The 115,343-nt window shown below is 40.0% G+C and carries 116 protein-coding genes (1 of these 116 only partly in view); 53 read left to right on the top strand and 63 right to left on the bottom strand.

Features of this window, described 5'->3' with window-relative positions; genetic code table 11:
- Positions 1–406: 406 nt before the first annotated feature.
- Together rpsI and rplM are read right to left on the bottom strand one after the other, a co-directional pair.
- A complete protein-coding gene (gene rpsI, locus KF820_07135; GenBank protein MBX3458112.1) occupies positions 407–901 on the bottom strand; it encodes a 30S ribosomal protein S9 in 495 nt (164 codons plus the stop codon).
- Positions 902–903: 2 nt separating this feature from the next.
- Positions 904–1,368: a 50S ribosomal protein L13 gene (gene rplM / locus KF820_07130; protein ID MBX3458111.1), complete on the bottom strand. Its 465-nt coding sequence runs from the start codon at positions 1,366–1,368 to the stop codon at positions 904–906.
- A 287-nt stretch (positions 1,369–1,655) separates the two neighbouring features.
- On the opposite strand from rplM, the gene KF820_07125 reads away from it, so the two are divergent.
- From KF820_07125 to KF820_07105, 5 genes are read left to right on the top strand one after another with little or no spacing between them, the layout of a single operon-like run.
- Positions 1,656–3,008: an MFS transporter gene (locus tag KF820_07125; GenBank protein MBX3458110.1), complete on the top strand. Its 1,353-nt coding sequence runs from the start codon at positions 1,656–1,658 to the stop codon at positions 3,006–3,008.
- 57 nt (positions 3,009–3,065) lie between these two features.
- Positions 3,066–3,677, top strand: coding sequence for a shikimate kinase (locus KF820_07120; GenBank protein ID MBX3458109.1), 612 nt, complete (start codon positions 3,066–3,068; stop codon positions 3,675–3,677).
- Positions 3,678–3,706: 29 nt separating this feature from the next.
- Entirely contained in the window at positions 3,707–4,807 is a 1,101-nt protein-coding gene (locus tag KF820_07115) for a DUF1849 family protein (protein MBX3458108.1), read from the top strand.
- The gene (locus KF820_07110) at positions 4,807–5,088 is read left to right on the top strand and encodes a ribbon-helix-helix domain-containing protein (GenBank protein ID MBX3458107.1); all 282 of its coding nucleotides are present in this window, start codon (positions 4,807–4,809) and stop codon (positions 5,086–5,088) included. The genes KF820_07115 and KF820_07110 overlap by 1 nt, the downstream gene beginning before the upstream one ends.
- A 12-nt stretch (positions 5,089–5,100) precedes the next feature.
- A complete protein-coding gene (locus KF820_07105; GenBank protein ID MBX3458106.1) occupies positions 5,101–5,487 on the top strand; it encodes a hypothetical protein in 387 nt (128 codons plus the stop codon).
- 425 nt (positions 5,488–5,912) lie between these two features.
- On the opposite strand, the gene KF820_07100 is transcribed toward KF820_07105, so the two are convergent.
- Together KF820_07100 and hemB are read right to left on the bottom strand one after the other, a co-directional pair.
- Positions 5,913–6,779, bottom strand: a complete 867-nt coding sequence (locus KF820_07100) for a transporter (protein ID MBX3458105.1) — start codon at positions 6,777–6,779, stop codon at positions 5,913–5,915.
- 104 nt (positions 6,780–6,883) lie between these two features.
- The gene (hemB, locus tag KF820_07095; protein MBX3458104.1) at positions 6,884–7,876 is read right to left on the bottom strand and encodes a porphobilinogen synthase; all 993 of its coding nucleotides are present in this window, start codon (positions 7,874–7,876) and stop codon (positions 6,884–6,886) included.
- A gap of 70 nt (positions 7,877–7,946) precedes the next feature.
- Between hemB and KF820_07090 the strand changes: the two genes are divergently transcribed.
- Together KF820_07090 and KF820_07085 are read left to right on the top strand one after the other, a co-directional pair.
- Complete coding sequence (locus KF820_07090) at positions 7,947–9,083, top strand: acyl-CoA dehydrogenase family protein (GenBank protein MBX3458103.1); 1,137 nt, start codon at positions 7,947–7,949, stop codon at positions 9,081–9,083.
- A gap of 9 nt (positions 9,084–9,092) precedes the next feature.
- Positions 9,093–10,163, top strand: coding sequence for an enoyl-CoA hydratase/isomerase family protein (locus KF820_07085; protein ID MBX3458102.1), 1,071 nt, complete (start codon positions 9,093–9,095; stop codon positions 10,161–10,163).
- On the opposite strand, the gene KF820_07080 is transcribed toward KF820_07085, so the two are convergent.
- Genes KF820_07080 through KF820_07070 form a run of 3 tightly spaced genes read right to left on the bottom strand, consistent with a single transcriptional unit; the run spans position 10,137 to position 12,168 of the window.
- Positions 10,137–10,742 carry an N-acetylmuramoyl-L-alanine amidase gene (locus KF820_07080; protein MBX3458101.1) on the bottom strand — a complete coding sequence of 202 codons (606 nt, stop codon included), beginning with the start codon at positions 10,740–10,742 and terminating at the stop codon, positions 10,137–10,139. The genes KF820_07085 and KF820_07080 overlap by 27 nt on opposite strands.
- A 9-nt stretch (positions 10,743–10,751) precedes the next feature.
- On the bottom strand, positions 10,752–11,636 hold the full coding sequence (locus KF820_07075; protein MBX3458100.1) for a hypothetical protein: 885 nt from the start codon (positions 11,634–11,636) through the stop codon (positions 10,752–10,754).
- Complete coding sequence (locus KF820_07070) at positions 11,617–12,168, bottom strand: GNAT family N-acetyltransferase (protein MBX3458099.1); 552 nt, start codon at positions 12,166–12,168, stop codon at positions 11,617–11,619. Before KF820_07070 ends, KF820_07075 begins: the two co-directional genes overlap by 20 nt.
- A 99-nt stretch (positions 12,169–12,267) precedes the next feature.
- Here KF820_07070 and glnA point away from each other — a divergent pair, with 99 nt between their 5' ends.
- Entirely contained in the window at positions 12,268–13,668 is a 1,401-nt protein-coding gene (gene glnA / locus KF820_07065) for a type I glutamate--ammonia ligase (protein MBX3458098.1), read from the top strand.
- Positions 13,669–13,795: 127 nt separating this feature from the next.
- Here the strand turns inward: glnA and KF820_07060 are convergent, their stop codons facing one another.
- On the bottom strand, positions 13,796–14,632 hold the full coding sequence (locus tag KF820_07060; GenBank protein ID MBX3458097.1) for a CPBP family intramembrane metalloprotease: 837 nt from the start codon (positions 14,630–14,632) through the stop codon (positions 13,796–13,798).
- A 118-nt stretch (positions 14,633–14,750) separates the two neighbouring features.
- Between KF820_07060 and radA the strand changes: the two genes are divergently transcribed.
- The 3 genes from radA (at position 14,751) to KF820_07045 (ending at position 18,327) form a co-directional block, all read left to right on the top strand.
- Positions 14,751–16,136 carry a DNA repair protein RadA gene (gene radA, locus KF820_07055; protein MBX3458096.1) on the top strand — a complete coding sequence of 462 codons (1,386 nt, stop codon included), beginning with the start codon at positions 14,751–14,753 and terminating at the stop codon, positions 16,134–16,136.
- A gap of 14 nt (positions 16,137–16,150) precedes the next feature.
- A complete protein-coding gene (locus KF820_07050) occupies positions 16,151–16,915 on the top strand; it encodes a CvpA family protein (GenBank protein ID MBX3458095.1) in 765 nt (254 codons plus the stop codon).
- A gap of 104 nt (positions 16,916–17,019) precedes the next feature.
- Positions 17,020–18,327, top strand: a complete 1,308-nt coding sequence (locus KF820_07045; protein ID MBX3458094.1) for a class I SAM-dependent methyltransferase — start codon at positions 17,020–17,022, stop codon at positions 18,325–18,327.
- Between the two features lie 2 nt (positions 18,328–18,329).
- Here the strand turns inward: KF820_07045 and dxr are convergent, their stop codons facing one another.
- From dxr to KF820_07015, 6 genes are all read right to left on the bottom strand, one after another.
- Positions 18,330–19,457: a 1-deoxy-D-xylulose-5-phosphate reductoisomerase gene (gene dxr / locus KF820_07040; GenBank protein ID MBX3458093.1), complete on the bottom strand. Its 1,128-nt coding sequence runs from the start codon at positions 19,455–19,457 to the stop codon at positions 18,330–18,332.
- Position 19,458: 1 nt separating this feature from the next.
- Positions 19,459–20,268 (bottom strand): phosphatidate cytidylyltransferase, encoded by an 810-nt coding sequence (locus KF820_07035; protein MBX3458092.1) that lies wholly within the window; start codon positions 20,266–20,268, stop codon positions 19,459–19,461.
- The gene (gene uppS, locus KF820_07030) at positions 20,246–20,959 is read right to left on the bottom strand and encodes a di-trans,poly-cis-decaprenylcistransferase (protein MBX3458091.1); all 714 of its coding nucleotides are present in this window, start codon (positions 20,957–20,959) and stop codon (positions 20,246–20,248) included. Before uppS ends, KF820_07035 begins: the two co-directional genes overlap by 23 nt.
- Positions 20,960–21,025: 66 nt before the next feature.
- Positions 21,026–21,964 carry an EamA family transporter gene (locus tag KF820_07025; GenBank protein MBX3458090.1) on the bottom strand — a complete coding sequence of 313 codons (939 nt, stop codon included), beginning with the start codon at positions 21,962–21,964 and terminating at the stop codon, positions 21,026–21,028.
- 77 nt (positions 21,965–22,041) lie between these two features.
- Positions 22,042–23,748 carry a hypothetical protein gene (locus KF820_07020; GenBank protein ID MBX3458089.1) on the bottom strand — a complete coding sequence of 569 codons (1,707 nt, stop codon included), beginning with the start codon at positions 23,746–23,748 and terminating at the stop codon, positions 22,042–22,044.
- A gap of 422 nt (positions 23,749–24,170) precedes the next feature.
- A complete protein-coding gene (locus tag KF820_07015; GenBank protein ID MBX3458088.1) occupies positions 24,171–24,593 on the bottom strand; it encodes a hypothetical protein in 423 nt (140 codons plus the stop codon).
- A 69-nt stretch (positions 24,594–24,662) separates the two neighbouring features.
- On the opposite strand from KF820_07015, the gene KF820_07010 reads away from it, so the two are divergent.
- Positions 24,663–25,658, top strand: coding sequence for an AAA family ATPase (locus KF820_07010; protein MBX3458087.1), 996 nt, complete (start codon positions 24,663–24,665; stop codon positions 25,656–25,658).
- 1,569 nt (positions 25,659–27,227) lie between these two features.
- On the opposite strand, the gene KF820_07005 is transcribed toward KF820_07010, so the two are convergent.
- Positions 27,228–27,656 (bottom strand): winged helix-turn-helix transcriptional regulator, encoded by a 429-nt coding sequence (locus KF820_07005; protein MBX3458086.1) that lies wholly within the window; start codon positions 27,654–27,656, stop codon positions 27,228–27,230.
- A 308-nt stretch (positions 27,657–27,964) separates the two neighbouring features.
- Between KF820_07005 and proC the strand changes: the two genes are divergently transcribed.
- From proC to KF820_06985, 4 genes are all read left to right on the top strand, one after another.
- A complete protein-coding gene (gene proC / locus KF820_07000) occupies positions 27,965–28,735 on the top strand; it encodes a pyrroline-5-carboxylate reductase (GenBank protein ID MBX3458085.1) in 771 nt (256 codons plus the stop codon).
- A complete protein-coding gene (locus KF820_06995) occupies positions 28,732–29,301 on the top strand; it encodes a hypothetical protein (GenBank protein ID MBX3458084.1) in 570 nt (189 codons plus the stop codon). Before proC ends, KF820_06995 begins: the two co-directional genes overlap by 4 nt.
- Before the next feature lie 58 nt (positions 29,302–29,359).
- Positions 29,360–29,956: a superoxide dismutase gene (locus KF820_06990; protein MBX3458083.1), complete on the top strand. Its 597-nt coding sequence runs from the start codon at positions 29,360–29,362 to the stop codon at positions 29,954–29,956.
- Between the two features lie 64 nt (positions 29,957–30,020).
- A complete protein-coding gene (locus KF820_06985) occupies positions 30,021–30,464 on the top strand; it encodes a YiiD C-terminal domain-containing protein (protein ID MBX3458082.1) in 444 nt (147 codons plus the stop codon).
- On the opposite strand, the gene gmk is transcribed toward KF820_06985, so the two are convergent.
- Positions 30,458–31,087: a guanylate kinase gene (gene gmk / locus KF820_06980; GenBank protein MBX3458081.1), complete on the bottom strand. Its 630-nt coding sequence runs from the start codon at positions 31,085–31,087 to the stop codon at positions 30,458–30,460. The genes KF820_06985 and gmk overlap by 7 nt on opposite strands.
- Before the next feature lie 65 nt (positions 31,088–31,152).
- Complete coding sequence (locus tag KF820_06975; GenBank protein ID MBX3458080.1) at positions 31,153–32,010, bottom strand: TIGR01459 family HAD-type hydrolase; 858 nt, start codon at positions 32,008–32,010, stop codon at positions 31,153–31,155.
- Between the two features lie 131 nt (positions 32,011–32,141).
- On the opposite strand from KF820_06975, the gene KF820_06970 reads away from it, so the two are divergent.
- From KF820_06970 to KF820_06950, 5 genes are all read left to right on the top strand, one after another.
- On the top strand, positions 32,142–33,980 hold the full coding sequence (locus KF820_06970; GenBank protein ID MBX3458079.1) for an anion permease: 1,839 nt from the start codon (positions 32,142–32,144) through the stop codon (positions 33,978–33,980).
- A 12-nt stretch (positions 33,981–33,992) separates the two neighbouring features.
- The gene (locus tag KF820_06965) at positions 33,993–35,018 is read left to right on the top strand and encodes a hypothetical protein (protein ID MBX3458078.1); all 1,026 of its coding nucleotides are present in this window, start codon (positions 33,993–33,995) and stop codon (positions 35,016–35,018) included.
- A 33-nt stretch (positions 35,019–35,051) separates the two neighbouring features.
- A complete protein-coding gene (locus KF820_06960) occupies positions 35,052–35,273 on the top strand; it encodes a hypothetical protein (GenBank protein ID MBX3458077.1) in 222 nt (73 codons plus the stop codon).
- 186 nt (positions 35,274–35,459) lie between these two features.
- A complete protein-coding gene (locus KF820_06955; GenBank protein MBX3458076.1) occupies positions 35,460–35,954 on the top strand; it encodes a hypothetical protein in 495 nt (164 codons plus the stop codon).
- Positions 35,917–36,378, top strand: a complete 462-nt coding sequence (locus KF820_06950) for a hypothetical protein (protein ID MBX3458075.1) — start codon at positions 35,917–35,919, stop codon at positions 36,376–36,378. The genes KF820_06955 and KF820_06950 overlap by 38 nt, the downstream gene beginning before the upstream one ends.
- On the opposite strand, the gene bamE is transcribed toward KF820_06950, so the two are convergent.
- Positions 36,375–36,827: an outer membrane protein assembly factor BamE gene (gene bamE, locus KF820_06945; protein MBX3458074.1), complete on the bottom strand. Its 453-nt coding sequence runs from the start codon at positions 36,825–36,827 to the stop codon at positions 36,375–36,377. The two genes, KF820_06950 and bamE, sit on opposite strands and share 4 nt — an antisense overlap.
- Positions 36,828–36,911: 84 nt before the next feature.
- Here bamE and KF820_06940 point away from each other — a divergent pair, with 84 nt between their 5' ends.
- The 6 genes from KF820_06940 (at position 36,912) to KF820_06915 (ending at position 41,936) form a co-directional block, all read left to right on the top strand.
- Positions 36,912–37,415, top strand: a complete 504-nt coding sequence (locus KF820_06940) for a hypothetical protein (GenBank protein MBX3458073.1) — start codon at positions 36,912–36,914, stop codon at positions 37,413–37,415.
- Between the two features lie 9 nt (positions 37,416–37,424).
- Positions 37,425–37,949: a hypothetical protein gene (locus KF820_06935; GenBank protein MBX3458072.1), complete on the top strand. Its 525-nt coding sequence runs from the start codon at positions 37,425–37,427 to the stop codon at positions 37,947–37,949.
- 2 nt (positions 37,950–37,951) lie between these two features.
- Complete coding sequence (gene recR, locus KF820_06930; GenBank protein MBX3458071.1) at positions 37,952–38,545, top strand: recombination mediator RecR; 594 nt, start codon at positions 37,952–37,954, stop codon at positions 38,543–38,545.
- Entirely contained in the window at positions 38,545–39,237 is a 693-nt protein-coding gene (locus KF820_06925) for a 16S rRNA (uracil(1498)-N(3))-methyltransferase (GenBank protein MBX3458070.1), read from the top strand. The genes recR and KF820_06925 overlap by 1 nt, the downstream gene beginning before the upstream one ends.
- Before the next feature lie 198 nt (positions 39,238–39,435).
- Positions 39,436–39,774 (top strand): NADH:ubiquinone oxidoreductase subunit NDUFA12, encoded by a 339-nt coding sequence (locus KF820_06920; GenBank protein MBX3458069.1) that lies wholly within the window; start codon positions 39,436–39,438, stop codon positions 39,772–39,774.
- Positions 39,775–39,905: 131 nt separating this feature from the next.
- Positions 39,906–41,936, top strand: coding sequence for a bifunctional (p)ppGpp synthetase/guanosine-3',5'-bis(diphosphate) 3'-pyrophosphohydrolase (locus KF820_06915; GenBank protein MBX3458068.1), 2,031 nt, complete (start codon positions 39,906–39,908; stop codon positions 41,934–41,936).
- A gap of 4 nt (positions 41,937–41,940) precedes the next feature.
- Here the strand turns inward: KF820_06915 and KF820_06910 are convergent, their stop codons facing one another.
- The 3 genes from KF820_06910 to KF820_06900 form a co-directional block, all read right to left on the bottom strand.
- Positions 41,941–43,137 carry a hypothetical protein gene (locus KF820_06910; GenBank protein MBX3458067.1) on the bottom strand — a complete coding sequence of 399 codons (1,197 nt, stop codon included), beginning with the start codon at positions 43,135–43,137 and terminating at the stop codon, positions 41,941–41,943.
- 236 nt (positions 43,138–43,373) lie between these two features.
- Positions 43,374–44,354: a hypothetical protein gene (locus KF820_06905; GenBank protein MBX3458066.1), complete on the bottom strand. Its 981-nt coding sequence runs from the start codon at positions 44,352–44,354 to the stop codon at positions 43,374–43,376.
- A 118-nt stretch (positions 44,355–44,472) separates the two neighbouring features.
- Positions 44,473–44,754 (bottom strand): hypothetical protein, encoded by a 282-nt coding sequence (locus KF820_06900; protein MBX3458065.1) that lies wholly within the window; start codon positions 44,752–44,754, stop codon positions 44,473–44,475.
- A 158-nt stretch (positions 44,755–44,912) separates the two neighbouring features.
- On the opposite strand from KF820_06900, the gene gltA reads away from it, so the two are divergent.
- The 3 genes from gltA to KF820_06885 are packed head-to-tail and all read left to right on the top strand — an operon-like array spanning position 44,913 to position 47,006.
- Positions 44,913–46,211 (top strand): citrate (Si)-synthase, encoded by a 1,299-nt coding sequence (gene gltA, locus KF820_06895; protein ID MBX3458064.1) that lies wholly within the window; start codon positions 44,913–44,915, stop codon positions 46,209–46,211.
- A gap of 1 nt (position 46,212) precedes the next feature.
- On the top strand, positions 46,213–46,404 hold the full coding sequence (locus KF820_06890; protein ID MBX3458063.1) for a hypothetical protein: 192 nt from the start codon (positions 46,213–46,215) through the stop codon (positions 46,402–46,404).
- A complete protein-coding gene (locus tag KF820_06885; GenBank protein ID MBX3458062.1) occupies positions 46,404–47,006 on the top strand; it encodes a sel1 repeat family protein in 603 nt (200 codons plus the stop codon). Before KF820_06890 ends, KF820_06885 begins: the two co-directional genes overlap by 1 nt.
- 13 nt (positions 47,007–47,019) lie before the next feature.
- Here KF820_06885 and KF820_06880 read toward each other — a convergent pair whose 3' ends face one another.
- The 7 genes from KF820_06880 to KF820_06850 all read right to left on the bottom strand — a co-directional run bounded on the left by KF820_06880 (position 47,020) and on the right by KF820_06850 (position 54,415).
- A complete protein-coding gene (locus KF820_06880; protein ID MBX3458061.1) occupies positions 47,020–47,634 on the bottom strand; it encodes a dTMP kinase in 615 nt (204 codons plus the stop codon).
- A complete protein-coding gene (locus KF820_06875) occupies positions 47,634–48,887 on the bottom strand; it encodes a D-alanyl-D-alanine carboxypeptidase (GenBank protein MBX3458060.1) in 1,254 nt (417 codons plus the stop codon). Before KF820_06875 ends, KF820_06880 begins: the two co-directional genes overlap by 1 nt.
- A 16-nt stretch (positions 48,888–48,903) precedes the next feature.
- Positions 48,904–49,959 (bottom strand): septal ring lytic transglycosylase RlpA family protein, encoded by a 1,056-nt coding sequence (locus KF820_06870; GenBank protein ID MBX3458059.1) that lies wholly within the window; start codon positions 49,957–49,959, stop codon positions 48,904–48,906.
- 132 nt (positions 49,960–50,091) lie between these two features.
- Positions 50,092–50,553 carry a tRNA (cytidine(34)-2'-O)-methyltransferase gene (locus KF820_06865; protein ID MBX3458058.1) on the bottom strand — a complete coding sequence of 154 codons (462 nt, stop codon included), beginning with the start codon at positions 50,551–50,553 and terminating at the stop codon, positions 50,092–50,094.
- On the bottom strand, positions 50,535–52,301 hold the full coding sequence (locus tag KF820_06860; protein MBX3458057.1) for an ABC transporter substrate-binding protein: 1,767 nt from the start codon (positions 52,299–52,301) through the stop codon (positions 50,535–50,537). The genes KF820_06865 and KF820_06860 overlap by 19 nt, the downstream gene beginning before the upstream one ends.
- A 78-nt stretch (positions 52,302–52,379) precedes the next feature.
- Positions 52,380–52,907 (bottom strand): L,D-transpeptidase family protein, encoded by a 528-nt coding sequence (locus KF820_06855; GenBank protein MBX3458056.1) that lies wholly within the window; start codon positions 52,905–52,907, stop codon positions 52,380–52,382.
- A gap of 59 nt (positions 52,908–52,966) precedes the next feature.
- The gene (locus tag KF820_06850) at positions 52,967–54,415 is read right to left on the bottom strand and encodes an NADP-dependent isocitrate dehydrogenase (GenBank protein MBX3458055.1); all 1,449 of its coding nucleotides are present in this window, start codon (positions 54,413–54,415) and stop codon (positions 52,967–52,969) included.
- 304 nt (positions 54,416–54,719) lie between these two features.
- Between KF820_06850 and ruvX the strand changes: the two genes are divergently transcribed.
- Entirely contained in the window at positions 54,720–55,190 is a 471-nt protein-coding gene (ruvX, locus tag KF820_06845) for a Holliday junction resolvase RuvX (protein ID MBX3458054.1), read from the top strand.
- Here ruvX and aroA read toward each other — a convergent pair.
- The gene (gene aroA, locus KF820_06840) at positions 55,167–56,525 is read right to left on the bottom strand and encodes a 3-phosphoshikimate 1-carboxyvinyltransferase (GenBank protein MBX3458053.1); all 1,359 of its coding nucleotides are present in this window, start codon (positions 56,523–56,525) and stop codon (positions 55,167–55,169) included. The genes ruvX and aroA overlap by 24 nt on opposite strands.
- Before the next feature lie 129 nt (positions 56,526–56,654).
- Here aroA and KF820_06835 point away from each other — a divergent pair, with 129 nt between their 5' ends.
- Positions 56,655–56,945 carry a TIGR02300 family protein gene (locus KF820_06835; protein ID MBX3458052.1) on the top strand — a complete coding sequence of 97 codons (291 nt, stop codon included), beginning with the start codon at positions 56,655–56,657 and terminating at the stop codon, positions 56,943–56,945.
- A 25-nt stretch (positions 56,946–56,970) separates the two neighbouring features.
- Here the strand turns inward: KF820_06835 and KF820_06830 are convergent, their stop codons facing one another.
- The 7 genes from KF820_06830 to KF820_06800 form a co-directional block, all read right to left on the bottom strand.
- Positions 56,971–58,065, bottom strand: coding sequence for a hypothetical protein (locus tag KF820_06830; protein ID MBX3458051.1), 1,095 nt, complete (start codon positions 58,063–58,065; stop codon positions 56,971–56,973).
- A gap of 344 nt (positions 58,066–58,409) precedes the next feature.
- The gene (locus KF820_06825; GenBank protein MBX3458050.1) at positions 58,410–58,697 is read right to left on the bottom strand and encodes a hypothetical protein; all 288 of its coding nucleotides are present in this window, start codon (positions 58,695–58,697) and stop codon (positions 58,410–58,412) included.
- 219 nt (positions 58,698–58,916) lie between these two features.
- Entirely contained in the window at positions 58,917–59,363 is a 447-nt protein-coding gene (locus KF820_06820; GenBank protein ID MBX3458049.1) for a hypothetical protein, read from the bottom strand.
- Positions 59,364–59,621: 258 nt separating this feature from the next.
- Positions 59,622–60,422, bottom strand: a complete 801-nt coding sequence (locus tag KF820_06815; protein MBX3458048.1) for a GGDEF domain-containing protein — start codon at positions 60,420–60,422, stop codon at positions 59,622–59,624.
- A 47-nt stretch (positions 60,423–60,469) separates the two neighbouring features.
- Positions 60,470–60,958, bottom strand: a complete 489-nt coding sequence (locus tag KF820_06810) for a phosphatidylglycerophosphatase A (GenBank protein ID MBX3458047.1) — start codon at positions 60,956–60,958, stop codon at positions 60,470–60,472.
- A gap of 1 nt (position 60,959) precedes the next feature.
- On the bottom strand, positions 60,960–62,321 hold the full coding sequence (locus KF820_06805) for an efflux transporter outer membrane subunit (protein ID MBX3458046.1): 1,362 nt from the start codon (positions 62,319–62,321) through the stop codon (positions 60,960–60,962).
- Between the two features lie 39 nt (positions 62,322–62,360).
- Entirely contained in the window at positions 62,361–62,948 is a 588-nt protein-coding gene (locus tag KF820_06800; protein MBX3458045.1) for a hypothetical protein, read from the bottom strand.
- A gap of 84 nt (positions 62,949–63,032) precedes the next feature.
- On the opposite strand from KF820_06800, the gene KF820_06795 reads away from it, so the two are divergent.
- The 3 genes from KF820_06795 to KF820_06785 all read left to right on the top strand — a co-directional run bounded on the left by KF820_06795 (position 63,033) and on the right by KF820_06785 (position 64,852).
- Positions 63,033–64,076, top strand: a complete 1,044-nt coding sequence (locus KF820_06795) for a COX15/CtaA family protein (GenBank protein MBX3458044.1) — start codon at positions 63,033–63,035, stop codon at positions 64,074–64,076.
- Positions 64,077–64,180: 104 nt separating this feature from the next.
- Positions 64,181–64,525 carry a hypothetical protein gene (locus KF820_06790; protein MBX3458043.1) on the top strand — a complete coding sequence of 115 codons (345 nt, stop codon included), beginning with the start codon at positions 64,181–64,183 and terminating at the stop codon, positions 64,523–64,525.
- A gap of 147 nt (positions 64,526–64,672) precedes the next feature.
- Entirely contained in the window at positions 64,673–64,852 is a 180-nt protein-coding gene (locus KF820_06785) for a YdcH family protein (protein MBX3458042.1), read from the top strand.
- Here the strand turns inward: KF820_06785 and KF820_06780 are convergent.
- Positions 64,849–65,463 carry a ribonuclease D gene (locus KF820_06780; GenBank protein MBX3458041.1) on the bottom strand — a complete coding sequence of 205 codons (615 nt, stop codon included), beginning with the start codon at positions 65,461–65,463 and terminating at the stop codon, positions 64,849–64,851. The two genes, KF820_06785 and KF820_06780, sit on opposite strands and share 4 nt — an antisense overlap.
- 282 nt (positions 65,464–65,745) lie before the next feature.
- Between KF820_06780 and lepA the strand changes: the two genes are divergently transcribed.
- From lepA to recG, 3 genes are all read left to right on the top strand, one after another.
- The gene (gene lepA, locus KF820_06775) at positions 65,746–67,539 is read left to right on the top strand and encodes a translation elongation factor 4 (GenBank protein MBX3458040.1); all 1,794 of its coding nucleotides are present in this window, start codon (positions 65,746–65,748) and stop codon (positions 67,537–67,539) included.
- 51 nt (positions 67,540–67,590) lie between these two features.
- The gene (locus tag KF820_06770; GenBank protein MBX3458039.1) at positions 67,591–68,619 is read left to right on the top strand and encodes an RluA family pseudouridine synthase; all 1,029 of its coding nucleotides are present in this window, start codon (positions 67,591–67,593) and stop codon (positions 68,617–68,619) included.
- 64 nt (positions 68,620–68,683) lie between these two features.
- On the top strand, positions 68,684–70,783 hold the full coding sequence (gene recG, locus KF820_06765; GenBank protein ID MBX3458038.1) for an ATP-dependent DNA helicase RecG: 2,100 nt from the start codon (positions 68,684–68,686) through the stop codon (positions 70,781–70,783).
- 185 nt (positions 70,784–70,968) lie between these two features.
- Here the strand turns inward: recG and KF820_06760 are convergent, their stop codons facing one another.
- The 4 genes from KF820_06760 to KF820_06745 are packed head-to-tail and all read right to left on the bottom strand — an operon-like array spanning position 70,969 to position 74,105.
- Positions 70,969–71,505: a hypothetical protein gene (locus tag KF820_06760; GenBank protein ID MBX3458037.1), complete on the bottom strand. Its 537-nt coding sequence runs from the start codon at positions 71,503–71,505 to the stop codon at positions 70,969–70,971.
- A complete protein-coding gene (locus KF820_06755) occupies positions 71,505–71,930 on the bottom strand; it encodes a cell wall hydrolase (protein MBX3458036.1) in 426 nt (141 codons plus the stop codon). Before KF820_06755 ends, KF820_06760 begins: the two co-directional genes overlap by 1 nt.
- 4 nt (positions 71,931–71,934) lie before the next feature.
- Positions 71,935–72,582: a hypothetical protein gene (locus KF820_06750; protein MBX3458035.1), complete on the bottom strand. Its 648-nt coding sequence runs from the start codon at positions 72,580–72,582 to the stop codon at positions 71,935–71,937.
- Positions 72,579–74,105 (bottom strand): hypothetical protein, encoded by a 1,527-nt coding sequence (locus tag KF820_06745; GenBank protein MBX3458034.1) that lies wholly within the window; start codon positions 74,103–74,105, stop codon positions 72,579–72,581. Before KF820_06745 ends, KF820_06750 begins: the two co-directional genes overlap by 4 nt.
- 125 nt (positions 74,106–74,230) lie before the next feature.
- On the opposite strand from KF820_06745, the gene KF820_06740 reads away from it, so the two are divergent.
- Positions 74,231–75,166 (top strand): DMT family transporter, encoded by a 936-nt coding sequence (locus KF820_06740; protein MBX3458033.1) that lies wholly within the window; start codon positions 74,231–74,233, stop codon positions 75,164–75,166.
- 27 nt (positions 75,167–75,193) lie between these two features.
- Here KF820_06740 and KF820_06735 read toward each other — a convergent pair whose 3' ends face one another.
- The 13 genes from KF820_06735 to KF820_06675 form a co-directional block, all read right to left on the bottom strand.
- Positions 75,194–75,478 (bottom strand): hypothetical protein, encoded by a 285-nt coding sequence (locus KF820_06735; protein ID MBX3458032.1) that lies wholly within the window; start codon positions 75,476–75,478, stop codon positions 75,194–75,196.
- A gap of 212 nt (positions 75,479–75,690) precedes the next feature.
- On the bottom strand, positions 75,691–75,942 hold the full coding sequence (locus tag KF820_06730) for a hypothetical protein (protein ID MBX3458031.1): 252 nt from the start codon (positions 75,940–75,942) through the stop codon (positions 75,691–75,693).
- A gap of 21 nt (positions 75,943–75,963) precedes the next feature.
- The gene (locus KF820_06725) at positions 75,964–76,458 is read right to left on the bottom strand and encodes a hypothetical protein (protein MBX3458030.1); all 495 of its coding nucleotides are present in this window, start codon (positions 76,456–76,458) and stop codon (positions 75,964–75,966) included.
- A 102-nt stretch (positions 76,459–76,560) separates the two neighbouring features.
- Positions 76,561–76,947 (bottom strand): hypothetical protein, encoded by a 387-nt coding sequence (locus tag KF820_06720; GenBank protein ID MBX3458029.1) that lies wholly within the window; start codon positions 76,945–76,947, stop codon positions 76,561–76,563.
- Positions 76,948–76,993: 46 nt separating this feature from the next.
- Positions 76,994–77,290 (bottom strand): hypothetical protein, encoded by a 297-nt coding sequence (locus KF820_06715; protein ID MBX3458028.1) that lies wholly within the window; start codon positions 77,288–77,290, stop codon positions 76,994–76,996.
- Positions 77,287–77,802 (bottom strand): head-tail connector protein, encoded by a 516-nt coding sequence (locus tag KF820_06710; GenBank protein ID MBX3458027.1) that lies wholly within the window; start codon positions 77,800–77,802, stop codon positions 77,287–77,289. Before KF820_06710 ends, KF820_06715 begins: the two co-directional genes overlap by 4 nt.
- Positions 77,802–78,905: a phage major capsid protein gene (locus KF820_06705; GenBank protein MBX3458026.1), complete on the bottom strand. Its 1,104-nt coding sequence runs from the start codon at positions 78,903–78,905 to the stop codon at positions 77,802–77,804. Before KF820_06705 ends, KF820_06710 begins: the two co-directional genes overlap by 1 nt.
- A gap of 4 nt (positions 78,906–78,909) precedes the next feature.
- Positions 78,910–79,461: an HK97 family phage prohead protease gene (locus KF820_06700; GenBank protein ID MBX3458025.1), complete on the bottom strand. Its 552-nt coding sequence runs from the start codon at positions 79,459–79,461 to the stop codon at positions 78,910–78,912.
- A gap of 68 nt (positions 79,462–79,529) precedes the next feature.
- Positions 79,530–80,735 carry a phage portal protein gene (locus tag KF820_06695; protein MBX3458024.1) on the bottom strand — a complete coding sequence of 402 codons (1,206 nt, stop codon included), beginning with the start codon at positions 80,733–80,735 and terminating at the stop codon, positions 79,530–79,532.
- 177 nt (positions 80,736–80,912) lie between these two features.
- Entirely contained in the window at positions 80,913–83,726 is a 2,814-nt protein-coding gene (locus KF820_06690) for a hypothetical protein (protein ID MBX3458023.1), read from the bottom strand.
- Positions 83,727–83,795: 69 nt separating this feature from the next.
- Positions 83,796–86,876, bottom strand: coding sequence for a translocation/assembly module TamB domain-containing protein (locus tag KF820_06685; GenBank protein ID MBX3458022.1), 3,081 nt, complete (start codon positions 86,874–86,876; stop codon positions 83,796–83,798).
- Entirely contained in the window at positions 86,876–88,678 is a 1,803-nt protein-coding gene (locus tag KF820_06680; protein ID MBX3458021.1) for a BamA/TamA family outer membrane protein, read from the bottom strand. Before KF820_06680 ends, KF820_06685 begins: the two co-directional genes overlap by 1 nt.
- A gap of 45 nt (positions 88,679–88,723) precedes the next feature.
- Entirely contained in the window at positions 88,724–90,061 is a 1,338-nt protein-coding gene (locus KF820_06675; protein MBX3458020.1) for a sodium:proton antiporter, read from the bottom strand.
- 95 nt (positions 90,062–90,156) lie between these two features.
- Here KF820_06675 and KF820_06670 point away from each other — a divergent pair, with 95 nt between their 5' ends.
- From KF820_06670 to polA, 5 genes are all read left to right on the top strand, one after another.
- Positions 90,157–91,722, top strand: a complete 1,566-nt coding sequence (locus KF820_06670) for a YdbH domain-containing protein (GenBank protein ID MBX3458019.1) — start codon at positions 90,157–90,159, stop codon at positions 91,720–91,722.
- A 77-nt stretch (positions 91,723–91,799) separates the two neighbouring features.
- Entirely contained in the window at positions 91,800–92,591 is a 792-nt protein-coding gene (locus KF820_06665; GenBank protein MBX3458018.1) for an enoyl-CoA hydratase/isomerase family protein, read from the top strand.
- On the top strand, positions 92,584–94,491 hold the full coding sequence (locus KF820_06660) for an ATP-grasp domain-containing protein (GenBank protein MBX3458017.1): 1,908 nt from the start codon (positions 92,584–92,586) through the stop codon (positions 94,489–94,491). The genes KF820_06665 and KF820_06660 overlap by 8 nt, the downstream gene beginning before the upstream one ends.
- A gap of 21 nt (positions 94,492–94,512) precedes the next feature.
- Complete coding sequence (locus KF820_06655; protein ID MBX3458016.1) at positions 94,513–95,391, top strand: hydroxymethylglutaryl-CoA lyase; 879 nt, start codon at positions 94,513–94,515, stop codon at positions 95,389–95,391.
- A 71-nt stretch (positions 95,392–95,462) separates the two neighbouring features.
- Entirely contained in the window at positions 95,463–98,141 is a 2,679-nt protein-coding gene (polA, locus tag KF820_06650; protein ID MBX3458015.1) for a DNA polymerase I, read from the top strand.
- Positions 98,142–98,234: 93 nt separating this feature from the next.
- Here the strand turns inward: polA and KF820_06645 are convergent, their stop codons facing one another.
- Positions 98,235–98,681: an NfeD family protein gene (locus KF820_06645; protein ID MBX3458014.1), complete on the bottom strand. Its 447-nt coding sequence runs from the start codon at positions 98,679–98,681 to the stop codon at positions 98,235–98,237.
- A gap of 2 nt (positions 98,682–98,683) precedes the next feature.
- On the bottom strand, positions 98,684–99,643 hold the full coding sequence (locus tag KF820_06640; GenBank protein MBX3458013.1) for an SPFH/Band 7/PHB domain protein: 960 nt from the start codon (positions 99,641–99,643) through the stop codon (positions 98,684–98,686).
- A gap of 147 nt (positions 99,644–99,790) precedes the next feature.
- Here KF820_06640 and KF820_06635 point away from each other — a divergent pair, with 147 nt between their 5' ends.
- Positions 99,791–100,153: a hypothetical protein gene (locus KF820_06635; GenBank protein ID MBX3458012.1), complete on the top strand. Its 363-nt coding sequence runs from the start codon at positions 99,791–99,793 to the stop codon at positions 100,151–100,153.
- On the opposite strand, the gene KF820_06630 is transcribed toward KF820_06635, so the two are convergent.
- Positions 100,150–101,361, bottom strand: coding sequence for a threonine ammonia-lyase (locus KF820_06630; protein MBX3458011.1), 1,212 nt, complete (start codon positions 101,359–101,361; stop codon positions 100,150–100,152). The two genes, KF820_06635 and KF820_06630, sit on opposite strands and share 4 nt — an antisense overlap.
- A gap of 81 nt (positions 101,362–101,442) precedes the next feature.
- Here KF820_06630 and KF820_06625 point away from each other — a divergent pair, with 81 nt between their 5' ends.
- Positions 101,443–102,294, top strand: coding sequence for an alpha/beta hydrolase (locus KF820_06625; GenBank protein MBX3458010.1), 852 nt, complete (start codon positions 101,443–101,445; stop codon positions 102,292–102,294).
- On the opposite strand, the gene KF820_06620 is transcribed toward KF820_06625, so the two are convergent.
- On the bottom strand, positions 102,263–102,643 hold the full coding sequence (locus KF820_06620; GenBank protein ID MBX3458009.1) for a hypothetical protein: 381 nt from the start codon (positions 102,641–102,643) through the stop codon (positions 102,263–102,265). The two genes, KF820_06625 and KF820_06620, sit on opposite strands and share 32 nt — an antisense overlap.
- A 50-nt stretch (positions 102,644–102,693) precedes the next feature.
- On the bottom strand, positions 102,694–103,407 hold the full coding sequence (locus tag KF820_06615) for an outer membrane beta-barrel protein (protein MBX3458008.1): 714 nt from the start codon (positions 103,405–103,407) through the stop codon (positions 102,694–102,696).
- An 81-nt stretch (positions 103,408–103,488) separates the two neighbouring features.
- Between KF820_06615 and KF820_06610 the strand changes: the two genes are divergently transcribed.
- From KF820_06610 to KF820_06600, 3 genes are read left to right on the top strand one after another with little or no spacing between them, the layout of a single operon-like run.
- Positions 103,489–104,541 carry a hypothetical protein gene (locus tag KF820_06610; protein MBX3458007.1) on the top strand — a complete coding sequence of 351 codons (1,053 nt, stop codon included), beginning with the start codon at positions 103,489–103,491 and terminating at the stop codon, positions 104,539–104,541.
- Between the two features lie 20 nt (positions 104,542–104,561).
- Positions 104,562–105,206 (top strand): hypothetical protein, encoded by a 645-nt coding sequence (locus KF820_06605; protein MBX3458006.1) that lies wholly within the window; start codon positions 104,562–104,564, stop codon positions 105,204–105,206.
- 13 nt (positions 105,207–105,219) lie between these two features.
- Positions 105,220–106,551 carry a hypothetical protein gene (locus KF820_06600; GenBank protein MBX3458005.1) on the top strand — a complete coding sequence of 444 codons (1,332 nt, stop codon included), beginning with the start codon at positions 105,220–105,222 and terminating at the stop codon, positions 106,549–106,551.
- Here KF820_06600 and KF820_06595 read toward each other — a convergent pair whose 3' ends face one another.
- Positions 106,552–107,037: a peroxiredoxin gene (locus KF820_06595; GenBank protein MBX3458004.1), complete on the bottom strand. Its 486-nt coding sequence runs from the start codon at positions 107,035–107,037 to the stop codon at positions 106,552–106,554.
- An 85-nt stretch (positions 107,038–107,122) separates the two neighbouring features.
- Positions 107,123–107,599 carry a transcription elongation factor GreA gene (gene greA, locus KF820_06590; GenBank protein MBX3458003.1) on the bottom strand — a complete coding sequence of 159 codons (477 nt, stop codon included), beginning with the start codon at positions 107,597–107,599 and terminating at the stop codon, positions 107,123–107,125.
- A gap of 328 nt (positions 107,600–107,927) precedes the next feature.
- Here greA and KF820_06585 point away from each other — a divergent pair, with 328 nt between their 5' ends.
- On the top strand, positions 107,928–111,470 hold the full coding sequence (locus KF820_06585; protein ID MBX3458002.1) for a vitamin B12-dependent ribonucleotide reductase: 3,543 nt from the start codon (positions 107,928–107,930) through the stop codon (positions 111,468–111,470).
- A 60-nt stretch (positions 111,471–111,530) separates the two neighbouring features.
- On the opposite strand, the gene KF820_06580 is transcribed toward KF820_06585, so the two are convergent.
- Together KF820_06580 and KF820_06575 are read right to left on the bottom strand one after the other, a co-directional pair.
- The gene (locus KF820_06580; GenBank protein MBX3458001.1) at positions 111,531–112,556 is read right to left on the bottom strand and encodes a hypothetical protein; all 1,026 of its coding nucleotides are present in this window, start codon (positions 112,554–112,556) and stop codon (positions 111,531–111,533) included.
- A gap of 150 nt (positions 112,557–112,706) precedes the next feature.
- Positions 112,707–113,270: a hypothetical protein gene (locus KF820_06575; GenBank protein ID MBX3458000.1), complete on the bottom strand. Its 564-nt coding sequence runs from the start codon at positions 113,268–113,270 to the stop codon at positions 112,707–112,709.
- 230 nt (positions 113,271–113,500) lie between these two features.
- Here KF820_06575 and rpsB point away from each other — a divergent pair, with 230 nt between their 5' ends.
- The 3 genes in view from rpsB to pyrH are tightly spaced (at most 60 nt apart) and all read left to right on the top strand, a layout consistent with a single transcriptional unit that may run on beyond the window.
- Complete coding sequence (gene rpsB, locus KF820_06570) at positions 113,501–114,265, top strand: 30S ribosomal protein S2 (protein MBX3457999.1); 765 nt, start codon at positions 113,501–113,503, stop codon at positions 114,263–114,265.
- 60 nt (positions 114,266–114,325) lie between these two features.
- Positions 114,326–115,255 carry an elongation factor Ts gene (locus tag KF820_06565; protein MBX3457998.1) on the top strand — a complete coding sequence of 310 codons (930 nt, stop codon included), beginning with the start codon at positions 114,326–114,328 and terminating at the stop codon, positions 115,253–115,255.
- A 17-nt stretch (positions 115,256–115,272) separates the two neighbouring features.
- Positions 115,273–115,343 carry the beginning of a UMP kinase gene (pyrH, locus tag KF820_06560; protein MBX3457997.1) on the top strand. It continues 658 nt past the right edge of the window, so 71 of the gene's 729 nt are visible here — the first part of the coding sequence; the start codon lies at positions 115,273–115,275; its stop codon lies beyond the right edge, outside the window.

Below are 115,343 nucleotides of genomic sequence, written 5' to 3'. Positions count from 1 at the left end.
AGACGGTCTATCAAGCAATAGAACCCGTCATTCCCGGCTAGAAATTCTGGGTTTTCAAAGAAAACCCTTAAGATTTTCTTGATCGCGGATCTAGGCAACCATAAAAAAACATAGATCTCCAATCAATCAAAGTTCGATTTTCTAACGAAACCCAAGCTTTGCTCGTCTGAGATGAAGAGTGTGTCTGATGTTTCTTATATCGAACTCACCTTAAATTAAAGAGTTTCTTTATTCATGCGTTTTTTTATGAGGTATGATCGTTTTTGGAATTGCTGGATTGGCAACACCTTTTTAAAGTTTGGAATATTGCTTCCTGTATTTTATTTGTAGCATTTCTTATCAATGCCTTAAGTGAATTATATAAAAAAGCCTCCCATAAGGGAGGCTGAGTTGTGTTCCAGCAAGCTTAACGCTTGGAGAATTGGAAACGACGACGAGCTTTTGCCAAACCGTATTTTTTACGTTCAACAACACGGCTGTCACGTGTTAAGAATCCGCCGGCTTTTAAGACGCCACGGAGTTCCGGTTCAAAGAATGTCAAGGCACGGCTGATACCGTGGCGCAATGCACCAGCTTGACCTGATAATCCACCACCTTTAATCGTGCACCATACATCGTATTGAGCTGTACGATTTGCAACACCAAATGGTTGTTGGATCAACATGCGCAATACCGGACGAGCAAAATATGTATCGAGTTCACGACCGTTGACGAGAATTTTACCTGTCCCTGGCTTTAGCCAAACGCGAGCAATCGCATTTTTACGCTTACCTGTTGCATAGGAACGACCTTTTGCATCAAGTTGTTGCTTGTATGTTACTTTTTCTTCTGTTGTTCCAGCAGGAGCTTGAACCGCAGATTTTAGATCTTCTAGACCGACTTTATCTGTAGTGCGTGCCATTATTAGATGCTCCTTACATTCTTACGGTTCATAGCTGCAATATCTAAAACCTCTGGGTTTTGTGCTGCGTGTGGGTGTTCAGAACCTGCGTATACACGCAAGTTGCTCATGATTTGGCGACCTAATGGACCGCGCGGAACCATACGTTCAACTGCTTTTTGAATAACGCGCTCTGGATGCTTACCGGTGATAATTTGACCGATTGTACGTTCTTTGATCCCGCCAGCATACCCTGTGTGCCAGAAGAATTTCTTTTGAGCAAGTTTGTCGCCTGTCAAGTGAACTTTTTCAGCGTTGATAATGATAACGTTATCACCACAGTCAACATGGGGTGTGTAAGATGCTTTGTGCTTACCGCGCAAACGGTTTGCAACCAAAGAAGCCAAACGACCAAGAACGAGATCTTGTGCGTCGATAAGAATCCATTTCTTTTTGACTTCACTTGGCTTAATAGACAATGTACGCATGACATTAAACCTTATTTATATAATTAAAACTGTACTCAATATCCCATACAGCCCGGTTTATGTCAAACAAAATAATGCGGTATTTTGGTACCTTGTAATTGTTAGCATATACATTTTATGTTTTGACAAAGTGTTATAAAACAAGGTTTTCTATTGGTGAAATAGTTTGAAATATTAAAAACGCTTGCCCATATTACAGTAAATTTGGTATTTGTTAAAAATACCGTTTAGGGAGTCTATGGATGGGACTTGACCTTTAATACAATAACGAACCTTTTAGGTGGTTTATGAAATATAACCAAGATGTCGCAGGAAATATTGATCCTGTTACTGTGTCAAATGGTGCAAAAACCTCTGGTAATTCAGAATTATATCGCTATTGGCAAGTCCGTATTCTTTATTCATTGACGTTTGGATATGCTGCATTTTATTTGGTGCGGCAAAACTTCAATTTTGCCTTACCTGTTCTTGTCGAAGAGTTCGGTTATACTCGTATGGAATTAGGGTATATCATGTCTCTGTGGCAAATTGTTTATGGGATCGGCAAGTTTGTCAATGGTTATTACAGTGATCGATCGAATGCCCGTCGATTTATGAGTATTGGTTTATTGTTATCATCCCTGACCTGTCTTTTGATGGGGTTTGGTACTGCATACTGGTATTTTGCCGTGGTTTGGGGAATTAGTGCCTGGGTACAATCCATGGGATGGCCACCTGTTGCCAAACTGTTACCGCGTTGGTTTGCGCCGACAGAGTTAGGTACTGTTTGGGGAATTGCAAATATTTCTCATCAAGTCGGTGGTGCTGTTATTGCTGCTTTGTCTGGGTTTATTATTCCCATGTATGGTTGGCAAAGCTTTTTCTTTTTGCCGGCTGCAGCATCGTTAATTATAGCTGTTTTTTTGTTTGAGCGCTTGCGCGATACGCCAAAATCATTGGGACTAAATTCAATCGAAGTTCATCGTGGTTTAGTAAAAACTGAAGCAGAGGTTGAGGACAATGATGATGGCAATGATATTACGCCGATGGAAGTTGTCAAAACCCTTGCTCGCAGTCGCAATCTCTGGTTTGTTTGCTTGGGTAATATGTTCCTCTATATTGTTCGCATGGGGGTATTGACATGGGCTCCAACATTCTTAAAAGAAAGTAAGGGAGCTGCCTTTGTGGCATCTGGGTTGCAAGTTATGGGATTTGACCTTGCCGGTATGATTGGTGGGATTACAGCCGGTTATCTTTCAGACAAGGTTTTTAAAGGACGTCGTGGACCTGTTAGCTTTTTCTTTATGATTGCTTTGGTTGGCGCCTTGATTTATTTTTGGACAGTTCCTGCCGGGCATGATTATTTGAACGCAATTGCGATGGTACTTGTCGGATTCTTTGTTTATGGGCCACAAGTTCTCGTTGGTGTTGCCGCAGCAGATTTTTCCACCAAAAAAACAGTCGGTATGGCTGTTGGTGTAACGGGTACTTTTGCTTATATTGGAAGCGCCCTTAGCGGCATTATTGTCGGCTGGTTGGCTGACAAATATGGCTGGAATGCAGGATTTATTTTCTTTATTGGTTCTGCTGTGTTATCCTGTGTTTGCTTTGCACTAACATGGACAGCACGTGCTGCTATATTAGACAAAAATAAAGTTTAATAAATTTTATGAAATTTGTTGGTTATTGTTAATTTATTTTGTTAAGATTGAACTACTATGAAACAAGAAGCACACGCATTTAATCTCGTGAATCCATCACAATTAAGCTTTAAAGCTCCGAAAACTATTGTCCTTGTTGGACTTATGGGAGCGGGAAAAACAAGTATTGGTCGTCGTTTGGCAAAGCGTCTTGATGTTGATTTTTTTGATTCTGATCACGAAGTTGAGGTTGCAGCAGGCTGTCCGATCAAAGAAATTTTTAATGTTTATGGAGAAGATGCGTTTCGTATTGGTGAATTTCGCGTAATCAATCGGTTACTTGATCAAGATACACATGTTTTAGCCACAGGTGGTGGTTCTTTTATGGAAGAAAACACCCGTAAAGTCATTAAGGAAAAAGCTATTTCTGTTTGGCTTAAGGCTGATCTTGATACTTTGGTTGCGCGTGTATCCCGAAGGACAGATCGTCCATTGCTTGAGGATGCCGAAGCTCATCATGATGTTCTTGCAGATCTCATTAATGAACGATATCCGGTCTATCAAGAGGCTGATGTGGTTGTTGATACATTTGATGAGCCGACAAATACAACAGTTGATCGTGTTATTGTCGCACTAGCAGAATACATTCGCGATCGTTTTCCAAAAGATTACGTTTTGAAATCGCTGTAAATTAATTTTGAGACACAATAGGGGTTTAAATGAAGTTCGTAAGTCGTGTTTTTTTATACGTGACTGTGTCTCATTCTGCGGTAATGGCTGATAATTCATCAACAGGTACTTTTTTTGATGGAATTAAAGGTTTTTTTTCCAAAAAAAATGTTGATGACAAACCAGATTCTAGTGTTGTTGCACCGGTTGCTGTAGCTGATGATTCATCATCGGTGGCTCCAAGCTTAGGTGTTTGGGGAACAATTAACAGGTTTTTCCAATCTAAGACTTCGGGTACTGCTGAAACAGTAAAAACGCAATCATCTACTTCTGTAAAAGCAATTGCAGGAGAGGTAGAGCCTATTCCAGCAGACAAAGTTTTCAAGGAAAATAATAAATCAGACGCGATCAAGATTGAGCATTCAACAGAAATTGCATCGCACAAAGCTAAATATACCATTTCGTTAGAAAAGAATTTCGGGGACGATGTCTCTGATGCTTCGGGTGAAATGGTTATTAACGTTTACGATGCGGGTGATGGTTTTGTTTTTGAACAAAACTCATCCCTAACCATTTATAATGGCGATGGGGAAGGAGAGCAAATTGTAACAAACTTAGTTACATGGCAAAACTATGACGGCTCTCGTTACCGCTTCACATCTCGTACAGTTAGAAACGGCGAAGAGGAAGAGCTTATCAAAGGTGAGGCCGTGAAAGATTTGTCAACCCATCAGACGCGTATTAAGTACACAAAACCAAATGAATCTGAGATTGCAACATCTTACGACACTGTTTTTCCATTGCATCACTTAATCAATGCTCTGAAAGAAGCAAAACAAGGCAAAGCTGCTGTATCCAATGTTGTGTTTGATGGGAGCAGTGAAACCCATGAGGCAGTATCTGTTGATACGATTTTAGGGGCTCCTAAGAAATCAGATTTGAAAATTAAATCCGATAAAGATATATCAACATCCTCTGTTTGGCCCATGCGTCTGGCCGTGTATGCCCCTGGTAGTAATGGTCCGGAACCCGATTACGAAATGGTGCAGAATGTCTTTGATAGTGGCGTAATTAAAGATATGACACTGGACTATGGTTCGTTCCAAGTCAAAGCAACACTAAGTGAAATTGACTTTTACGAAACTAAATAATGAGTGGTATTGTTAAAAAATCAGTTGATCTCTTTGGTCATCAAACTTCTGTGTCCATGGAGAAGGAATTCTGGGCAGCTTTGGATATAATTGCAAAGAAGGATAAGAAATCTATTCGCCAAATTATCCTTGACGTTGATACAAAACGATTGCAAGAAGGCTCGGTCTATAATCTTTCCGGTAGTTTGCGGGTACACATCTTGGAGTATATACTCTCTGAGTGCGGACCAGATGAGAAGAACTGGAATAGTTTTGAAAAAAAGTATGACACAATATTTTAGAAAGACTCTCTAATGAAAAAATTAAAATTACTTTTACCACTTATTCTTGTAGGATGCTCTTCATCAGTCAAAGACTCTGGATCCTTAAAGGAAAGGCCCAGTCGAATTGAAATGCTCAATGGAATGGCTAGGTTAAGTTTCCTTTTAAATGAAAAAAATACAATTAATGATTTTAAGGTAATGTTTAAAGACGATTTTGACAAGAAATCAAAGAAATTCAACCCGGAAACTAATTGTATAGAGTATAAAATCCATATTTATCCATCTTTGAAAAGGCAGACTGTCGTTGGATTTGATAAAAATGGTAACTATATTTACTTTATTGAAGTAGATCATCCCAAAATAGAAAAAAGAAATACTATTAACTGGGCCAAAGATTTCGAGAAAAAGTATAAATAATTGTTGTTTCAGGTGAGGCTAGAAGCTTGTTAGATTGCTGGACGTGTTACGATGCAACAAGCTTACTTATATAGAGTTGCTATAGAGGTCCTTAATAATCATTAAAGATTTTTTTGCTTAATATACTTCTATGGGTTGTCAATAGTAATATGGCAGCTCATTATATGAAGAAATATATACTGGCGGTCTTGGGTCAGGGTTCAAGTTACGAATCATTTAAAACACTCACAAGAAAATTGATTTCAGATTGTTGTTTATCAGATTCTGATCAGTGTAGGGTTTATCCTGTTAAGGGAAATGCTATTGATATTATCCACCCTGTTAGTCAAACAAATGATATTATTCTTTGGATTAGTCACTCGTACCTTGTCATCAAGTTCAAAAATCCCCTTGTTTGTTGTTGTTGGCATGGATCCATTTGAAAATTAGAATCGGCAACTCATCCCTAAGAAAGGGGTAATATTATCGGAATAGCGAGCGAGGCCAACGTAGGCTCCTGCGTCAACCTGAACGTTATCGGTGATGGAATAGGACATACCAAAATCAAAAGTAACGTCCCACTTAGAGTTGTGTTCAGCTGATCGTTGAGTGAAAATTTCTGAGAAGCCTGAAATTTTGTCAGTAAAATCATAGCTAAGAGAGGCTGAATTAATAAAATTAAACACATGTCTTCGAGAACTTTCCCCTCGTTGATAATCAATCTCAGTCATTAGTCCTAAGCCTAGCTTGTCAGTTATATGTATATCCAAAGGAAAAATAAGCCCACCATCATAAGATTTATTGCCTAAATGATTAGAGTTTGTCGGAACTTTAACAAAAGGAATGATTCCGAATGACGTTTTTTCACTCCCCTCATTGCCCCAAAAATTATATTTAAACCGTATAATTGTATCATCAAAGCCTTGTTTTCGGTCTGTTGATTGATCCGTGATGCTTTTTGTTTTGATAGAGTTAAAACTTGTCATTATAAAATCAAGTTCAAGCTGATCAAGTAATCCTATTCTGAAATTTGGAGCAAATATAGTATGGCCGTACGTTCGTGTTTGATCTTGCTTGTTTCGATCATAAGTCAGTGTTACAAGATCAAATTCAACTTGATAATGTCCTGCATCAACGGTATACGGACCTTCTGTTTTATCAGGACGATCAGTCGATAATTCTCTTAGATGAGTAGAGGGTGTTGGCGAGAATATAGTATATTTTGTTTTATCAATATGCTTTGTATTTATCGTTGCGAATACCGAAGATGTAAATAATATACTTAAAATAAGTGTGGTGCCAAATAAATTCATATTTACACTAATCAAAAAATGAAATTATAATTTATTTTAATATAATTTGTTCGGGCTGTGTAGAGCTTTTGCTTATAATTTATTGAGCCTTAACTGACAACTCACTACTCACAAAGTTTTTTGGCAATATCCAAGGCAAAGTAAGTTAGAATCCCCTGTGCCCCCGCCCGTTTAAACGCAATCAAGGATTCCAACACGACACGATCTTCATCCAGCCAGCCATTTTGTGCGGCCGCCTTAATCATAGCGTATTCACCGCTAACCTGATAGGCAAGTGTCGGGATATTGAATTGTGTTGTGGCTCGTTGAATAATATCAAGATAAGGCATTCCGGGCTTGATAATGATCATATCTGCACCTTCTTGGATGTCTTGGGCAATTTCACGCATAGACTCATCGCTGTTAGCGGGATTCATCTGGTAGGTTTTTTTGTCCTTAAGGCCACTAAGGGTTCCAACACCGACAGCTGTGCGGAACGGTCCATAGAACCCTGATGCGTATTTAACGGCATAGCTAATGATCATTTTATTTTGATGGCCGTGATCATCAAGATATTCGCGAATAGCACCGATGCGTCCGTCCATCATATCTGAGGGGGCCAAAGCATCTGCTCCTGCTTGAGCCTGAACATAAGCTTGCTGCTCAAGGATCTCGATCGTTGCATCGTTATCAATGCGTCCGTCAATGATAATTCCATCATGGCCATGATCGGTATAGGGATCAAGGGCAACGTCAGTGATGACGCCCAAATTAAGATCCATGGATTTAATTGCTCGCACAGCCCGACAGATTAGATTATCTGGATTGAGTGCTTCAGCTCCGTCATGGCTGCGCAGATGTGTTGGTGTTGTAGGGAAGAGGGCTATGGCAGGGATTCCAAGGTCTGCCGCTTGCTGTACTGCTTCAACCAACTCATCAAGGGTAAGACGTTGTACACCCGGCATGCTCGCAATTGTTGGCGACGTCTCTGCCTCACGGACAAAAATAGGCCAGATCAAGTCGCTTGGGGTTAGGTCGTTTTCTGAACACAAGTCACGCACCCAAGAAGCTTGGCGGTTGCGCCTTAAACGTGTGGTTGGATAGCGACCAATAATCATAAATTCCCTCTTTTATTGTTATTAAATAACAGTTACCCTAATCCTATAGAATTTTATTGAAATTTGCACCATGGATTTTTATTTAGATTCCGAACAAACCCAAATTAAGCAGATGGCAGAAGAGTTTGCCAAGGAAAAGCTTGAACCATATGCAGGTGAATGGGATTCAAAAGAATATTTTCCAGTTGATGTTATGCGTGAAGCTGCGCAGTTGGGATTTGCAGGACTTTTTATAAAGGAAGAATTTGGGGGGTGTAACCTAACACGATTACATGGTGCTTTGATTTTTGAAGCACTATCCTATGGTTGTGTCGCAACGTCAGCCTATTTGTCGATCCACAATATGGTTGGCGGCATGATTCAAAAATTTGGATCAGCTAAGCAACAGGCTCAGTGGCTGCCCAAATTATCTTCGTTAGAGTGGCTTTCTAGTTATTGCTTGACTGAACCCTCCAGTGGCTCTGATGCTGCATCCTTGAAAACTCGAGCCATTAGAGATGGGGATCATTATGTTATTAATGGCTCAAAAGCATTTATTTCTGGGGCAGGAGTTAGTGACCTTTATGTTGTCATGGTTCGTACCGGTGATGATGGTCCAAAGGGGATTTCGACTGTTGTTATTGAAAAGGGAACGCGGGGTCTATCTTTTGGTAAACCAGAAGAAAAGATGGGATGGAAATCCCAACCAACGTGTGTGGTCAATTTTGATAATTGCCGTGTTCCGATTGAGAATCGATTGGGCGAAGAGGGGGATGGGTTCAAAATTGCTATGACAGGCCTTGACGGAGGGCGCATTAATATTGCAGCTTGTTCCTTGGGTGGTGCTCAACGGGGCTTAGATTTAACAAAATCTTATATTAAAGAGCGTCAACAGTTTGGTCAAAACCTTGCCTCATTTCAATCAGTCCAATTTAAAATTGCAGACATGGAAACTCAGTTGTCAGCCGCACGGCTTATGGTACACCGCGCTGGTTTTATGGTATCCAAGGGCGATCCTAATGCAACACAATATTGCGCCATGGCTAAACAGTTTGCAACAGATGTGGGGTCGGCTGTGGTCAATGAAGCCTTACAAATACATGGTGGTTACGGTTATATCAAAGAATATCAAATTGAACGATTAGTTCGAGATCTGCGTGTTCATCAAATTTTAGAAGGAACCAATGAAATTATGCGAGTAATTATCGCGCGAAAAGTCTTAGGTTAGGAGATATAAATGTCAGCAACAGCACAAACAGCAACACACGATCCGGAAGTATTATTTCATATAGATGGGCATGCCGGCATCATTACGTTGAACCGTCCTCGAGCACTTAATTCGCTCAATTTGGAAATGATCCGTGAGATGATGCGGGTTCTCAAGGAATGGGCGGAAAATGATAAGGTTGCATTTGTCTTGATTGAAGGAGCTGGTGATAAGGCATTTTGTGCTGGCGGCGATATTCGTTCCGTTTATCAAGCGCGACTCGAGGGTAAACGTGACTATAAAGATGCAATTTTCCGCGAGGAATACCAGCTGAATTATTATATTAGCCAATACCCCAAACCCTATATTTCATTGATTAATGGGATCTGTATGGGCGGCGGCATGGGGATTTCTATCCACGGTAGCCATAGAATTGTAACGAACAAAACAGTGATGGCGATGCCAGAGACAGGGATTGGTTTTTTCCCTGATGTCGGTGGAAGTTACTTCTTAAATAAATGTCCGGGCCAAATTGGCATGTTTATGGCCATTACAGGTGAAAAGATTACAGCTGGGGATGCCATTTATACGGGACTGGCGACACATTATATATCGTCAGAAAAAATAGGCGATCTAAGGACGGCTCTTATTTCTGCACAAAATGCCGATGATGTTGAGCAAATCCTGAACCAATATAAAGAGTCTGCTCCTTCTTCGGACCTAGCAAGTAATCAGGCCTTAATTGATGAAATCTTTGAGGGTAAAAGAATTGAAGATATTTTGGAAAAGCTCTATGCTGCAAAGCACCACAAAGCTTATGACTGGGTTCGTGCCTTAGCAAAAAAATCGCCTATGAGTATAGCTGTTGCCTTTACTATGTTGAAAAAGACAAAAGAGTTGTCTTTGAAAAAATGCTTACCAATTGAGTACCGACTGAGCCAACGTTTTGTCGAACATTATGACTTTTTTGAAGGAATTCGAGCGCTTTTAGTTGATAAAGATAATGAACCAAAATGGCAACCAAACCATATATCAAAAGTGAAGACAGCAGAAGTCCGCGAGTATTTTAAAGATCTAGGCGCTAAAGAGTTGAAGCTGTAACCTATCCCAAGGGAATAGGGGGCCTGGGTCAGTTTTATATGTACCATCAGGTCTCATCGGAGAAATGTCGCTGTGTCTCACTAGATTCGAAGAAGTGAGACTATGTCGGTTTATAATGTCTTTGATGAGAGCTGCACCTATTAATATTTGCTCGTCAGTATAAGGGGCAAATGTGTGGGGTTCCGTCGTATCGTCATAGCCGGGTGCATGAAATTCGATACCAATAGAACATGGATTTAAACCATTTTGACAACCGGGAAGTTCATTAAGGTCTTGCCACCAACTGTAGCCTGCATGCCAAGCTTTGTCAGTCTCTTCAACAAATTGTATAATGGGAATTTGGTCTGGATATTTTAGATCCGCAGAAATTCCTGTTTCTGATATGAAATCAGAGCCAGATATTTGGGGAATAAAATAGTGGGCAGATACGCCTAGACCACCATCATCTGTCGATTTTGTTAATCCATTGATCACATCCATAATAGAAAGTCCGATGCAATGAATGACCAGTGCTTTAACAGGGCATTCTTCACGACTTGAAAAATTGACGGATGGGATTTTGATTACATCATAAGCCATAAAATTCCCTTATACTACTGGTACTGGATAATGTAGCAAGTGTAAAGTATAACCTTGCTCTTCAAAAGACTGAATTACAGTTTCATCCAGATAAGACCCCAGAGCACGGGCACTATCATCAACAATAACAAGATGTCCTTTTGGTAAGTGCAGCGTTGGTAAGAGTTTTAACATCCCAGGCCCTTTATTGTGTCCGATAAAGGCAAAACCATCATGGTATGAATAAACATGATGATCGTCAATAACAACAATATGACCAGATAAAGCCAGATCTTGACCGCTTAGATCAATTCCTGAAGTCTGAGACATTGTTGAAATTTTTACTTTTGTAAGCCCAAGTAATTCAGTTTGTTCCATCTCAGACAATAATTTGTAGGCACCTTTATGGATTGCATCATAGTCGATTAAATCAGGATTGTCTTGTTGTCTGGCATCCATTAAATTTGGATGTATATTCATATCTTGTGCCATTATATTCAGCACGGTATCAATGACAGGAGGCCGTGCTGTTGTCACCATAAAGGGAACGCCGCGAGAACGAATGCGCTTGATAATACTGGAGGCTTCCGGATGGCGAAGTGTGTGATCAACTTCATGCTCAAGACGGAATCGCTTAGTGTGTGGGCAAAACCATGAGCCATCATGATTCTTTTGCCACCATGCTCCGGGTGTTTGATTAAGGGTATCATCCCAATCGCTCAAGACAGCAACATTTTCCCCGCTTCCACGCAAAAATTCTGTTTTTTCGGCAACTTCTACATAGCTTGTAATCGTTGCAAATGTGTGGGGACGACCAGTGAAGAGTTTTATGGCTTTACTTGCCAAGTCTTGTGAAAATAAATTCTGTGTATAAAATATACAGATAAAAATTATTTTAAGTAATCGAAAGTTCATATTCTATATCCTCATTATCTAAAAGTTTGGGATCATCTTTAACGTTAAAACCACAAAAAGACAAGATCTTTTGTGATGCGATGTTTTCAGCGTTAACAAGTGCCCAAAGGTGTATAGACTGTCTTGAATCGGGTAATATTTTTTTGCAAAGTACTGTTATTGCATGTTTTCCATATCCCATACATTGAAAATTAGGCGTGATCATATAACTTATCTCTGCCTGATCTTGCGCAGCCATAGGACATAACATTACAAAGCCTATAAAGGTATTGTTTTCTAATGTGATTTGGTAAGTGGTAATTGGGGATTGTTCTTTTTGTTCTTGGTCGATACGTTGTCTGTGGTTTTCAAAAAATTTATTGTCTGGCGGTGCTGAGAGCCCTAGACTCCTCAAAATCATTGGGTCTTTGTGTAAATCAATAAGATTTTGCCAGTTAGCATTTAAATCTAGAGGGGTAACAATAATGCTCGTTTCTTGAGAAAAAAGTAAGCTCGGAACTAAAATAATTATAGCTAATATTAGCTGTAACATCCCGTAACACTTAACCCCTAAGACTATACTTGCTATTAGTATGGAGGGTTTAGTATAAAAGAATAAAGTAATATTTTTAAAATTTTCGGAGAATTTATTGTGACCAAAGCCTTTTTCAAAAAACTAGAAACCGAGCAAGTTCGCTTTGTTGACTTTCGGTTTACGGATATCCAAGGGGCTTGGCATCACATGAGTTTTCCTGTTGAGGCTCTGGATGACAAACTTCTGATGGAAGGTATTTATTTTGATGGATCCTCTATCCATGGATGGCGCCACATTCATGAATCGGATATGGTTATGAAACCTGATTTAAGCTCAGTTCACTTGGATCCTTTTGCAGTACAAACAACAATGATTGTTGTTTGTGATATTTATGATCCCAAAACCCAAGAACCCTATAATAGAGATCCTCGTTCTATTGGTAAAAAAGCCGAGACATACATTAAGTCGTCAGGCATTGCAACTAACGCGTATTTTGGCCCAGAGGCAGAATTCTTTGTGTTTGATGGGGTGCGTTTTGGTGCCGAGCCAACTTCTATGTTTTTTGAGCTTGAATCAGAGGAATTTCAAACAGAAAACCGCCGTGAAATTACCACCAGCAGCCACGGTCATCGCCCATTAGCTAAAGGCGGGTATTTTCCTGTTGGTCCGGTAGACTCCTTGAATGATATTCGTGCTGAAATGGTGACAGTAATGCAACAAATGGGACTTGCGATGGAAAAGCACCACCATGAAGTTGCACCGGCACAACATGAGCTTGGTTTTAAGTTTGCTGAGTTAACGCAAACGGGTGATAACCTTCAGGTTTATAAGTATGCGGTTCGCAATGTTGCGCATAGCTATGGTAAAACGGCGACATTTATGCCAAAACCGATTTTTGGTGACAATGGCTCAGGAATGCACGTTCATCAATCCTTGTGGAAAGATGGTAAGCCCTTATTTGCGGGAAATGATTATAGTGGTTTGTCTGAAACAGCCTTGTATTACATCGGCGGGATCTTAAAGCACGCAAAAGCCATTAATGCTTTTACAAATCCGACAACAAATAGTTACAAACGCTTAGTGCCAGGCTATGAAGCGCCGGTCATTCTTGCTTATTCAGCTCAGAATCGTTCGGCTGCTTGTCGTATCCCGACAGCGCAAGGTGAAAAGGCAAAACGTATTGAAATTCGCTTCCCTGATCCTTTGGCGAATCCTTATTTAGGAACGGCTGTTATGTTGATGGCTGGTCTTGATGGGATCCGTAATAAGATTCACCCGGGCAAAGCTTCTGACCATAACCTATTCGAAGAACATGAAATCGCTGCAAAACTACCTAATATGTGCGGATCATTGCGTGAGGCGCTTGAGGCGCTAACAGCGGATCATGCGTTCTTACTTGAAGGCGATGTTTTTACTAAAGACTTTATTGAGGGATATCTTGAAATGAAGTGGCAAGAAGTTAAAGATTATGAACGCACACCTCACCCGATTGAGTTTTTAAAGTATTATTCGTTATAAGTAAAAACAAGCGATACAGTTGATTCGTCTAGATTAGCTATACGTGCGGAAAACAAAAATTCCGAAGAACGCTGTAGCGCTTATTTTTGAGATTTTAATAATAGTTATTCGTTATAATTCAAATATTTTATAGTTTAACTACAGATGGATATGTGAAAAAAAGCAGATGAATCAGGTTTAAACCAAAGTGAACGATAATTGGGTTTATTATTGATCGTGTGCGATCGTATGCGTATCCGTAAAATAATCCGGCGATTGTTGATAAAGCAATATAGACTATTCCGCCACGATAGTGTGCACAGCCAAAAATCACTGAAGCAAAGAGGATAGATAAACTTGCCTGATTTGGGATAACTGTCTTAATTTTATCCTGAATGATGCCTCTACAAATTATTTCTTCGATTAAACTAACAAAGAGAAGATTAGATATTACCCATTCCAACAAGATGGAGGGGATATTCATGTCAATTTTGATGAAATTTGTTATAATACCGAGTGCCATCAGAAGGGAGGAACAAAGCGTCAGAGCCACTAAAGAGACACGCAGATTCAGTTTATATGCGTTATCAATGATATACTGACAATTCATCAGAACTATAATACCGGCCATTATTTTATCAAACTGAATATACAAAGAAAATTTTCTTGATAACGTTGAAATCGCTATATCCTGAACCCAGATCGGATTTTTGAAACCGGGGACGACATGGATCATAAACCCTAACAGCAGAGGAACAAAAATGCACCAGGCTACTATAGAATAAATGGGGTTATCGTGTTTAGCGTTTAATGCAAACGCGCTAAGGCAATACAGCGCTACTAGACTTAGAATGCCATATATATCCACGATCTGATCAAAATAAGCCACACTAAGCGTTATTAATACAAGGGGAATAATGATTTTTTTTTGCTTAAAAATAAAGCAAGCCAGAATACTCACGATAAGCAAAGTAATAATAACCATATTAAATAACTATCTTTCTTAAAATTGTCTTTGTCTATTCTGTAGCATAGATGCAATAAGATAAAAATATAAAGTTCCGCCTCTTGACTGTCACCTCTAAATCCATGACTATATTGCTATGGCTAAAGTTACATTAAAATACGTCTGTCAAGACTGTGGCACTGTACATTCCAAATGGGGAGGCAAGTGCGAGGGCTGTGGCGCATGGAATACCTTGCAAGAGGAGGCCATGGCTGTCACCAAAAAAGTCGTAAAATCAGCAAAATCAACGATTGAATTTGTTTCAATTGAGGCTGAGGAAAACAATGATTGCAACCGATTGTTGACTAATATCAATGAGTTTGATCGTGTTTGCGGGGGCGGTCTGGTTCCGGGGGCTGTCCTTCTTGTTGGTGGTGACCCAGGTATTGGTAAGTCAACGCTTTTGCTTCAGGTCGTATCCCATTTTTCTAAAAATTATTGGTGTGCTTATGTTTCGGGTGAAGAAGCCGTCGGTCAAGTTCGTATGCGGGCAAAACGATTGGGGGTGGCAAATTCTGATAACCTTCATTTGGCCTCAGCAACAAATGTGAGCGACATTTTACTGGCGCTTGATAGCCTTGAAAACCCTGTGGAACTACTGATTATTGACTCCATTCAGACAATGACAAATATGGAGGTCGATTCTGCTCCCGGAACAGTGTCGCAGGTGCGAATTTGTACGCAAGAACTGATAACCTACGCGAAAACCAAGGGAGTTGTTGTTGTTCTTGTTGGGCATGTGACAAAAGAAGGTGTTATTGCGGGGCCGCGTGTCTTAGAGCATATGGTTGATACAGTTTTGTACTTTGAAGGTGAACGTAACTATCATTATCGTATCTTAAGGTCTGTCAAAAATCGTTTTGGACCCACGGATGAAATTGGTGTTTTTGAAATGACAGAGCAGGGATTGCAACAGGTTCCTAATCCATCAGCCTTATTCCTAAATCAGCATGATTTTCCTGTGAGTGGTTCTGCTATTTTTGCAGGCATTGAGGGGACTCGACCTATTCTTGTTGAAATTCAGGCGTTAGTTGCTCCATCTCATTTAGCAACACCACGCAGAACGTGTGTCGGGTGGGATAATAATCGTTTAGCCATGATTTTAGCTGTTCTGGAATCAAGGTGTGGTTTGTCTTTTGCAAATAAAGATGTGTTTTTGAATGTCGCCGGCGGTCTGAAGATTACTGAACCTGCTTCGGATTTAGCTGTAGCAGCCGCTTTAGCTTCTGCTTTAAGTAACAATCCGGTTCCTGTAAAATCAGTATTCTTTGGTGAAATTGGTTTGTCCGGAGAGGTCCGTGCTGTCAGTCAGACTGAGTTGAGATTAAAAGAAGCCACAAAACTTGGCTTTGAGAATGCGTATTGTGGGAAAAAGGCCAAAGTAGGCAATGATGGCGATATTTCGTTATCATCTCTTAACTATCTAATCGAGATGATGGACATTTTTCGCAATCCGCATCATAGTAAAGTAAGAAATCTGTAGATAAGAGAGATAAAATGAATTCAATAGATTTAGCCGTTTTAGTGATTATGGCGTTGTCCTGTCTTATTGGTATTATTCGTGGTGTGACGAAGGAAATTTTAAGTGTATTTACATGGGTTGGTTCTGCTTATGCAGCCTATACTTTCTATCCCATGGCATCACATTTTGCCAGAGGACACATTGCTAATCCCATGATAGCCGACGGTATCACAGGGGCCATATTGTTCATTGTATTCCTTATTCTCTTTGGCATTATTACTGTTGCTATTTCAAATGCCGTTAAAGATAGCATGGTAGGGGGGCTTGATCGCTCTCTAGGATTGGCTTTTGGTATTTTTCGCGGCGTCTTTATCGTTTGCGTTATTGAAATTGGTTTTAGCCTTTTTGTTCCGCGTGAAAAACAATCGGAGCTAATTCAAAGCGCACGTTTTACACCGATGGTGCGTAATGGTTCAGACGAAATTGTGGGCATACTTCCTCTGAGTGTTCGAGATATGATCTTATCACAAACTCAAAAGATTCAAGGGATTGCGCCAATGACGGGAACTGTACAAGATCTTGTTGTGCCACAACAAAAACCACAACAGCAACTTGATGTCATGAATGGGATTGCACCAACTCGACCCCAGACCGTGCTGCAGCCAACAGCCCCCATGGACGCTGAAAAGACAGCAGAGGGATTGTCGATGTTGCGCCCACAGGCTCAGCAATCCAAAGCTGACGGTTATGACAGACGCCAGCAAAGCGAACTCGATCGCTTGATTGAGACATCAGAATGACTAAAGTATTGATTAAGAATATTTGGGATAAAAATATTGATCATTTATTAATTTTATAATATAGGTTAATATTTATATTGCCTTGTATAGATTGTTAATAAAAGATGCTTTTAAAAATATTTTTCTTATCCGCTAGCTTATTCGGTTATATTCAAGCTGCCGATGATTCAGTAGTGCCCTCTAAGATAATTGCAACGACAAATTTTTTTGGGCTCGACTGTCAATTGATAGAGAGCCCTGTTGATTCGCTAGACATTCAAGATACATCGAACGGTTATGGTGTTATTGTATCTGCTGGGTTTACGACTTCAGCTTTTATTGACAGAGTTTATTCACAAGAAAATCCATCGACAGTTTTGGAGATCGGACCAGGTGATGAGCGCGTTCTTGTTCAGTTATGCAAAGACCCAAGGAATAGGCAACAAAGTTTTTCTTATCATTTTATAGACTTAAACACAGACATAAACAACCAATTTCAAATAGCTTTTTCAACACACAGTAAAAATAAAAAAAATACAATAGGTTGCGCAAGCAGTCGACACAAAGGACAAGCATTGTCATTCTTAACAGGAAAAACAAGTGTTTATGATGCTATTCTGATAAACAATGTAACTCATTATTTATCGCCACTTGAGCAACTGGATCTTTTTGCAAAAATACATGCTTCATTAAAGACCAATGGTACGTTGTATATAAGCCAATGTAGCATTGTCTCAGCGAATATTTGGACGATGATGCCTTCAAACTCAACTGTTCAGGAAGGATTAATTACTCAGTTTCAGCGATCCATCGAACAGGGTGATTTGTGGCCAGGATACTTTATACAAGAAAAATATACTAAGTTCATTCTTGATGCAACCCTATTATGTAAAAGCAGTAGTAGTGCAGGGGGATGGGAACATCCAACTTTCCATTCAGCTGCAACATTATCACTATTGCTTGAAACTCTAGGTTTCACAGTTATGTCATGTATGGACTTTGCTGAACTCTCTAAAAGTATGGTTAACCAACTCCGTGAGACCCAAGAGGTCGCTATTTCTTCAATTCGGGTTGGAGCAATTGTTCAAAAAAAGGAACAATCACGGCTCAGTGAAGATGGCCTCGCTCGGTATAGAAAAGCAGCACAGTGTAAAATGGATGGATTGAGAGTTTTAACTCAAAGTTATAAACATGACCTCAACGAGTCTGTACAAATCGCAAGTAATGCTGAACAGATGATGATCAATATTCTAAGAGAGCAAGTTAGGAGTATCTTGTCTGGTTATCCGGATGATGCTCCTACTCAAGTACAAATCCAGTCTATTCTTGATGATCTAGATGATGCAGAAAAGACAAAAGATAAGGCTGTACTTTTCAAGCAGATTACTCAAAAATTGGAGAATTTAAAGTTAATTTTTATGTCTAACTCTTAAAGTTAGCAAGAACTATTTCTAATCATATTATCCAGTGATATCACATCAGAAATGGTATTGATGTTATGTGGTTTAATTGATTCTAAACGCTGATGAATAAAGTCATGAATCTGTGTGAAATGAATCTCATTATTCATAAATTTATTAAAAGCAATTTCATTGGCTGCATTCATCACGATCCTATAAAATTGGCCGAGCCTCAAACAATCCTCTGCCATTTTTAGGCATGGAAACCGTTCGTAGTCAGGTTGTTCAAATGTCAGACTAGATATTTGCACAAGATCAAGGGGTTGTACACCAGAAGAAATGCGATCGGGATAACTTAAGGCATAACTGATTGGGGTGCGCATATCAGGTAGGCTGAGGTGTGCTAATGTCGTTCCATCGACATAACTCGACATACCGTGAATGATAGACTGAGGATGAATGATTGCCTTTACTTTATTCGGCACAAGATTAAATAAAAGCGCAGCTTCGATAATCTCCAACCCCTTATTCATTAGCGTTGCGCTATCGATGGTATTTTTAGGTCCCATAGTCCAATTGGGGTGTTTCAATGCCATTTCTTTAGTTATGCTGCTAAACTGTTCTATTGGCAAGGATCGGAAAGGGCCGCCAGATGCTGTGATAGTGATCGACTCCAGAGCCTCAGTTTTATCTGAGTGTAAAACCTGAAATACCGCGCTATGCTCTGAATCAACAGGGACAATCTCTGTCCCACATTGTTTTGCTCTTTCCAGAATTTGTTCGCCTGCTGCAACAATTGATTCTTTATTGGCAATCCCAAGGACTTTACAATGATTTAGTGCGGTATAGGTTGGACGAATGCCAGCAGACCCTGTAATCGCAGCTATACAGACATCAACCTTAACAGAACTTGCCTCGAGAATCCCATCATCGCCTGCAAAAACAGTCGTGTTTGGTAATGCATCTTTGAGTGCGTTATATTGTGATGGATCCGCAATAGCGACATAAGGTGCGTTGGTTTCCTTGGCCAGCTGAACCAGAGGTTCAATTTTCGATCCACCAATTAGGACATGAGCCTTAAATTTTTCCGGATGACGCTTGATAATATCAATCCCATTGAGGCCAATGCTTCCTGTTGCACCGTGGATAGAAACTGTTTTCATTTTACAGCCCTAATATTAAGAGTAAACCAGCAGCAAATGACACAAGTAATAGACTATCAAGGCGATCAAGAAAACCACCATGGCCGGGCAGGAATGTTCCAGAATCTTTAACACCATAGTGACGTTTAAGATAAGATTCAAGTAAATCGCCACTATGACTTACAAGTGATAGGATAAAGGATGTGATTGCCAATGAGGGGATTGTGCCATAGAATTTTTGAAGGTATGGACCACTTAGAACACCAACAAATGTTGCGGTTAAACACCCCCCGATAAAACCTGCCCATGTTTTATTCGGACTAATCGATGGAGCAAGTTTGGGACCACCAATCGCCCGCCCCGTGAAATATGCGCCTGTGTCGGAAGACCAGATAATAAGTAATATCCATAGAAAGAAAGTTGTCAATCCCTCGTGAATCAGATGGATTAGAATATAGATTGACCAAGACAAATATAACGAACCAGCAATAAAAACCAAGTAATCTGAAATATTTCTTTTTTTTATAACCTGATAGAGCAGCCCTAAAGCAGTAACAATCAAGGCAAAAGTAATATATTTTTTGTGGTTAAGGTCAGTATAAATAAGCGATAGCATAACAGCGGATAGAAGGTAGCCAACGGGAAAGTTGGCTGATTTTATTGTCATGCGGGACCATTCTCTGATCATCGCCATCAGGACAAATCCGGTCAACATGTCAAAGTATGGGCTACCATAATATACGGCAGCAATGGCTATCGGTAATGCTATCAATGCTGTAATAACACGTTGTTGCAAACTTGATAGTTTATTAATTCCCAATTCTAACACCATATCGTCTATCTCTCTGTGCATAATCATTTAAAGCCAAATTCAGATCATTTTCTGAGAAATCAGGCCAAAGTGTGTCGGTGAAATATAGTTCAGCATAGGCAAGTTGCCATAACAAAAAATTACTTATTCGTTTTTCGCCACTTGTTCTGATGAATAAATCAAGCGGGGGTAGGGATGGTAACAACAAATTTTTTGTGATTGTGTCTTCTGTTATGTCTTTTTCTAGCAATTCTTGCTGGTTCAAGATTTTTTGTATTGCATATACAATTTCATCTCTACCACCGTAATTGAGAGCTACTGTCAGAGTAATGCCTGTATTTTTTCTTGTGGATTTCTCTAAATCATCAATAAGCTGAATAATTTCAGGTGAGAATTTTTCTCTTCTGCCCAAAATACGAAATTGGATATTATTTTCTATGATCTCTTTTGCTTCATTTTTTAAATAAAACTTGAGCAATACCATGAGTTCGTCAACCCATTCAGGAGGACGATTCCAGTTTTCAGTCGAGAAGGCAAAAACGGTAAGATACTTGACTCCCATAGAGTCAGCATGACGTGTTATTTTCTTGAGAATTTTTGCCCCTTGACGGTGCCCCGCAATAGCGGGTAATCCTTGGCGTTTTGCCCATCGTCCATTTCCGTCAAGAACAATTGCGACATGGTCTGGGATAAAGTTTTTAACTATTTCCATAAATATAAAGGAATAAAATTACAATATTTCCAATGCTACCAGTTTTGTCCGATCCAATAAAGAATTTTAAGCAGCTTTTTTGAATTCTTGAGAGTCTATCGTCATTTTTAATTGGCGTTTTGCTTGAATTGCTTTTGATACCATCACAACAATATTACCGGTTACCACAAGAGCTATCCCAATCAATGTTTCAATCGACCAACTAAAGTCTTCAAATACAGAGGATACAGTCAAAGCAACAACCGGGATAAGGACAAAGGCATAGCCTGCTTTGCTTGGGCCGATATTGCGTACTAACCGCATATAGAGATCAAACGCAATAACTGTGCCGACTATCGATAGATAGAGTAAGGATCCGATGTACTTCGTGTTAAAATCGAATGAGGGAAGTTCACCAACAGCAATCGCACCAAAAGCCGTGTAAAGAGCACCATAGGTCATCCCCCATGCATTCGTTTGTAAAACAGGGAGTTTCCGTGAAAGGTTGGCTGTTGCAACAATCTGTCCTGTTGATGCAATTGCTGTTCCTGCCAAACAAATGAGAAAACCGGTGATAATAAAAGCAAAATCTTTATCAAGCAAGCGCATAAATTCACATCTAAAAATCACACCTAAACCAATTAAACCAATGGCACAGCCGGCAATTGCGCTCTTTGATAAAGGAATCTTTAAGAAAATTCGACCATTGAAAATATTAAACATTGCGACAGATGCGAAAATAACAGCAACAATACCGCTCACGAAATATCCGGTTCCCATGTAATAAAATAGATAGTTTAAGGAAAAAAGAAGCAATCCTTGCAAAGCAAAGCGTTTATGATCGTCCCTTGGAAAGCCTAAACTTATACCACGCATTCGGCAAATAAGCACCAAAACCCCAGCTGAAATCGCAAAGCGATAACAGACTGACCACAACGGATGAACCGCCCCAAGTTGGAACTTAATGGCAAGCCAAGTCGTTCCCCAAATAAAGGCTGTTGCAAGAAAGAGTAATGCGTTTGTCATGATGGGCACCTAATACGTACACAAGAATATTACATCATCTTTATGGGGAACCCTAAAGGTAAATTCAATGGTAAATTTTAATTATTTTTCTTTACCACATTATCAGGCTCAATTTCCAAAATATCAAGAATAAAACTTGCTAATTGTAAACGATAATAATCAGGAATTCTGTTACCCCAATCCTGCGGTGCTGTCCAAATATTCCCGTTTGGTGCTGTTATCTTTTGATGAACACCTTTGCCTTGGGTTTTACTGATTGTGCAACCAAAAGCTAAGAGCAACTGCTTAACCTCATTTAGGGAAATGTTGCATGTATGCTCAATAACGATTTGGGCAAACGTATTATAATGAGTTTTACTTAAAATAATGGGAGTTGGCTCTTCTTGCACTGAGTGATCAATATTTTCAGTATGTTGGATTGCTACTGGTGGCTTAGCAATGCCTCGTGTTTTCACCTTTTCTTTCTTTGGCGTGGGCCGAGAATAAGTCTCTTTTGGTAAGGATAAGCTATATGAAGTCTCACTATCCGCATAACTTGGGGTAGGTTTTGGTTGCTTAGTAATTGGAGTCCCATGATGTTGAGGTGCTGTTTCTGTTTGAGGACGTGAACTTTGGCGTGCTCTTATGCGTGCAATATGCCTCTTAATCCTTTGTTCACGATAAAATTTCCTAAGTGCCGCAGAGTTTCCTTTTAAAAACTCGAGGTTAGCAGTGATGAATTTGGATTCCATTTCCGGTGCATCTGCATACTTACCGTCATATAAGAATTTTTTATACAACTCTTCCGCTTTTTCAGTGTTTTCAGCATTCAATAAAATACGGCAATTTAAAGACACAATCATACATTTCAATCCCTCTAAATCAATAAGTTTTGACGTGCTTTTTCGTTTTGAAGGTGATGGAGATATAATTTCAATGATCGGTTGAGTGAATGGAATGCTTTGGCAAAGGGTAATTAGGGTAACAACATTATCAAGATTTTCGGATTTGAGATCTGCCGATGATGTACTATCCGTTAGATATTTTTTATATACTGTTAACGCTGTAGAGGCAGCCATAGCAATCGTTCCTATGAGTTCCGTCTTCGTTATGGTTGTCTCTTCTAACTGAAAACTTTGGTATAAGCTGTCAATGCAATCTCTATAATACTGCAAGGATTTCTTGGTATCTTTTTCGCCTTCTTCTTGATTTAGTAATGCAACGCCTTTTAGGTGATAAGCATGGGATAGGCTTTCTGTTGCTCGTTGAGCATTTTTTTGATCACTATCTTCATTAAACAATGTCAAACTACGTTGTAAATGTTCTATTGCGCTTGCTGCATTTGTTACAGTTAAGTCGTATTTCTTGATCTGAAAAACTATCTCACTTAAATTAAGAAAAATGCAGCCATATCTATAAAGACTCACAGAAAACAACATTTTTGCTAGTTCGTTAGACGAGTCATTTTTACTTTTCTCTAGAAATAAAGTTGATAACTGGATTGCATCACCAAATAAATCTTGCTGCCTTTTAAGAAAAGGTAATAGTACAGAATGATTTAAGGTATTTCTTTCGATAAAAGGGTTAATTTTCATTGCTTCATCAAAAGCTTTTTGTGCCAAAGGAAGCATTTTGTCAGCCGTAGCATATAAAACGATTCCTTCACGCTGCATAATATTGGAAAAGGCAGGCGATAACCTTAATACGTTATAAGGTTCGCCTTGGTATTGCTTGCTGTCATCAGCTGCAAAGCTTAGGCTTCCAAAAAGCGTAATGATTGGAAGGATAAATGAAGAGAATTTCATTATTAGACCCCTAGAGTAGTTGTTTTTTGTTATATACATTAGTTCTTAGAAAAGATATGCGCTCTCCTCTTCAAGTTTTCAATGAAATATAGCAGAATAAAATTATGTAACTATAGTTTAAACACAGTCTAACGTCTAGCTTGATCCGCATTCAAGATAGGATGAGGTATATCCTTGAAATTAGAAATTAGTTGTTTAAAGCTTACTTGCCTTAAATAGAGCATGAAAATTCTTTAGCATTAAATAGTTCATTTTGCTGTGTTTCTGCTAAACGTAGCGTCGATATGTTATCTTGCTTGTTGACTCCATCATTGACGTCAACCGCATTAAGAACCTAACTTAGGTAGAGTAGGGGGGATTAATTTCTCTTTTTATGCTTTTATAACAATAATCTATAAAAAATCATGGCAAAAAGGAAAAATTTATTCTAAATCAGGATATAATTTTTTACATTCTTCCCTTAATTTCTCTTCATTAACATTATCTACTGATTCACCATTAATACGAATCTTACCATCTTTCATATCAACGATTCCTGTGTAAATTTTTGAATCATTAACGGTTGCATTAACGGCAACATTAGGGGTTGCTGTATAACTCTGAGCATAGTCCTGTAAGGGAATATCAAGAGGAATCACAGCGTTTTTACCTAATCCAAAGTCGCGATTGTTGGATAGGTCTGCCGGTTCAACCTTTTTTCCTGATGCTGTAGATCCGGCTTGATATGTGACTGATTTATCCGGTTGATGTGTCACAATTCCTTGACGGCAGTCTTCTCGGGTTAGTTGAGGATCACGGATGCCGGCAGCAAATACTAAACTTAGAAAAATAAATGCAAATTGCATACTTGCCTCAATGTTCTATCTACGTTTATTCTATACCAAAATATATAGATCAAAAAGACCGTATGAAAAATGATTGATATAACATTAAAGCCTCAACATCAAAAGCAACTTATTGGGTTTTGTGCTCAGTTGGATCGATTAAAGAGTCTAGAGGCCACGAATAGTCTTCATCCTGCATGGTTATTATCAGGGCAACGCGGTATAGGAAAAGCAACCTTCGCCCACCATCTCGTACGGTATCTTTTAGCTGATTCAAGCGATAATCCAGCCTTTTATTCCATGCTTATCGAGCAGGGCGCACATCCTAACCTTTTGGTTCTGGAAAAAATGATGGACGAGGATGGCAAATTAGAATCGGAGATTAAAATTGACCAAGTTCGGAAATTGATGAATTTTGCCCGACAATCCCCTGCAATTCCAGGTTGGCGCATTGTTATTATCGATGCAATTGATGAAATGAACAGAAATGCAGCTAACTCTCTGCTGAAAATTCTGGAAGAACCCCCTCAGAATTTTTTATTCTTAATGGTATGCCATTCAATGGGGAGCCTTCTCCCGACGATTCGCTCTCGGTGTAGCGTACTGAATATGCCGCCATTAACATTGGACGATCTCAAAAAATCGGAAATCAATATAGATCCATTGATATTTCAAGCTGCAGGCAATAGTTTGGGGCAAGCATTGAGCCTGAAAGCGTTAGATCTAGAAGAATTTACCCAGACTTTACATGATATTATTTCCGACTTACATCAAGGGCGCACATCAAAACTGACAGCGTACGTGTCAAACCTTGATAAAAAAGATCCCCAAATACACCTCATTCCCAATATTTTGCAATGGTTTGCGCGCGAAATGGTTTTGTGTATAAATGGCCTTAGCTCTAATCCATTTGTGAGCAAGAACAAGACATTAAAGAGTCATCAGCACTGGAGTCAAGTGGAACAAACATTGAACTATTACTTTCATCTAGCGAAACATACTCATCCGGATCCGATCCATCTGATACAAGGGGCTCTATTAGTGATGAATAAGCCTGAAATCGTTCATCTCGAACAATTAACGTAAAATCTGAATTGTCAGAGTTTAATTGCCATATATCAGGAAGCGGCTGGATAGGAACCCCCTTAATAGGATCAAGCTCAACAAACATCGTTATTGTTAATGACTCAACAGTCAAAATATTCGCATAACTTAGGCAATGGGCCTGTCTGTACATATTGGCATCAGAATTCCCTGCTTGGTAAATAAATGTCTTTCCTATAGATTTTAGCGGTTCTGAGAATGACAATTTTCGTAGGTTTATACTGCTACCATACTCGTCATCATCAAACGCAACGATATAAGGCGGACAAAAAGGGCGTGCCGTTAAGTGAAACCGTATACGATAGAGCGTTCCATTATGAAATAACATAGCGTTATGAAGATTGAGGAATTGACTTGCTCGGATGTTATTGAATATCGGAGCTTGATCAGATGGGATGCTTTCTGAAATAGTAGCAATTCGCTTTCTTAGTTGTTTAGGCCACTCTATCTCGGGATCATCATCCCGTCTGTTTGAATAGGCTACACAAATTGCTTCGTCCTTAATAGCATGATTAGCAAGAATTTTCTTTAATACAAAAGTGTCATTAAAATAACAAGCTAAAATAAATATTTCGTTACATAAAGCTGTTGTATGGCCCCTCAGTTTGGCTAAGAGCTCTTCAGTATATAGCGTTTTTTTATTTTTTAAAGTGATGATGAAAAACTGCAAAGCAGTATCCTCATCAATGAGGTTTACGTAATTACTCAGAACGAACATAAAAGAACAGTAATACTCTTTGAGGATAGTTGTCAGCAATATTTGCGGCAACAAATATGGCCGATTACTTAATATAATTTTCGCATAGTTCATATACTTTAGAGATTGCCCTAATTTATTAAGAGTGTAAATCAATCTATCGTCGCTGTATCGAATATAATGATTTAGTGCTGCAAAAAATTTAGTGTCCTCGGATAAAACGACCTTATTGTATAGATCTACTCGTTGTCTGCGATCAAACCCAGTGTGATGCTTTTCTAAATATTGGATAAACCCATTAATATCCCTTTCGGTCATATACTTTGACAATTCAAGCACTTTTGGTGAGGCAGAATCTACCGCAGTGGTCGTGTGATTTCTTTCATAGGCCGCCAAACACACGATTGTACTGACGAACATAGATAATATTTTGATCATGAATAGCCTACTACGAGTCGTTATTTATGATTTTAATGAGTTTAATCCATAAACAACAATAATATTTTAGTAATAGGGAAGAATCTAAAGATATTCAGTTCTTTAGGTAAAGGTTAATGAACTGTTAATTTTTATCCACGAAACCTGTGGATAACTCTGTGGATATGCTGTTGGGATGATGAGAGTATGCACGGATTCCTTGAGAGGGAAACAGGTTGCTGATTTTTTGAGCATAGCACCTGAAAGGCGCAGAAAAGCTTAATTTTACCAAAAAAATGTTTATATTGACCATTTTTCTCATAAGATTTAGTGTCAAGAAAAAAAACGTGTGAATAAGATAAAAAATATATTGACTCTATTAATAAAAAAAAGGGGTGGAAGAACCGCCCCTTTTCTTAAATTCTAGGATGAATAACTTATCGACGAGTATCACCTTTAATAAGGTCAGACCAAAATGTCTCGAGTCGCACAAGTGTTTCATCTAACAATTTAACATGATCATCTTCAATGCCAACTGATTTAAGATTATCAGCGTGCATCTTAAAGATAGAATCTAGTTTGGTATGTAAATCCAAACCCTTGGAAGAAAGCTTTACATGACTTGAACGGCGGTCATGAGCTGATGGCTCTTGGATAAGGTAACCATTTTGGACCATTTTTCTCAGGTTATAAGAAACGTTTGACCCAAGATAATAACCACGGTTGGTTAATTCACCAACTGTTACTTGACCTTTACCAATGTTGTAAAGAACCAAACATTGGACGTTGTTAATATCGCGAATTTCTAAACGATCAAGTTCTGTGCGAACGACGTCAAGAAATAATCTGTGTAGACGTTCAATCATCACAACTGATTTGAAGTAAGAGTCCTTCATGGTACACCTATTGCCTATTGCGTTATAATTCCATATTAAGCGGAATTTGTTAAAATTAATTTAATCAAAAGCGAAAAAATATGTTTTTTTTGTTTTTAAATTATTAAAAAAAACGCTATCGTTGTCTCAACAGCTAGACTTTTTCAAGTCTAATTTTCACATATTATTATTCACTTTTTTTGAGTCTTAACTCAAATATTATTGTTAATATACTGATTTTTATAGATAAAGTAAACATTTATTTTACTTTCATCCTTAAATATTTAAAGGAAATTACAATGGTTAAGATTTTGCTTGTCGGATATGGTCATATGGGAACAGCCCTTGCAGCGGATTGGATAACCGATTCGGGTCTTGAGGTTTCGATTATTTCCCCTAAGTTAGATCGCATTGGATTATGTTATACATCCGTCGATCAACTCTCATCAACATATCTGCCAGATGTTATTATTTTTGCGGTAAAACCTCAAATTCTCTTGGATATTCTGCCTCTTTATAAGCATCTGTGTACGTCAGAAACTTTGATTATATCAATCGCTGCCGGGTTCAAAATAGAAAAAATCTCGAATATTCTTAACGGTCGAGTCGTACGCATTATGCCTAATCTTCCTATTACAACAGGATTAGGTGTTTATGGGATCTATTCTCATGATGAAAGCCACCAAGACCGAATCCTTATTGAGCAAATATTATCAAAAAGCGGAACGATTTTATGGCTGAATGATGAAGATCAAATCGATAGAATAACAGCTATTAGCGGGAGTGGGCCTGCTTATTTCTATCTTTTTACAGAAGCTCTGCAACAAGCTGCAGAAAAATTAGGTTTTGATGCTGAACAATCTCTTCTGCTTGCTCAGGCAACCTTTGTTGGTGCAGCTGAGCTCCTTAAGAAAAACCATACAACAGCTGAAAAATTGAGAAAACAAGTTACCAGCCCGGGAGGAACAACCGCGGCTGCTTTAAATTCACTCATAACAGGCGACATTGACCAATTGGTTTTAAATGCGGCAGAATCAGCCTATAATCGTGCTAAGGAACTCTCTCAATGAACAAAGAACTATTTGACCGTATTATCGCGTGTGTGTGGAAAACTATTGAAGAAGGTGGGGACGTTGATAACATCGACCATCTAGCCGAGAGGTGTAATCTTGATAAATCAATATTGCAAAAACTTTTTCCGACAAGTGAAAAAATTGTGCTCGTTCTCATCGAGGATATCTGGCAAAAGCTTTCTTTACCCCCTAAAAGCGATAAACTCACCCCACGTGATCAAATATTTGACGCCGTGATGATGGTCTTTGATTTAATAACGCCATATCGACTGGGATTAAAGAAACTGACACATAATCTTTTATTGTCCCCAACCACATACTTTGAAATTGCGCCAAGATTAAACCGATTTGGTTCAGATCTTGTCAAGCACTATTATAATAATGAAGGGATTTTTGCACTTGCTATTCCCTTGGCCTTTAATACGGCATTTGGGGCTGCTTTTTGGACATTTTTAGATGATGATACTTTTGACTTATCAAAAACAATGGCAAGCTTAGATGCTTCTTTAAAAACAGTAACGTCATTACTTTCTTACTGTCCGGGTACAGGAAAATTTGAGTGACAATATCTGACTAATTTGCTAGGAATTAGTTATTATAAAATACACAGGAGGAATTATAATGTCTCATTCACTACCACAATTACCGTATGAAATGAATGCGTTGGAACCACATATTTCAGCAAATACGCTTTCATTCCACTATGGAAAACATCACCAAGCTTATGTGACAAACCTTAATAATTTATTGGCTGGCCATGCGTTAGAAACATCCTCTTTGGAAGACGTTATCATGGCTTCTGCAGGTAAAGCCGATATGGTTGGCATTTTCAACAATGCAGCTCAAGTTTGGAATCACACATTTTACTGGAACTGCATGAAGCCAAATGGTGGCGGAGAACCATCAGCAGCATTTAAAGCAAAAATTGAAGCTGCTTTTGGTGCGTGGGATAACTTCCTAGCTGAATTCAAACAGGCAGCCGTCACTCAATTTGGTAGTGGCTGGGCTTGGTTGGTTCAGGATAAAGACGGATCCCTCAAACTGCTTAAGACAGGTAATGCTGATTTGCCTATGGCGCACGGCATGACAGCCTTGTTAACGTGTGATGTTTGGGAGCACGCCTATTATCTTGATTTCCAAAACCGTCGACCAGATTATGTTGATACGTTTTTAAATCATCTCGTCAACTGGGACTTTGTTGAAAGCCAGCTTCAATAAAAAGAATGTTTTCAGGGCTATTCTTGAAAACGAAATAGCCCTGAAAAGTTAAGGAAAATACTAAATGCACCCCGATTATCTTACGACATTTATGAATGATAAAGTTCCCGTCACCAAAGCCATGGGAATTACCGTTGTGCAGTCTGATAGGGACGGTGTTATCTTTAAAGCATCTATTGATGCCAATATTAATGACAAGGGTGTAGCTTTTGGCGGAAGCTTATTCAGCGTTGCATCTCTTGCCAGTTGGGCTGTCGTGGATTTTCTCTTAAAACAACGGAACATGGATGCTAAGATTTTTGTTCATACGGCTGATTCTAAATTCTGCGCGCCTGTTACTCAAGATTTTACCGTTATATGCCCACGCCCCGCTGATGACGAGATCAATCTTTTCTTTGAAATGATTCATAAAAAAGGTAGGGGACATCTGAAAATTAAATCAGAAATTCATGAAAATGGTATTTTAGCTTTTGAATCAACAGCAACATACGTTGCCGTTTGTCATTGAACGCCCCGTAATCCGTTAACAAAATGAGTTAAACCAATTTGACGAGTACGTCGCAGACGTTCGGCTGTGATAATCGATTGAACATGTTGCACGCTTTTATCAAGGGTTTCGTTGACAATCACATAATCATACTCTGCCCAGTGGCTCATTTCTTGAGCAGCCTCAGACATACGATGAAGAATAACCTCTTCACTGTCCTGAGACCTGTTTCTAAGTCGATCTTCAAGAGCCTGTGTTGTCGGTGGAAGGATGAAAATACTAACGAGGTCAGTCCGTGCGATTTGTGCCAATTGCTGAGTTCCTTGCCAATCAATATCGAACAAAACATCTTTTCCGTCTGCAAGCGAATTAAAGACAAACTCTTTTGGCGTCCCGTACCCGTGTCCAAATACCGTTGCGTGCTCCAAAAGCTCAGCCTCTTCAACCATTCCCTTATATTTTTCCGGGGTGATAAAGAAATAGTCTTCTCCATCAATCTCACCCGGGCGTTTAGAGCGTGTCGTAACAGAAACAGAGAGCGTAGTCTGAGGATCAATTTCAAGCAAACGGCTACAAATAGACGTTTTTCCTGCCCCAGAAGGTGAGGATAGACACAACATAAAACCACGGCGGGGGATATTCATTAGTTTAGAACCTTAGGTGAATTTTTAAATATACTCATTAATTGAATATACTATAGCATTTTTTATCACCATGACAAATACTCACAAACATAAGTTGGACATACACCATAATTTTTGAACAAGCGTTGACTATTAAGGCGACTGGCAGAACGAAACTCTTCTTGATGATAGCCTGATGTAACAAGCAAACTATCAACACCAATATAATGGGCTGCTGTTATATCAGTGACAAGCGAATCGCCAATTAATAATATTGATTCCTGCTTGTGAAGATTCATAATATCCTCAAACATAACAGGATGAGGTTTGCCAATCTCAAAAACAGTTCCCCCTAAAGCACGATATAAATCAGCTAAAACACCAACCCGGGCCATTTTTACATTATTTTTCATGACATATTTATCCGGATTACAACAAATATGAGGGATTCCTAGTTGAATTGCACTTTCAAATAAGGGAATAAATGGGGTAGGAGTATACAATGTTTCATCCATATGAATCGACAAAATCATTTCGGCCGTATGAACATCCGGTACAATTTTTAAATTAGCATCATCAATCCAATCACATAATCCGATATCATCGATAAGATATGTACTTAATGGACGCTGTCTTTCTGGCATTAATATGCCGGATCTCAATAAATCTAATGTTTTCTGACCCGCACTGATAATATCGCTATAATAATCGGGTGTTAGACCTAGGCCACTAAGTATCCTTGCATTTTCGCGACTTGTTCTTGGATTGTTGGTAATAAGATGAATTGTCTTCCCGCGTGATACAAGATTCCTTAGTACATCTTTTGCAGAATCATAAACCTGATGACCATTATAAATCACACCCCACAAATCAATAATATAGGCTTCGTAGTGATCAGCTATCATTTCTAAATTAGTAACGTCGTAACCAATAAAAGTATTCATAGGGTTGATTTAAAAAAATTAGTCATACTAATACCATAGGACTCACATGTTAACAAAAAATGAACTTTCTTAAGTATTTTTTAAACAGTATCGATCTATACTAAATTAAGTAAATCTAATTTGTTATTAAAATGAATTTAGCCCAGATTATAGATAAATCATCTTATTTAAACACAATTCACCCAACCCATAGAGCAGAAATTGTCAGTGGGAGTGATCGTATTCATATTGCCAAAGATACAGTAATTTACACAGAAGATGCTGTTGGTAATTTTGTATATTTTATTGCCAAAGGGGAGGTTGTTCTTAGTAATGATAAGGGACAGACCATTAAAAAGGCCGGTGATAGCTTTGGAGAGGAAGTGTACCTTGGCGCTGATCACTATATATCAACAGCAAAAGCGTTAAACGATACCACTATTTACATGGTTCCCACAGTATCGTTGAAACAATTAGAAATACAATCGCATAAAGATAAGGTTCCGGACGGTTTATTTTCTTCATTTTTGCAGCAATATACAAAAATGCCAATTGCAACCAAACCTCAAAAACCAACAGATACAATAAATAGCGTAAGCTGGGGAAATCTGTTGGGATGGATTGTTACACTTATTTTACCCCTGGCAATTTACTTTGGCTTAAAAACATCCGATATAGAATCTGAAAGCCGAATTTTCTTGAGTTTTTTAGGATGTTCTGTGTCTATGTGGATGTTTCGATTATTCCCAGAATTTGTACCGGGAGTTTTTTTGTTGATGTCAACTTTGATGTTTGGGATTGCGCCAACAAATGTTGTCTTAAGCGGACTTTCATCTGAGACATTTCTATTAATTATGTCTGTATTTGTTATAAGTTTGCTTATTACAAACTCTGGTTTAACGCATCGTTTTGCATTTTTCTTTACGAATATGGTCTCTAATTCTGTACTCGGGCTTAATGTAGTTATATTTTTTATTGGCACAATTTTAACCCCAATGGTGCCGTCTATTGTTAGCCGTACCGTTCTTGTGACTCCCATTGTTTCTAAGATGGTTCAGAATCTAGGTATTAGTAATAAAAGCTTTTTAAGCGTTCAGTTTGCAGCCTCGGCCTTTTTTGGGTGCTCAATTTTTGCAAACGTTATTCTCTCAAGCTCATTAATGAATTTTGTCATCCTAGGGTTACTCCCTGTTCAGGAGCAAGATCAATTCCAGTGGTTTGGTTGGTTAAAAGCAGCAGGTGTTTATGGAATCGCAGTTGCTATAGGGTATTTTGCATTTATGCTCACAACTATGTTGTTAAGTAAGAAACAAGAGATTAAACAGAGTGCTTTTAGCGAACCATTACAAGCATTAGGTAGTTTGCGACGCGAAGAGATCACGAGTATAATCGGTATCATTATTTTAACAATCGGTCTGTTGACAAATAGCATCCATAAAATTCATCCGTCTATCGTAAGTCTGTTTGTTATGTTCTGTATTTTTGGTTTTGGGTTTATTTCAAAGAACCAATTTCAAAGAGACGTTGACTGGCCATTCTTAATTTTCATGGCGGCAGCAGTCAGTATAACTGCAACAATTAAGTATCTTGGGCTAGATTTATGGTTATCTCAATATTTAAAGATATTAACCTCAGCTAGCAGCAATGCTACCGTATTTTTAAGTTACATTTGCGTGATAACCCTTATCGCTCGTATATTTGTACCAATTGCACCAACAATTGTATTATTGAGCACAATATTTATTCCTTTAGCATCGAATGAGGGTGTTAACCCATGGCTCGTGACTTTTATTATATTGGTTGCTGCCGATATGTGGTTTGTTCCCTATCAAAATTCATTTTATATCATATTCGAAGAGGCTGGCCTGATTAACAACCAGTTATTCTATGATCGAAAGAAATTTATTCTATTTAATCTTTTTGTAGGCATCCTAAAATTAGGGGCTTTTTATATCTCAATTCCTTATTGGAAAAGTTTAGGCTTAATGTAAGGGGAAACAATCATGTACAAACTATATATCAGAAATTTCCTCTTCTATCTATTCATCATTGTTTTTTCAGTGATTTCTGTTATCTATAATTTAGATAAACCAATTATACTTGTCATCAATAGCTATAATGTTGATTACTCATGGACGCGTGATGTTAATGAAGGTCTAAAAAAAGTACTCACTGCAAAAGGGGCATACAATATCCGTTGGCACTATATGGACACTAAGAATAACCCATCAGAGAGCCATAGACAACGTGCAGGATTATTAGCTAGACGTGTTGTTGATGAAATAAAGCCGAATATAATTATCGCTGTTGACGAGGACGCCCAAGAGTATGTTGCAAAATATTACATCGACCAACCTGGTATCGATATTGTTTATTCTGGTGTTAATGGAACGCCTGAGGCGTATGGTTACGATAAAGCATCCAATGTAACAGGTATCTTGGAACGACTACCTCTCGTTGGTGTTCGAGATACACTTCTAGAAATTTTGAAAAGCAATCCCGGCGTGTCGGAAATAAAGCTAATGCACTTATCTGATGACTCTGGGACCGTCCAAGCTGATGATGAGTTTATTCATAATTATGGAAAAAATTGGGAACCGATAAAATTGCAACCATCCGTGTTGGTCCATAAGTATTCTGAATGGAAAAAAGCGGTTTTGAATGCAGAGCAAGAAGCCAATTGTTTACTAATTTCAAACTATAGGAAGATTTACGACGATAATGATAAGTTAGTCCCCGCTGCTAATGTTATGAAGTGGACAATTGAAAACGCAAAAGTACCGATTGTTGGTGTTAATGGGTTTACTGTTGAAGATGGGGCTAAATTTGCGGTTGCAACTTCTCCGTTCGAACAGGGAGAAGTTGCCGCAAAAATGGCCATGGAAATTCTAAAGGGAAAAAAAACATCAGAAATTCCCGTGACCCAAACTAAACAATTTATTATCTATATGCGTGGCAAGTTTGAGTGGGTTCTTCCGGCTATCTACGAAGCCTTTGCGCGAGCTGCGAATAAGTATTGGGAATCATAAGTAATGATTAAATTATGCAAGGATCAACATATTATGACAAAAACTGCTTTCCTTGCAGTATTGACATTTCTGTCTACAACATCTCAATCTCAACAGGGGGATGGAAGTAATGCGAATAATCAAGAGAGGCATTTTCAACCAAAAAAACTCTTTACGGTTGATGCTTCGCATATCTCACCATGGTTCAGCAGACTCGCAGAGAAAAGACGTTTATACAAAGACTTAACTTCGGGTGATTCTGATCAAGAAAATTAAGCCAAGGCTAATCTAAAGCAAGCTTATGAAGGTGATCATCACCAATTTTTTAATGATCTGACCTATTTGTTTAATTGGCTTTCTAAAACCCTCGTCGATTCGGATGATGAGTCGGCTCAAAACAATCAGAAGGTTTGCATAACCTTTATTGGAATATTATTGAGTCTGGCATCTAACATTCCCTCTATGGATAAATCTCTGATGCAGGATTTACTGCAAAACACTGATGATAAGGTGTTAGCTAAACTCTGGAATTCCTTTGATGATAATGAATCGAGGAGGGATAGTCTGCGTAAAGTGATTCAAGAGGGGAAGAACGGTTCTCTTGAGATCACGATCTCTATGACAAGAATAGAGCCAATAGAGCTAAGTGATATGATTAAAAAAGCCATACAAGATCGTCCTTGGATTAAGGAACTGATGACGTATAATCAGTATGATGCGTATATGCCTGAATTAGGGGATATTCTACAGCAGCACCCAAACATCACTTCACTCAGGTTTGTCAAAGGGAATATTTATGGGCCGGATATTATCAATATCCTGAAACGAAACGCTATTACAAATCTGAGTTTTGAAGGGAGTACATTCAATTTAAGTGATTTAATGTTTTTTTTCAGAGGTGCTAATGAGCAGGGAAACATTGACGCATTTAACTATTTCAAATGCAACTATCCATGATCCTAGGGGGATAATCTATCTTATTTTTACCGTGATGAGGGGCAATAAGTCCATTACATATCTGAATATTTCTAATAATAAGATTTCTAAGGGTAGGGACTGGGAACTAATTACGTACGTAATAAAAGAAAATTCTACCCTTACAGATCTAGATATTTCCGGAAATAAATTCAATTTCTACGAAATGAAAAAAATGCCTAATGCTTTAAAGCAAAATAAAACCCTCTTAAGTCTAAAACTTAAAAATTGTTCGATCGATATTCAAACATTCAATAACTTTTCTGAGGCATTAAAAGTCAATAACACCCTCAAATATATAGATTTTTCCGAGAACAATTTAGGAGATGCTGGCAAAGAAATCGCCCAAGAAATCCAGCACGTACGGGCTGAGAAAGGCTACCATCATCTTGAGGTCGTTCTTTAAGGGGTTCCAGTTCTGGACGTGCTCTTACCTGAAATCTTACCAAAGTTGCTGAATACTTCTCTCAGTAAGCCTGATTGATGACCAGCTGATGGTGTCTCTCGTTTTACAGGGGTTATTTCACGTACATGCTCTCCTTTACGTTCCATAACCTTAGAAACGATCCCTGAATCATTGAAAATAACTTCGTATGAAATTAAGTCTGTTGTAACTGGGGTAAAAAAGGCCTTTGTTTCTGTTTGCTTAGAGATATAATACCATGTCTCAGGTTTAAACGCGCTGATTGTGGATGGGCTGCCGTAATTTTCTTCAACGAAATCACGTGTTGTTTTGCCCGGAATAATCTTAGTAAAGTCCCGGTTGTCGTTTTCATAGCCGCGATTGTCAACTGTCGGACTGCATCCTGTAACAAAAGTCGATAAAATAACTGTAGGAATAAGTGTACGATTCATCGTATAGTTAACTCAAAGTTGATATGTTTGTTCTTCATCCTAGAATTTGCACGAGATGACACTAAAGTCAAGTATGGAGCTATAATGTTTTGGAAAAAAACAAATTCCCCAGCCAAAGAAATTGCCGTAAAATTGTATGCAACCTGCGTTGATCGAGTCAAAAACCCGGTTATCTATCAAGATTATTCTATTAACGACGAGGTTCTCGGGCGCTTTGAAGTTTTGTCCTTATTTTTGTTTATGATGCTGCGTCGCCTTAAAAAAGATACCAGTACTCAATCAGCTGAAATTAGCCAAGAACTCGTCGATCTATTTGTTGAAGACATGGATCATAGCCTGCGCAATGCACGGTTGAGTGAAAAAGGAATCGATAAAAACTTTAAACGCTTTGTTGAAGGTTTTTTTGGACGTTTGGTCGCCTATGATACAGCTCTGGATAACAATTCTCTGGAACAAGCTATTTACAGAAACGTTTATGACGGTAATAATGAATACAACGATGCATCGAAAAAACTAGGTGCGTATATAAAAGAGCAGCTGAACGTCCTGAACTCGCAAAATGATATTCAGCTGTTGTGCTTTAACTAGGAATAAAAAATGGTACCTGAATTTAGTAGAGTGTTTAATTTAGATAAAGTAGGGCAGCTACCCTATAAATATGAAGTCACCGCCACTACAGAAGAACTAACAGCTCTGGCTGCTCGTTTTGATCTCTTGCGCGTCGAAAAGTTAGGCGCTTTGCTTGAGATCCGCAAGTCTGACCATAATGGGGACTTTGAGGTTTATGCAAAAGTTATTGCTGATGTCGTTCAAGCCTGCATTGCAACCCTTGCAGAAGTGCCTGATCATTTAGAGTTTGAGTTTAAACTTAGTCTCGTCGAAGGGGATGAAGATCGATTCCATGATGATATGGATTGGCATACCGAAGCTGAAAAAGAGTATGATCTTGAATTCTATCAGAATAATGAGATCGATTTCGGTGAAGTAACAGCACAATACCTGTCATTAGAATTAAATCCTTATCCGCGCGCAGACATCGAAATTGAAACGATCGACGGAGAAGCGGCTTCTGAAAAGCCTAATCCGTTTGATGCCCTGAATGCATTAAAGGGACAGAAATAACCGTGAATAGTCCGGAAATCCAACTTCTAATTCAGCATCTTAGCAAACTACCGGGGCTTGGTCCACGCTCCGGTCGCCGAGTAGCCTTGCATCTTTTGAAAAAACGCGAAAAAGCTTTTCGCCCCTTAATTCAAGTTATGCTTGATGCCGAACAAAAAGTAAAAACCTGTCATATTTGCCTTGCCCTTGATGCAACCGACCCGTGTAGTATATGCACCGACCCGAAACGAGATCCGCAACAACTCTGCGTTGTTCAAGATGTGGCTGATTTATGGGCCATGGAACGGGTTAATACATTTAAGGGCATGTACCACGTTCTAGGAGGTGTTTTATCCGCGATTGATGGGGTCGGACCACAACAACTTGCCATTCAAAGCCTAGTAGAAAGAGTTGCAAAAAGTCAAATAACCGAAGTGATTCTAGCTTTGAATGCAACAGTTGACGGACAAACAACAATCCATTACTTGACTGAACTCTTAAAACCGATGGGAGCCACTGTCACAACGCTTGCCCATGGTGTTCCGATTGGTGGTGAGCTGGATTATCTGGATGAAGGAACACTGTTCACAGCCTTCCAGGGTCGCAGGAGTGCCTAATGACACGACTATATTATCCTGATTCTCTGGTACCGGGTCTAACTGTATCCCTAGCAGATGAACATATCCATTACTTAAGGAATGTACTCAGGTATTCTATTGGTGATACTCTAAATCTTTTTAACCAAGGGTTTGGCGAGTTTGAGGCAACACTTGCCGTTCTGACAAAATCAAAAGTAGATGTTTTAATTGGTAAAAACGTTCGACAGCCCGAAACAGAGAAACAGCTAACCCTGGTCTTTTGCCCCATCAAGAATGATGCGCTGCACTATCTGATTGAAAAATGTACAGAAATTGGTGTTACCGAGTTTCAGCCTGTCATCATGCAGCATGGCAATATTCACAAGGTCAACATAGAAAAGCTTCAACGAATTGCCACAGATGCCGCCCAACAATGCGAACGGCTTTCTGTCCCGTTCATTCATCCTTTAAAAAAATTAGAACAAGTTTTGTCTAGTTGGGATCCGCACAGAAAAATGTACGTTTGTTTTGAACGACTACCGTCAGAATCTCGTCCTGATTTTACCTCAGGCACAGCTATTCTTGTTGGCCCGGAAGGCGGATTACACCCTGATGAGGTCAACATCTTGAAAAGACAGCCCTTTGTTGAGCATCTTAGTCTAGGAAAAAATATCCTGCGCGCAGAAACAGCAGCCGTTGCTGCAAGCACTCTCATCCTCATAGAAATTTAATTTTGATGCGTTGCATCCAAAAGCACATCAAAAAAGAGCATAGTTAAAATGATATGCACTGAGGAAGCAAGCCATAAAAGATCAACACCGTTTGTCCCCCCTCAGCTGGATTTAAATGAGTCATTATTGCCAAGTGCATTGCTTTTGATCCGATAAATCGAGTACAATTTAAATAAATATATATGACGTGAGGGTGTCATGACAGATATCGGAACAATTCTTTTTACTTGGTGGCGTGGCCAATTAATTGGCGAAGACGAATTTGGTAATAAATATTATCAGGATAAAAAAAAGGGTGGTCGTGGTATTTTTCGCCGTTGGGTCATTTATAATGGTGAAATTGAAGCATCGAAAGTTCCGGCAGACTGGCACGGTTGGTTGCACCACACAAATCCCGAACCGCCCCAACCCCGCAAACGCTATTATTGGGAAAAACCCCATCAACGCAATTTGACTGGGACTGTCTATGCCTATCGGCCAAAAGGGTATTACAAGCCCATTGAAAAGCAAAATTATGAAGCTTGGACACCTCAATAACGGGATAAACTAGTTTTTTCTTTAGGATAATACTAATGATGAATAGGCAGCTTGAAGAATTACTAGAAAAAGTCATCCAATCGAACCCCACAGCCGATCAAGACAAACTGAGGCGCGCCTACGCGTTTTGTATGCAAGCTCACGGTTCACAGCTCAGAGCGTCGGGTGATCCTTATTACACACATCCACTTGCTGTTGCTGAAATTCTTGCAGAATTAAAATTAGATTTATCAACCGTTATTACTGGCCTTCTTCATGATACTGTCGAAGATACTTTAGTCACGTTGGCTGACATAGAAAAAGAATTTGGCCCGGACGTTGCCAATCTTGTGGATGGAGTAACCAAGCTATCGCAATTACAGCTTCAATCTGAGCATACAAAACAAGCAGAAAACTTACGTAAACTTGTTTTGGCAATGTCGACAGACATTCGTGTTCTCATTGTTAAGCTAGCAGACCGCCTTCATAACATGCGGACATTACACCATGTGAGTTCTGTGGAAAAACGTAAACGGGTTGCCCGCGAAACCATTGAGATTTATGCACCCCTTGCTGAACGCATGGGTATGCAATATTTGAAGGATGAATTCGAAGATATTGCCTTTGGTATTATTAACCCGGAAGCACGGGAATCCGTCCAAAGTCGATTAAGTTTTTTGTATGAGAATGCAGACTATACAGTCGAAGCAATTATTGACGATATGCAGAAGGTTCTAACTTCGTATGGTCTAAATAATTTCCAAGTGAACGGACGGCAAAAGACCCCATATTCTATTTGGAAAAAAATGCAGCACAAGCGGGTTGCTTTTGAACAATTGTCAGATATTATGGCTTTTCGCATTGTTGTCGGAACAATGCCCGAAGTTTATCAAGCTTTAGGGGCCGTTCATAATGCCTATTTGGTGCTGCCCGGACGATTCAAAGACTATATCTCCACACCAAAACCAAACGGTTACCAATCACTTCATACAGGATTAATTGGCCCGTATAACAGTCGTATTGAAGTGCAAATTCGCACAGAAGAAATGCACCGAATTGCTGAATATGGTATCGCATCCCACTGGCAATACAAACAGGGCGCCTCACACGAGGGACGCCAATATGCGTGGCTTCGTGGTTTGCTTGATATTTTAGATCAAGCATCTAATCCAGAAGAATTCCTTGAAAATACAAAACTTGAAATGTTTCAAGATCAGGTTTTTTGTTTTACCCCAAAAGGGGATTTGATTCAATTACCAAGTGGCGCAACACCTGTCGATTTTGCTTATGCTGTTCACTCTAAAATAGGTGATCACATTACAGCCGCTAAGATTAATGGCAGATTGATGCCTCTTAGGACGATTCTGAATAACGGGGACCAAGTTGATGTTATTACCTCTAAGACACAGAATCCTTCGCCAATGTGGGAAAGGTTTGTTGTTACAGGGAAAGCTCGGTCTCATATCCGCAAATTCGTTCGTCAGCAACGTCGTGAACAATTTAGTGAGCTCGGTAAAAGCATTCTTCAAAAATCATTCAAGCAAGCTCATCTTGATTTTGGTGAAAAAATCCTTAAGCCAGCGATAGAACAGTTAAAACAAATTGCCCTTGAGGATTTATATGCCAGCGTAGGAGAGGGGACTCTTTCCGTTCACGATGTTATTCATGTATGTTATCCCTTATTTAAACAAGAACAGGGCGAATCTAAACCAAAGAAAGAGAAAGAGGTATCGGTAGAATCTCATAGTTTCTCTATTGGGGGACTCATTGACGGGATGGCTGTTCGATATGCTGGATGCTGTCATCCGTTACCCGGAGACCATATCGCAGGTATTGTCAAAACAGGCAAGGGAATTACCATCCATACGACAGACTGTGATGTCTTAAAGGCATTCTCTGACCCTAATCGTATCCTTGATTTAGATTGGGGCAAACAAAAAACGGATGAGAAATTTGTCGGCCGCCTAAAAGCAACGTTTCTCAATAAAACAGGCAGTTTGTCAGCTTTCTCAACGGCAATATCCAAGCAAGCCGGTAATATTATTAATATCAAAGTAACAAACCGTACTCCTGATTTTTGGGATATAATTGTTGATATTGAAGTTAAAGATACAACACATCTTAATACAGTAATTGCCAGTGTTCGCACATTATCAATAACCAATAATGTTGAACGTATCTAAGCCACTAAACTAGATTTTTTGCGTCAAGTAATTTTTCTATCCCAAATCCTTGGAATTGTTCGATTCCACAGTCAAGACCCTCTAGAATTTCTCGCTCGGTTGAACACTGATGCAAAATAAATTTATAGGCACCGAAAACATCAATAAGATCCCTTATTAAGGTTTTGTTCTCTATAATTCCGTTACTCCACTTTAATTTAAACAAGCTTGCAGGAACTTTTTCAAAATTTAAAACACGTATATGATCCGCGGTTATCCCGCTTAAAATTAACCGACAATCTTTTTTTCTAAGAAGTTCTCTCGCGAAAAGCATTGCTTCCGGATGCGCCATATAATCGACAATATCGATACAAAAAGACAATGGTTTTTGTTTTTCGTAATAATCAAAAAATCGGTAAAAATTTGAGGATATAATTGTCCTCAGGTTTATATTGGCATGGAGACTCTCAATAGAATGAGCCATCAATAACTCTTTCATTATCGTGAGTGTCTGCTTATCAAGGATTGTTGTTAAATGTTTAAACAACCAAATGTTGGCTGTTATTGATTCATTAATCGCCAATTTCTCTTGGATCTTTTGTACAGATAGGAAAAGATGGCTTGCAATCTTATGGGGTTTTTCTTTACCATCATACCAAAAAATAGACTGTCTTTTTAAATAAGGTCGCAAATCTGATCCACTAATAATTCGGTCCAAACTGTTTAATGTCTCGCTATCAATCCCCCGATCAATCATTGTTACAGAGTTACCGTCCACATCTTGCTTCCGGATCCTAAACAAAGGATCATTTTCAATGTCCTGCACGATATCATCAAGATCTCGCCACCGTAAACCGAGATCAAATAATTGGCAGAAAACATCTTTTCTTAACGCATCTGATAAAATAGGATCAATGGGTAACGTACGTTTAAACTGTGATATGGCTCGTTCAATTGAGATGATTGGTTGTTTTTCAATAATGCAGACAATATTATGATTAAGCAATTTATAAACTTTTGCCTTTAGCGGAAGAAATATTCGGTTCACTTCCGCAAGAGCAACTTCAATTTTTGCCGGCTCACGATTAAAAGGCAAAAGTTTAGACATATTAAACATAACAGCATGGAAGGCAGCACCAGCCGGTTTAATTTTCAATAAATAATCAATTATGCTTTCTTGGGTTTCTGAAGAATCGGAAGCGACACAAACATTGTTAGTCATCTTGACTTGTCTCCCTGTTAGACCTTCACTGTATCAGAACAGGATTAAAAAACCCTTAAGGTACAACAAATAATTTTTATCCAACATAACCCCTAACGTGAGTTCGATATAAGAAAGATCAGACAGGTTCGTCATCTCCGACGAGCAAAGCTAGTGTTTCGCTAGAAAACCTTAGCTTTGCTCGTCGAGGATGACGGATTCTATTGCTGGATAGACCTTCTTATGTCGAACTGTCGTTAATCCCTAAGGAGTTCAAATTGATTGTAGTTCCTGAGGGTTGGCGCATCATCGTATAGATGACCATACTTTCCTTTTAAACGCCTCAACTCTTTAAGATATTCTGCGTGTCTATTTTTTCTATAATTTAGTAAATTTTGTTGCCAAACTGATAAAATCAAGACTCCTACGTGTGGGTTCTCTCCTGAATCTAGGGCTTCCATTTTTTCAAGAATAAGTTTAAAGCGTGCCTTATCCCAAAAATCAGCACCATAGCGACTATCCATATAGCACTCTATTAGAAAAGCCTGAGCACTAGAGTTATGCTGTTCGGCTAAGGATTCAATTGCTGTTAATTCTGTTTTATCTCCGGGGATAATATGCCAGCGACCGTTTCTACCTTTAATATGTTTTAAATACTCACGTTTTGATTTGAATCCAAGCATATTTTCTTTTAAAGCCAGAATGACAAGATCTCCAACACCAGGGGAATCTAAGTGATCTAAAGCAAAGCGTCGAGCTTTTTTCAGTCGAGATTTCTTCTTTACACTGATCCCAAAATAACCTTCCATATAACTTTCGATAAGATAGCGATGAACGAGCGTATTATTTTCTGCATAGGTCCAAAGGTGTTGCAAGCGCTCACTTTGGTTCTGCTGCGTGTTTCCAAGTCCCAAGCTTCCATAAATCCAACACTTAACCAATAATTCCTGAGCATAGATATTATTTTCCGATGCCAATTCTTCAAGTATCTCTATAGCTATAGATACTTCGCTTGTTGTCAAGTTCTGATCTAAAAGAAGACTGATTGCTGCTGCGTCCCCCATTTTAAGACCATGCCATGTAAAAACAGCCTCATCTTCTTGGGATGGGCTGCTCGGTCGACTACTTATTTCTGACTGAGTGTCAGGCGGTGATGATGGATACCCATCAGAACAATCAGAATAATCCGCTGAAAACGCTATGGATGTTGAAAAAAACACCCCTAAAAATTGCTTCATTTTACCCCCCCGTCAATAGAATACATTTTAATCGTAGCATCCCTCTATTTCTAATACTAGAAGTAACGAATTCTTAAATCTGCCAAGTTGCAATAACGAGAAATTATTTGAGACAATATTATGCAGCCTGTCTCTCTTGTTCATAAGTACGAACTGCACTACCGTGCCAAACAACTATCTTATTATGATCCGATAAATTAATCTTATCGTCGTTGGGACAGGGGTGATTTGATTTATAATTTGCATCGGTTTGTTTTTTTATTTCAAGGATGAGATCGCCATCTTTTTCGAAAATATGATATTTTTTAGCTTGATTGTTCCTAACCCCGATTGAAAATTCATCACCGACATCAAGTGACAGGGCATGACCAATAAACAAGACTTTAAGAAAATATAGCATCAGGTAACTTTCGTGCTTTTAACTGTAATTAACTGTAATTTAATTTAAGAAAATTTTAAAGCCATCCTTCAGTGTTTATTGTTAATTGATTCTTAATCGGATTCAATTTAGAATAATTCTAGATATATAAATCTGAGGGGAATAAAGTGACTTTGCCAATACAAAAATATGAATCAACCGCAAAAGTTATCTATAATGGAAAAACGATTGAATTACCGGTATTGCATGGGGCATGTGGTCCCAGTGTCATTGATATAAGAGCCCTGTATAATGAAACAGGGCTTTTTACTTTTGATCCGGGATTTACATCAACAGCAAGTTGCGAGTCAAAAATTACCTATATTGACGGTGATGAGGGAGTCCTGTTATACGGTGGTTATCCAATTCAAGATCTCGCTGAAAAAAGTGATTTCATGGAAGTATCTTACCTCTTGCTGTATGGTAATTTACCAACTGAACAGCAAAAAAATGACTTTGTTAAGAATGTAACCATGCACACAATGGTTCATGAACAAATCCCATCATTTTATCGTGGTTTCCGCCGTGATGCTCACCCTATGGCAATTATGGTCGGGGTTGTTGGGGCTTTATCGGCTTTCTATCATGATAGTCTAGACATTCACGACCCAAGGCAGCGTGAAATTGCAGCTTATCGTTTGGTTGCTAAGGTGCCGACACTTGCTGCTATGGCCTATAAATATTCCATCGGGCAGCCCTTTGTCTATCCAAGGAATGATCTTGATTATGCAAGTAACTTCTTGCACATGATGTTCTCAGTACCAACAGAAACATACGAGATTAACCCGGTCTTGTCCAATGCTATGGATAAGATTTTGATTTTACATGCGGATCATGAGCAAAATGCGTCAACATCAACGGTTCGCTTGGCCGGATCCAGTGCTGCAAACCCATTTGCCTGTATGGCTGCCGGGATTGCTGCCCTTTGGGGGCCAGCACATGGTGGCGCAAACGAAGCAGCGCTAGCAATGCTTCAAGAGATTGGCGATCCAAGTCGCATCAAGGAATATGTTAATAAAGCAAAAGACAAGAATGATCCGTTCCGCTTGATGGGATTCGGGCATCGCGTCTATAAAAATTATGATCCACGCGCAAAAGTCATGCGGGAAACATGTCATCAGGTCTTAAAAGAATTAAATATCAAAGATGATCCGCTACTGGATATTGCTATGGAATTAGAAAGCATTGCACTCAGCGATCCATATTTCATTGAGAAAAAACTTTATCCTAACGTTGATTTCTATTCAGGGATTATCTTCAAAGCCATGGGGATTCCAACATCTATGTTTACTGTTATTTTTGCTTTGGCTAGAACAGTAGGGTGGGTTGCACAATGGAAAGAAATGATTGGTGATCCGTTGCAAAAAATTGGCCGTCCGCGTCAGCTGTACACAGGTGTCAAGGAAAGACCATACGTGGACATTGGAAAACGAGGTTAATATGGCTAAATCTGATTCTCCTACACCATTGGAAGAAGAAGGACGGCAGCATAAAAAACTACCGTCTACTAAAGAAATAATGATGTCATATGTTAATGACAACGTGCCAGGATATGGTTATTGGTTTACAAGGATTTTAGTTTTTAGTATAGTTTTCTATATATTTTTTGAACTGTCTAAACTATGGTTTTGATGAAAACACTCACTATTTTAGCGCTAACAACAAGTTTTTGTTTAGCCACACCAAAGGTTGATCACGGTATCAGCCTTATTTATCAAGGTAAATCAGACGAGGCTTTGGCATATTTAAAGCCACTGAGCAACAAAGGTGACATCAAAGCCTCTTTTTACACATCACTGATTTTGATTTTTGGGGATAAACCCAATATATCAGAAGGAATGCCCTACCTACAAAATGCCGTTAATGCAGGATATGGACCTGCACTGGATACAATAGCAGGCTTGTACTTACATGGGGATATTATCCCAAAAGATATTCACACCGCAAAAATGTATTATGAAATTGCGGCACAACGTGGATATGGCCCGAGTCAATTTAACTTTGGCATCATGTCAAAAAATGGTGATGGTGTACCGCGCGATCTTGAAGATGCCTATGTATATTTATCATTAGCAGCAGACAATATTGACGACCTCGGTGACATTACAATCGATGCAACTAAATATCGTAATGATGTGCGGGCGGAACTCAATCAAGAAGAACTTGATCAAGCCCACCAAAAATACGAGCGACTTAGAGCAGAAATTAAAGCGAAGAACGTGGATAATGACTAAGGTTAGCGCAGAATCAAGTGATAAATCTTATAACCTGATTATGCACAGCTTGAATATCCTGATTAGCATTAACAATCCGACACCGTTCAGGAAAACCTTTAGCAATATCAAGGTAACCGGCACGCATCCGATTATGAAAATCGATCTCTAATTTTTCGAATCTAATTTCACTGGTATGCCGAGATAGAGCACGGGATATGCCGATCTCTGGATCAAGGTCAAAGATATAGGTAAGATCAGGCCAAACATTTGGTAAGACCGATTCATGAAGATTGCGCAAAAAATTAACATCTAATCCCCGTCCATAGCCTTGGTAGGCAATGGTTGAATCGGCAAAACGATCACAAATCACCCAAGTTCCCGAGTCAAGCGCAGGTTTAATCACTTTTTCCCAATGATCAACACGTGCCGCATTGAGCAGTAAAGCTTCGGTTATCCCAGACCAACGATTCACATCACCTGAAACAAGTAGGGCACGGATAAGCTCAGCACCATCAGTCCCACCAGGTTCACGCGTAATAATCACAGAATGACCTTTGAGTCGAAGGTATTCAGCCAAAAGTTGGCATTGCGTTGATTTTCCCGTACCTTCACCACCCTCAAAGGTTATGAATTTGCCTCTGGTCATTACTTACCGCCAAAAATATGAGTAATAGATCTCCAGATTTTCTTGAAAATACCAGCTTGCTCAACCGGCTTGTCTGCAATAAGATCAAACTCCAGGGGCTGTTCATACATAGGGGCTGTTATTAAAAATTTACCAAGAGTCTGACCTTGAGCAATCGGTGCCTGAACACTGTCGTCAAATTTTATTTCATACTTGATTTGATCCTTCATGATAGTGGGAACTGTGACATAAGCATCTTTTGAAACACTAACAGGGACCATATTCTCTGCCCCTCCGTAAACGGGTGCATTTTGTATAGAGACACCTTTTTTAGCCAGTGGTACCGATGTAAATGCTTTTTGTGCCCAATTTGCAAGCTTCATAGATTCTGTTGCACGGATATTACTTGTCCTACAGCCATTAACAATCATGATGTAGCGACTTGTATTTCCATTTGGATCAGTTGTGGCAATAGAAGAAACAACACCATACCCCCCAAGATCTGTCATACCGGTCTTAAGACCATCACAACCAATATTTTTGTCAAGCAGTGGATGACGATTCGGCTGGGTAATCCCACCATAGGTATAGGATGTTTTTGCAAAAAGCGGATAGTGCTCCGGATAATCATGAATCACACGATAGGCAATGGTCGCCAGATCTCGGGCTGTTGTTTTATGGTCCGGATCCGGTAGACCACTTGCATTTTTAAACGTGGTTTGCATGCAACCGAATTCATGTGCCTTTTGTGTCATTTCTGCAGCAAAAATTTCTTCGGATCCAGACAATCCTTCGGCCAAAGCTACCGAGGCATCATTACCGGACTGAATGATCACACCGTGTAGTAATTCATCAATCGTTGCCTGAGTGTTTACGTTTAAAAACATCCGCGATCCACCTGTACGCCAAGCTTTTTCGCTGATCAACACAGGTGTGGTTGGCTGCACTTGCCCGCGCTTCATCTTATCAAACGCCATATAGGCAGTCATAATTTTTGTCATAGATGACGGATACATCGGAACATCAGCGTTCTTTTCAAATAAAACTTTTCCTGTGTTATAGTCCATGATCAAAGCTTGTTCCGCTTGCGTGTCAATCCTTAAAGATGCCGCTATCGCAGCAGGTACACCAGGGATAACTGGGGGAGGGGGGGCTGGCTGTATTTCCACAACAGCCTGTTTCAAAACTGATTTCTTTTTATGTTTTTTCTGGTTTGCTTCAACACAAGTCAATAAACTTGCCATCATCAAAGTTAAAATAAACTTATTTGCCACATCTCTCTCCGTCTTCCTAATTCATAATAAGTCTTGCGCCGTGGTGCCCTTCGGCAGAAATCTGTTTAAGCATTTTTTGCGCTTGCTGCTGATTCGTATAGGGCCCTATCTTTACGGTATACATATTTCCTGATTTTTTATCTTTTGTTACAGAAGTTTTGCCATGTTTTTTAAGGATTTTTCCTGCTTTGTCAGCGTTCTTCTTTTGGATATAGTTACCAACTTGAATAAAATGACCTGTACGAGATAAAGCTTTCTGTTTGGGGGAGATTTTACTCAAATCTTCTAGAATAATATCCTCATCCCGAACAGGTTGAGACTTTACCTTCGGTTTAATTTTAGGTTTTGAAGCAAGCATATCCTCAAAGATATCTTCCTCATCCTTGGTAAAGGTTAGATTTTGTACCTTTGCAACTTGTACTGATGGACGATAAACAGCCGGTTTTAGCGTGGGCTTGTACTGGTCATCAGAACGAAGTACAGCTTTGCGAATTTCAGGTTCACGATTCATAACGTCTTGGGCAGGCGTTTTCCCGGCAATTTCTTGAAAATAAATGTCGTCCCATTTACGGCCTGATGGGTCAATTCCATAACGGCCATATTGTTTAAGGTGCGCAGCTAAAGCCTTGCTTTCTTCGGGAAGAGCCCTGACTCGTACTTTGCCTAAGCCTTTATTATGCGTTCCCAACTCTTGCGCAGCTCGTTTAGATAAATCAATAATTCGATTACCAACAAAAGGGCCGCGATCGTTAACAACAACAACTAAATTTTTTCCCGTCTCGACATTCGTAACTTCAACAACAGATGGAATTGGCAACGTTTTATGAGCTGCGGTTAAGGAGTGCATATCGTAAATAGAGCCACATGACGTCGGGCGCTTATGAAACCCAGGTCCATACCAAGAGGCAACGCCATGTTCTTCATAATCGTAATGATCCTGAGGGGTATACTTAATACCTTGAATCGTATAAGGTTTTTTGGTCCCGGAACATAAATCCTTTGATGCTTTAGTCTTTGGCCCCGAACAGCCCACAAGTAAAGCCAAAATCCCAAGTCCCCACAACCGTTTCACAGATACATCTCCACCTAAAACTTTACTTAATCTTAACTGAATGATACAGATTTAACAAGGTATTCTCCTATTTTAACGGGAATTCGATGCAAGAAAGTCTGGAGAGTATTAAACCCCATCATTCATCGAACTTTATTTACCAGAACATTGTCGCAATGCCTCAGAAAGAACCATTGCCCCCGCAATTGCGACATTAAGAGAGCGTGCTCCCGATTGCATGGGAATAACAACCCGATCGGGAATGTCGCTGAATACGAATTCAGGCACCCCAACACTTTCTTGACCTAACATCAAGATATCATTCGGTTGAAATTTGAAATTGTGATAAGCGGTTTCGCCTTTAGTGTCTATTAATACTAAGCGATGGGGCAGGGCATCACGGAAACTAGCATAGGAACAGTAGCGAGTCACATTAGCAAGCTCAATGTAATCCATACCGGCTCGCTCTAGCTTTTTATCATTCCAGATAAACCCACAAGGCTCAATAATATCCAAAGGCACACCAAGGCAGGCAGCCAACCGAATTAATGTTCCTGTATTTTGCGGGATTTCGGGTTGATAAAGAGCCAACCTCATTATTTTGCCCACCACCACTCGGGAACATTCACTCCGATATCAGGATCATATTTCGGGAAATCGAGCTTATCTTTCCAGTAGGCAATACAGGTTAAGTTATCGTAAACACCGGGGATCTGATAATACATCCCCATAACAGCACGGTCTAACGCTTTTACATCAGTCATTAATTCTTGTTCTGAAGATGCATTTGCAACTTTTTGAGCAAGAGCATAAACAGCCTCGTTTTTAATACCAATATAGTTGGAACTGCCTGCCTGATCGGCCATTTTGGGGTCGAAATAATAAGTTTGTTCAATTCCGGGAGACATCGAGTTTGCCCAAGTATGAAGAATGACATCGAATGTCTTTTCAACGGATTGTTTTTCATATTGGGTTGTATCAATCTTTGATACGGTCATCTGAATACCAAGTGGTTTGAGATTTCGTTGGAACTCAAGAGCTACCCCCTCGATCCGCGGATCCTTTAGCGTAAATGTGAATGCAAGGAGTTCCTTGGTATCTTTGTGAACACGCTTACCATTTTCAATGACCCACCCAGCGTCTTTCAGGAGTGCATCAGCTTGTTTTAAGGCTGCTCGACGATCAATTGATGACGGTTTAATTGAATCTAGGAAGATTTCATCATCCAACTGCGCTTTATACGGACTCAAAATCTTTACCTCATCCTCAGACGGTTTTCCTTTTGGCTGGAACTGAGTATTTGCAAAAAGACTAAGCGCTTCTTTAAAGGACCCATGATATTGGGTTTTGTTAATTTGATTAAAATCAAACGCCAAAGCAATCGCTTTACGCACACGGCGATCAGCAAATATTGCTTTTTTCATGTTAAAGATAATCATGCGCACTGCAACAGGCCGATGATGTTCATTTTGGAATTTAACCACACGCCCATCTTTGACGGCAGGAAAATTATAGGCTGTATTCCAACTTTTCTGATCTACTTCCATATAAAAATCAATTTCACCGGCCTTTAAAGATTCACGCAAAGCATGGTCACTTTTAAAATATTCGATAGAAATTTCATCAAAATTAAATGTTCCCTTCAAAATCGGAAGATCAGCTGCCCAATAGTCCTTAACGCGTTCATAAATGATCTTGCGACCAAATTCGTGTGATTTAACTTTGTACGGGCCAGATCCGGGTATAGCCTCAAGCGTAATAGCAGAAAAATCCTTTCCTTCAAGCGCTTTCTTAGGTAAGACGATAAGGTTCCCCATGATAATTGGCATTTCTTTGTCATAAGATCCTTTGTCGTCTGGCAGAAATACGATTTTGATAGTTTTGTCATCGATGATTTTTATTTCTTTTATCAGAGAATAGTATTTCTTATAGCGTGGCAATCCTTTATCACGCAATGTTTCGATCGAGAACTTTACATCCTGAGTAGTGATCGAGCTACCATCATGAAATCTTGCTTTTGGATTGATAAAAAAAGTAACCGCTGAGTTATCCTTCTCAAGCTCAACTTTTTCAGCAATTATCCCATATACCGAGTGCGGATCATCAGCAATTTTCCGCATAAGGGTATCCTGAGTCATTGTTAACCCTTCGGCCGGAAAACCTTTAATAACCAAACGGTTTAGGGAGTCAAAACTTCCAACCGTTGCCATACGAAGCCGTCCCCCCTTAGGGGCATCTGGATTGACGAAAGGCATGTTCTTCTCTGTGCCATCGTGCTTAGGGGCTCCAAATCGTGAAATAAAGGTTTCAGGTTTGGCAATTGCAGAAGAAAATAATAAAGACAGCACTATAATTTTTTTCATATTAAATAGTCCCAAGGATTTGTTTGGGAAATTATAACATAGATAGGCTATTTTTTCTAGGATCCAATCAAGCACATATTAAGCACGCTTTAATTTTTTATCAAAATTGGGGATTATAATTTGAGTGGAAGGCACGACGTTTCTAAGAATCTCGAGTAAATCATCTTTAGCAAGAGCAATACACCCTTCGGTTGGTGTATAACCGTCACGAGCAACATGAATAAATACAGCACTACCATTGTTTGGAATCACCGGCATGCTGTTATGAGAAGTTACAACGATAACATCATAAACATCATCCTCGCGCCATAATTCTTCGTGACGAGCAGCATAGGGCAGGCGGATATGGTTATTATACCGCGGATCTTTGGGATCATCACACCAACCATCGTTTTTATTTAATTTACGACAGGTCAATCGCTGCGATGGTTTATCCTCAATTTTATCAGGCCGGTAAAATACATATCTTAAACTAAATACACCAACAGGTGTCGCTTTGTCGCCTTCAACTTTGGTTTCTTTGAATCCGCCCGCACCAGTCGCACAGCGATATTCTTTTTTTCCAAAGATTAAAGTCGTCGGAGAAGTCAAAACGAGATTTGTCATAATAATTCTCCTAATTCCTAAGTCAATAAAAAAAAGGGGAGGCGAACCTCCCCAACGAATTAGTCTTCACCATGTGCTTTTGAATATGCAGCTATACCATCAAATACATTAAGTTTTTCTATGTGCATCCAGCGATAGTCTGAATTTACAAGAGAGACAAGCTTCATAATATCGTTATCATTAACATCCGATCCATCTTTTGAGACGAAACGGCAACGGAAACAATCTGTCAGATCCGGTTCAGTTCCATGATCGTTTGGATAAACTTTTACCCCTCTGTTTGAAATCATTTTCAATTTCATATTAGCAGATCCGGCAAGATCGGTCAATTTACGTCCCATGCCATCAAGATCGTTGTGCGCTTCAATAAATAAGTCTATCCCATTAACGCTGCGTGTTTTAACTTCGATAGATTTTTGCGCATCGGTCAATTTTGGCATGTTAATCGGTTTGTATGGGCGTTCTTGCCACTGCGGATGTTTACGTCCAAAGTTTGAAATAATCTTGTCTGTAAACGTTGTTGTTGATACAGAGCCTGCATCTCCGTGGACATCGCGGGTATAGACTTTATCAATACCAAGAGTAACAACCAGTGCTTGTTCAATTGTTTCGGCCGCTTCGAACTCACCAATATGGCGTAGCATCATGACACCTGACAACAACACAGCTGTTGGGTTGATATTGTTTTGCCCCGCATATTTCGGTGCGGATCCATGAACGGCTTCAAAAATAGAGAAATCATCACCGATGTTGGCCCCCGGAGCGAATCCAAGCCCACCAATTAAGGCAGACCCAAGGTCACTGAGGATATCGCCGTTCATGTTTGTTGTCACGATAACATCAAAAATTTCAGGCATTTTCACCAGCTGATGCGCACAATTATCAACGATGATATGTTGTGCTTGGATATCAGAATATTCCTTAGCAATTTCTTCAAAGGTCCGTTTCATCAATCCTTCAGTTGCTTTCATAATATTTGCCTTGGTCGCACAATGAACCATCTTACGCCCCTCAGCACGAGCAAACTCAAATGCCAAGCGAATAATTTTTTCACAACCAGGCTTAGAAATCAACTTTAGACACTGAGCAACGTTAGGGGTTTGCATATGCTCAATACCCGCATACAGATCCTCAACATTTTCACGCACAATAACTAAGTCAACATTACGACCTGAAAAAGGGGTTGCAACGCCAGGAAATTCGCGAACGGGGCGGATATTACCATAGGTTTCAAACATCTTACGCAGTGTAACGTTTGCGGACTTTTCACCATGCCCAACCGGAGTTTCAAGTGGGCCTTTTAAAGCAATCTTATTTCGCATAATGGAGTCAACCGTTTCTTGAGGAACACCTGTTGACAAACCCTTTTTAAAAACCTGAGCACCAGCCTCACAAATTTCCCAGTTGATCTTGACGCCGGTTGCATCAATAATTTTGCGTGTTGCGCCTGTAACTTCTGGACCAATTCCATCCCCTTGAATCAAGGTAATTGTATGGGTTTTTGTCATTCGAACGTTGCTCCTCTTTTAGCTAAAACTTTAGGAAAATAATAGCACCACTCACATACTTCTGCACGGACTTTTTTATACATCTTTGTTATCTTAAAGAAGAAAAGTAAAAACAGCGTTAATTTAATAGGTTAAATTTTTGAGGCCCCATTCTTAAGGTTTTTTGTAACCTAAGAAAATAGTTCTTTATGCATAGGCTCTCGATTTATCTATGAAGTGATGGATCAAAATAAATCAAGCTTATTTATCAAAATTACTTTTTATGCTATGATTATGTGAATTTTCTTAAATTAACAGGTTAACTGTGCCACTCATCACCCAGCAAGATCTAGTCCCCATATCCCAAACAAAAACCCGCGCTATGGGACTGGATATTGGCAATAAAACAATTGGTGTCGCGGTCAGTGATCAAACGTGGATGATTGCGTCAGCTCATAGCCTAATTAAACGACAAAATCTATCTGCGGATATTGCCGCCTTAATCAAAATTATTAAAGAGTATAAAGTATCCTGTATCGTCAGCGGTTGGCCGGTCAATATGAATGGCACAGAAGGGGCCCAAGCTCAGGTTGTCAAAAAACTTATTGATACACTCTTACAACAACATGACATACCTGTCTTTCTTTGGGACGAACGCCTGAGTACAGTTGCCGTTACACGAACGCTGCTTGAAGCTGACATGAGTCGCAAGCGACGATCAGAGGTCGTCGACAAAATGGCAGCAACCTTTATCTTACAAGGCGTACTTGATCTATGCCGCATGCATAAAGGATAAGTTCTCAAATACTTGGTGGAAGTTTGGAAAACTAGAAGCAATACAATCTGCGCCTTGAATGATAATAGGATTGCGAGCAATCATGCCTAATATATATAAAGCCATAGCAATGCGATGATCTTTAAAGACATTAACTGTAATCCCGCCAAATATCGGTGTTCCGCCAGTACCCTTAATAATCAAGGTATCATCATCTGCCCTGACGTCAATGCCACAGTTCATCAGGTTTTTAAAGATTGCTTCCAAACGGTTACTTTCTTTGTACCGAAGTTCTCTTAATCCTTTGAATGTTGAGGTTCCGCGTGCAGCCGCAGCGGCAACCGCAATTGCCGGATACTCATCAATCAGGGACGGAGCTTCAAATGCTTCGAGATTGACAGCATTAAGATCCGCCGCTTCGATTTGGATATCGGCAATAATTTCACCACAGGACATCGATTGATCGAGTACGGTCACTTTGGCTCCCATTTGCTGAAGAACTTCATAAGCTCTACGGCGATAGGGGTTCCAGTTAAGCCCGCGAATTGTGATATTTGATTGAGGCGTTATTGCTGCGGCAACAGCAAAGAATATAGCGGCAGATGGATCGCCAGGGATACGAATATTTTTCGCACTAAACGGCTGCTTGCCTTGAATAGAATAAATTGTCCCACCAGTCTCAGATTCAACCACAGTCAAGGGAATACCAAGATATTCCATCATAAGTTCAGTATGATTTCTTGTTTTTATAGGTTCATAGACAGATGTAACACCCTCAATATTCATGCCAGCGAGTAAGACACACGTTTTAATCTGCGCTGAGGGAATCGGAACTTTATAATGAATCCCAATCGGCTTTTTTGCACCATGAATCGTTAAGGGCAAAGTCTCATGATCATTGGTTTCAAACCTAGCGCCAAGCTCCTTTAATGGTGTAATCATCCGACGCATAGGCCTTTGAGATAAAGAAGCATCGCCATAAAGAGTAACCTGAATAGGGAAGGGGGCAACAAATCCACCCAATAACCGTGTTGATGTCCCGGAGTTCCCTAAATACAAAGGGTTTGCTGGTTGCATAAGTGCTCTGCCTGCAAGACCATGGACGATCTTTTTTTGTGGGCCGGCATTTTCAATCTGAACGCCTAGTGATTCCAGAGCAAGCTGAGTATGCTCAACATCTTCGCCCGCATTGATGCCAACAATTTCGGTTGTTCCCGTTGCCAAAGCAGACAAGAACAAAGCTCTATGCGAAATGGATTTATCGCCAGGGATATGTTTATGAGCGAGCAGGGTGCCTCGCAGATGACTTTGCCTATACGAGATTAACGTGTTTTGTGAAACCATATTTTTGTTCATGATTATAGAATTTCATACTTGATATTAAATGCTAAAATTTTACCTTAAGCAATAGTTTTTCTTTGACAAAAGAGCTGTTGCATGTCAAAAATATTCACAAGAATTTAAGTTATTAGTAAGGAGTATTCCGTGGTTAAACTCGAATGGGGAACGAAGCGTACATGCCAAAGCTGTGCATCCCGTTTTTATGATTTACAAAAGTCCCCAATCATCTGCCCAAAGTGCGGATCAACATACGAAATTGTGACAACAACACGCCGTGGGCGTAAGTCGGCTGCGAAGGCTGCGGTTGTAGAAGAAGAAATTCTTGACGATGATATTGAATTAGATGGTAACGACGATACCCTTCTTGATGATGAAGACGATATGGACGACGACCTAGACGATGTCGATGTCGAAAGCGATGAAGAAGAAAACTAAAAAAGCCCCGCGTAATGCGGGGTTTTTAGTGTGGGAACGTTTTAGCAAGAGTATGCAGCAAAAATTTAAGCTCTTTTTCCTCTGCTGATTTGTAATAATCAAAGGTTCTTTGACTTATAATAAATTTTTTATCAGAATCACTTTTTAAGAACCTTGAGTTATAAACGTATGCGAATCGTTTTGGACCAACACCTTCAAAAGCTTCAATTTCCCATTTATGGTGATCCAACAAATCTTCAAATATATATTCAACCTTACTCTTAGGATAATGTTCCAGATAGACAATACGTTTTATCCCGGATGTAATTATATCTCTTAAACATAAATGGCATGGATATGTTGTGGTATATAAAGTTGCCTCCTTAATAGCAATCCCCAATTTTGCGGCATCTGCGATAGCTGAGATTTCTGCATGTGTACATGGATGATAATCAAGGGAGTCCATAAGAAAATCAGAAATTTCTTTTTTAGAGGAATCTTCTATATTGCTTTTTTCAATATATTCTTTATATTTCCCTAACTTTTCTTTTGTTTCTTCAAACTTATATCTTACTTTTTCAGCCTCCATTTTTGATGTGGTTGCATCTTGATTCGGAACACGGATACTTCCGAGTGCAAGAGTTTCACCACCCTGTGTTAGTATTGAAGCACCAACTTGCCTATTTGTTGGATAATTTGATCTCATCGCTGAAGCATAAGCAATTGCCATACCAAATTCATCTGTATCAGGGTACTCATCATAATGGCCATATAACAGTTTTATAAATTTTAGAACAGAATTCTTAATGAAAGCTTTTGAGGAATCAGTATTTATAAAATAATGTGACTCATGATAAATCTTGTATATCTCTTGTCCGCTATCTACTTTTATTGAGTTCTCGTTCATATCCTTATTGATCAACAAATTAATGTTATCTGACTCGATAGATTTTACATATTTATCTCGTAGGTCAATAAGTTGCCTATCATAAATTTCTTCTTGAATCTTTATTATGTCTCCAAATATTGTAGTCACCTTGCATTCACTATCATACGCTTCTATGTTTTTTTCGAGTGTTTTTACAATGATATCTTTTTCAGTTCCAATTGGTGATACAAGTCCTATAATTATCTCATTCATAGTACTCTCCATTTTTTAGAAAAACAATTCACAGCAAAAATACAAATAGAGTAGTTTGAAATAAAGTAAACAAAAAAAATTAGAGAAAGCGATTACAATAAGTTTTTTTATTATGGTTCAAAAGAAACAAAATATCTGATATTTTAATTTGATTTATGTATAATAATATCATAATTTAACATAATACCAATTATACAACTTATGGTCGTGTTTAGAATTATCGTTAGATTGCTCATTCTCCCTTAGCATTCCTTGTTGATAAGGACTGCGTGGTTGTCGCGGTCGACATCAAGGCTCTAGTTAGTTAGAGCCTTTTTGTTTATCAAACTCGCAGTATTTTCTAATCAATCATCGTATTTATCGGATTGTTCAAAAAACCATTCTGTTTTCTTTTCTAATGAGAATATATCTTCAGGGTAAATATCTTCTATCGTAGATATAAATTCTTCAGTTTTCACTCTATATAATTTAAATTCATTCCAGAGCCTACTATTAATCGATTCAAGTTGTTCTGATCGGTTTTCGTAATAGCTTCGTAAAGAGATTATCTTTGTCGAATATTTATTTTCTATATATGCGCCAACTAATATTGCACCTGATAAAAATATTCCTAGCACTTCATGAAATTCCATTAAATTAACTCTACAAATATGTTTTCTCAAACATAGGTATAGGGATTAACCATTTGTTTTCAATATGTTATATTATGCTTTTTAATTCTTCTATATAAGCATCTAAGTCAAAGTCTGGCCGTATGTCCCTCGCCTTTTCACCTTCCCTACTGTCGCCTTCTCTATCTTTAGGCAGTTAATTGGAGCTGGAATGGTACCTCCCTTTAATCCCTTAGTCCACTACTCAATCCTCATCAAACTATTACCAATCTCAGGAGGCAAAGATTCATATAATTCGTAGCTGATATTTTGATTCTGCTTCTCTTCAAAATAATAAGAATTGCTTATAAACAAAGTTTCTATTGCATTAATGTGCATGACAATGCTTTTATGATCGTTATTAGCTAATGCATGCAGCCAAGTGGATACAATTGATGAGCTGTACATCATTGACTTGTCGCCCCTATTCCGTGCGTAATTTGTTATACTCATAACTATATGTGCGAGTGTTAAAGCTATAGTAGAGCTAATGCCCTTACTCGCTTTAGACGAAAGAAAAGAACCTATATTTTCATCTGCTGATGGCCACTCATTGAGTACGTTGAATACACTTATCCTAAGGATAAACGCCATTTTGTCCCTTATTTTTAAAGCCATTATCGGGTCAGATTCAACAATCTTTTCCATCGCGAAAATTACTATCTTTGCTTGATATCTCGTAAAAAAATTAAACACACTCACGATCCATATTTAAGTTAATGAAAACCTTATATGGTATCTATGTATTTGAATTTAAAAACGTTTTTATTCAGCTGGAAGAACTTTGTCCCACTCGTAGTCAGGGCGTATGTCTCTTGCCTTTACCTTCATTTTGTTTTTTATAGCTCTTAAAGATGGCCTGTCGGCTGCATTCTCAATAAACTGCCTACAAGTTAATCACAGTGGTTATAACTCTTGGTAGTAATACGTATTTTTGCCCATCTGTTTGGCGTAGTACATCGACTTATCCGCGTGTTTATAAATATCAGCTATGCTATTGTATTTCGTTGCGCAATTGGATGCGCCAATGCTTAGGTGAATATTTTTATCTTTATCTGCTAATCTGTATGACGACAGAGAAAGTTCGTGTAGTCGTAATAAAATTGCTTCTATGGTAAAGTCCGGTGATCCATGGATCAAAACCGCAAATTCATCCCCACCATATCGCGCGACAATATCGCCGCTGCGAACAGATTCCTTAATTCTTTCGCCAACTTTTTTTAAGACTTCGTCGCCAATTTCATGGCCATAGGTGTCATTAAAGGATTTAAAGTTGTCAACATCAATAATAGCGACATGAAATGATTGTCCCTCTGCATATAAAGATTCAACCATGCCGTCAAAAAAACGCCGGTTAGGGAGCCCCGTAACCGGATCATTAAATGCAAGATAACCCAAACCCAATGTCTCAGTTTTCGCCTCGTACTCACGTTTCTTGATTAAACTTTCAAGGCGAATAATTTCCTTTTGTAAAGTGGTTAAGTTAGACTGCAAAGTACAATCTAAATATGTATCATCAATGGAAAGTAAATTCTTTGTTGTTTTCTTAATGGTTTTTAGGGAAGTTAATAGTTGCGTTGCTGTTTTATTCGTGGCATGGGAGACGTCAATAATCTCTTGCTTGCGAAACAATTTACGCACGAGCCCCTTGCCTCGTGAAACAATCTTATTACGAGGGTGATCCCCCTCTCCTGCTACTAGATCCAATTTCACCTCCTATAAAACTAGATCATACTCGACATTACTCGGTTTATCTAAGACATGTAAAGCATAATTTTTGTAAATATTGCCATAGTTATGGCAGCCCAAATAGCCGCCAATATGTCATCAATCATGACACCAAACCCACGCAGCGCAACAATCTTAGAAAGTTTAATGTCAATTACACCAATGGGCCATGGTTTCCAAATATCAAACAATCGAAATAAAATAAACGATATAGCTAATCCTTTTTCAGATAACCGATCAATTATATTGAAATGCAATAAAAGATAGACCGTTAGGAACATCCCCGCAATTTCGTCAATGACGATATAGGATGGATCAGGATCACTCGCCGGATCTTGAGTTAATTGCTGACTGACATACCAACCAACAAGAAAAATCACCCCCGTCATGAACAGTAAATTAATATGTCCATAATAACACAACAAAATTAAAGGCAGAGCGACCAACGTGCCCCAAGTTCCCGGTGCTTTGGGTAGATAGCCTGAATAAAAGCCGCTGGCCAGAAATCTGATCATGTTATCCCCCTCTACCTAATGCTTTTTGCAAATCAGAATAGATAATCCCAAGGTTTGATCTTGACTCAACAAGTTGTGATTGTAGCCCATAGTAAGCCCGCTCGACCTCTAATGTTTCAAATAGTGAGATTAAACCTTCTTTGTATTGTTTTTTTGCTATTGAGCACGCACTTCCCGCATTATCAGCTGCTAACTTTAAATGACCATATCGTTTTTTCTCATTATTAAACGCGTTAACCAGAGATTCTATTTCAGCGATAGCCAACAATATCGTCTTCTTATAATTAAACAGGGCCTGCTGTTGACGAGCATCGGCGGCATCAACTTGTTTTTGCAAGCGACCAAAGGTAAATAGCGGAAGATGAATCCCCCCTAAAATCGTAAAGGATTTATTTCTTGATTCCATTAGATTACTTTGAAGTGTCGACATCTGCCCCAGAAAACCTTGGATGGATATCTTAGGATACATTTGCGAAATAGCAACACCCGTCATATAGGTAGCAGATGCAAGATCTTGCTCAGCAATCATAACATCCGGGCGCAGACGAATAACTTCTACAGGAGAATCAAGATCCGGTGTTAATACCCCAAACTGAGGTAACGCTACATCCAACTTACTCAAATCCGAAGCTTCACCGAGCAAAACAGAGAGTTTTTGGCGTGCCTGTTCTGCTGCTGTGGCATATTTCGGAGCGTCCGCAGCTGTTGCATAAGCTTGAGCTGTTGCACGATGCGCATCAAAAACAGATGCTCCACCTGCTTTTAATTTTAAAGAAACGAGGCGAGCTGTCTCATCATGATTCGATTTTGTCTCATTGGTTATCCGGAACAAGTCTTTAAATTCTAAGTATTGCAAGTACGTTCGAACAACTTCCGCAATAATAATCTGTTGAGCTGCCTTTAATCCCCACTCTGCCCCAATAGCCTGAGCTTCGGCAGCTTCAATCATTCGGCGGTTTCCGCCAAATAAATCTATTTCCCATGTGGTGTCATAGCCAGCCTTCCATGTGTCATACGGTTTTTTCAACCCAAATATAGGAAAAGTATTACGATCGCGCTGTACGCTGGAACCCAGACCAATCGTTGGCAACCAATTGACAAGCTGAGCGTCATAACCGGCCCTTGCCTCCTTGACTTTTTCCAAAGCAATCAGTAAATCCAAATTTGATGTCAAAGCTTGATCAATAAGATTATTTAAAACAGGATCTTGATAGCCTTGCCACCATCGATCACTGTTTTGTGATTTATGACAAGGAATAGACCAGTTTTTTGGTAACGCCATATCAGGACGTTCATAATTAGGTCCAATGGAACATCCTGTTAAAAGAAAAGAAAAAAGGAAAAATGCGTTTTTTTTATACATAATTTTACTTAAAGAAAAGAAAGTTCTTTCGGTTCTATCTTAATGATACACACGCAATGAGTCGACTTCGACTTCAAAATAAGGCTGATCATGGATAATTTCAGATTGGTTAATGCGACGATTAACACGACAAACAACTTGTTTTGGAGTAAAACCTTTTATATCTCCAACGTAGACAGAAGGAGAAAAGTTCCCTTTGCAGTTCGCTCTCAGGGAATATTTCTTCCCGCTCGGTGGCACGGAGGATTCAATAGCTTCTGATAGGCTATCCCGGAGGTTAAATATATCATTATAGATATAATCACCAACCAGCATTACTTTTTTACCACCAAGAACTTCACAGCGGGCAATATCAAACTTGACGCCACGGAGATTTTTGCCATTAGCCACAACCCATTTGTTCATGACATCTGTCATATAAGCAACGTCTTTATCATCAAGATTAGAGATTGAACCGAGCTCAACTGTATAGTTCTTGTAGGGATGTTGGTCGAGTTTTGCCCCGCTATTTTGCACAAATCGTTCATGTATATTATAGGCAGATGCTTCAGTCAATGGCCCTTTAATCGCCAAGGTGGCAGCCATAGAGCTTGAAAGCAAAGCAGCAGACAAAAAAACAAAACGCATAGATTTTCTCCGAATAGATCCTTTTATTTGACTATAACTCAGGCTATAACTAATTTGAATAGCATTTTAACATTTGAGGGATTTATGAATAAAATTACCCATCCGAACCGCGCCATAACCCTATGGTTATTCGGTACTTGTTTTTTAATATGGCTCATGATTATGCTGGGAGGCGCAACAAGGCTAACCCACTCAGGTTTATCCATCGTTGAATGGAAACCATTAGTTGGGGCCATCCCCCCTTTATCAGAAACTGCATGGCTCGAAGAGTTTGCGAAATATCAGCAATTCCCGGAATACCAACTCGTCAATCACGGGATGACATTATCTGAATTCAAATTTATTTTCTTTATGGAATATGCACATCGACTCTTAGGACGCCTGATTGGTTTATTCTTTTTCATTCCTCTTGTTTGGTTTTGGGCTAAAGGGCAACTCAGTCGTGGCATGAAAAAAATGTCCGTTGTCGTTGCGATTATCGGCATGGCACAAGGTTTTATGGGGTGGTATATGGTTAAAAGTGGCCTAGTCAAAGATCCATCCGTTAGTCACTATCGTTTAACAGTCCACTTGATGTTAGCGCTTGTCTTATTTGCTGTCTTATTTTTTACAGGGCTACGTCATATCCACCCCAACGAAAAACAAGTCAGAGGGGGCGGGAATAATAAAGTCATGCTTGTTCATTTTTCAGCACTGGCCATTATGCTCACCATTACGTACGGGGGTTTTGTCGCAGGATTAAAAGCAGGAAAAATGTACAATACCTATCCGTTAATGGGGGGAGATTTTATCCCTTATGAATGGAGCCATCTGACACCTGTATGGCTAAATTTCTTTGAAAATGCCGCAACTGTCCAATGGGTTCATCGAACAATCGCGGTCTTAACAATGGCATTAACCATCCTTGCCATGACGGGGTTACTTCGCTCTGACTTCGGCAAATCTGTCAAAGATGCAGCAAAGCTTATGATTGTCGGGATTGTCTTTCAAGTGATCCTAGGGATTGCAACGCTCCTCCATGAAGTTCCGGTTAGCCTTGGAACACTTCATCAAGGTGTTGCCGTTATCGTCTTAGCGTTAATCCTTAACGTTATATTTAACGTTCATCGACGCCCATACGAAGCGTAAATTAAGGAAGCCCTAACCAGGGCTTCTTTTTTTGCAGAACTTAACTTTAATTTAAGTTTTCATCTTGAATAATAAGGAGATTTAACATTTTAGGAGTATTCAGGATGAAAAAACTCGCTTTATTAGGACTCATGCTCTTAGCAACACAAGCTGATGCTAAAAATGCAGAAATGACAACTGTACTTAAAATTAAAGCATGGGGTGGCTCAGCTCCGGGTTGGAATGTTTCAGGAAATCGCGGTTGTATCCATAATATTGTATACAAACCATCATCAGAAGCTAAATGGTCAAATATCGGCACACCAACAGAACCACCACGTTATAATTTCGAAATAACACACAGACCAGCTTGTAATGCAACAATCACATTTCACTGGGATGGATCCCCGAATGATAATGACCAAAGAGCGGACTCGTTCGCTCGTGTAGAAATGAACCAGTATCGATAAGACTTTTATTCAAAAGAAAAGCCCTGTTGTTCCATACAGGGCTTTTTATAGTCACTCAAGTAATTGCTATTAAATTTCATATCATTTGACTCATCTTATTACTACGCTATATAATGGTGTGGGTAGATACTAAAGAAGGAGGAAATTATGAACATCCAATCTCATTTAGACAACTTGATCCGTAAGCACAAAAGCTTAGACAAAGAAATCAAACGCATCGAAACAGGTGCTTTTACCGCTGAAGCGCGTCTTCATGAACTAAAAAAACGCAAACTCCAAGTTAAGGATGAAATCACCGATTTCAGTAAACGCACTAACGTGCGTTAATGCGCAAAAATATCGAATTCATCACCAGCCAATAGATCGAGATAGGCGCGTGTCAGAATAAAGTTACAGCATTCTTGAGCTAGTTCTGTGCGCCCTTCTCTCTCTAGGCGATCATCTAAAATTGCTTTTAGCTTGTGCAAGTGCAAGACGTCGGTTGCAGCATATTTCTTTTGATCTTCACTTAAATCATCCGCTCCCCAATAAGATGTCTGCTCTTGTTTAGATATTTCAACACCCAAAAGCTCTTTACACAGTTCCTTAAGGCCATGACGATCTGTATAAGTTCGCACGAGTTTTGATGCAATTTTTGTACAGTAAATATTGCTCATTGTAATACCGAATGTGTGCATCAATATAGCTACATCAAAACGCGCATAATGGAATAATTTCTCTACTGAGTCATCACTTAGCAACATGATCAGGTTTTCTGGATAAGTTTCACCGGTCGGATCAATCTGCACAAGGTGGCAAACACCATCTCCGGATGACAACTGAACTAAACACAAACGGTCACGATTTGGCTTTAGCCCCATTGTTTCCGTATCAATCGCAACAGTCTTACCTAAATCAAGCCCAGCTGGCAAATCATTTTTATGAAACTCTATTTTCATGAAAACCTTATCCCCAAATCAAAAACAACATAAGCAAGGCTATAATGACGACATATGGTTTGTCAAGAAACGTAGAGCGTAAAATTTGCTCCTTAGGCACCTATTTCAAGCAGATTTTTTTCCTGTGCCCTTTAGTTTTTTCTAGGTTACCCCAATCTTAACGGCCTAATAGAAAGTTTGGCGTTCAAAGAACTCAATAAATTGGCAAGAAGTGTAATATCATTTGCCTTTAAGGTAAGATTCCTATAAAAATTAGATAAATAACTAAACTTAATTTGAATCATGAAAAACATACGTAACTTTGCTATTATCGCCCACATTGACCATGGAAAATCTACCATGGCCGATAGATTGATCGAGTTTTGCGGTGCAATTGAATCCCGCGAAATGAAAGATCAACTGCTCGATTCCATGGATATTGAGCGTGAGCGCGGAATTACGATCAAGGCACAAACTGTTCGCTTAAGCTATAAAGCAAACGATGGTGAAACCTATCAATTAAACCTGATGGATACTCCTGGTCACGTTGACTTTGCTTATGAGGTGAGCCGATCTTTGGCTGCATGCGAAGGCTCATTGCTTATCGTTGACGCCAGCCAAGGTGTAGAAGCTCAAACCCTTGCAAACGTTTATCAAGCCATTGACAATAACCACGAAATCATCCCAGTTCTGAACAAAATTGATCTCCCCGCAGCCGACCCTGATCGCGTTAAGCAACAAATCGAAGATGTTATCGGCCTAGATGCCTCGGATGCAATCCTTGCTTCAGCTAAATCCCGTATCGGTATTCAAGACGTACTTGAGGCAATTGTCACTCGTCTTCCAGCCCCAACTGGGGATGAATCAGCAGCTCTACAAGCCATGCTCGTTGACAGTTGGTACGACCCCTATCTTGGCGTTATGATTCTAGTCCGTGTCAAAAATGGCGTTCTGTCCAAAGGAATGAAGATTCGCATGATGTCAACAGGCGCAACTTATGAAGTTGACCGCGTCGGATATTTTACCCCAAAGCAAGTCTTAGTCGATAAGCTTCTTCCCGGTGAAGTTGGCTTCATCACTGCCAGCATCAAAGCTGTAGCTGATTGTAAAGTTGGTGATACAGTTACAGATGAACGTCGCCAAGCAGCAGCTCCTCTTCCTGGCTTTAAACCATCTGTTCCTGTTGTATTCTGCGGTCTATTTCCTGTCGATGCAGCTGATTTTGAACGGTTACGTGATAGCTTAGCAAAATTACAACTCAATGATGCAAGCTTTCATTACGAAGCCGAAAGCTCTGCAGCTTTGGGCTATGGATTCCGCTGTGGATTCTTGGGCCTTCTGCATTTAGAAATTATTCAAGAACGTCTAGAACGCGAATTTGATCTAGATCTAATCACAACTGCACCAAGCGTTGTCTACAAAATCCATATGACAAATGGGACAATGATTGAATTGCATAATCCAGCAGATTATCCAGATGTTGTAAAAATTGATCGAATCGAAGAACCTTGGATCAAGGCAACAATCTTGGTTCCAGATGAGTACTTAGGCTCAGTTCTGACATTATGCAGTGAACGTCGTGGTGTTCAATTAGATCTGACATATGCAGGCAACCGCGCCATGGCAGTTTACAAATTACCTTTAAACGAAGTTGTTTTTGATTTTTATGACCGCCTTAAGTCTATCAGCCGAGGGTATGCGTCATTTGACTATGCGTTAGACACATACGAAGAAAGTGATATTGCAAAGGTTTCCATTATGGTTAATGGAGAACCTGTTGATGCCCTGTCAATGCTCGTTCACAAAGGGCGCGCTGAATCTCGCGGTCGCATGATTTGTGAGCGTTTAAAAGATTTAATCCCACGTCAACTCTTTAAGATTGCAGTACAGGCCGCTATTGGTGGCAAAGTTATTGCTCGTGAGACCGTTTCTGCAATGCGTAAGGACGTAACAGCCAAATGTTACGGCGGCGATATTTCTCGTAAACGTAAACTTCTAGATAAGCAAAAAGAAGGTAAAAAGAAAATGCGCCAGTACGGGAACGTAGAAATTCCACAAAGCGCATTTATTGCAGCCCTAAAAATGAATGATAATTAGGAGTAGAGATAGATAGACATGTACCCGAAATCACGTTTTTGGGTACATGTTATGGAGCATATGTACCCGAAATCGCATTTTTGGGTACATATTGATAAAAAGGCAAAGAAAATGAACCAACCAACCGTATATATTGTCGAAGATTCTGAAGGGATGCGATTAGATCGCTGGCTAAAGAAACAAATACCAGAGCTCAAACAAAGCGTTCTTGAAAAATTACTGCGCACAGGTAAGATCAAGCTAAATGACACAAAAGTAGCATCGAGCCACCGCATCGTTATTGGCGATGTTGTTACCGTCAAGGAAGATCTTGCTAAATATCGAAACGTACTCCCTCAAATCAGCATGAAAGAAGCACCAACTCTTACACCAGATGAGTTGGAGTTTTTTACTTCTCTGATCATTTGGGAAGATGATGAAATCTTAATTATCAATAAACCGAGTGGTCTTGCTGTCCAAGGTGGCACCAAGACATTTCGTCACGTCGATCGTTTCTTAGCTGGTTATGGCGAACATAAAAACTGTCGTTATCGCTTGACCCACCGTATTGATCGGGACACAAGCGGTTTGCTTGTTATTGCAAAGACAGGTGAGATGGCTACGCATCTAACCCAACAGTTTAAAGATGGGAATGTTGATAAAATATATTGGGCCGTGACTGTCGACCAACCAACACCAGGTAGCGGCGTTATCAAAGCTCCATTAGTCAAGGCAGGTATTGGTGATCGCGAAAAAGTCGTGGTTGATCATGAAAAGGGAAAAAATGCTGTAACTGTATATCAAACGTTGAAACGCTTAGAAAAAAGGAATCTTCCGTTCATGGCTTGGGTTGAACTGCGTCCCGAAACAGGACGTACCCACCAAATCCGCGTCCATTGCCAGCACTTAGGATCTCCTATTCTTGGCGACGGGAAATATGGTGGTAAAGAAGTGACAGATATTAACAGAACGCTTCACTTGCATGCTCGGACGATTACTTTCAGGGATCGTGAAGGGAACAGACTGACTTTTAATGCAGCGCCACCAACCCATTTTGAAGAAACCCTACGACGTTATGGGATAGATTGGTCTAAGCTGTAAAACTTCTTGTTATACACAGGAAGGCTACTCGACATAAAAAACAATCTTAGGCTATACTTAAGGCATGTCACAAGAATTGATCCAACGACTGACGCCACTGTTTGCTCCCCTGTCCACATTACCAGGGGTAGCCGGGCGCCGTGAATCTCTATTCAAAAGGTTATTGGGCGAACGTGCCATAGATGCTCTTCTCCATCTTCCCAGCGGTATTCATTCTTATCGTTTGGTAAAAACCATTAATGACGCTAACATTGGTGAAACCGTTATTATTCAAGCACAAGTCATGGGGCATAAACCCGCATTTAAACGCGGATCACCCCATCGGGTGAGTTGTCACGATGGCTCAACCTTTTTTGATGTTGTCTTTTTTCATGGAAATACTCCGTATTTTAGTAAAATTTTACCGAGTGGGGCAAAAAAAATCATCATCGGTCGAGCCGATAAAAACTTAAGTAAATGGAGCATTATGCATCCGGACAGAGTGTTGCCCGTCACACCGGAAATGATGGTGCCTGAAAAGGAAATTATATACCCTCTTACAACAGGGGTAACAAATAAATGTGTTCACCGTGTAATGGATGCAGCTCTTGCAAGACTGATCACCCTTCCTGAATGGCATGATCCAAATGTGCTATCAGACAACAACCTGATTAGCTTTAACCAAGCAATTCGTCAAGTCCATTATCCCCAGAATCTAAAGGAACTAACCTTATCACCCGCCCATGAACGCATTATCTTTGACGAACTTTTTGCCCATCAACTCGCCTTACATTATGCAAGAAAAGCAAGTGAAGTTCAGATTCAAGGGTGTGCCATGGCCGGAACCGGTGATCTTACCCGTCGATTGATGCAAGAACTACCCTATGAGCCAACTGAATCCCAAAAGGATGTTATCAGAGATATCTTTGAAGATATGGAAAAATCGACACCGATGACACGCTTGATTCAGGGGGATGTAGGAAGCGGAAAAACATTGGTTGCTTTGATTGCCATGCTACGTTCTATTGAATCAGGTTATCAGGCAGCAATTTTAGCCCCAACAGATATTCTTGCTCGTCAACATGCAGAATCTATGATTGAACTTGCCGACAAAATTGGCATAAAAGCTAACATCCTAACCGGACGGGAAAAAGGGAAGAAGCGTGAAAAAATCCTTACAGAACTTGCTTTGGGCAATATTGATTTATTAATTGGCACCCACGCACTGATTACAGATTCGGTTAAATTCAACCGTCTAGGTCTGGCTGTTATTGACGAACAACATCGCTTTGGTGTTGAACAACGTTTAGCTCTGTCGGAGAAGGGAAACAATCCGGACATTCTTGCCATGACAGCAACCCCAATCCCCCGCACTTTACAATTAGCGAACTTTGGAGATATGGATGTGTCTGTGATTCGCGAGAAACCTGCAGGACGGCAACCTATTGATACAAAAGTCCTGCCGCTCAATCGACTGAACGATGTGATTGATGGTGTCCAACGGGAAATTCAGAACGGCGCAAAAGTTTTTTGGGTATGTCCCTTAGTCGAAGAATCAGAGAAAATAAATGTATCTGCCGCGGTCGATCGATACGATCAACTTCACGGGATTTTTGGTAAAAAAGTTGGGCTTGTCCATGGAAAAATGAAAGCCGCAGATAAAGATGCAATTATGGACCAATTCATCAACGGATCTGTCGATATCCTGATCGCAACAACGGTCATCGAGGTTGGGGTCAATGTCCCCGCAGCAACGATCATGATTATTGAGCATGCTGAGCGTTTTGGTTTGGCTCAGCTTCATCAGCTAAGAGGACGTATCGGCCGAGGAACAAAAGCAGCCACATGTATCTTGTTATACGGCCATGAAATGAGCCAAATTGGCAAAGAACGTCTATCAACCATGCGCCAAACAAATGACGGCTTTGAAATAGCAGAAGCTGATCTCAGATTACGTGGTGGTGGAGATATTTTGGGAACGCGTCAAAGTGGTCTTCCTGGATTTAGATTGGCTGACTTCGTTTCATACCCTGATAAAATGGGGCAATTACTAAAACTCGCTAACCAAGAAACTAAAAGAATTATAAAAGAAAACCCACGTCTCGAAGGAGAACGTGGGCTCGCAATACGTTTGTTGCTGAAGATTTTCTCAAAGGACGATGCTATTCGGTATACGAGGTCTTGAGGGATACCGCCTTTAATCTCGTCCTTTGAGGAAGAAGTGTCTCCTCTTCTTAGTCATAATTGCAGGTTGATGGGGCACCAACAAAGACATTAGGATTGCCCTTAACACAGCTTGGGTTCTTTGCGATAACTGTCGCCCCCTTCGCCTCTTTGCCAATGCCATAGAGTAAAGCTTCTCATAATTTTTCATGATAGTTCCTGTTCAAATAAAGCAGCCATCGTTGTGTCTTTTATTTTGCTTTCCCGAGATGAACCAAACTCAAAGGCATACGCATCCTTAAGACAAGATCCAAAGATACCAGCCACTGTTGAAATAATTCCAACAGCCTCCCCCGGTAAAAACTCTGAATAATAAGCCAGTGAAATCAGACAAGCAATAAGTCCACCTGCTGCGCTGAGGACCATGACATCAGCCCGTGTATTATTACGACCTGAATTGATGAAGGCCATGTCGCGCATCCGAGCACTTTGTCGGTCACGCATGACCGACAGCTCCATTTCAGCCTCTAGATTTAAAACTGCTTTTTGAAACTCAATGACGAGTTCAGGTTCATCAAGCAGCATACGAATCATACCGGCAGAATCATCAATGCCGGTAATGCGTTTAGCAATTCCAATAACGTCCTTGGCAACTTGTTCCGCTTTATCTCCGGCTAACCACTTGGCGATTGAAGGAATAAACTGAGCAAACCCCAAGGCAACAGCAACAGTTGTGGGCTCCATTAGTTACCCCCTTTTGACATCTTGTAAAATAGATGACGCCCAATCTTAAGGACTGGCTTTGCTTGCAAAGCCCAAGTTGGCAGTGCTTCCATGGTTGATGCGTGATAGTGATCACAGCCCTTAGTCAGGTCCGGCCAACGATCCTCGAGAATCATTTTAGCCACAACCATACATTGATCAAACAAGGGATCGGTAATTGTCGTTGTAATCAAACGGAGATTTGGGTCATGAGGATTCCAACAGGAAAACTGATAGGGTTTCTGACACACTTCAGAAATAGAGGATCCGTACCACGATTTCTGTTTCAAGCGATTTTTGACTACATTACCAATTGCAATCAACGACGATAGGCCGCCATCAAGACGATAATATTCACCACGGGCTTCCCCATAAATTGTTCTCGCTAAAATATGTACATCATTCATAGACTCACCTCTTGTGTAATGTTAACCATGCTGTTGTGGTTCCATGGCGAACCAAATCCACCGTGTGATAGACACAACTAGCGGAATCTTCATGAGTGAGCGTAACAGTCAACGCTCCATCTCGAATGGATTGAAGGAAAGAATCACCTTTATCTAAGTGATAACGGACTTCATCATCTGCCTCGTAAAATGTGACCTGATATTGACAAATAGCATCGTAAGGTGCATTCTCTTGCCAAAAACACCCTAAGGGTTGAGTTTGAGATAAAATAACATCACTGGGATGCACTCTGAACTGTTCAGATAATTCAATTGCAGAATAAATGTTTTTTTCAATAAAGCCTGCTTTACGCATCAAGCTTAAAGATTTTAATCTAATCTCTTGAACGTTATAATCTTTGAGACTGGTACCATAAACTAAAAGCTGAAGCCCATTATGGTTAAACGTTGGATTAACTGTTGATCTGACAGGACATACTTCTACAAGAATATCAATGACATCCGGAAATGATGATTCATCCGAAATAGAGACAATATCAAAATCATCACTACCGAATCTGAGATTAACTAGATCTGTTGTTACATGCGCTGTACTTGGTGCTTCATACCCTTGCCAGTAGGGGCGACCAATTTGTTGGTATAAAATTGTCATTGTATTCCTTTCTTAACTCTCGCCTCTTCCTCAAGAGAGGAGGCACTCCAACTCAATCCCTGCATCACATAATCTCTCTGAAGGACATCATGGCTTCTCAAGTCTTTCAGCCTTAGATCAATCCATGTCGGATGTGATTCATCTGCGGCAACTTGCAAAAATTCAATTTGGTCGAAAGCATGATTATGGATACTTATGTGATCGATAATGTCGTCAGGCCCCAAATCATGTCTTCCACTTAGCCCTTCTATTTTGGATAAGGCTTCAATATTGATTTGCTGATTTGTATTTTCCGAGACTCCTGTTGCGATCAGTATTTTGAGATGAGCAACCGCACGATCAAAAGCTCTCTCCAGACGATAAGAAACCAGCTTTCCTTCGGTGAAATTTGATGGAATAGAAGGGTGATTCACTTCTATTGAATGATCCAGCGTTAAATCCAACGCATCCGTAAATGGAATCTGAAACGTGATTTCTAGTGCTCGGGCTGAATAGGCAAGGTGAGATTTAGCAATGTCTAATGCTTGTTTCAGAGCAATATTCCCTTCTTCACTATCAAAAAATGATGATTTATTCGAACCTTCTCCTCTTTTAGCCAGACTTAACTTAAGTTTGCGATTCGGTCTTTGTTGATTTAAAAATTTATTCTTATGCTCAAGGGTAAACTGAACAATCTCACGCCTTTTCTGGCGGTAAGACCATTCAACGACCAACCTGCCTTGCAACCAGAAAATCTTGTATTTCTTACCATTGATTTCCGGCGTTATTTCCGGATAAACGCCTAGAACACCGGTTTTTTGTGGATCAATCGTTTGCAGATGACTCTGAACAACCGCATAGCCGCTACGCCCAAACATCTGCCCGGTCTTTGGCCACGATGCAAGCAATCCCGATGCTGAAAGTGTACACATACGCCCATGCGGGAAAAGCGTCTCAATACGAGGATAGAGATTGACTTCGCCTTGACAAACTTGTGTCCATTCTTTAATCACCGTCACATCAATACCAGGCAAAGGTGTATCCGTAATCTGCATCTTAAAAGTATCAGCGAGAATTTCATGCTGCAGTCGTTTTATATTTCTCCCTTTAAAAATATTAGAAAGCTTAAATTCCTCCCCCAACCGCCCATAACAAGGAATATCCTGTGTAAATTCTAAAAGATCCGTCAGCGATCCTGAATTTACAAAATAGTTATCTTTATTTTTACCCTTTAATTTTTCGATCGTTTGTTCCATATTACAAGCCGAAGCTAACAAACTGATATGCTTTGTCTGATCATCCAATAGTTTAGCGCCACCAGTAAATTGTCCTCGAAATATAGCCTCAAGGACGCCGCGGTCATCCGTGGCGATATAAGCCCAACCTGTATCAGGGATATCCTGTTGTACAGGAACAATAAGATTAGAGATAGGAATACGTCCTTCATGATGATCAATCGTTAATTCAAGCAATGTTAAGGGCAATTGGTCGCTTAGTTCTTCAAACTTCTGAGTTTGATGACACAGATATAAATATATAGACATAAGTATCTCCTAGATATTTGACTTGAATTGATAAATTAAGTGGACAATTGACAAAGCGAATCATATATTTGATTTAAAATGACACTAAAAAATAACCGTGTCTTAACCCCATAATAGAGAATAACATGGATAATACGACCACAGCTCCTGAGAGCACAATCGACCGTTTGGCCCGGATGAACCTTATTGGTTGGTTCTTTCGCAAAGGTTACCCCCAAGGTGCCTTTTGGGCGACCATGATTTGCGTTGTCAGCGTCACCAACGACGTCTTGATGCGCTTTTTAGGTGAACGCCTACACGTTACAGAAATTATCTTTTTCCGCTTTTTGTTCAGCATGGTCACCGTTGTGCCTCTGATGATGAGTCACGGTCTGTCTGCCTTCAAAACATCTCGCCCGATGATGCACGTTGGCCGCGCAATCCTTGGTGTTGGTGGTATCGGTGCCTGCTGCTATGCCGTTAACGTCATGCCATTGAACGAAAATACATCCATCATGTTCTCACAGCCGTTGTTCTTTTTACCCCTCGCGGTTTTGCTTCTTAAAGAACGGGTTGATGCGCCACGTTGGATTGCCACACTTGTTGGATTTATTGGCTTGATGATTATTCTTCAACCCGGTGAAAACACATTCCGTTGGGTGGCTATGGTTCCGGTTGCTGCTGCTTTACAATTCGCATTGCTAGACATTATGGCTAAGAAAATGGTTGCCACAGAATCAACCTATAACATGTTGTTCTACTTTGCCTTTGGAACCACAGTCGGTGCTTTTGTTCCCGCCCTCTTCTTTTGGCAAACACCAACAATGGAAGAACTAGGCCTACTTATCCTGTTGGGTATTGGTGCCAACCTGATTCAGGTTTGTCTAATCCGCGCCTTCACAGCAACAGATGCTTCTGCTTTGATGCCATTCCGTTATGTTGAGTTCATCTTTACAACATTGGTTGGCTTTATGATTTTCAGCGAAATCCCAACCCAAATTACCCTAATGGGTGTTGCTTTGATTATCGCAGGTACCGCGTTTATCAGTTACTACGAATCAAAGCGAAGTAGCGCCTCCTAAGAAAAAAGCCCCTTAATTGGGGCTTTTTTATTCAGCAAGCAGTTTTAAGCAAAAGTTGATTTCTCTTAATTGCCGTTCTTGTATCCCTTTTGGTATGCGTCCATTGCCATACCTTAATTGATCTACATAAACTCCCAGCAAACTCATTCTCGCGGCTAATTTAAGATAAGCGTGTCCCCAATCCGGAATATTCGCCCAGATTACATCAGGATATATACTTAAATCTATTTCACCAGAACTAACGTGTTCAAAACACATCTCAATAAAATCAGGGATCTTTTTTTCTTTTATGTCAGCAAGTTTAGCAGCCATCTTTAGTTAACATATTAATCCTCCCTGTTATGAGAGGACTAATATATGTAGGTTAGTTTATAAATAGATATTTACTTAACAACCTTTAGACAACGTCTGAGTAATTGAGCTGCAGAAGTATATGATTCTGAATTATATGGAATATTATCTGTGAAATCATTCCAACTTTTGTAAAGCTTTGGGTATTTTTCCCTCAATTCCTCTTCTATACGTTAATCATACTTTATAAGCCCTGTTCCCACAAAATACAATCGATTAACCAAATCAGGATTCCACGTAATTGTATCGATATTATCGAGCCGGCTAATCATGTATCCATTGACTGATGGGCCGTTCATACAGCGTGCAGATTCATGCAGCAAAATCTCAGACCAAACAAAAACCACGGGGGCTTCCACCTCAACTGAGACTGATTTTCCCCATAAAAAAACCCCCATAATGGCGGTACAGATTGCCTTAAACATTTTAAAATCCTTATATTATCGTTAAACTTCTTCTAACTCCATCTGCCATCCAGTCTTCACCCCCCACTCATCCGTCTTAAGGAAATAGCGCATAATCCTCATGGTTAATATAGGGCGATAGCTTACATAGCAAGGTTGTTGTGTCGCGACAGTAATTTCCTGACGATCATAACAAATAATTGGCAAGGGATTGTGTTGCTCGTCGATGACGTGAACCGAGCCAGCTACTGGGACACGATCCAATTCGATTTTTCCCCCATTGGATTTTTGCCACAGGCGCTGAATGCAGCTAATCTCAACAACCGAGCCGACATCAAGACTATCCGTTGCGATAACTGATTTATCTTCACAAGATATGGTTGTGCGGTACTTTTTACCATTGGTTCCTAGAAAAACAAGATCTCCATTAACTGTTCGACGAAATTGCCCCATAGCCAGTGGTACCAATTCTTGAATACACCCCCGGGCTGAAAGCGGAGGAAACCCTGTCCCTGAAATAACTAATTCTGTTTCCATAGCTAACCTCATTGCACCCAACGGGGCAGTTCAATCGGAAGCGTTCGTTCCTGATTTTCAATTTCTTGATTGATTAAATCCAAAAGTTCTTCTTTTGTCATTTTATCCTCGCAATAATGTTTCATAGTGATGGCTAACGGTCTTGCGATCACCCTTTTTGGATATGTCGACAACACTACCCATTAGCTTAATGATAGCTTTGCGCCCATCCGGTAAATCTAGCATTTTACCGTCTAAACATCGGTTTACCTTTTGAGAACACTCAAAACTGGTTTTAACGCCAACGTCTGCGTCCAGACAAACTGTTCTAAACTTAACCTTGGATTGAGGGGTGTTAACACCCAGTCCTAGCCCCTGCTCGACTTCGTCCAATTCCAATAAACAGCATGGATATGTCATATCCGAATGTGGGGTGATATAGAAATTTTGTTCTTCTATGTTACTTTGCAAGTGCGACTTCACTGCCGCTAATAAAGAAAAGTCGCTCATGACTTTGACTCCAGTATTTTAATAAACAAATATTACAAGACGATCCTTAAGAACCCGTTAAATCAGCGCGACTTTTTGCAAAAAATCGAACATAATCTCTTGTTTTATATATTGATTTAGGACAATCAGCCCACACACCATGCCAATAGATCCGATCAACCTTATAACCGTGGGGACGCATTCGGATATCCAGCAGCAATGAATCGCCATCCGTTCCCTTAAGGCGAACATCCGCCCAAACCGTTGCATCATGGGACCAACGCTCGGCCACATCACCGTCCACCGTATCAACAATTTGACGGCGCCAGAGTTGCACCTTTTCACTTAAAAGACACGTTCTCATGATAATCCGACCTTTCTATAGGGGTGAACAAGTTGCAACAGCATAAGATATTGCTCTTTTGAAATCTCAGTCCGACATTCATAATGACAGGCCACATGATTTATGATGGCTTGGCGTAGCGGTGCAGGAACATCTTTAGGACGGTCCCCAAAGCCACAGGTATAGGTCACCTCGATACTTGGATATAAAGAATTAACAATCACAGATACTTTCGAGCCAACTTCAAGGTCATAGAGGCTTAAAGAACGCTTTTTCCTATCTGCGCCAATACCGACAACTGAAACGATATCGATAATATTTTGGTGTGGAAGTTTAATTCGTTTAGCAGCCGATTTAACTTTATAGGTCGCAGTTAAAAGAGGAGATTCAATTAATTCTTCAACCCATTCTGTGGCAACAGTTATAAGGTGAAGCAAATAATCATCATCCTCAGCATGGTCAAGGCGCAAATGCGCCTTAACTTGCTGAAGTGATATAACCGGTATTTCGGATTTTTTTACCACATCATACATTATGATTCACCTTTGAATGAAATAACCTTAATTGCATCGAAATTGATAACATCCCCACCAACACGCTTCGTTGCATAGAATTCCACATAGGGTTTAGCCGAGTACGGATCACGCAAAACGTGCATTTGCGAGCGATCAACAACTTGATAAGCCTTTGTCATGTTGGCAAAAATGATTTTATCTTGTTCAGACGGCAGATCATCACACAGATGAACAGGATAACCTAAAAGGAGATTGGGTTGATCAGCACTGATGCTTGCATGCCAAATATAAGATCCGCTCTTATCCTTCATTGTGCGTATCTTAGCAGCAGATTTACGAGACATCACCCAACATGCACCATCCAGATACTCGGACTTCATGGCATAAAAAGCTTCCATAATTTTATCAGCACTGTCTTTTGCAATCATCTCAACAGATTCAATTTTACCCCATTCTCCCTTACCAATCTCAACTGTTGGATAAGTCAATATTCCCTTTGGCTTTCCTGCACCATTCCCAAATAGAAAAGCCTGATTTTCTGTCTTAGCCATCTTGTCTGCAATACGATCAGCCAACCAGAATTCAATATTGACAGCAGAGTCATCCAACATCCGTTGACTAACCCGAGGCCGTGCATAAACTTCGTGCACAGGAATGGATACTTTCACCAATTCAGGTGTAGATGTCTCATCACGATCCGCTGTTTCAGCTACCCAACCCACATCCGGTTCAGTCTTTTCTAGCAACATATCCATACTGTCGTTTGTAATAATGGCAACCGATGGCAAACGACGGATGGTAGAACGTGAATTTAGATGTTGATTAATCAGATTAACCGCAGAAGATGGGATTAAATAACCACCAGCCGCATCATTTGATGAAATCATAGCCTTAGCTGAAATATCATCAATACCTTTACGAACAAAGCGACCAAAACCTTCAGTATTTTCCGCCTTTGATTCACCTGCATGTGGTCGACGCAAAGCAATCTCAACTTGATTCAGTCGTTCTGTTGTTTTAATCAGTCCCTCTTCGACCTTAGCCATTTTTTGTTCATGATCCATGGTGAAATCCTTCACAGATGAATTTAATTCAGCCAATGTAGTTGTAATTTCAGACATAAAGTTAATTCCTTTCTTGGGTTAAACGTCGAGCTTTAAGCATATCGCTCAGCTCATTTATTTGATGGATGATATCTTCATCCAGCTCAAATTCCTTGACCGCTGTTACTTTTGCTTCAGGATTAGCTGCAAATGTAACGAGCGAAATTTCTAAAAGGTCCACCTCAGTGAGGATCCTTGCTTTTTTATCAGCATCGCGTGCTGCTTTGACAAGGCGAAAACCAATGGACATACTGTCAATGACACCAGCTTTCATCAGAGCATAAGCATCACGCCCAGCCTGAAGATCTAAAAGCAGCCGACCTCTCACATACAAACCATGTTCGTCTTCATAGATTTCTTCCCACACACCAATCGGTTTGCGTTGATCGTGCTGCCACAGCATTTTGGGCAACCGCCCTTTTTCTTTCCATCGATTAAGCGATGATGAAAAAGCTTTGCTAGCGACAATTTCTTGATGATGATCAGTCACGTTAAAGACACTGGCATAGCCACAAAAAAAACCATCTTCTTGATGGCTTTTTAGGGTAAAGGGTATATTGAGTTGTTCTGTCATGTAATCTCCTTTAGAAAACACCTCTCGATTAAATAAAGAGGTTGTTGCATAAACAAGTAACGTGTGAATCACCTATCCCCTTGTGGGAGAGGTTTAAATATCGAATCCCCACCATCGATGGGTCCATAGCCAACCGCCTGACGTTTCTCGTTGATCGTCAAGAACTCAGACGATTGGATTTTCGACCATAATGCCTCTCGTCTTTGAGCCAACGCCGGTATAGCGTCAACATCATAGGAAAGCCGCAAGTTTTCCCCGAACATTGGACAGAGCCACAGGTTTAGTTCTGCAATCAAAAACTCCATCAGCGGAATAATTGTGTCTTCCCACAAGTGATACCTAGCCTCTTTATAATTAGCAAAAGTGGCATCTCCACTAATTCCAACTAACATCGGAGGAACGCCAAATGCCTGAGATATTTCCCGTGCGGAAATATTTTTACCTTCAATAAAGTCAAGATCTTTTGGACTTAACCCCATTTCCTTCCAGTCAAAATCTCCCTCTAAAACCATAATCTTGCCCGCGTTATTGCTCCCTTCATAAATCCGACGAATATCATCTCGCAAAGAATCCCGTTGCTTTTCCGACATAGGTTGGCTATTCCCTGGCTTAAACATCAACGCACCACTTGGTCGTCCACCATTTTGAAGGAGAGCAAGATTATGTTCAGCAACAACATTATGTTGATCTATAGATCGAGCCGCAGCCTCAATGGGACTCATGCCGTACCAATCATTCAATGGGTGAAAATTTTTGATGTGTAAAACAGAAGAACACCCAGTAATAGGGTCACTTTCTAAGACACGCTTACGCCCGTCAACTTCGTACTCAAATGCCACAGGAACCCCAGAGACACTAGGAATGACTTTTATCCGATCAGGCCTTAATGAATATAACTCACAAACCATTCCCGATCGATCACAAACAGCTTCTATGTAAGCGTTTCCAGCTAACATTAAATGACCAACAAGGCTCTCCATAAAAGAAGAACCCGCTTGACGCGGGCTTGGACAATTGAGTAAATCAAGGATAGGATGCTTCTCAATTTCATGGTTATGGTCATATAAAAGCCAAGGCACACTCCCTACCCCACGTGCAATTAAACTGACACATCGATAAACAATAACATTTTTTTGATATCCCTCATCCGCAAGGAGGCCATAGTTTCGAGGAGTCCACACCGCCTTACCCAGTGAATTATAAGCAATGTACGAAGCGACACCACTGGATTTTTTATTCGGACGTTCTGAGCAGATTGATTTTAAAAATTTCATGAAAAATCCTTAAATAAAAAAACTACCTCTCCGATTAGGGAAGAGGTAGTTGTAAACAGAGTTATTAATATTACAAAAATATTTATATATCAGTTATTTAATAATATCCATAGATTAAACACAAAAATATTTGCCCATGGATTATTTTTAGATCAAAGCCCTTAGCAACAAACTTGATTATGCAGGCCTTGCGTGCTCTACTGCTTTAAGGTATGGCTTAACTGACATATCACCAGAAGCAAGCAATTCCTCAAGCAAAGCAATTGAACGAAGCCTATCGGTTTTTGATATCATAAGAGCAAGTTCAAACTTACACCCCTTATGCCCCATAGTCATTCCTCTTTCGAAAGATTGCTTTGCTTTATCATGATCAGAAGCAATTGGAAAATTTGGCCAATATAATCCTGACCGCATTAGTCCTGCTGTATAGGCTGACTCAGCATGGCCTAAATCAGTGGCCTTATCGAGCTGTTCCAATGCCTTAACTATATTAGCGTCATCTTTCCTTTTAGCATGAATGAGCTCTTGCGCCTCATGATTTAGTTTTTCAGGATCAACATTAGGTAATTCCATAGCTTCTTTATATCGCTCATGATATATCCTAGCTAATTCAGGGCGCGCTTTTTGTGTTTCTGTTGCATTCGCAATAACAAAACTTAACTGAAGCAATGAGTCCACATGACCTAAACTTGCGGCAGTTTGCAGAAAACTAACAGATAAATCTAAAGGATTGCTTATACCAGCAATATTTTTCTGATGCAAAAGAAGCATTGCCGCCGCATAATGGGCCTTGATATGCCCTAAATTAGCAGCTCTTTTAAAGGCAAAATAAGCAAGGTCATTCTTACTTGAACTATTTGAATTATTTGCTAACAAACAACCGACAGAGTAAGACGCGTCTTTACTTAATTCAGAATCACCTAAAACTTCAACCATTCTAAAGAGTTTAAGAGCTTCAGAGAAATTCTTTTGGTTCCGTAAAATAATAGCAGCTTCCTTCATCGCTTTGACATGCAATGAATCAAGACCAAGTTTAGAAATTCTCAAGAAAATATCGAGCGCTTGTTGCTCATCTTGATTTTTTGTGACCAAAGCCTGTCTAAATATTTCTTCAGCTCTGTTTAAAAAGGCTTTCTCCTCAGCCAGACGAGCTTCTTCTACTTGGCGGGCGACTTCTCGTTCAGATTTTAGACGAGTAGCCTCTTTCTCCTTGGCCAGACGAGCTTTTTCTGCTTGACGGGCGACTTCTCGCTCAGCTTTTAGACGAGTGGTGTCCTGTTTCCTAAATGCCAAGCGATTCTCTTCATCAATAAGTTCTTGAGCTAAACGATCACGTTCAAGCTTTTCAGGGTCTTTTAGAGCTGCGTCTTCTTCTAATCTAACAATCTCCGTTAAATAGCGTTCAGCCTTACTTTTATTTTCTTCTGATAGTTGCTTAGAACTAAGAGCTTGTTCTATACATTTTCTTGCATAATCAAATGCCCCTCTCTCTTTATAGATAATACCGCTTAGCAGCAAACATTCAGCATTACCCAAAAGAGAGCCATTGATAAAGTTTTGAAGAGCACTCGACATATTACCTTGAGAATAAAAATATTTTCCCAATTTTAAATACGCAACAACATGACCATTTTTAGCTTGATCATCTAAATATTTAATAGCTTTACTGTTATCATCTTGATCCGAACTGCCTAGCAACATATCTATATAAAGACTATTAATCTGATGTTTTTTGAATAGCATAAAATCTGACTTTTCATCTTTAAACAAATCTAAAGCGTACTGATAAAAAGCTTTAGCCTTAACTAGATTTCCTGCCCCCCTGTTTGTGCCTGCTAACATTGCTATAGATGTTGCTTTTAATAAAACATTATCCGAATCAGCCCCTCGCAAGTATAGCTGATGCCTTCTATTTTCATCGAGCGGTAGATTGCAGTTTACTAAATAAGATAAGACTTCAACAGAACCATAACTTGCCATCAATTCTATAAATTTAATGTAACGATTACTATTTGATAAATGCTCCTCTTTTACTAAACGATCCATTGCCATGCCAATAAAAAATAGTAATGGCTTTTTTGCACTTATGCCCACATAACTAAGTCCAACAATTTCGTCTAAGAATTCGTTAAATGGCTTAGTCCCATCCAGTTCATTATAATAATATTCAGCCCCGTCAATGCTTCCCAGACGGGCAGCAGCAAAATAACAAGATTGTGCTAGACCAAGAAAGTTCCTAGCAGCTAATCTATTCCCTAATAAGACAAGAGGAGAACCATACGAATATGGTGTTACTTTTTTAATAAGATCATCAATAACACTTTGCAGAACAGCACCATCCAAAGATGATACATCGGGAATATCTATATTATAAATTTCATCCAATCTATCAGAGGCACTTCTATCACCATGATTAGCCAGGACTAACAAGTACTCAGTAGACATAGAATCCGGAAGGCTATTAAGATTACAATAATGCTCTATAGCCCACGGTTGATGATTGATCAAGGCACGGTTAATAACATCTTTAGAAGCGATTGGATCAACCAAATTAACTGTTCCAATAGGTTGCGTTCTTAATCTATAAAGTAATTGTTGAGCATCTACCTGATTAGGAAACAAATTCAATAGGGATACTATCGCCTCTGGTGAAATGATAGAGCCATCCACAGGCAAACCAAACAGAGCTCGTTGAAGCTCTTTTATATTAAGCCCTTGGTCAAAATAAAAATGCTTACTGATAAATAGTGCGCGCAAACCTGCACTGGATAATCCAGTATAAAACTGCGCATGATTTTCAGGTAATTTAGCAATTATAGATTGTATATAATCAAGATAATCTTCAGAATAATCAGGAAAGTCAGCCGCTTTTATAGCAAAAGACGCCCCTACTATCTGTGTTGAGTTTGATGAGGTCGCCTCCTTTTCAGAAGCATAAGTCAAGATGGGAATTGAACTTAGTAATAGTCTTGTTAGAATATTTTTTGTCATATCATAGGATCATTATTTATTATTAACGTCTTCAAAATATAGATACTATTTTATATTTATCAACAAATATTAATATCTAAACTCGAGGCCATACCCAAGAGCCGTATTTTGAGTTCCAACTTCCGCATCAACTTTTGTGTTTTTAGTTACATCAACCTTAACCTTGACTTTTGAGCCAACTTCTTGTTGTATACCTTGCTCGAGACCAACAAAAACTCGTTCCGTTAATTGCTTGCCAACAGAAACACTATACTTTGAATTATCATCAGTACCATCAATCGATTCTTGTTTATTTAGTGAAATATCATCGACCCCCAGCAATTGATTAAGCGAATCTAATGCTCCCCCCGAAAATTTTCCAGCCTTGACCGCAGCAAGCGTTGTTGCCAATTGTAAACTTTGAGCTGCGGTTACTTCACTAAGCGGTTTATCAAATAAAATCAATGCAATAACATTTTCAGTTGTTTGAGCCGGAATCGATATAAAATCAATCTTTGGTTCATCCACTGGGCCTTTCACAGATATAAACGCCTCATATTCACGAACAACTTTTTTAGCCGATACATCTAATACCGGCATAATCTGACCATGCTTCGTTTCAAACGTTACAGAGCTCGGAGCCAGCTCCAACCTCTTAGAGGAAATATCTAATCTTCCCTTAAGGGAATGAATTCCCCCCGTTATATTCGGTATATTCATAGGGCCCGTCATGGCCATAGCCCCTTTCCACTCACTCCTTAGGCCAAATCCTTGAACAAATAACTTTTTAGGGATATCAACCTTAATGTCCAGTTGAGTCAGCAATTCTGACACCTTTTTACTTTGCTTGCGCTCTAGCTCTTCGGTTGTACGGTATACACGAATAGTTTTTGGTTCAGAGGATACTTGATTCAAATTAATCAAAGCTGAATTCACAGTAATGGCACCGGCAATAATATGATGATGTGCTTTTACGGTTTTGGCAGTCAAATTCCCAGACGTAACCACAATTGCTTCATGCGTGTTCGCGATCATTACTTTATTAAGTTTCAAATTCAAATCAACAACAGGGCTTGTTATGGCTTGAAGATTAACCTTTCCAGTCACCCCGAACGCCCCCTTATCATAATCCTTCCCATCAAAAGATTGGATCGATAATATCCCCTGTGACAATGCCATGCGGGCCTTGATTTCCTTTAATGTGGTACCGATAACACCATTTTCATAATACCCGTCATCCAAAGCAATCCTTCCTGAAATATTCGAGGATTTTAACGTACCATCCCCTTTCAACCCAATAGTTAACTTTCCCTTAAATCGGTCACCCCACCACACCAAAGTATTAAGTGCGGAAATATTAACAATTCCCGACAGGGATGTTGTGATGGGAGCAAAATCTTCAGGCAGAATTTTGTCAGTTTTTATATTAAAACTTCCGGCCAATTTGGAATCTAAATTATCAGTATAGTTCAACTTTGCGAAAATAGATGATTTATTATGGACAAGCGTTAGATCTATATTGATAAGTTTTTCTTTTTTACGCTCCCCTGATTCAAGCCCGAAATCCTTAATGGCAATTTTAGCATCGTATAAGTTTTTTCCGCCAAAAACCAGGTTTCCCTCTAACATGCCCCGCCACTGAGTCCCCTCAATAAATGAGTTTAATATTCGCGCATCAAAATCTTTCAGAGTAATCTCACCCGTTGGCTTGTCTGACAATACCAAGTTTTTTGTACGAAGCCCACCTTCTAAGAAATGAATTTCAGTATCATGAACTAAATAGTTATTATCAACAGATTTGATATATATAGGCTGTTTGAGCTCGATCAAACGAGATTTATCATAGATAGGACGAATATATAATTCATTAATTTGAACATTCTTTACGGTCAAGTCAGAAAAACCAGCAATCTTAATTTTTACATCTTCATTGTGTGCTTTTACTTCTGCTTTATAGTGGTTCTTTTCTGCATAAACAGTTCCTTCAACGCTAGAAAATAAATCAACCTTACCATTGGTTGATATACTTTTAGCATGCATATCAAACCGTTTGTTTGTGTTATCCCAAACACCTGATAAAGCGATCGCCCCCCACATAGGATAAAACAAGAAACGACTAAGCTCATCTATTTTTTTGAAATCTACATTGAGAGATAAAATTTCTTTCGAATTACCTTTAAAGCGAATATTTGCATGTCCACCAGTCCCAACAAGCTTAATATCAGCTATATTATCCTTAATATTCCCCATTAATTGTCCGGTGTAACCTGATGATTTTAGAGAGCCAACAATATCAAATTCGTCACCAGTTTGATTAACATTAACAACAATATGACGGTCTTTAAGTTTTAAGTTGATTCTTGCAGCATTGGATGCTTTATTAGCTAGATTTCCTGTGAACAAAAATTCTGAATCACCACCCAAGATATCATTCAGTTTTAATTCAGGGCTATGAAAACCAGATAGTTTTAAAGATGCAGATCCATTAACCCCCTTAAATGTCGTCTGCCCAGCCAGATCCATGTGAAGATTTAATTTTCCTTGGGTATTTGTTAAAAGGCTTGGTGATAATGATGTAAATGTTGCAAGTGGCCTGTTAATGCTAGATTTAATAGTATAATCAATTCCCTTTTGTTCATAAATTATGGTTTCAGTTTCCTTATAGTCTGTACTAAAATTAAGATCTATCCTGATAATCTGATGCCCTTTTTCCGGGGATTTTAACACGCCGTTGACTGTAAATTTCCCACGATAGAGCATAGGAATTTCAACTGAATTAACCCTCAATTTATCAATATTGAGGCGCGGTAAAATCAAAGGATCGTCAGAGGATTCCATATCCGGATTCTCGAGATAAACTACTCTTTCAGCATGAACCTCACCAAAATGTAACTTACCATACAGAACATCCACCCCTCGCCAATCAAATGATAAATTATTTATTTCAAACCACGTCTTGGAAGAATCCTTGAGTTTAATTTGATTGATCCTCAGATTAAAAGGAAAGGCTCCGCTGATACCTTTTATTCGAATTCTAAGGTCAGACGGTGTAGCAATATTAAGAACCCCCTGAATAACCCGTGTATTAAGGGATGGGATTTGTAAAACCAACAACAAAACAGCAATTATAGCAAGAATATATTTTAAAACTTTCGTTATAATTCTCATCATTAAAAAGCCTGCCCTAAACTAATATAGAACTGCACTGGTGCATCATAAGTTTTACCATTTACACGACGACGTTTTGTTGGAAACGCGATATCCAACCGAATCGGACCAATATCTGTATAATATTTACCACCAACACCATAACCGATCTTCATTTCCTGAGATTTAAACCCGGGAATTCTGCGCTCCGAAACAGCTCCGGCCTCAACAAAAACTGATGCACCAAATTTTTCGCTAATACGATAGCGAGGCTCTACACCAACTTCCAGCAATGACTTTCCACCAAGAGGAGCTCCCTGATCATCAGGTTTACTCAGTTTTTGGTACCCATACCCCCGTATAGATCCCGATCCCCCACCATACCATCGACGATTGAAAGGAATATCATCAAAATCAATGCCACCAATTTGACCAATTTTTTGCCAAGTTGCGATTACAAACTTATCTTTAGGAATTATACGCCAATATTGAGCACTATAAAGGCTTGCTTTTAACATGATCCCTGTGCTCCCAAAATCACCAAAGTATGGCGCAAAATCTAATCGCCATTTCCACCCCTTATAGGGGTTTAAATGATCATTACGATCATCATAAGTATACATAACAGGGACACCATAAAACGTTCGTTTAGTACTACGAAGCCGCTTTAATTGAGAATGTTCTGCTTCTAACCCCACAGCATAATTTGATGTTTCATTAACTTGATGTTCCAACCCTGAATAGGCATTATAAATAACACCGTAATAAGCCTTTGTTCTAGCCTTTGTTGCAGAAATAATATTCACAAGGTTAAAATCTTGCCAAATAACATCAGGGATTTTTAAGCCGATGGAACTTTTAAACTGACGTTGACCACCTTCGCCCCGAACATAAAAATCCTCACCGCCCCCAAAAGCATTTTTATGCTGCCAAACAAGTTTACCACCAATCCCCTCTTGTGTTCCATAACGTGCTCCCAAAACAAAACGTCTAGGCGGAGCTTCTGTTAAATCAGCGATAATATCAGCCTTATCGCCCCTTGTTTTATGTGAAATAAGCACAGAGGAAAATAATTCAGTATCTAATAAAGCTTTACGAGATTGATCCAACACTTTTTGATCATAAAAATCCTGATCGGTAAAGTGGAATCGATTTCTCACAAAAGATTCAGAAACTTTACCATTCCCACGAATACTAAGATTTCCAAAGGTTTTCTTGCCTTTCAAGTAAATTTTATATGTAATCAAAACCTTATGCGTTTTATCGTCAATTTTCCCGATCGGTTCTTCAATTTCAACATCAGGATAACCATGACTTATAAAGTAACGATGTAGTTTTGGAACAGCTTCTAAAACATCATCTAATCGAACTTTTGTGCCGTTCTTAATATCAATAACCTTTTTCGCTTTTTCGGGCAGAATTGGCACATCATCTGCTCCCGTCATATCGATATCGACTCCCTCCACCCAATAAACAGGTCCCGGCTCTATGATAAACTTAACATGTTTAACTTTCTCGTCCCCATGATCGAGGATAAAAGACGCATTTCCTTGAAAATAGCCATGATTTTTGAGGGCTTTTTTCAACAAAGAAACATCTTCATGAGCACGATAACGAAGCGCATTCGTACTTGTTGGATGAGCCACATCATTCTGCATCAACATTGGAATTGATTTAAAGTACGATTCTTGCGATTTGTCGCCAGCAATTTCTAAATCAGCAGTATACTCAATTTCTGGAAGATGCAGATCTTTAGGCGTAAACTTTTGATCTTCTTTTGACGGAAAAAAATAGCTGCACCCAGCAAGGATCATGGGTGACAGCAACAGAACAATCCTGATTCTATCCTTGCAAAGTGTAATCAACTTTCCCTACCCGTATAAAAAGAACCAGCAAAACAAAACCAAACAAGGGAGCAATATGATACATGACCAAATCATATAGCCAAAGAAAGACGGCATTTTTATATGTTGTTTTTCAGCAATGGCCTTAACCATAAAATTCGGTGCATTCCCAATATAAGTCATTGCTCCCATAAAGACCGCACCTGCTGATATCGCCATTAATGTCGATGCCATCGTTGTGCTTAATGTAACAGCATCTCCCCCAGCCATGTGATAAAAAACAAGATATGTCGGCGCATTATCCAGAAAAGCAGATAACCAACCGGTCAACCAGAAGTAAAGGGCATTATCAGGAGTCCCCCCCGGATTCGCTAGCCTTAACAATTCTGCAAACATACCGTCTTCCCCCTGATGCAGAATCTGGATAACAGGGATAATTGTTGTGAAGATACCAATAAAGATTTGGGCAACTTCCTTAAACGGCTCCCAACTATAATTATTGTAATAGCGGATTGTTCCCGGCGTAATTTTCCATGATAAAATCGCAAGCAACAGAAGAGACAAATCCCGACCAAGTTCAGCCCATGTTAAATCAAAAATCCCGGATTGAGGTGCCGTATCCCAAGCCCCGAACATCCACACACAAAGAACAATTCCAATCAAGATAGGAAAATTTCGAAAACCTGTGATGTGCAATCGTCGTTCACCATTCGATCGCGCCTTTGGTTGCGGTTCATCCTTACGTAACAAATAATGATCCATCGTCCAAAAGACAGCCAACAAAATAAACAGCATTTTTATCATTGGTAGGAATAAGTGCTCCATCGGCCACCAAAAAGGCACGCCCTGTAAATATCCTAAAAACAAAGGTGGGTCTCCCAGTGGGGTTAAACTGCCCCCAATATTCGCCACAATAAAAATAAAGAAGATAATCAGATGAACCTTATGTTTACGATGACGATTCATTTCAATAAAAGGTCGAATCAAGAGCATAGCCGCACCTGTTGTACCGATAAAGCTGGCAAGCAATCCGCCCAGAAACAAAAATAAGGTATTGGTTCGTGCTTTTGCCCGAGTTTTTATAACGATATGAATCCCCCCGGTCACTGTATACAGAGAGGCAATCATCAGAATAAAAGGCACATATTCATGCAAAAACATGTGCATCCATTGATGAGACGTGGCACCGACGCCGAATTTCCCAACCATCAACAAAATGGAAAGCATGAGCCAAAACAAGGATATTCTAAAGTAATACTTATGCCAGATCTTGGGAAATAAAATAGGCCCCAACGAGATAGACAACAAAATACCGATAAATGGTAAAATATATAAACTAGAGGACAAACTGGGATCAAAAATCATTTTTACTTTCTCTTCGGATCAATTGATAATTTATATAAAATAATTCAATATTAATTAAGGATACCTCCCTTTGAACTGAAATTAAAGGTTAAAACATGGTTGTTACAAAACTCAATGTTATCTTAAGATATTTCACCCCCTTGACGTTCTTTGCTCTTGCTATTGCCTTATCGTTCAAAATGTCATTTCAAGGTCAGTATCTGCATAATTTTTTCTTAAAATCAATCACAGACAGCTCTGTTAAAATTCATTCTGAATCCAGTAATTTAACCTTTAGCGGTATAACACTCTCTAATTCAGAAATTTCACTCAACCAAACTAATATTGGCACTATTGGAAAAATCAAAATTACACCTCAAATATCTAAACTTGCCTCTGGCCAAATTAGTTCCCTAAAAGCAACCTCAGGATCTTTTGTTATCAACAAGGAAACATTCCCAACTCTTCTAAAAGCAAAAAGGATCAATCTTCCCTTAACCAAATTGACACTCGACGACATTACAGTTGATTTGTTCGGAATTCCGTTATCGCTAAAATCCAAAAAAAACGAATGGAACATCATTAACACCAATAAAGAACGCATCACGATAGAATTTTCTAAAGATACATTAAATATTCACAGCCCTTTCTTTACCCTGCCGTACATAACGCTGGCTAATCTTTCCGGAACCTTCTCTCAAGATCAAGGCCTCAGTCTTACAGGAAACATATCCCCTCTTCAGTCTCAATTTGATGTATCAGTCAAAAATAAAAATCATTTATTTGAATTATCAGGAACGATTAAAAACAATGCTATTGAAATTGGCAATATCGCAGGATCCTATAATGCACAAAAAGAATCTTATATCCTAAAAGCAAAACTCAAAGAAATACCCTTCAAGCTATTTTTAACCATTTTTAGTCATCATTTTAATCTCCCGGTATCCTTTCATGAATCAGGACTAGTCGGCCTAAGTTATGATAAGGTTCACGGTCTGACAGATGAACTAAAATCATTTAACCTAAACATGACCAATCTTCGTGCCTCATTCTATTTATACGATCTATTCGGTATAAATGGTATTCTATCTCTGGACTCAAAGGCAGGTGAAAATCTATTTAACATTTCGGTCGATTCAATCAGACGGCACAAATTAAACTTTGAAAATACAGTTATGCTTCTCAAAAGGGGTGATACACATGACTTACTCCCCAGTGTCATTACAACTGAATTCGCAAAAGGGCACATTAGACTACATGACTTCAAAATGACTGAGCACGGCCTAGAAACTAGCGCTGAAATTGAAAACTTAGATATTAATGACGCTATTACAAAAAGTACGATAACATCGATTGCAGCCACAGGTACTCTTAAAGGAACAGCGCGTTTATTATTCACACAAGAAAAAGTCATAATCTTGACTGCAAAACTCAACGCAGCCAGTTCTAAAGGGAAAATACATTACTTCCCTAAATTCGAAGGATTAGAGGATCAAAAATCATCTCAAGCTTTGGAAAACCTTGATTATACAATCTTAAATATTGAGCTTGAAACAAACGATATGAATGAACCTGGCGATTTAAAAATTCAAATTGTTGGAACAAATCCATCCCTTTCTAATGGTTACCCCCTCGATTTTAACATCGAAACAAAAGCCACGCTTATGGATTTTTATTCCTAGAAGCATCGAAAACGCCCTCGACTTAAAGCTGCAAATCAGTTAAATTTTGAACATAATCTACTCAAACGATAAGACCAATGACCCTTCAAACTGTTCTTGTAGACATTGACAAACGAGGCGTAGCAACAGTATCGCTAAATCGGCCCGATGTAAGGAATGCCCTAAATCCCCTTTTAATATCCGACCTGACAACAACCATTCAGGCACTCGGAAAATCTAACGACGTCCGTGCTATTGTCCTAAAAGGGGAAGGAAAAGTTTTTTGTGCGGGTGCTGACCTTGGCTATATGAAGGATATAGCTACTTTTAGTTATGAAGACAATGTTCAAGATGCTTTAGCACTAGGATCTTTATTTGAAGCCGTATATACCTGTCCAAAACCCACAATTAGTATTGTCCAAGGGGGAGCCTATGGTGGTGGCGTTGGTCTTGTTGCAACAACCGACATCTGCATCGCCACATCAGACAGCAAGTTCTGCCTTTCTGAAGTAAGATTAGGGATCGTCCCTGGCGTCATATCGCCTTATATTGTTAAAGCAATTGGTCAACGCAATGCTCGTCGCTTTACATTAACAGCAGAACTAATTGACACACAATTAGCTTTGGATTGCGGTCTTATTCACCAAATAGCTGACTCTCTGGAAACCGCCCTTAGCCTGTGTCTTGACAACATACTAAAAGGCAGCCCTGTTGCTCAGACGGCAGTAAAAGAATTACTCCGCACGGTTGAATCACAGCCTATCAATTCAGATCTAAAGACCTTTACAGCTAAGGCAATCGCCACCGCGCGAGCCACACCTGATGGTCAAGAAGGCCTCAAAGCATTTCTAGAGAAACGTCAGCCAAACTGGATTACAAATCATGAATAAATTCAAAAGAATACTTATTGCCAATCGCGCTGAGATCGCATGTCGAATTATCCGCACCTGTCATGAGATGGGAATTGAAACCATCGCTATTTATTCAGAAGCAGATAAATCCCTCCCTTTTGTCAAAATGGCAACGAAATCCATTAAATTGGCAGGAAATGAGGCCAAAGATACCTATTTGAATGTTTCTAAAATCATTGATATTTGCAAACAAGAAAAAGCTGATGCCGTTCACCCGGGATATGGGTTTTTATCTGAAAACACAGATTTTGCCACTGCCTTAGCCAAAGAAAACATTGTATTTATCGGACCATCTGCTCAAGCGATTCAATCAATGGGTTCGAAAAGTGAAGCAAAACAAATCGCCGATTCCGTCAAAGTTCCGATTATCCGTGGATACATGGGGGATAATCAGGATGCGGCTCATTTGTTAAATCAGGCCAAAGACATTGGATTTCCTGTTCTGATCAAGGCAACTCATGGTGGTGGTGGTAAGGGAATGCGCCGCGTCGACAAAGAATCAGATTTTGCGGCAGCCCTCGAAGGTTGTCAACGTGAAGCTCTTAATGCTTTCTCTAATGCGAATGTTATGATTGAGAAGTACATTGTTGATCCACGACATATTGAAATTCAAGTTTTTGGCGATTCTCATGGTAATATTGTAACTCTGGCTGAACGAGATTGTTCATTACAACGCCGACACCAAAAGATTATAGAAGAAGCTCCTGCAGTTGGTCTTTCCGATAAAACCAGATCTGGGCTTCATGCTGATGCAATTAAATTGGCAAAAGCCGTTCAGTATCAAGGGGCGGGTACAGTAGAGTTTCTCGTTGATGCACAAGGAGATTATTACTTCCTTGAAATGAATACCAGACTGCAAGTTGAACACCCGGTAACTGAAATGATTACAGGGCAAGACCTTGTGAAATGGCAAATTATCGTTGCTCAAGGCAGGAAAATTCCTTGTACTCAAGATCAAATCACATCTAAAGGCCATGCAATAGAGGCTAGAATTTATGCAGAAGATCCTGCCCAAGGGTTCCTACCATCTATTGGCAAGATCACTCAATTCACCAGCCATGACAAATTAGCGCGCCTTGATTCAGGTTATACTGTTGGGAATCAGATTAGTATTTATTATGACCCAATGATCGCCAAATTAATTGTTTATGGACAAGATCGAGCAGATACTATTCAACGCATGATCAAAGCTCTTATTGATTTGAAAATTGCAGGTGTAAAAACAAACCGTGAATTTCTGATAGAGCTAATGCAAAATCCCGAGGTATCAGACAAACTCCCGAATATTGCGTACTTAGATAGATCTATGGAGTCCCTCTTAAGCCAACCACAATTAACAGACGAGATTCAACATTGCTTGGCTTATGAATTCATCCAATCAAGAACAACAACAGACCTATCACCATGGTCTAAATCCGACGGATGGCGCCATATGTCCAATGGTTGTCAAACAGTGCGTTTTGATTGCCAAGGAACATCTTATCAGTCTACACATCAACCAGATAGCACAATAATTCCTTATCTATGTGTCGACAGAACTTCAGATTTAGTTCGAATTTCTGTGGATGGTAAAATCTACACCGCCACGCCCCATAACCCTGATCATTTAAATCTGGAAGATGGAAATTCTGATCAATCTCTCAGTGCGCCAATGCCTGGTCGAATCATTTCAGTATTGGCAAATCAAGGCGAAAGCGTTGACGCGGGCACACCGTTACTGATCCTTGAGGCTATGAAGATGGAACACACAATCAGAGCACCTCATAACGGTGTTGTAGAAGCAATTATGTTCAAAACTGGTGACTTCGTTTCTGAAGGCGAAGAATTAGTTAAACTTAACAGCAACAACACCTCTCCCCTTAAGGGAGAGGTCGCCTGAGACAGATAAGAGAGAAAGAAAATGGACTCTAAAATGATTCAAATTGTTGAGGTTGGTCCGCGCGATGGTCTGCAAAATGAAAAACGGATTTGGCGTATTGATGAACGTATTCGCCTTATCAATCTCTTGAGTGAATGCGGTTTTGCAGAAATCGAAGTAGGAAGTTTTGTTTCCCCCCAATGGGTACCGCAAATGGCAGATACTGATGCCGTTTTCAATGAAATTATACGAAATAAAAATACACGGTATTCTATTCTCGTTCCGAACGCTAAGGGAATGGAACTTGCTATTAGCAATAATGTGCAAGACATTTCTATTTTTACGGCTGCGTCAGAAGCTTTTACTCAAAAAAACATAAATTGTTCCATTGATGAAAGTTTTAATCGCTTTACCCCAATCATCCAATCAGCAAAAGAACACGGTATCAGAGTCAGAGGTTACGTTTCCTGTGTCGTAGCTTGCCCTTTTTCAGGGGATATCTCCTCTGCCGATGTAGCCAGTGTAGCAGACAGACTTTATCAATTAGGATGCTCTGAAATCTCGTTAGGTGATACCATTGGCAAAGGCACACCTGAATCAATTGACCGAATGATCCAGTCTGTATCAGAGCGTGTTCCCGTCTCAAAACTAGCAATACACTGCCACGATACATACGGTACAGCCACAGCTAATATTGATGCAGCTCTAAATGCAGGAATCCAAACAATTGATTCTGCGATTACAGGTCTGGGGGGGTGCCCTTATGGCGGTGAGAATGCAAAAGGCAATGTTGCTACAGAAAAAATTCTAGATTTACTCGAACAACGTAATTACAGCCATAATCTGGACAGAAAAAAGATAGAATTTGCAGCGAATTTTGTCCGTGAAATACAGGCAATCTCATCACCACCTATCTTTTAGCTCCCCCTACTCTTCCATTCCGGAAATGAATCAGCTATCATGTTCCAAAGGTAATTTGTAACGGCAATCTTATGGCTAAAAAACTTATTCTTATTGATGGCTCTGGTTTTATATTTCGGGCTTATCATGCTCTCCCCCCTTTGCGCCGTCCTGATGGTATCCATGTGGGTGCAGTCTATGGTTTCTGTACAATGTTGACTAAATATATAGATCAAGCTCGTGCAGATGCCGATTACCTAGCCGTGATCTTTGATGCCGCCCGAGAAACCTTCAGACAAGAAATTTATCCTGACTATAAGGCCCATCGCCCAGACGTTCCGGAAGATTTAATCCCACAATTTAGCTTAATTCGTGAAGCTTGCGACGCTTTTCATGTCCCGTCAATCGAACTCGAAGGGTACGAGGCCGATGACCTAATTGCAAGCTATGCCAAAGATGCGCTATCAAAAGGCCTAAATACGATCGTCATCTCATCAGACAAAGACTTAATGCAATTAGTCCGCGATGGCGTGACAATGCTTGATCCCATTAAAAACAAGAAAATTGCTGAACAAGAAGTCTTTGAAAAATTTGGCGTGTTCCCAGATAAAGTCATTGATGTACAATCCCTTGCCGGAGATTCAACCGATAATGTGCCCGGTGTGCCTGGCATTGGGATCAAAACGGCTGCCGAACTTATCAATACATATGGCACGCTTGAATCCTTGCTTGACCGCGTCAATGAAATTAAGCAACCAAAGCGTCGTCAAAGCTTAATTGACCATGCAGATAATGCGCGTATTTCTAAAAAACTTGTAACATTATGTGAAACAGCTCCTCTGCCTCAGGACATCTCAACTTTTACAATTCAAGAAACAGACCCGATCCATCTTAAGGGATTCTTACGCACCCAAGGATTTACCAGTCTGGTTGCTCGGGTTGACAAAAATTCCCCACAAACAGAAAAATCTAAAACATCCTATACGACAATCCGTACAGCATCGGAATTACAAACCCTCGTTCGTGATTTGATCAAGCTACCGTATATTGCCTTTGACACAGAGACAACTTCCTTGAATATTATGGATGCTCAACTAGTTGGCATATCACTCTCTGGGCATGTTGGCTCAGGTTATTATATTCCGACAGGGCATCAAGAAGCGACACCACAGTTATCACCAGCTCAAGCCCTAGAGATTTTAGTCCCCCTGCTTCAGGACGACAGCGTCCTTAAAATTGGGCATAACATTAAGTATGATCTAGGGGTATTGCATAAATACAATGTCACACTTAATGCTATCACTGACACCATGCTGATGTCCTATATTCTTGATGGTGCAAAACATGGTCATGGCATGGATGAATTAGCAGAGCGTCATCTCCAGCACACAACGATTAAATACAGTGATGTTGTCGGCACAGGAAAAAACCAAAAAACCTTTGATATGGTTGATATAGCACTCGCTACAAGTTATGCTGCCGAAGACGCAGATATTACGTTACAATTATTCGAATATTTAGCACCACGAGTTAATCAAGAACACATAGCAACAGTCTATGAGCGGATAGAACGCCCCCTTATTCCTGTCATCCGGGATATGGAAATTACAGGAATTCGCGTGAATCAACAACTTTTGTTCCAACTTGGACAAGAATTTACGGATGATATGCTCAAGCTTGAGCGTCAAATCTACGAGGTTGCCGGGCGTTCCTTCAATGTTGGCTCACCAAAACAACTTGGCGAAATCTTATTTGATGAACTTGGTCTGCCTGCCCCAAAGAAAACAAAGACAGGCGGTTATGTAACAGATGCAGATGTCTTGGAAAAGTTGGTCGAACAAGGCCATATATTGCCAAAACTTATTTTAGACTGGCGGGAACTGGCTAAATTAAAGTCAACTTACGTAGATGGGCTGCTGAATAGTGTCAATAAGAAAACACAACGGATTCATACATCCTATTCCATGGCACTGACATCAACAGGCCGTTTGTCATCGTCAGATCCAAATTTACAAAATATTCCCGTTCGAACACCCAAAGGCCGTCTTATTCGCCGTGCATTTGTTCCGCACCCGGGATACAAAATAGTCTCATTTGACTACTCTCAAATCGAATTACGCCTGCTTTGTCATATGGCTGACGTCCCATCTCTAACTCAAGCATTCCTGAACGGGAATGACATTCACACCTCAACCGCATCAGAAATTTTTGGTATCCCCTTAGATCAAGTAGACAGCGAACTGCGTCGTAAAGCAAAAGCTATTAATTTTGGAATCATTTATGGTATTAGTGCTTTTGGATTAGCACGTCAACTCGATATTCCACAATCAGAAGCAGCGCAGCATATTGCCCATTACTTTGAAAAATACCCCGGTATTCAGGCTTATATGCAGCACCAAAAGAACTATGCCCAAGAACATGGATATGTTAAAACACTCTATGGTCGCAAGTGTTTCACTCCAGGCATTCAGGATAAAAATGCAATGATGCGTAATTTTGCAGAACGCCAAGCTATCAATGCCCCGTTACAAGGCACTAATGCCGACATTATTAAAATGGCTATGGCGCAGATTCCCCCCTTACTAGCACAGCATAATCTGGATGGAAAGATGCTGTTGCAAGTCCATGATGAATTGGTCTTTGAGATTCCCGAACAGGAAGTTGATTCTACAATTTCAGTGATAAAATCTTGTATGGAAAAAATCACCTACCTGAAGGTTCCCCTTATTGTCGGGGTTGGAATAGGCAATAATTGGGATGAGGCTCACTAGCCATAAACAACAATACGTACCTCCACTGCAATTACAAAAAAATCCCGTATTGCAAATCTTGCAATACAGGATTAACTGTTTAATCGGAAAAACCTAAGCTTTCTCAACAACCAAGCTATTACCTTTTATATCTGTGACAACAACTTTAGAGCCAACAGGAAGATCCGGGCCTTCAACGCGCCAGCGAGTGTCACCCAATTTAATATGACCAACACCATTTTCTATAGGATCACTTAGGTCAAAGGTAAAACCGACCATCTGCTCTGCTTTCCTATTGACGGTCGATTGTTCTTTTGAGATCTCCATACTGCGGTATACCCAAGTTCCAAACCCGACACAAACCAAGCAAGATAAAGTAAAGATCAACATTTGTGCGACAAACAATAGGTCAAACAAATAAGTCACACCTGCTGTAATTAAAGCTGCTGCGCCAATCCAAACCAAAAAAGCCCCCGGAACAATCATCTCGACAAACAAAAGCATTAATCCTAAAAAGGACCAATGCCATGCGCCAAGTTGAGTCAAAAGAAAATCAATCATCCTTATTTTCCTTTCGGTTTTTCAGTTCCAATACTGTCCTTGACAATCTCAGCAATACCGGAAATTGTTCCAACAAGACTTGATGTTTCCATCGGCATCAAAACAAGTTTTTGGTTATTGCTTTCGGCCAATGCCTTAAAGGCTTCAACATATTTTTGAGCAACGAAGTAATTAATTGCTTTTGTTGAACCTTCTTTAACAGCCTTAGACACAGCTTCCGTTGCAAATGCCTCAGCCTGTGCCAAACGTTCACGAGCTTCTGCGTCGCGTTGAGCTGACTCTTTACGCGCATCTGCCTCAAGAATCATGGACTGTTTAACACCCTCGGCTTTCAAAATTTTAGATTGCTTATCTCCTTCGGCAGCCAAAATTGCAGATTGGCGTTCACCTTCAGCCTCAAGAATCATGGCACGTTTATCGCGCTCTGCCTTCATCTGACGCGCCATTGAATCAACTAAGTCCCGCGGCGGACGAATATCCTTAATTTCAACACGAGTTACCTTAGTACCCCAAGGATGAGTTGCTTCATCAACAACTTGTAACAATCGCGCATTAATCACTTCACGATTGGATAACAATTCATCCAAGTCCATGGATCCCATGACGGTACGAATGTTTGTCATCGTCAAATTCAAAATTGCGTGTTCAAGGCTTGATACTTCATATGCAGATTTTGCCGCATCCAACACCTGATAAAACACGATACCATCAACTGCCACGGCTGCGTTATCCTTTGTAATAACGTCTTGTGTCGGGACATCCATAACAGATTCCATCATGTTCACCTTGGCACCCACACGATCCACTAAAGGAATGATCAAGTGAAAACCAGGCGTCAATGTATGCGTGTAACGCCCGAAACGTTCAACCGTGTATTCATATCCCTGTGGAACGATACGTGCCCCACGCGAAATAAAAAATAGAACAACAAGCGCAAAAAGTAATAATGTATATTCTGCCATTTAGGCCTCCGTTAATTTATCCCTCATATATAATGTAGACTTCTAACTGGAGATTTTCTAGCCTCATATTATTAAAAAGTATTTTCCCACAAATAAACCAACTATTAACTATATTGCGACTAGTATGAATTAAAGTCGGAGGATACAATGATTAAAACACTTATCATCATATCAAATCTTGTTGCAACAAATGGCCAAGCAGATGAAGAATACATCAGCGACCACGTTGATGTCATGCCGTCCGGCATGAGTGGCGAATTTACAATCGCAGCCGATCCTCGATTAGAGGTTGTCTCAAGTGATTTTGGCAGCGTATCCTCGCATTCTGAGCTTGTTCAAACTGATGCCGCCCAAGGTGGTGGATCAACTGATGGCTCGGATGGGAATGACGATTTTTATGATAACTCTAAGAAATCAGATAATGACGATTCAAAGAATCCATACGAGTGGTGGACAGAAGCTTCTTTAAAATACAACTTTGCTTATCTAAACAGCTTTAATGCCTCTTAGCCCACAATCTTGTACGCCAAATAACCAGTATCTGTCAGTTTTTGAATAATTTGATTAGAATGATCGCGACCATGCGTCTCGATCGTAACCTCAAGATCCGTCATCTTAGATGTATGCGCCGTGAAATGTCGTTGATGGACGAGCTCAAAAATATTGCCACCTAATTCACCAATAATTGTTGTCACTTTCCCAAGTGTACCGGCGGTATCAGGGATTTTTACTTTAATACGAATAAATTTTTCCTGTCGAACAAGGCTGTGCATAATCAGGGATGAGAATACCCGAGAATCAATATTCCCCCCACAAACGATGACACCAACCCGTCGACCAATAAAAAGTTCCGGATTTTGAATAAGAGCAGCCACCCCCGCAGCACCAGCTCCCTCTGCCACAACTTTCCCACCCATAGATAGCGCATCGACAGCGTCTTCAATCTCATGATCCTCGACTGCAATAATGTCTGTCATATGCTGACGCAAAATATCACGCGTTAGGATCCCCGGATTTTTTACAGCAATACCTTCTGCTAAGGGCAAAGCTGTTGAATCGGGTGGCATAAACCACCGCTCTGGGTATAAGGAGTGGATCATCGCCGGACAGGCCGTTGATTGAACACCATAGAGTTTAATATCCGGGTTCATGGCTTTTGCTGCAATCGCACAACCTGCTGCCAAACCACCACCGCCCACGGGAATAATTAATGTATCAAGATCAGGCTGATCTTGCAGCATCTCTAAGGCTACGGTCCCCTGCCCTGTAATCACATCCTCGTCATCATAAGGATGAACAAGGGTCAAACCTTGTGCTACATATTGCCGCGCTGTTATTTCAGACTCGGCTAAATTATTACCAGACAAAACGACTTTCGCGCCATAGCTGCGTGTCCGCTCAACTTTAGCAATAGGGGTTGTTACAGGCATAATAATTGTTGCCGAGATCTTCATATGTTGCGCATGAAAAGCAACTCCCTGCGCATGATTACCAGCCGACATGGCAACCACCCCTTTGTTGCGTTGTTCTGATGTCAATTTCAACATTTTTATCAAAGCACCACGGGGCTTAAATGATGATGTATACTGCAGGTTTTCAAGTTTTAAGAAAACCTCTCCCCCAATTTTCTTACTCAACCATGGAGCAGGAACCAAAGGAGTACGATATAAAACTCCTTGTATTTTATCAGCAGCATTTATAATGTCGTTAAGATTCATCAAGTATGGTCTTACTAAGTTTGATTCTATATAATAGTAACAGTATCAGGGTTTACAAAACGTTACCAAGGGGTAGTTTTCATGACGCCACGCCATAAATACATCAAATGTCTTGCCAGCTCTGGCTTTCACAATATTCACTATGTTGAGTGGGGTCCCGTAAAATCAGATAAAACGATCCTATGCGTCCATGGATTTTCACGCAATGGCCGAGATTTCGATTACGTAGCTAGAGATCTGGCTGAAAAAGGCTACCGCGTTATATGTCCGGACATACCAGGTCGTAACAAAAGTGACTGGCAACTCAATCTTGCTGATTATAACATTCCGAACCATATGTCTGAAATGATGACATTAGTGGCACGATTGGACGTTGAGTTCGTTGACTGGATCGGTACATCTATGGGGGGCATTATTGGCATGGGATTGGCAAGTTTTGAAAAAACACCAATCCGAAATTTGGTGATTAATGATGTCGGTCCTTTTATTCCTGCTCCACCTCTTTTACGTATTAAACAATATCTAAGCCTGATGCCCGAATTCAAAACCTACGATTCAGCAAAAAAATATTTACAACAATTATTGCAACCATTTGGGATATCAACCGAGGAACAGCTAAACCATATGGCAGAACACAGTTTTAATAAAAACGAATACGGTCATTACATTCTTAATTATGACCCAAAAATTGTTGATTGTTTTGCCGAAGAAGAAACAGATCTCTGGTATATCTGGAACACCATAACTTGCCCAACATTAGTTCTGCGTGGTGCCAATTCAGAAGTTCTAACCAAAGATACCGTTGAAAAAATGTTAGAGCGTGAGAACGTAGATTTTGCTCAGTTCTCTGGAGCAGCACATGCCCCAGCTTTAATGGATCCAGAACAAATTGATACAATCGTCAACTGGTTGGAGGCACAGCATCAAACATAACACTCAATCGCAATAAATATGCCTCTCGCTCCGCACGCAACTGCTCTGCCCTGGCGAGATCTGCTCTGATTTTTTCTTCGGCTTCTCTGGCCCGCTTAACACTTGTAGTCACGTCTGCCAGAGACGGTAATGCAGCAGTGTTTTTCCTTCGCAAGGCAGCCAAAATTCTTTGCTTAAAGTCCAGACTTTGATCGTCAGTCTCTGTTAACCAAGAAGATAACTCTCGCAAATTTCCTTCTGCATCACTCAATTCCTCAATCGTCATCTGACGATATCGTTCAATTTTTTCTGCATCAAATGCGACAACGACTGTCGAACTAAGATACAATGTTGCTATAACCTTTAACATAAATACCCCCCTCCTGATTGTATAATTATCCCTACTGAATTTAATCTTCACTAGCAAAAATGGTAGGCAAGACCAATCTTGAATGCCGTATGGGATGTCCTGAATTTTATGGTCGTTTGCTCAGCAGAATAAGCAGCACCCGCATAGCTTGGGATATGTAAGCGATGATTCGTCCCAAATGTATGAGATACCTCGCTGCGAACAGAAAAACGAGTTGACACAAACCCTTCATAGCCAAAAGCTAACTTAAATGCCCCTGTTGAGCTTGATGCCCCTCGACGGTCTTGATAAACTTGCCCTGGTGTTGAAACGCCATCAACACCTGAAAACGTTGTTTTTATTCTGGTCACAATAACACCTGGTTTGATATACAAATAGCTTTGCGGGTTCACGTAAACCCCAAATCGCGTTGATGCTTCTAAACTTCCCGGACTTTTTATTGTGAACTTCTCATTAATCCCGTCCCGTGGACTTAAGGTAAAAACTTTATCACTCATTGTATTTGCGGTACCACCAACCTCAACTCCTGCAGCGAAAATACCTGACTTAAAGGTCCAACCTCCAAAAATTCCTGCAACAAAAGAATTATGAGATGGTTTTAACGTATAATAGTCCCCATGCGGATCTGCTCCATCAGGATCACGTGTAAAGGTTACGTTTGACTGAGTTGCATTCAGCCCAACATCACCACCACCATAAAAATGGGCTTGCGAGCTCTCTGTTCCCAAAGCAAATACAGATATAAATAAAAATTTATTTCTCATAGAATTACCTCAAATTTACTATATATTAATTATTAGAATATATATTCGTTGTATAGTCAACGTTGCACTACTGCGTTCTGTATGCTTAAAATATTCGCCCTTATCCTGACTACTCTGTCAGCTCATGCAGTAGAAAAAATAACACTGGGACGATACACCAATCAGTCACGAGATGTCCTGTTTAATAGCCTTAATAATCAAGGGGCTCCTGTTGTTACAACTGGAAAATGTAATATAAAAATACACTGCGCTCCTACTGATTGTAAAAAGACAGTCGATGCCATCAATACATCCCCCAATGTAGCTGCAGTATCCCAAGCATTGTCATCTTCTTGTTTGGCCTTATGCCATGGATCAACCCACACGTGCATCACACAACAACTTGATGCTCTGCGCAACTGGCTAAACAATAAAGATGTTCAGGAAAATGAGGCCGAAATCCAACGTCAAAAAGGAAAAAAGCGGGGATACAAACAACAGGTACGTGATCTAACAACAGAGTTAGCCACGGCTCTTGGTCAACTAGACGCTATTGACCGCCGTTTAGACGGTTATTTACACAGCATTAATTTAGTTCCCAATAACAATGCCAACCAGTACGCCAATATTCGTTCAAAACTTGAGCAGGTTTTTACAGATTCAACAACATTGCGCCAACAGATTATCCAATTAACATTAGAAATTGGTGCTAAAGACGAAGAAATCCGGTTGCTCCGTCTACAACAAGGTATTGACCAACAAAGGATTATTGCTCTTGAACAAGAAGTTCGAGCAAAACAAACTGAAATTGACCAGCTTAACCAACAAGTAAACGACCTACGCCAACGATTTACTGAACTCCTTAATAGTTCACTAGACCTCGAAGGCATTGTCAGCGATTTTGGACTTTCCTTGGCAGGCTATACTCAACAAATGCAAAACTTAAACGGAGAACTGGCGGAAAAAATGAGCCAGTTACGACAAATCGTCGAGAGAATGCGTCAAGACTTGACGCAACAAGCCGATGAACGTCACCAGCATTACGAACAGTTACGAGCTCGCCTACAAACGTCGGTTGACGACCTTAATGAACAAATTCAGCGTACTCAGCGTGAATACGATCAAATGAACGATATCCTACAACACATGCAATAGTCTTATATCAGGAGGGAAAAATGTCTTTAGTCAGAAAAATTGCTTTATTAAGTGTAATCAGTATTTTACCGGCATTAAGCATGGATAATCCCGCGCCAAAACCAACACTTAATCAGATCAAAAACATGTCAGCTCAACAACTTGCAGATGCAGATTTAAATTTGCGTCTGATACAAAATGATTGGGAAACATTGTTTCCGGGGAAAGTAAGCTCAGGTGAAGCACTAGACGCAAAGACAAAAATACGCCAAGCTATGCGACTTCGATCAGAAAAAGTACGTATTAATCCAGAAGAGGCCTTACGTAGTATTGAGAGCGCACGCAAACATGAAGAATATGCTCGGACTAATATAGGACAAGGTTTGGACTTGGGAATCGAAGCTGAAGACTTGACCCAAAATCTGTCAGCATCTATTCAGTCTATCCTTGGAAAAATGGCCCAACTTGAAAATTTATCTAAGCAATCGGGTGAAGCTGTCATGCAAATTCAAAAGCAAATTGAAACTCTAGCACGGTTAGTCCAACAATCAGGGCAAATCGATCAAGAAAAGCAAAGGTTAGTTGACGATCTTAGACAAAAAATTCAAATACTACGTGAAGATCAAGGCCGAGTCGATCAAGAATTACCTAGTTTAGAAGAACTTCTTCAGAAGTTATCCCAGTAAGAAAGTCCCCCATATGATTAGACTTATCACCACTGCGCTTTTAACCTTAAATTTTTCCAATGCAATGGATTCACAACCATCTGAATCATCTGGGGGCGACCAACTTTTACCTGTTAAACAAGCTTTAATTAGCAAATTAATAAATCTCATGCCTAGGCTAGATAAAAAACTGAGTCAACCAATCCAAACATTACAAGAAGGAATTAATGAATTAACTCCGAGTTCAAATCAACGGGGTGTTATTGCCGTAAATCATGCAACAATGCTTGTTTTATGGGATGTAAGTCTTAACTCCTTAAAGCATTATATCGACCTTTCAAAATCATTAGTAATCCTCAATCAGATGTTACTTCAGCAGATCCAAGAACAACAAACACCAGTTCTTGATAATCTAGCAAACGAAAAACCAAAAGTTTTAGATGGGAATCCCAGCCAAAAATTAATTTCAAGACTCAGTATACTGACGAGCGAAATAGGGTTAGTTGATGATAGTACAAATTTAATTAATGGCATGCGAGATTTTATGGGAATGAATCTATCAACAAAGCCAGCGATCAGTTTAACCCAGGATATGACAATTATTACCCTTTGGAACTTTACTTTAGACCGACTAAAAAATTATATTGACCTTGTTGATGCTCTAACAGGATTAAAAACAGAACTGCTTGGTATATTAGATGAAAAAATTATATTTTCCGCAGATGACTTAAAAAGAATTGGCTTTGACATTCTAAATCTCCCCGGCTTTATTCGCAAATGCTTCGAAGGTGCCTGTCACTTTGTGAGTGGGGGGAAATGGGGACGAACTACAGAACAATTCACCAGAGATGTGAATACCCAGCGTGACAAACACCTAGCCGCGATTGGCTCAGAGATTGTAACCATCCTTACAAAAAATAATCCTGAGATGCGCAAGAAAGCAATAACCGCTTGGTTAAAATCAACATTAGAATTGTCACGTTATCTAGATGTCATGAACGGTTACTTTGATCGGGCTATTAAACAAAAACCGAACGCAACTGCCGAAGAACTTTTAAATCTCATGCGACAACTTAAACGACAGGATGAAGAAGAGGAGGAACGCCGTCTCCGTGAATCCTCATCAGATGATCACGCGGATAACCCTGATATCCTTCCAGATATAGCGAGCCTTGGAAAAAATACTGATGATAATTCAGCACCACGAGAATCATCCGATAGCCCAGATTTTTCTTCTATGGGGGAAACGATCTCACGAGGATTCGAAGGCCCGGGTTGGTCGTCCCTTGATGAAAGAGCATTCCAAGCTGGAAATCAATTTGATCAAGATATGCCATCAGGGCGCGAGATAACAGAGAACAAATGACTAAAGCAAACCTTCTAAGATCGTATCAGCCTTTGAAACTGAACAGGTTCCCGGGGAATCTTCGATATTAAGGTGCGTAACAATGCCGTTCTCTATGACGGCAGCATAACGTTTTGACCGAATACCTAAAGAGAATGCTGAAAGATCAACATCCATTCCCATGGTTCTTGTCAAAGCAGCATCCCAGTCAGAGATAAAAACAAGTTTACCCGCATTATGAATATCGGACCATGCGGTCAAAACCGGAATATCGTTCACTGCCAGACAGATAACAGCGTCAATACCATTTGATTTAAGAACGTCATACTGGTTAACATAAGAAGGAAGATGATCTTTAGAACAAACCCCTGTAAACGCCCCGGGAACAGCAAACAAGACAACCTTTTTACCAGATAGATATTCTGGTAAATTCAAATCTTGCGCCTGTCCGTCAACAATCGCTTTGACAGTGACGTTAGGTAAACGATTTCCCACTGCTAATGACATTTGCTCCCTCTCCTTGTTTTATAGATAAGCTTGGCGAATCTCCCACCTCTCCCCTTATGGGAAAGGTGGTAACTGATGATTGCTATTAGATGTATTCGACTTTGATGACAGAATAAGCCTTACTACCACCCGGTGTTGTGACTTCAACCATGTCGTCCACGGTCTTACCAATCAAGGCACGAGCCAACGGTGACGTGATAGAAATACGTCCTTGCTTAATATCAGACTCATCCCCACCAACGATTTGGTAACGATGATTTTCTTCGGTATCTTCATCAATCAGCGTAACGGTTGCACCAAATTTAATGTCGCTACCCGATAATTTGGTGACATCGATAATTTCAGCACGAGAGATCTTATCTTCCAACTCAAGAATACGCCCCTCGATAAATCCTTGGCGTTCTTTCGCAGCATGATATTCAGCATTTTCAGATAAATCCCCATGCTCCCGAGCTTCGGCAATTGCACGAATAACATCTTGACGATCATTTTGCTTAAGGTTACGAAGCTCTTCTTGCAAGCGATCATAACCATTTTGTGTCATTGGTATCTTTTTTTCCATAAGTATTTATCCAATAATAAAAAAACCGAATACTAGTTGATATATCTTTTTCACAGCTTTTGTCAACCGTATTATGTACGAATTCCCTCGTAAAACATAGGATACATTTTACCAAACCAAAAAGTAAATTCCCAGCAATATTTCTAAATTTTTTTTCACCTTGCTAACTCCGCAATTAAATTAGATTTTTGAAATTAACCATGTCAAAGCACTAAAAAAATAATTTTTCAAGACTGTTTTTTCACTTTTAAATATGAAATGATAACACAAGATGTGGTGGTTATGACCAAACTTCAAACTATATTTAGTATCGTAGAGGGTTCAAAAAATGCAAGTACGTCGCCTGTATACAACAGCGGGAAAAAGTCCATATGATGGCATTCAGTTCACAAAAACAAGCAGTGAAATCAAAAATCCTGACGGATCAATTGTTTATCGTCAAGAAAACATTGATGTCCCCAGCAGCTGGTCACAAGTTGCCAGTGATGTATTGGCACAAAAATATTTTAGAAAAGCTGGCGTTCCAGACAAACTAACCGCTGTCAAGGAAGATGGCGTCCCCTCTTGGCTATGGCGCAAAGAAGCGACAAAAGACGCTAAATTTGGCCCCGAAACTACATCAACACAGGTATTTGACCGTCTTGCAGGTGCTTGGACTTACTGGGGCTGGAAAGGTGGCTACTTCGATACCGAAGCTGACGCCCTCGCCTTTTATGATGAAACACGGTATATGTTGTGCACTCAAATGGTTGCTCCGAACTCACCACAATGGTTCAATACAGGTCTGCACTGGGCATACGGAATTAATGGCCCGGCCCAAGGACACTATTATGTTGACCACGTAACAGGTGAACTGAAAAAATCTGAAAACGCTTATGAACACCCACAACCCCATGCTTGCTTTATTCAAAGCATTGGCGACGATTTGGTTGGCGATGGGGGTATTATGGATCTTTGGGTCCGTGAAGCTCGACTCTTTAAATATGGATCTGGTACAGGAACAAACTTCTCCAACTTGCGTGGTTCAGGTGAACCTCTATCCGGTGGCGGACGTTCCTCTGGCCTGATGAGCTTCCTTCGCATTGGTGATCGTTCAGCCGGCGCCATTAAATCAGGCGGGACAACACGTCGCGCTGCAAAAATGGTTATCGTTGACGTTGATCACCCCGATGTTGAGGAATTCGTCAACTGGAAAGTGGTTGAAGAACAAAAAGTTGCAGCCTTGGTCACAGGGTCCAAGAACAACAAGTTCCACCTTAATATGATCATGGAAGCATGCACAAATGAAGCAACCCCTGTGGAAAACCGCTTTGAAGCATCAACAAACCCTGCTTTAAAAGGTGCAATCCGTGCAGCCCGTTCCGCCATGGTTCCTGACAACTATATTAAACGCGTTGTCCAAATGGCCAAAATGGGACAGAGAACCATTGATATTGCCATTTATGATACAGACTGGGATTCCGAAGCATACCTCACCGTTTCAGGTCAAAACTCAAACAACACAGTTCGCCTGAGTAATGAATTTTTGAACGCCGTTGAAAAAAATAAAGACTGGAATCTGATTCGCCGCACAGATGGATCAGTCCACAAAACCTTAAAGGCTCAAGATTTATGGGATAAGATTGGATATGCGGCTTGGGCATCAGCTGACCCCGGGGTTCAGTTTGACTCAACCATCAATGAATGGCATACATGCCCTGAGAGCGGTCGCATTAACGGATCCAATCCATGTTCTGAATACATGTTCTTGGATGACACCGCTTGTAACTTAGCCTCATTGAACCTTGCAACATTCTGCCCTGACAAAAAGTTCAACGTGGAAAGCTATGAACACGCGATTACTATCTGGACCATTATTCTTGAGGTTTCCGTGATGATGGCTCAATTCCCGTCCAAAGAAATTGCAGAACGCTCTTATGTCTTCCGCACTCTTGGCCTTGGCTATGCCAACATTGGCGGTCTATTGATGTCACTGGGTATTCCGTATGACAGCAAAGAAGCCCGCGCCATTGCTGGTGCTCTTGCCGCGATCATGACAGGTGTATCTTATGCCACATCCGCAAAGATGGCTAAGGAACAAGGACCATTTTCTGGTTACGCGCCAAACAAAGAATCAATGCTTCGTGTTATGCGCAACCATCGTCGCGCTGCACTTGGTGAATCCAAAGGATATGAAAAGCTTTCCATTCTACCAGTGCCATTGGTTGCCAAAGACTGCCCAATGCCAGAGTTAATCAAAGCTTCAAAAGAAGCTTGGAACAATGCAGTAACACTCGGTGAAAAGTACGGATATCGTAACGCCCAGACAACTGTGATTGCTCCGACTGGGACAATTGGGTTGGTGATGGACTGCGATACCACAGGTGTTGAACCTGACTTTGCTCTTGTTAAGTTCAAAAAACTTGCGGGTGGTGGATACTTTAAAATCATCAACCGTATGGTACCACGAGCCCTAACAACATTAGGCTACACGGCTGAGCAAATCGACGAAATTTCCAAGTATGCCGTCGGCCATGGCACCCTTGAGCACGCACCGGTTATTAACTTCGAAACATTAAAAGCAAAAGGCTTTACAGACGAAGCTCTAAGTAAGCTCAAAGAAGCGCTAAAATCAGCCTTTGATGTCAAGTTTGCCTTTAACAAGTTTACATTTGGCGAAGAATTCTGCCGTGATGTCTTGAAGTTTACAGACGAACAGCTCAGCGATTTCAGCTTTGACATGTTGTCTGCCCTAGGCTTTAGCAAGGCTGACATCGAAGCCGCGAACCTATATTGCTGTGGAACCATGACTCTTGAGGGCGCCCCACACTTGAAGGATGAACACCTCCCTGTGTTTGATTGTGCAAATCCATGTGGTAAAATTGGTAAGCGCTTCTTGTCCATCGATAGTCATATCGAAATGATGGCCGCTGTACAGCCGTTCATTTCCGGCGCGATCTCTAAGACCATTAATATGCCAAACACAGCAACCATCGACGATTGTAAGGAATCTTACATTAAGTCATGGAAGCTTTGCTTAAAGGCGAACGCCTTATACCGTGATGGATCTAAGCTATCTCAACCGTTAAACTCTGCCCTTTTGGACGAAGAAGACGTTGAAGAATTCAGCCAAAAACCAAGCACAGCAAAAGCTCAAATCATTTCCCAAAAAGTGATCGAAAAGGTTGTTGAAAAGGTTATCCACGCATCCCAACGTCGAAAACTGCCGTCACGTCGCGATGGATACACCCAAAAAGCAGCCGTTGGCGGACACAAAATTTACCTACGTACCGGAAATTATGAAGATGGTACCTTGGGTGAAATTTTCATCGATATGCACAAAGAAGGTGCAGCATTCCGTTCCTTGATGCACAGCTTTGCCATGTCTATTTCCATTGGTCTGCAATACGGTGTACCTCTCGAAGAATATGTCGAAGCGTTTACCTTCACACGCTTTGAACCATCGGGTCTGGTCGAAGGAAATGACGCAATTAAAATGGCGACATCCCTTCTCGACTATATCTTCCGCGAGTTGGCCGTACGTTATTTGGGCCGTTATGACTTAGCTCACGTTAAGCCAGAAGATCTGTTACCGGATACTATTGGTGAGGCAGATGAATATGAACAAGATTTAGTTGAAGAAAAACCACTTCAGGTATCAGAAAATGAAACTGTCGCCTCAAGTAATCTTTATGTCATTAAATCAGAACTAAAAGCAACAGGCACAACAGGCCGATCAACCGTTGTCTCTGCCCGCGCCGAACGTTCAGCACAAGCACGACTCCAAGGATACGAAGGTGATGCCTGTGGTGACTGCGGTAACTTTACCATGGTTCGCAACGGCACTTGCCTCAAGTGCAATACCTGCGGTGCCACAAGCGGCTGTTCTTGATTAGTAAAAGAACCTCTCTCACTGTGGGAGAGGTTACTTAAACGGTGGAGAAGCAATAATTTAACCTGTTATTTGATGGAGCTGTGGATTATCATGCCAGAACTTAAAAAGATTTTCATACTCTCTATAACGCCGTTCGTTATAGTATGACTCCACCGATTTCATTTCATCAAATTCCGGATTCATATGTGGGTAAGATTCCACATAATCCCTAAAGTCAAAATGTCTATGATGTATAATTTCTCCGCTATTCTCTTCCATAATCTCTGCAGGGAGAACATCTCCCGTCGATAATGCGCTAAATGAATCATCATCAATCGAAACTAAATTGATTTTCTTATTCCACTTTAAACACAACAGAGCAACTGATTTTAGAGTGTATCGAGTTCTCCAATAACTCCACCTCATGCCATGATCAAAAACCTGATAGGTAGAGAATTCACTTTTTTGCAATCCGTAACGCTTAGTGATTTTAACAACAATACAAAATCCGGTTTCACTCGTTTCATTTAAATGCCTAATACTAGACAATTCTTTTGTTGAAAATTTCTGACTGGAACTCAGACAAAAAAATAATTCAAAACCACATGTTTCTAAAGCTTTATAGGGTGAATAAATTTCATTGCAAATAAAGCTGACTAAGTCCCCGATCGCTTTATAACAACGTTTTGGAGAATGCACACTATTGAATAGTGTTTTTTTGCCTTGCAACCAATCTAACTTAATATAAAAAATATCACAGATCTTAGCTAAAAGTTGGGAATCAAAACAGTCAACAAATTTATTTGGATCATCAAGTTTTGAATAAGAAAAATCTTTCAAATTAAACAGTTCGCCAATAGAAATAAGCGGGATATTATGGGCTTTTAAAAGCCTCTTTAATTTTGAGGTCAAATTTTCAGAAATAGTTTCAGGCAAAGTTTCTGATTTGACACAGTTATTATTTTCTTCGCTAAGTATTTGGGGTAAGTCTTCAGGCGGAGAGTCTTTATTTTCTGCACCAATTAACCCAGCAAGGAAATCCAAGAGCTTATTTATCGCCCTCTTAAATAATTCTGCACCAATCAAGCTTCCGAAATCTATCATGAAATATCTCCTAATTACAGCACCTTAGGACACATCATAAGTAAAATAATTCTATTTTGATACACAATTATTATATTTTTTTCATAGATAAGCCAGCTCAATAGAATAAGCCTAAAATAGTACCATATATAGTTTTCTTAAGCTTTCTGGCTACCAGAACTTAAAGAATTTAATAAGATTAACCGCATGTTTTTTTATAAAAAAACAAACAGTTTCCCATTTGTTTAATTTATACTTTGTTAGTCTATCTATAACTTCTTTCTGATGAGCCCTTACATAGTCTTCAACATCAATTCTTTCTTTTGGTTTCCCTTGCCCCCTAAGATTCGCGTCTATCCTCGCCATTTCTTCATACAGGGCTTGAATATACTTACAGCACAATTTCTCCAAAACAATGATACCTGAATTTGGATTCAATGTGTTTTTTTCAGAATAGCTCAATATTCCCCGCAAAGTTTCATTAAATATATCATCTAAATATTGTGGAAAATAACTTTTCCGCCAAAACAATTCCTGAACACTTCCATCAAAAGCTAGGCCGCTTAGTGTTATATTGGTCCCATCAGGAAGGGTATCATTAATGCCGTAATCTTTGAAATCAAACCACTTTTTAATCATTTTCTTCCTGATGGACGAGAAACGGTCTTTCACATAACATTCTATTTCATCGTAAAACCCTTGTTTGCTCTGACTAATAAAATTAGGTTCACTCATCCGTACCTCCTTCATTGTCCTAAAAATTTTAGTGTTACCTCACAGAAAATCAACCCTCACACATAATCATTTGCAATCGCCATTAATGTTTGCTACTATCACAAGGAAATCCACACACAAAAGTGGTGTTGACGGGTGAGCCGTCAAAACCATCCGGTGCTAATTCAGACGAATTATGTGCGAACTTTTGTGGAGGTATAACCGGAAAACAGGAGTTTTTTACAATGGCATTGCCAACATTTACTATGCGCCAGCTTTTGGAAGCTGGTATTCACTACGGACACCATACACGTCGCTGGAACCCAAAGATGGCTCCATTTATTTTTGGTGTTCGCAACAACATTCATATTATGGACTTGGAACAAACAGTTAACTTGTTGCACCGTGCACTCGAAGCTGTTCGTAACACAGTTGCTGCTGGCGGCCGCGTTCTTTTCGTTGGAACAAAACCTCAGGCATCTCAAAAAGTTAAAGAAGCTGCATCCAAGTGTGGTCAGTACTACATCAATCACCGTTGGTTGGGTGGAACTTTGACAAACTGGAAAACAGTTAACCAATCCATTAAGCGCATGAAAGACCAAGAAGAACGCCTAAACACAGGCATGTCCGGTCTAACAAAGAAAGAACAGCTAGACCTACAACGTGAATACACCAAACTAGAATTGGCTTTGGGTGGTATCCGTGATATGGGTGGTCTTCCTGACCTATTGTTCGTGATCGATACAAACAAAGAAGCAATCGCAATTCAAGAAGCTAATCGCTTGGGCATTCCTGTTGTTGGTATCTTGGACAGCAACTCTGACCCAGCTGGTGTTACATTCCCAGTTCCAGGTAACGACGACGCACAACGCGCGATCCATCTGTACTGCGACCTAGTTGCCGGTGCGGTTTTGGATGGTCTACAAGCTGAAATGACAAACGCAGGTTTCGACATCGGTGCATCCACCGATCTTCCTGAAGAGTTGTTAGCTGAAGAAGCTGCTGCAGCTGAATAAAATCATAGCCTGACGCAAGTCAGGCATTCCTTTTTTTCATAATTTTTTCTGGAGATTAAAATGGCTGAAATTACCGCCGCTTTGGTTCGCGACCTTCGCGAAAAGTCTGGTGCAGGTATGATGGACTGCAAAAAAGCATTGACCGAAACCAATGGAAACCTTGAAGAAGCAGTTGACTGGCTTCGTAAAAAAGGTTTGGCTGCTGCTGCTAAGAAAGCCGGCCGCGTTGCTGCTGAAGGTCTTGTTGGTGTTGCAACATCCGGTTCAAAAGGTTCCGTTGTTGAAATTAACGCTGAAACAGACTTCGTTGCTCGTAACGACCAATTCCAAGCAATGGTTCGTAATGTAACAGAAATTGCTTTGGCTGGATCCCACGATGCAGATGCTCTTAAAACAGCAAAATACGATGATGCAAACACTGTTGATGGCGAAATCACACGCTTGATCGCAACAATCGGCGAAAACATGAGCCTGCGTCGCGTTCACACATTGTCTGTACCACAAGGTATCGTTAGTTCCTACATTCACAATGCCACAGCCCCAGGCTTGGGTAAAATTGGTGTGTTGGTTGCCCTAGAATCCGCAGCACCAGCTGACAAATTGAATGAATTGGGTAAAAAAATCGCGATGCACGTTGCGGCTGCTAACCCATCTGCTCTTTGCATTGATGAAGTTGACCCAACATCCCTTGACCGTGAACGTACAGTTTTGATTGAACAAGCTCGTGCAACAGGCCGTCCTGAAGAAATCATCCAGAAGATGGTTGAAGGTCGCGTTCGTAAGTACTACGAAGAAGTTGTTCTTCTCGAACAAACATACGTTCTTGATGGTCAAACAAAAGTGGCTGATGTTGTTGAACAAGCAGCAAAAGAATTTGGCGCACCAGTTAAACTTGCTGGCTATGTCAAGTTTACACTTGGTGAAGGCATCGAAAAAGAAGAATCAGACTTCGCTGCCGAAGTCGCTGCGCAAGCTGGTCTTGGCAAATAATTAAAAGGAGAGGACTCATGACCTATAAACGAGTCCTCCTCAAACTCTCTGGGGAGGCTTTGGCTGAAGTTGATGAAGCGGGGCAACC

The sequence above is a fragment of the Candidatus Paracaedibacteraceae bacterium genome (assembly GCA_019636055.1).
In the GTDB taxonomy this organism is placed as follows: domain Bacteria; phylum Pseudomonadota; class Alphaproteobacteria; order Paracaedibacterales; family Paracaedibacteraceae; genus Paracaedibacter.
The sequence above is the reverse complement of the archived record's forward strand: the minus strand, read 5'-3'. Positions and strand labels throughout refer to the sequence as shown.

What these genes read in the sequence shown, in the direction of transcription:
- radA (MBX3458096.1), top strand. Translation starts at nt 14,751, where the DNA reads ATGGCTAAAGTTACATTAAAATACGTCTGTCAAGACTGTGGCACTGTA.
- KF820_06565 (MBX3457998.1), top strand. Translation starts at nt 114,326, where the DNA reads ATGGCTGAAATTACCGCCGCTTTGGTTCGCGACCTTCGCGAAAAGTCT.
- KF820_07105 (MBX3458106.1), top strand. Translation starts at nt 5,101, where the DNA reads ATGAAAAAATTAAAATTACTTTTACCACTTATTCTTGTAGGATGCTCT.
- KF820_06970 (MBX3458079.1), top strand. Translation starts at nt 32,142, where the DNA reads ATGAATTTAGCCCAGATTATAGATAAATCATCTTATTTAAACACAATT.
- KF820_06655 (MBX3458016.1), top strand. Translation starts at nt 94,513, where the DNA reads ATGGACTCTAAAATGATTCAAATTGTTGAGGTTGGTCCGCGCGATGGT.
- KF820_06855 (MBX3458056.1), bottom strand. Translation starts at nt 52,907, where the DNA reads ATGACAAATCTCGTTTTGACTTCTCCGACGACTTTAATCTTTGGAAAA.
- KF820_06690 (MBX3458023.1), bottom strand. Translation starts at nt 83,726, where the DNA reads ATGACAAAAAATATTCTAACAAGACTATTACTAAGTTCAATTCCCATC.
- KF820_06880 (MBX3458061.1), bottom strand. Translation starts at nt 47,634, where the DNA reads ATGACCAGAGGCAAATTCATAACCTTTGAGGGTGGTGAAGGTACGGGA.
- KF820_06615 (MBX3458008.1), bottom strand. Translation starts at nt 103,407, where the DNA reads ATGAGAAATAAATTTTTATTTATATCTGTATTTGCTTTGGGAACAGAG.
- KF820_06770 (MBX3458039.1), top strand. Translation starts at nt 67,591, where the DNA reads ATGGAGCATATGTACCCGAAATCGCATTTTTGGGTACATATTGATAAA.
- KF820_06755 (MBX3458036.1), bottom strand. Translation starts at nt 71,930, where the DNA reads ATGAATGATGTACATATTTTAGCGAGAACAATTTATGGGGAAGCCCGT.
- KF820_07115 (MBX3458108.1), top strand. Translation starts at nt 3,707, where the DNA reads ATGAAGTTCGTAAGTCGTGTTTTTTTATACGTGACTGTGTCTCATTCT.
- KF820_07045 (MBX3458094.1), top strand. Translation starts at nt 17,020, where the DNA reads ATGCTTTTAAAAATATTTTTCTTATCCGCTAGCTTATTCGGTTATATT.
- KF820_06675 (MBX3458020.1), bottom strand. Translation starts at nt 90,061, where the DNA reads ATGATTTTTGATCCCAGTTTGTCCTCTAGTTTATATATTTTACCATTT.
- KF820_06905 (MBX3458066.1), bottom strand. Translation starts at nt 44,354, where the DNA reads ATGAAGCAATTTTTAGGGGTGTTTTTTTCAACATCCATAGCGTTTTCA.
- KF820_07110 (MBX3458107.1), top strand. Translation starts at nt 4,807, where the DNA reads ATGAGTGGTATTGTTAAAAAATCAGTTGATCTCTTTGGTCATCAAACT.
- polA (MBX3458015.1), top strand. Translation starts at nt 95,463, where the DNA reads ATGGCTAAAAAACTTATTCTTATTGATGGCTCTGGTTTTATATTTCGG.
- KF820_06955 (MBX3458076.1), top strand. Translation starts at nt 35,460, where the DNA reads ATGGATAAATCTCTGATGCAGGATTTACTGCAAAACACTGATGATAAG.
- KF820_07075 (MBX3458100.1), bottom strand. Translation starts at nt 11,636, where the DNA reads ATGAACTTTCGATTACTTAAAATAATTTTTATCTGTATATTTTATACA.
- aroA (MBX3458053.1), bottom strand. Translation starts at nt 56,525, where the DNA reads ATGAACAAAAATATGGTTTCACAAAACACGTTAATCTCGTATAGGCAA.
- KF820_07085 (MBX3458102.1), top strand. Translation starts at nt 9,093, where the DNA reads ATGTCAGCAACAGCACAAACAGCAACACACGATCCGGAAGTATTATTT.
- KF820_07010 (MBX3458087.1), top strand. Translation starts at nt 24,663, where the DNA reads ATGATTGATATAACATTAAAGCCTCAACATCAAAAGCAACTTATTGGG.
- KF820_06660 (MBX3458017.1), top strand. Translation starts at nt 92,584, where the DNA reads ATGAATAAATTCAAAAGAATACTTATTGCCAATCGCGCTGAGATCGCA.
- gmk (MBX3458081.1), bottom strand. Translation starts at nt 31,087, where the DNA reads ATGAATATCCCCCGCCGTGGTTTTATGTTGTGTCTATCCTCACCTTCT.
- KF820_06605 (MBX3458006.1), top strand. Translation starts at nt 104,562, where the DNA reads ATGTCTTTAGTCAGAAAAATTGCTTTATTAAGTGTAATCAGTATTTTA.
- KF820_07060 (MBX3458097.1), bottom strand. Translation starts at nt 14,632, where the DNA reads ATGGTTATTATTACTTTGCTTATCGTGAGTATTCTGGCTTGCTTTATT.
- KF820_06640 (MBX3458013.1), bottom strand. Translation starts at nt 99,643, where the DNA reads ATGGCAGAATATACATTATTACTTTTTGCGCTTGTTGTTCTATTTTTT.
- KF820_06645 (MBX3458014.1), bottom strand. Translation starts at nt 98,681, where the DNA reads ATGATTGATTTTCTTTTGACTCAACTTGGCGCATGGCATTGGTCCTTT.
- KF820_07035 (MBX3458092.1), bottom strand. Translation starts at nt 20,268, where the DNA reads ATGGTGTTAGAATTGGGAATTAATAAACTATCAAGTTTGCAACAACGT.
- KF820_06630 (MBX3458011.1), bottom strand. Translation starts at nt 101,361, where the DNA reads ATGAATCTTAACGACATTATAAATGCTGCTGATAAAATACAAGGAGTT.
- KF820_07015 (MBX3458088.1), bottom strand. Translation starts at nt 24,593, where the DNA reads ATGCAATTTGCATTTATTTTTCTAAGTTTAGTATTTGCTGCCGGCATC.
- KF820_06730 (MBX3458031.1), bottom strand. Translation starts at nt 75,942, where the DNA reads ATGTTTAAGGCAATCTGTACCGCCATTATGGGGGTTTTTTTATGGGGA.
- KF820_06735 (MBX3458032.1), bottom strand. Translation starts at nt 75,478, where the DNA reads ATGGCTGCTAAACTTGCTGACATAAAAGAAAAAAAGATCCCTGATTTT.
- KF820_07125 (MBX3458110.1), top strand. Translation starts at nt 1,656, where the DNA reads ATGAAATATAACCAAGATGTCGCAGGAAATATTGATCCTGTTACTGTG.
- KF820_06670 (MBX3458019.1), top strand. Translation starts at nt 90,157, where the DNA reads ATGGTTGTTACAAAACTCAATGTTATCTTAAGATATTTCACCCCCTTG.
- KF820_06625 (MBX3458010.1), top strand. Translation starts at nt 101,443, where the DNA reads ATGACGCCACGCCATAAATACATCAAATGTCTTGCCAGCTCTGGCTTT.
- rplM (MBX3458111.1), bottom strand. Translation starts at nt 1,368, where the DNA reads ATGCGTACATTGTCTATTAAGCCAAGTGAAGTCAAAAAGAAATGGATT.
- KF820_06910 (MBX3458067.1), bottom strand. Translation starts at nt 43,137, where the DNA reads ATGACTAACAATGTTTGTGTCGCTTCCGATTCTTCAGAAACCCAAGAA.
- lepA (MBX3458040.1), top strand. Translation starts at nt 65,746, where the DNA reads ATGAAAAACATACGTAACTTTGCTATTATCGCCCACATTGACCATGGA.
- KF820_06965 (MBX3458078.1), top strand. Translation starts at nt 33,993, where the DNA reads ATGTACAAACTATATATCAGAAATTTCCTCTTCTATCTATTCATCATT.
- KF820_06860 (MBX3458057.1), bottom strand. Translation starts at nt 52,301, where the DNA reads ATGAAAAAAATTATAGTGCTGTCTTTATTATTTTCTTCTGCAATTGCC.
- KF820_06585 (MBX3458002.1), top strand. Translation starts at nt 107,928, where the DNA reads ATGCAAGTACGTCGCCTGTATACAACAGCGGGAAAAAGTCCATATGAT.
- KF820_06960 (MBX3458077.1), top strand. Translation starts at nt 35,052, where the DNA reads ATGACAAAAACTGCTTTCCTTGCAGTATTGACATTTCTGTCTACAACA.
- KF820_06750 (MBX3458035.1), bottom strand. Translation starts at nt 72,582, where the DNA reads ATGACAATTTTATACCAACAAATTGGTCGCCCCTACTGGCAAGGGTAT.
- KF820_07050 (MBX3458095.1), top strand. Translation starts at nt 16,151, where the DNA reads ATGAATTCAATAGATTTAGCCGTTTTAGTGATTATGGCGTTGTCCTGT.
- hemB (MBX3458104.1), bottom strand. Translation starts at nt 7,876, where the DNA reads ATGATTATTGGTCGCTATCCAACCACACGTTTAAGGCGCAACCGCCAA.
- KF820_07005 (MBX3458086.1), bottom strand. Translation starts at nt 27,656, where the DNA reads ATGATTGAACGTCTACACAGATTATTTCTTGACGTCGTTCGCACAGAA.
- KF820_06820 (MBX3458049.1), bottom strand. Translation starts at nt 59,363, where the DNA reads ATGGAAAAGATTGTTGAATCTGACCCGATAATGGCTTTAAAAATAAGG.
- greA (MBX3458003.1), bottom strand. Translation starts at nt 107,599, where the DNA reads ATGGAAAAAAAGATACCAATGACACAAAATGGTTATGATCGCTTGCAA.
- KF820_06780 (MBX3458041.1), bottom strand. Translation starts at nt 65,463, where the DNA reads ATGAAAATAGAGTTTCATAAAAATGATTTGCCAGCTGGGCTTGATTTA.
- KF820_06740 (MBX3458033.1), top strand. Translation starts at nt 74,231, where the DNA reads ATGGATAATACGACCACAGCTCCTGAGAGCACAATCGACCGTTTGGCC.
- KF820_06805 (MBX3458046.1), bottom strand. Translation starts at nt 62,321, where the DNA reads ATGTATAAAAAAAACGCATTTTTCCTTTTTTCTTTTCTTTTAACAGGA.
- uppS (MBX3458091.1), bottom strand. Translation starts at nt 20,959, where the DNA reads ATGGAAATAGTTAAAAACTTTATCCCAGACCATGTCGCAATTGTTCTT.
- KF820_06900 (MBX3458065.1), bottom strand. Translation starts at nt 44,754, where the DNA reads ATGCTATATTTTCTTAAAGTCTTGTTTATTGGTCATGCCCTGTCACTT.
- KF820_06715 (MBX3458028.1), bottom strand. Translation starts at nt 77,290, where the DNA reads ATGAGAACGTGTCTTTTAAGTGAAAAGGTGCAACTCTGGCGCCGTCAA.
- KF820_06920 (MBX3458069.1), top strand. Translation starts at nt 39,436, where the DNA reads ATGACAGATATCGGAACAATTCTTTTTACTTGGTGGCGTGGCCAATTA.
- KF820_06595 (MBX3458004.1), bottom strand. Translation starts at nt 107,037, where the DNA reads ATGTCATTAGCAGTGGGAAATCGTTTACCTAACGTCACTGTCAAAGCG.
- KF820_07090 (MBX3458103.1), top strand. Translation starts at nt 7,947, where the DNA reads ATGGATTTTTATTTAGATTCCGAACAAACCCAAATTAAGCAGATGGCA.
- KF820_06935 (MBX3458072.1), top strand. Translation starts at nt 37,425, where the DNA reads ATGGTACCTGAATTTAGTAGAGTGTTTAATTTAGATAAAGTAGGGCAG.
- KF820_07120 (MBX3458109.1), top strand. Translation starts at nt 3,066, where the DNA reads ATGAAACAAGAAGCACACGCATTTAATCTCGTGAATCCATCACAATTA.
- KF820_07020 (MBX3458089.1), bottom strand. Translation starts at nt 23,748, where the DNA reads ATGAAATTCTCTTCATTTATCCTTCCAATCATTACGCTTTTTGGAAGC.
- KF820_06760 (MBX3458037.1), bottom strand. Translation starts at nt 71,505, where the DNA reads ATGGAGCCCACAACTGTTGCTGTTGCCTTGGGGTTTGCTCAGTTTATT.
- KF820_06600 (MBX3458005.1), top strand. Translation starts at nt 105,220, where the DNA reads ATGATTAGACTTATCACCACTGCGCTTTTAACCTTAAATTTTTCCAAT.
- KF820_06985 (MBX3458082.1), top strand. Translation starts at nt 30,021, where the DNA reads ATGCACCCCGATTATCTTACGACATTTATGAATGATAAAGTTCCCGTC.
- KF820_06635 (MBX3458012.1), top strand. Translation starts at nt 99,791, where the DNA reads ATGATTAAAACACTTATCATCATATCAAATCTTGTTGCAACAAATGGC.
- KF820_06995 (MBX3458084.1), top strand. Translation starts at nt 28,732, where the DNA reads ATGAACAAAGAACTATTTGACCGTATTATCGCGTGTGTGTGGAAAACT.
- KF820_06610 (MBX3458007.1), top strand. Translation starts at nt 103,489, where the DNA reads ATGCTTAAAATATTCGCCCTTATCCTGACTACTCTGTCAGCTCATGCA.
- KF820_06790 (MBX3458043.1), top strand. Translation starts at nt 64,181, where the DNA reads ATGAAAAAACTCGCTTTATTAGGACTCATGCTCTTAGCAACACAAGCT.
- KF820_06800 (MBX3458045.1), bottom strand. Translation starts at nt 62,948, where the DNA reads ATGCGTTTTGTTTTTTTGTCTGCTGCTTTGCTTTCAAGCTCTATGGCT.
- KF820_06940 (MBX3458073.1), top strand. Translation starts at nt 36,912, where the DNA reads ATGTTTTGGAAAAAAACAAATTCCCCAGCCAAAGAAATTGCCGTAAAA.
- KF820_07080 (MBX3458101.1), bottom strand. Translation starts at nt 10,742, where the DNA reads ATGGCTTATGATGTAATCAAAATCCCATCCGTCAATTTTTCAAGTCGT.
- KF820_06795 (MBX3458044.1), top strand. Translation starts at nt 63,033, where the DNA reads ATGAATAAAATTACCCATCCGAACCGCGCCATAACCCTATGGTTATTC.
- KF820_07100 (MBX3458105.1), bottom strand. Translation starts at nt 6,779, where the DNA reads ATGAATTTATTTGGCACCACACTTATTTTAAGTATATTATTTACATCT.
- KF820_06580 (MBX3458001.1), bottom strand. Translation starts at nt 112,556, where the DNA reads ATGATAGATTTCGGAAGCTTGATTGGTGCAGAATTATTTAAGAGGGCG.
- KF820_06885 (MBX3458062.1), top strand. Translation starts at nt 46,404, where the DNA reads ATGAAAACACTCACTATTTTAGCGCTAACAACAAGTTTTTGTTTAGCC.
- dxr (MBX3458093.1), bottom strand. Translation starts at nt 19,457, where the DNA reads ATGAAAACAGTTTCTATCCACGGTGCAACAGGAAGCATTGGCCTCAAT.
- KF820_06890 (MBX3458063.1), top strand. Translation starts at nt 46,213, where the DNA reads ATGGCTAAATCTGATTCTCCTACACCATTGGAAGAAGAAGGACGGCAG.
- rpsI (MBX3458112.1), bottom strand. Translation starts at nt 901, where the DNA reads ATGGCACGCACTACAGATAAAGTCGGTCTAGAAGATCTAAAATCTGCG.
- KF820_06810 (MBX3458047.1), bottom strand. Translation starts at nt 60,958, where the DNA reads ATGATCAGATTTCTGGCCAGCGGCTTTTATTCAGGCTATCTACCCAAA.
- KF820_06825 (MBX3458050.1), bottom strand. Translation starts at nt 58,697, where the DNA reads ATGGAATTTCATGAAGTGCTAGGAATATTTTTATCAGGTGCAATATTA.
- KF820_06685 (MBX3458022.1), bottom strand. Translation starts at nt 86,876, where the DNA reads ATGATGAGAATTATAACGAAAGTTTTAAAATATATTCTTGCTATAATT.
- KF820_06830 (MBX3458051.1), bottom strand. Translation starts at nt 58,065, where the DNA reads ATGAATGAGATAATTATAGGACTTGTATCACCAATTGGAACTGAAAAA.
- KF820_06725 (MBX3458030.1), bottom strand. Translation starts at nt 76,458, where the DNA reads ATGGAAACAGAATTAGTTATTTCAGGGACAGGGTTTCCTCCGCTTTCA.
- KF820_06745 (MBX3458034.1), bottom strand. Translation starts at nt 74,105, where the DNA reads ATGTCTATATATTTATATCTGTGTCATCAAACTCAGAAGTTTGAAGAA.
- KF820_06700 (MBX3458025.1), bottom strand. Translation starts at nt 79,461, where the DNA reads ATGACAGAACAACTCAATATACCCTTTACCCTAAAAAGCCATCAAGAA.
- KF820_06915 (MBX3458068.1), top strand. Translation starts at nt 39,906, where the DNA reads ATGCAAGCTCACGGTTCACAGCTCAGAGCGTCGGGTGATCCTTATTAC.
- KF820_06575 (MBX3458000.1), bottom strand. Translation starts at nt 113,270, where the DNA reads ATGAGTGAACCTAATTTTATTAGTCAGAGCAAACAAGGGTTTTACGAT.
- KF820_06925 (MBX3458070.1), top strand. Translation starts at nt 38,545, where the DNA reads ATGACACGACTATATTATCCTGATTCTCTGGTACCGGGTCTAACTGTA.
- bamE (MBX3458074.1), bottom strand. Translation starts at nt 36,827, where the DNA reads ATGAATCGTACACTTATTCCTACAGTTATTTTATCGACTTTTGTTACA.
- KF820_06975 (MBX3458080.1), bottom strand. Translation starts at nt 32,010, where the DNA reads ATGAATACTTTTATTGGTTACGACGTTACTAATTTAGAAATGATAGCT.
- KF820_07025 (MBX3458090.1), bottom strand. Translation starts at nt 21,964, where the DNA reads ATGACAAACGCATTACTCTTTCTTGCAACAGCCTTTATTTGGGGAACG.
- KF820_06665 (MBX3458018.1), top strand. Translation starts at nt 91,800, where the DNA reads ATGACCCTTCAAACTGTTCTTGTAGACATTGACAAACGAGGCGTAGCA.
- proC (MBX3458085.1), top strand. Translation starts at nt 27,965, where the DNA reads ATGGTTAAGATTTTGCTTGTCGGATATGGTCATATGGGAACAGCCCTT.
- KF820_06850 (MBX3458055.1), bottom strand. Translation starts at nt 54,415, where the DNA reads ATGACAAAAACCCATACAATTACCTTGATTCAAGGGGATGGAATTGGT.
- KF820_06705 (MBX3458026.1), bottom strand. Translation starts at nt 78,905, where the DNA reads ATGTCTGAAATTACAACTACATTGGCTGAATTAAATTCATCTGTGAAG.
- KF820_06710 (MBX3458027.1), bottom strand. Translation starts at nt 77,802, where the DNA reads ATGTATGATGTGGTAAAAAAATCCGAAATACCGGTTATATCACTTCAG.
- KF820_06720 (MBX3458029.1), bottom strand. Translation starts at nt 76,947, where the DNA reads ATGAGCGACTTTTCTTTATTAGCGGCAGTGAAGTCGCACTTGCAAAGT.
- recG (MBX3458038.1), top strand. Translation starts at nt 68,684, where the DNA reads ATGTCACAAGAATTGATCCAACGACTGACGCCACTGTTTGCTCCCCTG.
- KF820_07070 (MBX3458099.1), bottom strand. Translation starts at nt 12,168, where the DNA reads ATGTTACAGCTAATATTAGCTATAATTATTTTAGTTCCGAGCTTACTT.
- KF820_06990 (MBX3458083.1), top strand. Translation starts at nt 29,360, where the DNA reads ATGTCTCATTCACTACCACAATTACCGTATGAAATGAATGCGTTGGAA.
- KF820_06785 (MBX3458042.1), top strand. Translation starts at nt 64,673, where the DNA reads ATGAACATCCAATCTCATTTAGACAACTTGATCCGTAAGCACAAAAGC.
- KF820_06695 (MBX3458024.1), bottom strand. Translation starts at nt 80,735, where the DNA reads ATGAAATTTTTAAAATCAATCTGCTCAGAACGTCCGAATAAAAAATCC.
- KF820_06620 (MBX3458009.1), bottom strand. Translation starts at nt 102,643, where the DNA reads ATGTTAAAGGTTATAGCAACATTGTATCTTAGTTCGACAGTCGTTGTC.